The 107,290-nt window shown below is 61.1% G+C and carries 100 protein-coding genes and 1 tRNA gene; 50 read left to right on the plus strand and 51 right to left on the minus strand.

Annotated features, from left to right (window positions below; all coding sequences use genetic code 11):
• Positions 1–549: adenylyl-sulfate kinase (cysC, locus tag TR61_RS03840; protein ID WP_082181838.1), on the plus strand; the 549-nt coding region annotated here is incomplete at its 5' end.
• A 53-nt stretch (positions 550–602) separates the two neighbouring features.
• Here the strand turns inward: cysC and TR61_RS03845 are convergent.
• The 4 genes from TR61_RS03845 to TR61_RS03860 all read right to left on the minus strand — a co-directional run bounded on the left by TR61_RS03845 (position 603) and on the right by TR61_RS03860 (position 3,082).
• Positions 603–1,463, minus strand: a complete 861-nt coding sequence (locus tag TR61_RS03845; RefSeq protein WP_050928250.1) for a glycosyltransferase family 10 domain-containing protein — start codon at positions 1,461–1,463, stop codon at positions 603–605.
• Between the two features lie 93 nt (positions 1,464–1,556).
• Positions 1,557–2,432, minus strand: a complete 876-nt coding sequence (locus TR61_RS03850; RefSeq protein WP_050928251.1) for a PhzF family phenazine biosynthesis protein — start codon at positions 2,430–2,432, stop codon at positions 1,557–1,559.
• 6 nt (positions 2,433–2,438) lie between these two features.
• The gene (locus TR61_RS03855; protein ID WP_050928252.1) at positions 2,439–2,663 is read right to left on the minus strand and encodes a DUF1150 family protein; all 225 of its coding nucleotides are present in this window, start codon (positions 2,661–2,663) and stop codon (positions 2,439–2,441) included.
• A 5-nt stretch (positions 2,664–2,668) separates the two neighbouring features.
• Positions 2,669–3,082: an Hsp20 family protein gene (locus TR61_RS03860; protein ID WP_050928253.1), complete on the minus strand. Its 414-nt coding sequence runs from the start codon at positions 3,080–3,082 to the stop codon at positions 2,669–2,671.
• 167 nt (positions 3,083–3,249) lie between these two features.
• Between TR61_RS03860 and TR61_RS03865 the strand changes: the two genes are divergently transcribed.
• Genes TR61_RS03865 through TR61_RS03875 form a run of 3 tightly spaced genes read left to right on the plus strand, consistent with a single transcriptional unit; the run spans position 3,250 to position 5,084 of the window.
• Entirely contained in the window at positions 3,250–3,474 is a 225-nt protein-coding gene (locus TR61_RS03865; RefSeq protein WP_050928341.1) for a YdcH family protein, read from the plus strand.
• A gap of 55 nt (positions 3,475–3,529) precedes the next feature.
• Entirely contained in the window at positions 3,530–4,018 is a 489-nt protein-coding gene (gene purE, locus TR61_RS03870) for a 5-(carboxyamino)imidazole ribonucleotide mutase (RefSeq protein WP_050928254.1), read from the plus strand.
• Complete coding sequence (locus TR61_RS03875; protein ID WP_050928255.1) at positions 4,011–5,084, plus strand: 5-(carboxyamino)imidazole ribonucleotide synthase; 1,074 nt, start codon at positions 4,011–4,013, stop codon at positions 5,082–5,084. The genes purE and TR61_RS03875 overlap by 8 nt, the downstream gene beginning before the upstream one ends.
• A gap of 54 nt (positions 5,085–5,138) precedes the next feature.
• Here TR61_RS03875 and TR61_RS03880 read toward each other — a convergent pair whose 3' ends face one another.
• Both TR61_RS03880 and TR61_RS03885 read right to left on the minus strand, forming a co-directional pair.
• On the minus strand, positions 5,139–6,287 hold the full coding sequence (locus TR61_RS03880) for an alpha-D-ribose 1-methylphosphonate 5-triphosphate diphosphatase (protein WP_050928256.1): 1,149 nt from the start codon (positions 6,285–6,287) through the stop codon (positions 5,139–5,141).
• A complete protein-coding gene (locus TR61_RS03885; protein WP_050928257.1) occupies positions 6,284–7,051 on the minus strand; it encodes an esterase/lipase family protein in 768 nt (255 codons plus the stop codon). Before TR61_RS03885 ends, TR61_RS03880 begins: the two co-directional genes overlap by 4 nt.
• A 62-nt stretch (positions 7,052–7,113) precedes the next feature.
• Between TR61_RS03885 and TR61_RS03890 the strand changes: the two genes are divergently transcribed.
• Complete coding sequence (locus tag TR61_RS03890; RefSeq protein WP_157440816.1) at positions 7,114–7,551, plus strand: NUDIX domain-containing protein; 438 nt, start codon at positions 7,114–7,116, stop codon at positions 7,549–7,551.
• Here the strand turns inward: TR61_RS03890 and TR61_RS03895 are convergent.
• From TR61_RS03895 to TR61_RS03910, 4 genes are all read right to left on the minus strand, one after another.
• Positions 7,521–8,381 carry a DMT family transporter gene (locus TR61_RS03895; RefSeq protein ID WP_050928259.1) on the minus strand — a complete coding sequence of 287 codons (861 nt, stop codon included), beginning with the start codon at positions 8,379–8,381 and terminating at the stop codon, positions 7,521–7,523. The genes TR61_RS03890 and TR61_RS03895 overlap by 31 nt on opposite strands.
• Positions 8,382–8,675: 294 nt before the next feature.
• The gene (gene groL / locus TR61_RS03900) at positions 8,676–10,316 is read right to left on the minus strand and encodes a chaperonin GroEL (protein ID WP_050928260.1); all 1,641 of its coding nucleotides are present in this window, start codon (positions 10,314–10,316) and stop codon (positions 8,676–8,678) included.
• A 52-nt stretch (positions 10,317–10,368) separates the two neighbouring features.
• Complete coding sequence (locus tag TR61_RS03905) at positions 10,369–10,680, minus strand: co-chaperone GroES (protein WP_050928261.1); 312 nt, start codon at positions 10,678–10,680, stop codon at positions 10,369–10,371.
• 234 nt (positions 10,681–10,914) lie between these two features.
• Positions 10,915–11,583, minus strand: a complete 669-nt coding sequence (locus tag TR61_RS03910) for a DUF2161 domain-containing phosphodiesterase (RefSeq protein ID WP_050928262.1) — start codon at positions 11,581–11,583, stop codon at positions 10,915–10,917.
• A gap of 102 nt (positions 11,584–11,685) precedes the next feature.
• Between TR61_RS03910 and TR61_RS03915 the strand changes: the two genes are divergently transcribed.
• The 4 genes from TR61_RS03915 (at position 11,686) to TR61_RS03930 (ending at position 15,238) form a co-directional block, all read left to right on the plus strand.
• Complete coding sequence (locus TR61_RS03915; protein WP_050928263.1) at positions 11,686–12,687, plus strand: TraB/GumN family protein; 1,002 nt, start codon at positions 11,686–11,688, stop codon at positions 12,685–12,687.
• A 93-nt stretch (positions 12,688–12,780) separates the two neighbouring features.
• The gene (locus tag TR61_RS03920) at positions 12,781–13,701 is read left to right on the plus strand and encodes a manganese-dependent inorganic pyrophosphatase (RefSeq protein ID WP_050928264.1); all 921 of its coding nucleotides are present in this window, start codon (positions 12,781–12,783) and stop codon (positions 13,699–13,701) included.
• Between the two features lie 117 nt (positions 13,702–13,818).
• Complete coding sequence (locus TR61_RS03925) at positions 13,819–14,691, plus strand: TIGR01459 family HAD-type hydrolase (protein ID WP_050928265.1); 873 nt, start codon at positions 13,819–13,821, stop codon at positions 14,689–14,691.
• 103 nt (positions 14,692–14,794) lie between these two features.
• Positions 14,795–15,238, plus strand: coding sequence for a MaoC family dehydratase (locus TR61_RS03930; RefSeq protein ID WP_050928266.1), 444 nt, complete (start codon positions 14,795–14,797; stop codon positions 15,236–15,238).
• Between the two features lie 7 nt (positions 15,239–15,245).
• Here TR61_RS03930 and TR61_RS03935 read toward each other — a convergent pair whose 3' ends face one another.
• Positions 15,246–15,446: a hypothetical protein gene (locus TR61_RS03935; protein ID WP_050928267.1), complete on the minus strand. Its 201-nt coding sequence runs from the start codon at positions 15,444–15,446 to the stop codon at positions 15,246–15,248.
• Between the two features lie 145 nt (positions 15,447–15,591).
• On the opposite strand from TR61_RS03935, the gene TR61_RS03940 reads away from it, so the two are divergent.
• Genes TR61_RS03940 through TR61_RS03950 form a run of 3 tightly spaced genes read left to right on the plus strand, consistent with a single transcriptional unit; the run spans position 15,592 to position 18,026 of the window.
• Complete coding sequence (locus TR61_RS03940) at positions 15,592–16,524, plus strand: bifunctional riboflavin kinase/FAD synthetase (protein ID WP_050928268.1); 933 nt, start codon at positions 15,592–15,594, stop codon at positions 16,522–16,524.
• Entirely contained in the window at positions 16,521–16,991 is a 471-nt protein-coding gene (locus TR61_RS03945) for a YcgN family cysteine cluster protein (protein WP_050928269.1), read from the plus strand. The genes TR61_RS03940 and TR61_RS03945 overlap by 4 nt, the downstream gene beginning before the upstream one ends.
• Positions 16,992–18,026, plus strand: a complete 1,035-nt coding sequence (locus TR61_RS03950) for a threonine aldolase family protein (protein WP_050928270.1) — start codon at positions 16,992–16,994, stop codon at positions 18,024–18,026.
• 39 nt (positions 18,027–18,065) lie between these two features.
• On the opposite strand, the gene TR61_RS03955 is transcribed toward TR61_RS03950, so the two are convergent.
• Positions 18,066–18,884 carry an alpha/beta fold hydrolase gene (locus TR61_RS03955; RefSeq protein WP_050928271.1) on the minus strand — a complete coding sequence of 273 codons (819 nt, stop codon included), beginning with the start codon at positions 18,882–18,884 and terminating at the stop codon, positions 18,066–18,068.
• Between the two features lie 18 nt (positions 18,885–18,902).
• A complete protein-coding gene (locus tag TR61_RS03960; RefSeq protein WP_050928272.1) occupies positions 18,903–19,505 on the minus strand; it encodes a 2-hydroxychromene-2-carboxylate isomerase in 603 nt (200 codons plus the stop codon).
• Positions 19,506–19,615: 110 nt separating this feature from the next.
• Here TR61_RS03960 and TR61_RS03965 point away from each other — a divergent pair, with 110 nt between their 5' ends.
• Positions 19,616–20,635, plus strand: coding sequence for a ribose-phosphate pyrophosphokinase (locus tag TR61_RS03965; protein ID WP_050928342.1), 1,020 nt, complete (start codon positions 19,616–19,618; stop codon positions 20,633–20,635).
• Positions 20,636–20,661: 26 nt separating this feature from the next.
• Here the strand turns inward: TR61_RS03965 and TR61_RS03970 are convergent, their stop codons facing one another.
• Together TR61_RS03970 and TR61_RS03975 are read right to left on the minus strand one after the other, a co-directional pair.
• On the minus strand, positions 20,662–21,429 hold the full coding sequence (locus TR61_RS03970; RefSeq protein ID WP_050928273.1) for a glycosyltransferase family 25 protein: 768 nt from the start codon (positions 21,427–21,429) through the stop codon (positions 20,662–20,664).
• Positions 21,430–21,555: 126 nt separating this feature from the next.
• Positions 21,556–21,906: an H-type lectin domain-containing protein gene (locus TR61_RS03975; protein WP_050928274.1), complete on the minus strand. Its 351-nt coding sequence runs from the start codon at positions 21,904–21,906 to the stop codon at positions 21,556–21,558.
• Between the two features lie 191 nt (positions 21,907–22,097).
• On the opposite strand from TR61_RS03975, the gene TR61_RS03980 reads away from it, so the two are divergent.
• A complete protein-coding gene (locus TR61_RS03980) occupies positions 22,098–22,505 on the plus strand; it encodes a hypothetical protein (RefSeq protein ID WP_050928275.1) in 408 nt (135 codons plus the stop codon).
• 25 nt (positions 22,506–22,530) lie between these two features.
• On the plus strand, positions 22,531–22,962 hold the full coding sequence (locus tag TR61_RS03985; RefSeq protein ID WP_050928276.1) for an SMI1/KNR4 family protein: 432 nt from the start codon (positions 22,531–22,533) through the stop codon (positions 22,960–22,962).
• 57 nt (positions 22,963–23,019) lie between these two features.
• Here the strand turns inward: TR61_RS03985 and TR61_RS03990 are convergent, their stop codons facing one another.
• The 6 genes from TR61_RS03990 to TR61_RS04015 form a co-directional block, all read right to left on the minus strand.
• A complete protein-coding gene (locus TR61_RS03990) occupies positions 23,020–23,427 on the minus strand; it encodes a F0F1 ATP synthase subunit epsilon (RefSeq protein WP_050928277.1) in 408 nt (135 codons plus the stop codon).
• Between the two features lie 52 nt (positions 23,428–23,479).
• Positions 23,480–24,904 carry a F0F1 ATP synthase subunit beta gene (atpD, locus tag TR61_RS03995; RefSeq protein WP_050928278.1) on the minus strand — a complete coding sequence of 475 codons (1,425 nt, stop codon included), beginning with the start codon at positions 24,902–24,904 and terminating at the stop codon, positions 23,480–23,482.
• Positions 24,905–24,924: 20 nt separating this feature from the next.
• Positions 24,925–25,803 (minus strand): F0F1 ATP synthase subunit gamma, encoded by an 879-nt coding sequence (locus TR61_RS04000; RefSeq protein ID WP_050928279.1) that lies wholly within the window; start codon positions 25,801–25,803, stop codon positions 24,925–24,927.
• A gap of 12 nt (positions 25,804–25,815) precedes the next feature.
• On the minus strand, positions 25,816–27,357 hold the full coding sequence (gene atpA, locus TR61_RS04005; RefSeq protein ID WP_050928280.1) for a F0F1 ATP synthase subunit alpha: 1,542 nt from the start codon (positions 27,355–27,357) through the stop codon (positions 25,816–25,818).
• Positions 27,358–27,918, minus strand: a complete 561-nt coding sequence (locus TR61_RS04010) for a F0F1 ATP synthase subunit delta (protein WP_050928344.1) — start codon at positions 27,916–27,918, stop codon at positions 27,358–27,360.
• A gap of 272 nt (positions 27,919–28,190) precedes the next feature.
• Entirely contained in the window at positions 28,191–28,937 is a 747-nt protein-coding gene (locus TR61_RS04015; RefSeq protein ID WP_050928281.1) for a class I SAM-dependent methyltransferase, read from the minus strand.
• Positions 28,938–29,011: 74 nt separating this feature from the next.
• On the opposite strand from TR61_RS04015, the gene gloB reads away from it, so the two are divergent.
• The 3 genes from gloB (at position 29,012) to TR61_RS04030 (ending at position 33,240) form a co-directional block, all read left to right on the plus strand.
• The gene (gloB, locus tag TR61_RS04020) at positions 29,012–29,773 is read left to right on the plus strand and encodes a hydroxyacylglutathione hydrolase (RefSeq protein ID WP_050928282.1); all 762 of its coding nucleotides are present in this window, start codon (positions 29,012–29,014) and stop codon (positions 29,771–29,773) included.
• Between the two features lie 174 nt (positions 29,774–29,947).
• A complete protein-coding gene (gene clpA, locus TR61_RS04025; protein ID WP_050928283.1) occupies positions 29,948–32,275 on the plus strand; it encodes an ATP-dependent Clp protease ATP-binding subunit ClpA in 2,328 nt (775 codons plus the stop codon).
• Positions 32,275–33,240, plus strand: a complete 966-nt coding sequence (locus tag TR61_RS04030) for a M23 family metallopeptidase (RefSeq protein ID WP_050928284.1) — start codon at positions 32,275–32,277, stop codon at positions 33,238–33,240. The genes clpA and TR61_RS04030 overlap by 1 nt, the downstream gene beginning before the upstream one ends.
• A gap of 6 nt (positions 33,241–33,246) precedes the next feature.
• Here TR61_RS04030 and TR61_RS04035 read toward each other — a convergent pair whose 3' ends face one another.
• The 3 genes from TR61_RS04035 to TR61_RS04045 all read right to left on the minus strand — a co-directional run bounded on the left by TR61_RS04035 (position 33,247) and on the right by TR61_RS04045 (position 36,809).
• Complete coding sequence (locus TR61_RS04035) at positions 33,247–35,016, minus strand: peptidoglycan -binding protein (protein ID WP_050928285.1); 1,770 nt, start codon at positions 35,014–35,016, stop codon at positions 33,247–33,249.
• 3 nt (positions 35,017–35,019) lie between these two features.
• Positions 35,020–36,210: a biopolymer transporter ExbB gene (locus TR61_RS04040; protein ID WP_050928286.1), complete on the minus strand. Its 1,191-nt coding sequence runs from the start codon at positions 36,208–36,210 to the stop codon at positions 35,020–35,022.
• Between the two features lie 68 nt (positions 36,211–36,278).
• Entirely contained in the window at positions 36,279–36,809 is a 531-nt protein-coding gene (locus tag TR61_RS04045) for a gamma-glutamylcyclotransferase (protein WP_050928287.1), read from the minus strand.
• A gap of 65 nt (positions 36,810–36,874) precedes the next feature.
• Here TR61_RS04045 and TR61_RS04050 point away from each other — a divergent pair, with 65 nt between their 5' ends.
• Positions 36,875–37,876 (plus strand): DUF2125 domain-containing protein, encoded by a 1,002-nt coding sequence (locus tag TR61_RS04050; protein ID WP_050928288.1) that lies wholly within the window; start codon positions 36,875–36,877, stop codon positions 37,874–37,876.
• Here the strand turns inward: TR61_RS04050 and TR61_RS04055 are convergent.
• From TR61_RS04055 to hisC, 3 genes are read right to left on the minus strand one after another with little or no spacing between them, the layout of a single operon-like run.
• Positions 37,873–38,685: an extensin-like domain-containing protein gene (locus TR61_RS04055; RefSeq protein ID WP_050928289.1), complete on the minus strand. Its 813-nt coding sequence runs from the start codon at positions 38,683–38,685 to the stop codon at positions 37,873–37,875. The two genes, TR61_RS04050 and TR61_RS04055, sit on opposite strands and share 4 nt — an antisense overlap.
• On the minus strand, positions 38,685–39,602 hold the full coding sequence (locus tag TR61_RS04060; protein ID WP_050928290.1) for a prephenate/arogenate dehydrogenase family protein: 918 nt from the start codon (positions 39,600–39,602) through the stop codon (positions 38,685–38,687). The genes TR61_RS04055 and TR61_RS04060 overlap by 1 nt, the downstream gene beginning before the upstream one ends.
• Positions 39,599–40,675 (minus strand): histidinol-phosphate transaminase, encoded by a 1,077-nt coding sequence (hisC, locus tag TR61_RS04065; protein ID WP_050928291.1) that lies wholly within the window; start codon positions 40,673–40,675, stop codon positions 39,599–39,601. The genes TR61_RS04060 and hisC overlap by 4 nt, the downstream gene beginning before the upstream one ends.
• 213 nt (positions 40,676–40,888) lie before the next feature.
• Between hisC and TR61_RS04070 the strand changes: the two genes are divergently transcribed.
• The 4 genes from TR61_RS04070 (at position 40,889) to TR61_RS04085 (ending at position 44,456) form a co-directional block, all read left to right on the plus strand.
• A complete protein-coding gene (locus TR61_RS04070; RefSeq protein WP_050928346.1) occupies positions 40,889–41,866 on the plus strand; it encodes a lipid A-modifier LpxR family protein in 978 nt (325 codons plus the stop codon).
• Positions 41,867–41,965: 99 nt separating this feature from the next.
• Positions 41,966–43,030: a Hint domain-containing protein gene (locus tag TR61_RS04075; protein WP_050928292.1), complete on the plus strand. Its 1,065-nt coding sequence runs from the start codon at positions 41,966–41,968 to the stop codon at positions 43,028–43,030.
• A 197-nt stretch (positions 43,031–43,227) separates the two neighbouring features.
• Positions 43,228–43,848 (plus strand): 30S ribosomal protein S4, encoded by a 621-nt coding sequence (gene rpsD / locus TR61_RS04080; protein WP_050928293.1) that lies wholly within the window; start codon positions 43,228–43,230, stop codon positions 43,846–43,848.
• 104 nt (positions 43,849–43,952) lie between these two features.
• Positions 43,953–44,456: a serine O-acetyltransferase gene (locus TR61_RS04085; RefSeq protein WP_050928294.1), complete on the plus strand. Its 504-nt coding sequence runs from the start codon at positions 43,953–43,955 to the stop codon at positions 44,454–44,456.
• A 10-nt stretch (positions 44,457–44,466) separates the two neighbouring features.
• Here TR61_RS04085 and TR61_RS04090 read toward each other — a convergent pair whose 3' ends face one another.
• Positions 44,467–46,494: a molybdopterin-containing oxidoreductase family protein gene (locus TR61_RS04090; protein WP_050928295.1), complete on the minus strand. Its 2,028-nt coding sequence runs from the start codon at positions 46,492–46,494 to the stop codon at positions 44,467–44,469.
• 48 nt (positions 46,495–46,542) lie between these two features.
• Positions 46,543–48,120, minus strand: a complete 1,578-nt coding sequence (locus TR61_RS04095; protein WP_050928296.1) for a DUF5928 domain-containing protein — start codon at positions 48,118–48,120, stop codon at positions 46,543–46,545.
• Between the two features lie 147 nt (positions 48,121–48,267).
• Between TR61_RS04095 and TR61_RS04100 the strand changes: the two genes are divergently transcribed.
• The gene (locus tag TR61_RS04100) at positions 48,268–49,086 is read left to right on the plus strand and encodes a sulfotransferase family protein (protein WP_050928297.1); all 819 of its coding nucleotides are present in this window, start codon (positions 48,268–48,270) and stop codon (positions 49,084–49,086) included.
• A 68-nt stretch (positions 49,087–49,154) separates the two neighbouring features.
• Here TR61_RS04100 and TR61_RS04105 read toward each other — a convergent pair whose 3' ends face one another.
• Positions 49,155–51,443, minus strand: a complete 2,289-nt coding sequence (locus tag TR61_RS04105; RefSeq protein ID WP_050928298.1) for an adenosylcobalamin-dependent ribonucleoside-diphosphate reductase — start codon at positions 51,441–51,443, stop codon at positions 49,155–49,157.
• A gap of 110 nt (positions 51,444–51,553) precedes the next feature.
• Between TR61_RS04105 and TR61_RS04110 the strand changes: the two genes are divergently transcribed.
• Positions 51,554–51,976, plus strand: a complete 423-nt coding sequence (locus TR61_RS04110) for a DUF1489 family protein (protein WP_245626816.1) — start codon at positions 51,554–51,556, stop codon at positions 51,974–51,976.
• Positions 51,977–52,043: 67 nt separating this feature from the next.
• Here the strand turns inward: TR61_RS04110 and TR61_RS04115 are convergent, their stop codons facing one another.
• The 3 genes from TR61_RS04115 to dctP form a co-directional block, all read right to left on the minus strand.
• On the minus strand, positions 52,044–53,384 hold the full coding sequence (locus TR61_RS04115) for a TRAP transporter large permease (protein WP_050928300.1): 1,341 nt from the start codon (positions 53,382–53,384) through the stop codon (positions 52,044–52,046).
• Between the two features lie 4 nt (positions 53,385–53,388).
• Positions 53,389–53,883 (minus strand): TRAP transporter small permease, encoded by a 495-nt coding sequence (locus tag TR61_RS04120; RefSeq protein WP_050928301.1) that lies wholly within the window; start codon positions 53,881–53,883, stop codon positions 53,389–53,391.
• 74 nt (positions 53,884–53,957) lie between these two features.
• On the minus strand, positions 53,958–55,046 hold the full coding sequence (dctP, locus tag TR61_RS04125; RefSeq protein ID WP_050928302.1) for a TRAP transporter substrate-binding protein DctP: 1,089 nt from the start codon (positions 55,044–55,046) through the stop codon (positions 53,958–53,960).
• Between the two features lie 121 nt (positions 55,047–55,167).
• On the opposite strand from dctP, the gene TR61_RS04130 reads away from it, so the two are divergent.
• The 5 genes from TR61_RS04130 to TR61_RS04150 all read left to right on the plus strand — a co-directional run bounded on the left by TR61_RS04130 (position 55,168) and on the right by TR61_RS04150 (position 60,348).
• Positions 55,168–55,947: an IclR family transcriptional regulator gene (locus TR61_RS04130; RefSeq protein WP_050928303.1), complete on the plus strand. Its 780-nt coding sequence runs from the start codon at positions 55,168–55,170 to the stop codon at positions 55,945–55,947.
• Positions 55,948–56,038: 91 nt separating this feature from the next.
• Positions 56,039–57,304: a 3-isopropylmalate dehydratase large subunit gene (locus tag TR61_RS04135; protein WP_050928304.1), complete on the plus strand. Its 1,266-nt coding sequence runs from the start codon at positions 56,039–56,041 to the stop codon at positions 57,302–57,304.
• A 1-nt stretch (position 57,305) separates the two neighbouring features.
• Positions 57,306–57,827 (plus strand): LeuD/DmdB family oxidoreductase small subunit, encoded by a 522-nt coding sequence (locus tag TR61_RS04140; RefSeq protein WP_050928305.1) that lies wholly within the window; start codon positions 57,306–57,308, stop codon positions 57,825–57,827.
• Entirely contained in the window at positions 57,824–58,717 is an 894-nt protein-coding gene (locus tag TR61_RS04145; protein WP_050928306.1) for an isocitrate lyase/PEP mutase family protein, read from the plus strand. Before TR61_RS04140 ends, TR61_RS04145 begins: the two co-directional genes overlap by 4 nt.
• 11 nt (positions 58,718–58,728) lie before the next feature.
• Positions 58,729–60,348, plus strand: coding sequence for a hypothetical protein (locus TR61_RS04150; protein ID WP_216595359.1), 1,620 nt, complete (start codon positions 58,729–58,731; stop codon positions 60,346–60,348).
• Positions 60,349–60,427: 79 nt separating this feature from the next.
• Here the strand turns inward: TR61_RS04150 and TR61_RS04155 are convergent, their stop codons facing one another.
• The 11 genes from TR61_RS04155 to TR61_RS04205 all read right to left on the minus strand — a co-directional run bounded on the left by TR61_RS04155 (position 60,428) and on the right by TR61_RS04205 (position 73,017).
• Entirely contained in the window at positions 60,428–62,254 is a 1,827-nt protein-coding gene (locus TR61_RS04155; RefSeq protein ID WP_050928307.1) for an AMP-dependent synthetase/ligase, read from the minus strand.
• Positions 62,255–62,270: 16 nt separating this feature from the next.
• Positions 62,271–63,068 (minus strand): ABC transporter ATP-binding protein, encoded by a 798-nt coding sequence (locus TR61_RS04160; RefSeq protein ID WP_050928308.1) that lies wholly within the window; start codon positions 63,066–63,068, stop codon positions 62,271–62,273.
• Between the two features lie 105 nt (positions 63,069–63,173).
• Positions 63,174–64,382, minus strand: coding sequence for an ABC transporter substrate-binding protein (locus TR61_RS04165; protein WP_050928309.1), 1,209 nt, complete (start codon positions 64,380–64,382; stop codon positions 63,174–63,176).
• Between the two features lie 41 nt (positions 64,383–64,423).
• On the minus strand, positions 64,424–65,494 hold the full coding sequence (locus TR61_RS04170) for a branched-chain amino acid ABC transporter permease (RefSeq protein WP_050928310.1): 1,071 nt from the start codon (positions 65,492–65,494) through the stop codon (positions 64,424–64,426).
• Positions 65,491–66,495 (minus strand): branched-chain amino acid ABC transporter permease, encoded by a 1,005-nt coding sequence (locus tag TR61_RS04175; protein ID WP_050928311.1) that lies wholly within the window; start codon positions 66,493–66,495, stop codon positions 65,491–65,493. Before TR61_RS04175 ends, TR61_RS04170 begins: the two co-directional genes overlap by 4 nt.
• Positions 66,495–67,256: an ABC transporter ATP-binding protein gene (locus TR61_RS04180; protein ID WP_245626817.1), complete on the minus strand. Its 762-nt coding sequence runs from the start codon at positions 67,254–67,256 to the stop codon at positions 66,495–66,497. Before TR61_RS04180 ends, TR61_RS04175 begins: the two co-directional genes overlap by 1 nt.
• Positions 67,257–67,695: 439 nt before the next feature.
• The gene (locus tag TR61_RS04185) at positions 67,696–68,685 is read right to left on the minus strand and encodes a porin (protein ID WP_157440817.1); all 990 of its coding nucleotides are present in this window, start codon (positions 68,683–68,685) and stop codon (positions 67,696–67,698) included.
• A gap of 209 nt (positions 68,686–68,894) precedes the next feature.
• Entirely contained in the window at positions 68,895–69,590 is a 696-nt protein-coding gene (hisG, locus tag TR61_RS04190) for an ATP phosphoribosyltransferase (protein ID WP_050928314.1), read from the minus strand.
• Entirely contained in the window at positions 69,587–70,672 is a 1,086-nt protein-coding gene (locus tag TR61_RS04195; RefSeq protein ID WP_050928315.1) for an ATP phosphoribosyltransferase regulatory subunit, read from the minus strand. Before TR61_RS04195 ends, hisG begins: the two co-directional genes overlap by 4 nt.
• The gene (gene hisS, locus TR61_RS04200) at positions 70,672–72,144 is read right to left on the minus strand and encodes a histidine--tRNA ligase (RefSeq protein WP_050928316.1); all 1,473 of its coding nucleotides are present in this window, start codon (positions 72,142–72,144) and stop codon (positions 70,672–70,674) included. Before hisS ends, TR61_RS04195 begins: the two co-directional genes overlap by 1 nt.
• 69 nt (positions 72,145–72,213) lie before the next feature.
• The gene (locus tag TR61_RS04205; protein ID WP_050928317.1) at positions 72,214–73,017 is read right to left on the minus strand and encodes a crotonase/enoyl-CoA hydratase family protein; all 804 of its coding nucleotides are present in this window, start codon (positions 73,015–73,017) and stop codon (positions 72,214–72,216) included.
• A 51-nt stretch (positions 73,018–73,068) separates the two neighbouring features.
• Here TR61_RS04205 and TR61_RS04210 point away from each other — a divergent pair, with 51 nt between their 5' ends.
• Entirely contained in the window at positions 73,069–73,263 is a 195-nt protein-coding gene (locus TR61_RS04210; RefSeq protein WP_050928318.1) for a SlyX family protein, read from the plus strand.
• A 127-nt stretch (positions 73,264–73,390) separates the two neighbouring features.
• Here TR61_RS04210 and dnaE read toward each other — a convergent pair whose 3' ends face one another.
• Complete coding sequence (dnaE, locus tag TR61_RS04215) at positions 73,391–76,891, minus strand: DNA polymerase III subunit alpha (RefSeq protein WP_050928349.1); 3,501 nt, start codon at positions 76,889–76,891, stop codon at positions 73,391–73,393.
• A 369-nt stretch (positions 76,892–77,260) separates the two neighbouring features.
• Here dnaE and xdhA point away from each other — a divergent pair, with 369 nt between their 5' ends.
• The 8 genes from xdhA (at position 77,261) to TR61_RS04255 (ending at position 86,967) form a co-directional block, all read left to right on the plus strand.
• Entirely contained in the window at positions 77,261–78,622 is a 1,362-nt protein-coding gene (gene xdhA, locus TR61_RS04220; protein WP_050928319.1) for a xanthine dehydrogenase small subunit, read from the plus strand.
• Positions 78,619–80,922 (plus strand): xanthine dehydrogenase molybdopterin binding subunit, encoded by a 2,304-nt coding sequence (gene xdhB, locus TR61_RS04225; RefSeq protein WP_050928320.1) that lies wholly within the window; start codon positions 78,619–78,621, stop codon positions 80,920–80,922. Before xdhA ends, xdhB begins: the two co-directional genes overlap by 4 nt.
• Positions 80,915–81,889: a xanthine dehydrogenase accessory protein XdhC gene (gene xdhC, locus TR61_RS04230; RefSeq protein WP_050928321.1), complete on the plus strand. Its 975-nt coding sequence runs from the start codon at positions 80,915–80,917 to the stop codon at positions 81,887–81,889. The genes xdhB and xdhC overlap by 8 nt, the downstream gene beginning before the upstream one ends.
• On the plus strand, positions 81,886–83,403 hold the full coding sequence (locus TR61_RS04235) for an ABC transporter ATP-binding protein (RefSeq protein WP_050928322.1): 1,518 nt from the start codon (positions 81,886–81,888) through the stop codon (positions 83,401–83,403). The genes xdhC and TR61_RS04235 overlap by 4 nt, the downstream gene beginning before the upstream one ends.
• A gap of 87 nt (positions 83,404–83,490) precedes the next feature.
• Complete coding sequence (locus TR61_RS04240) at positions 83,491–84,573, plus strand: ABC transporter permease (protein WP_050928323.1); 1,083 nt, start codon at positions 83,491–83,493, stop codon at positions 84,571–84,573.
• On the plus strand, positions 84,570–84,938 hold the full coding sequence (locus TR61_RS04245; protein WP_050928324.1) for a hypothetical protein: 369 nt from the start codon (positions 84,570–84,572) through the stop codon (positions 84,936–84,938). The genes TR61_RS04240 and TR61_RS04245 overlap by 4 nt, the downstream gene beginning before the upstream one ends.
• Before the next feature lie 4 nt (positions 84,939–84,942).
• Positions 84,943–85,863, plus strand: a complete 921-nt coding sequence (locus tag TR61_RS04250) for an ABC transporter permease (protein WP_050928325.1) — start codon at positions 84,943–84,945, stop codon at positions 85,861–85,863.
• Between the two features lie 30 nt (positions 85,864–85,893).
• Positions 85,894–86,967 carry a BMP family ABC transporter substrate-binding protein gene (locus TR61_RS04255; protein WP_050928326.1) on the plus strand — a complete coding sequence of 358 codons (1,074 nt, stop codon included), beginning with the start codon at positions 85,894–85,896 and terminating at the stop codon, positions 86,965–86,967.
• 83 nt (positions 86,968–87,050) lie between these two features.
• On the opposite strand, the gene TR61_RS04260 is transcribed toward TR61_RS04255, so the two are convergent.
• Positions 87,051–88,604 carry a phytoene desaturase family protein gene (locus TR61_RS04260; RefSeq protein WP_050928327.1) on the minus strand — a complete coding sequence of 518 codons (1,554 nt, stop codon included), beginning with the start codon at positions 88,602–88,604 and terminating at the stop codon, positions 87,051–87,053.
• A gap of 363 nt (positions 88,605–88,967) precedes the next feature.
• Here TR61_RS04260 and TR61_RS04265 point away from each other — a divergent pair, with 363 nt between their 5' ends.
• The 3 genes from TR61_RS04265 to TR61_RS04275 are packed head-to-tail and all read left to right on the plus strand — an operon-like array spanning position 88,968 to position 91,626.
• Positions 88,968–89,903: an aldo/keto reductase gene (locus tag TR61_RS04265; protein WP_050928351.1), complete on the plus strand. Its 936-nt coding sequence runs from the start codon at positions 88,968–88,970 to the stop codon at positions 89,901–89,903.
• The gene (locus tag TR61_RS04270) at positions 89,900–90,979 is read left to right on the plus strand and encodes an NAD(P)/FAD-dependent oxidoreductase (RefSeq protein ID WP_050928328.1); all 1,080 of its coding nucleotides are present in this window, start codon (positions 89,900–89,902) and stop codon (positions 90,977–90,979) included. The genes TR61_RS04265 and TR61_RS04270 overlap by 4 nt, the downstream gene beginning before the upstream one ends.
• Positions 90,976–91,626: a DUF938 domain-containing protein gene (locus TR61_RS04275; RefSeq protein WP_050928329.1), complete on the plus strand. Its 651-nt coding sequence runs from the start codon at positions 90,976–90,978 to the stop codon at positions 91,624–91,626. The genes TR61_RS04270 and TR61_RS04275 overlap by 4 nt, the downstream gene beginning before the upstream one ends.
• 230 nt (positions 91,627–91,856) lie before the next feature.
• Here TR61_RS04275 and TR61_RS04280 read toward each other — a convergent pair whose 3' ends face one another.
• From TR61_RS04280 to TR61_RS04295, 4 genes are all read right to left on the minus strand, one after another.
• On the minus strand, positions 91,857–94,355 hold the full coding sequence (locus TR61_RS04280; protein WP_050928330.1) for a GcvT family protein: 2,499 nt from the start codon (positions 94,353–94,355) through the stop codon (positions 91,857–91,859).
• 238 nt (positions 94,356–94,593) lie between these two features.
• Positions 94,594–95,997 carry an FAD-binding oxidoreductase gene (locus TR61_RS04285; RefSeq protein ID WP_050928331.1) on the minus strand — a complete coding sequence of 468 codons (1,404 nt, stop codon included), beginning with the start codon at positions 95,995–95,997 and terminating at the stop codon, positions 94,594–94,596.
• 78 nt (positions 95,998–96,075) lie between these two features.
• The gene (gene ggt / locus TR61_RS04290; protein ID WP_050928332.1) at positions 96,076–97,860 is read right to left on the minus strand and encodes a gamma-glutamyltransferase; all 1,785 of its coding nucleotides are present in this window, start codon (positions 97,858–97,860) and stop codon (positions 96,076–96,078) included.
• Positions 97,861–97,968: 108 nt separating this feature from the next.
• Positions 97,969–98,955: a 2-hydroxyacid dehydrogenase gene (locus tag TR61_RS04295; protein ID WP_050928333.1), complete on the minus strand. Its 987-nt coding sequence runs from the start codon at positions 98,953–98,955 to the stop codon at positions 97,969–97,971.
• 42 nt (positions 98,956–98,997) lie between these two features.
• On the opposite strand from TR61_RS04295, the gene TR61_RS04300 reads away from it, so the two are divergent.
• On the plus strand, positions 98,998–99,588 hold the full coding sequence (locus TR61_RS04300) for an SH3 domain-containing protein (protein ID WP_082181841.1): 591 nt from the start codon (positions 98,998–99,000) through the stop codon (positions 99,586–99,588).
• On the opposite strand, the gene TR61_RS04305 is transcribed toward TR61_RS04300, so the two are convergent.
• Positions 99,585–100,493: a haloalkane dehalogenase gene (locus TR61_RS04305; protein WP_050928334.1), complete on the minus strand. Its 909-nt coding sequence runs from the start codon at positions 100,491–100,493 to the stop codon at positions 99,585–99,587. The two genes, TR61_RS04300 and TR61_RS04305, sit on opposite strands and share 4 nt — an antisense overlap.
• Positions 100,494–100,585: 92 nt before the next feature.
• On the opposite strand from TR61_RS04305, the gene TR61_RS04310 reads away from it, so the two are divergent.
• From TR61_RS04310 to TR61_RS04340, 7 genes are all read left to right on the plus strand, one after another.
• Entirely contained in the window at positions 100,586–101,581 is a 996-nt protein-coding gene (locus tag TR61_RS04310) for an NADPH:quinone reductase (protein WP_050928335.1), read from the plus strand.
• Positions 101,582–101,717: 136 nt separating this feature from the next.
• Positions 101,718–101,792, plus strand: a tRNA-Gln gene (locus tag TR61_RS04315).
• Positions 101,793–102,280: 488 nt separating this feature from the next.
• Positions 102,281–103,522: an adenylate/guanylate cyclase domain-containing protein gene (locus TR61_RS04320; protein ID WP_082181842.1), complete on the plus strand. Its 1,242-nt coding sequence runs from the start codon at positions 102,281–102,283 to the stop codon at positions 103,520–103,522.
• 233 nt (positions 103,523–103,755) lie between these two features.
• Positions 103,756–104,412: a PI-PLC domain-containing protein gene (locus tag TR61_RS04325; RefSeq protein WP_050928337.1), complete on the plus strand. Its 657-nt coding sequence runs from the start codon at positions 103,756–103,758 to the stop codon at positions 104,410–104,412.
• Positions 104,409–105,032 (plus strand): HAD family hydrolase, encoded by a 624-nt coding sequence (locus TR61_RS04330; RefSeq protein ID WP_050928338.1) that lies wholly within the window; start codon positions 104,409–104,411, stop codon positions 105,030–105,032. The genes TR61_RS04325 and TR61_RS04330 overlap by 4 nt, the downstream gene beginning before the upstream one ends.
• Positions 105,033–105,047: 15 nt before the next feature.
• Positions 105,048–106,562: a glycosyltransferase family 2 protein gene (locus tag TR61_RS04335; RefSeq protein WP_050928339.1), complete on the plus strand. Its 1,515-nt coding sequence runs from the start codon at positions 105,048–105,050 to the stop codon at positions 106,560–106,562.
• Positions 106,562–107,254 carry a glycosyltransferase family protein gene (locus TR61_RS04340; protein WP_050928340.1) on the plus strand — a complete coding sequence of 231 codons (693 nt, stop codon included), beginning with the start codon at positions 106,562–106,564 and terminating at the stop codon, positions 107,252–107,254. Before TR61_RS04335 ends, TR61_RS04340 begins: the two co-directional genes overlap by 1 nt.
• The last annotated feature ends 36 nt before the right edge of the window (positions 107,255–107,290 follow it).

The following is a 107,290-nucleotide window of genomic DNA, read 5'->3' on the forward strand; positions in this document are numbered from 1 at the left end:
CCGCGTTCGGCGCAAGGCTTTACCGTGTTCTTCACGGGCTTTTCCGGCTCGGGCAAATCCACCATCGCCAACGCGCTTATGGTCAAGCTGATGGAAATGGGCGACCGGCCCGTGACTCTTCTGGACGGCGATATCGTGCGGAAGAACCTCAGTTCGGAACTGGGTTTCTCGAAAGAGCACCGCGACCTGAACATCCGGCGCATTGGCTATGTCGCGTCAGAGATCACTAAGAATGGCGGCATCGCCATCTGCGCGCCGATCGCGCCCTATGCCACCACCCGCCGCGCGGTGCGTGAAGAGATCGAGCAATACGGCGCCTTCGTCGAAATCCACGTCGCCACCTCTCTCGAGGAATGCGAACGCCGGGACCGCAAGGGGCTGTATAAGCTGGCGCGCGAAGGCAAGATCAAGGAATTCACCGGGATTTCAGACCCTTATGACGTACCGGACAACCCTGAACTGCGGGTGGAAACGGAAAATGTCGAGGTCGACAACTGCGCCCATCAGGTGCTTCTGAAACTGGAAAGCATGGGTCTGATCGCCGGATAAGCCGGAATGTGACACACATTCCGGCCGGAAACTGACGCAGTTTCCGGCGCTGCCTACAATTCGTCCAGAATGGCCTGCGCTGCGCGCTTTTCCAGATCGCCCAGCGCATCCATGGCCGGTTTGATGGCCTGAAGATGGGGCAGACGCTCCTGATAGATCGCGTCGGACGCAGTCTCAATCGCTGCCCAAAGTTCCGCTTCTGTGTTGCAGCGAATGATACCGCTTGTATCGCAAAACTCTTCAAGGTTCGGACAGCCCCAGTAAATGGGGACCGTGTCACACAAAACAGCATCCAGAAGCTTCTCGGTGAAGTAGTTCTTCTGTTGCACGTTCTCGATCACCACTGAGAATTTATAGGGCGCCAACCCGTCTGATTTCTTCTCAAACGGTGCGTATCCGTGGCCCATCACGTCCACGTCAAGGCCTGCGGCACGGGAGCGCGTGACCATCTCGTGACGAAGCGTGTGGCCCGGCGCATGGTTCTTGCCGGACGCGATCAATGACATGTGGCGCGTCTTTGTGAAGTCCAGATCACGCCAGTTCGGAACCCAGGTTGTGGCATAAGGCATCAGCCTTGCGTTGGGCAGGCGGTCCAGAAGTTCCTGATGAAAGGTGAAGATGCGGTGAAACCTCCGCCAGGTGTATTTCAGCAGGCGGATATGTTTCGCATGCCAGATCGCCGGTTCTCCCATGACCCAGGAAATGCGGGCGCGCGTGCCGAAAGATGGCAGGTAATGCAGCTTGGTCTTGGGATAGACGATCAGGTGGTCACTGCGCGTCAAATCTCCAAGCACACCGCCTTTCAGACGCTCGGGCTGGCCCAATGGCCAGTTCAGAGCGTTCAAGGGCAACTTCGCCTGTTTCGGCCCCAAGAATGTCCCGTAAGGCACAACGGCAATTGCAGGATCTGACATAGCTTTGTCCGCATCAAATGGCTTGGTGCCGCACATAACCATTCACCAGGGCCTGGCACCAGCAGAAAGCCCAACATGAAAGGCATCGATACCCTACAGATGCAGATCCCCTGACATCAGCCTCCAGGCCTGCCCCGCAACGCGAATGCCGTCCATCGCGTCAGCAGGCCCCACACGCGTCACCCGCGCCTGGCCGGGCCGGCCCATCCAATGGCCCTGTTCCGCCAGGAAGCTGTCCTTTCTCATCAGCCCATACCGCCACAGATAGGCCGCCATTGCCCCGGTCGCCGATCCGGTAAAGGGATCTTCCGGCGGGCTGGGCGGGGCCAAAAGCAGGCGTGAGAACGTATCGCCCTGCCCCGTCGCGCCTGAAAGCGTGACCAGAAACGGCTCCATCAGATCGGTGCCGTCATGGCCCAGGCTTTGTGCCAATCGCCTCAACGCTTCGGGGTTCAGCCGCGCGCGACGCAGCGCTTCGTGATCCTTCAGGACGGTGATGACAAATGGCAATCCTGTCGACACAAGCTGCGGCGGCGCGATGATGTCGCCTGCATCCAGCCCCGCCACATCAGCCACCAGCGCCACATCCGGTTGCGGCCCGAACTGCGGCGCAACCTGCGTCATCTCGATCCAGCGATCGCGCAGGACCACCGGCACCAGACCCGCGCCCGTCTCAAGCGTGACGCGGTCGCCCGCCATCAGCCCGCGCGCCTTCAGCGCGGCGACGGTGGCCACTGTGGGATGTCCGGCAAAGGGAATTTCGCGGCTGGCCAGAAAATACCGCACCTTCACATCCGCCACATCGGATGGCCCCGTGAAGGTACATTCCACCAGCGAGGTTTCGCGTACGAACCGCATCGCGGTCTCGTCGTCCAACTCGGCCCCGCCATGGACAACAGCGCAGCCATTCCCGCCGAAGGGCGCATCCGTAAAGGCGTCGACCCAATCGACGGGAAAAGTTCGTGTCATCGGGATTTAGTGCACCGTCATCGGCGTCATGTCATGCTGGCGCGCCAGCACGAAGGCCAGCTTGCGGTCAGCCACCAGCGCCAGTTGCTGGCCATCGGAATCATGCACCGCATAAAGCTGCTCAAGCCCATCGGCCGAGGCCTGAACCTCATCGGGCAGATCGGCCACCTGAACCGCCTTCACATAGACGACCCGGCCACCCAAGGCTTTGAAATCATATGGCGTATTCATAGCTCTCACCCCTTCTTGATGTTGATCGTTTGCACAATTGTCTCGGGCACGGATCGGGTCAGGTCCACATGCAGCAGACCGTTTTCCATGATCGCTTCGCCCACCTCAACGCCATCGGCCAGCACAAAGGTCCGCTGGAACTGGCGCGCCGCAATACCGCGATGCAGGAAGATGCGCCCATCGCTGTCATCCTTCTGGCGGCCGCGGATCACCAATTGGCGGTCCTCCACGGTGATGGCCAGATCATCCTCGCCAAACCCGGCCACGGCGAGGGTGATGCGATAGGAATGATCGGATGTCTGTTCAATGTTGAAAGGGGGATAGCCCTCGTTGCCCGACTTGGCGGTGCGTTCCAGAAGGCGTTCCAATTGCTCAAACCCCAACAGGTGCGGGTACGAGCCCAAGGTCAATTTCGACATATCCTCGTCCTTCAAAGGCACAAGCGATGATCTGCGCGGCCCCGTTATGGCAACCGCATCTGCATCAGAATATGGGAAGAAAACCCATGGATAACAAGGGGTAGGCGTAACGCTCTTTAAAGCTTATTCTACGACTCTGCCACGAATTGACCGAATCGAGCCTGCATATGAACGCGCCCTATGATTTCGCCATGAAGACAGAAGAGGTGCTGCGCGTGGAACTCGAAGTGTTCAAACGCGAACACCGCGACCTGGATGAGGCGATCACCGCCCTGCAAGACCGCGGCACCGCCGATCAGCTGACGATCAAGCGTCTGAAAAAGCAGAAACTTCGGCTAAAAGACAAGATCGCCATCATCGAGGATATGCTGACACCGGACATCATTGCCTGAGCGGGCGATTTGGCTATAGTGCGCGCTCTTTCGACGGGATAGGGGCGCGGCAGGCATGTCCGACATATCGGTAGGGATCATCATGGGAAGCCAGTCAGACTGGCCCACGATGAAGGAAGCGGCGCTCATCCTTGATGAGCTGGGCGTGGCCTATGAAACGCGCATCGTCTCGGCCCATCGCACACCGGACCGGCTGTGGGACTATGGCAAGACCGCCGCCGAACGCGGGTTGAAGGTGATCATCGCCGGTGCCGGCGGGGCCGCGCATCTGCCGGGCATGATGGCTTCGAAAACGCGGGTGCCGGTTGTGGGCGTTCCGGTGCAGACCAAGGCGCTTTCGGGTGTCGACAGCCTCTATTCCATCGTCCAGATGCCCAAGGGATACCCCGTGGCCACCATGGCCATCGGCGCGGCGGGTGCCGCCAATGCCGGCCTGATGGCGGCAGGCATCCTCGCCACCTCCGATCCGGCGCTGGCCGAACGGCTGGATGCCTGGCGTGCCGCGCTGTCCGCCTCCATCCCCGAGGCGCCCAGCGATGACTGACGCCCTCGCCCCCGGTGCCGTGATCGGAATCCTTGGCGGTGGCCAGTTGGGCCGCATGCTATCGGTGGCCGCCAGCCGTCTTGGCCTGAAAACCCATATCTATGAACCCGGTGCCAATCCGCCCGCCGGCCAGGTGGCCGATCAGGTGACCACCGCCGCCTATGACGATCACGCCGCCCTGATCGCCTTTGCCCAATCGGTCGATGTCATTACCTATGAGTTTGAAAACATCCCCACCGACGCGCTGGACGTGCTTGAGACGCACCGCCCCATCCGCCCCGGTCGCGAGGCCCTGCGCGTCAGCCAGGACCGGCTGGTCGAAAAGGACTTCCTGCAGGGGCTTGGCCTGAAAACCGCGCCATTCGCCGATATCACCGATCTGGCCAGCCTTCAGACCGCGCTGGCCGACATGGGCACCCCCGCCATCCTGAAAACGCGCCGCTTCGGCTATGACGGCAAGGGTCAGGTGCGCATCAACGACGCGTCTGACGCGGAACAGGCGCTGGCGGAAATGGCCGGCGCGCCCGCGATCCTCGAAGGTTTCGTGAATTTCACACATGAGGTCTCTGTCATCGCCGCGCGCGGCCTCGATGGATCGGTGGCCAGTTTCGATCCCGGCGAAAACGTCCATCGCGAGGGCATCCTGCGCACCACCACAGTGCCTGCGCGGCTGTCAGCCTCGCAACGCACTGATGCGGTGCTTCTGGCCGCCAACATCCTGAACGCGCTCGATTATGTGGGCGTGATGGGGGTTGAGCTGTTCGTCACGGCCGAAGGTCTGATCGTGAACGAAATCGCTCCGCGTGTGCACAATTCCGGCCACTGGACGCAGAATGGCTGCACCGTCGATCAGTTTGAACAGCATATCCGCGCGGTCGCGGGCTGGCCGCTGGGCGACGGGCAGCGCTATGCCGATGTGGTGATGGAAAACCTGATCGGCGATGACATGGACCGCGTCCCCGGACTCACGCGTAACGCCAACACCGCGATCCACCTTTACGGCAAGGCCGAGGTCAAGCCAGGCCGCAAGATGGGCCATGTGAACCGGATCGTCTCCACAGGCTAAAACTCTGTAAAATTTGAGCGATTGTTTCGCGCGCGAAACATTTTCGTCCGGGCGCTAACGCACGAAGCGCGCCGCGATATCGCCATTGATAAAGCTGAATCGCCCGCCCGCCATGGTGGCGGCCACCCGCCGCGTCTGCGCATCCAGGATCACCAGATCCGCCCGCAAACCCGGCTCAAGCCGCCCGCGATCGTCCAGCCCCATCAGCCGCGCAGGACCGGAGGAAACCAGCGCCCAGGCCTCGGCCAAAGACAACAGCCCGCCATCCGCCAACAGTAGCGCCGCCCGGCGCAGGCTGGGATAATGGTAATCCGAGGCCAGCGCATCACACAGCCCCAGCGCCACCAGTTCCATCGCGCTGGCATTGCCCTTGTGCGATCCGCCCCGCACCACGTTGGGCGCGCCCAGGATGATCCCGTCGCCCCCTTGCCGTGCGGCCTCTGCCGCGTCCTGCGTTTCGGGAAATTCGGATATCCGCGCCCCGCGCGCGGCCCATTCCGCACGATGGCGGGCGGTGTTTTCATCATGGCTGCCGATCCGCACGCCCTGCGCCTGCAAGCGCGCGGCCAGCGCGTCCAGCGCGGCGGGAACTTCGGAGGATCGTCCGTGCATCTCAAGCATCATCTCGAAATGGCGGTCCGGATTGCGCGCCGCCTTCAGCGCCTGCGCCACCAGCCGGGGCGGGCGCTTGCCTTCGGCCAGTTTCGCATGGGGCAGATGATCGTTGAAAACGATGTAATCCACACCCCAACCCGCCATCAGATCTGGCAGGCGGTCGAAATCGTCCAGCATATGCGTCTCGAACCGCAACTGGCCGCGCAGATCGGTGACCAGACTGCCCCGCGTCTGCGCTAGCGCGGTAAAGACGCTGTCGGCAAAATCCGGGCCGCGCAGCCCGCCCTCCCAGCTGTAGAACTGCGCCAGATACGCGGTGGTGATCCCGTTGGCCGCCAACTCAGCCTCGGTGGCGACAAGCCCCTCGGACCGCTCCTTCATCGCGCCCCGTCGCGGGGCCAGGTGACGCTCGAACGCATCGCCATGCACATCCACAATGCCGGGCAGGATCATGTACCCGCTCAGGTCCACGGGCTTCCCACAAGGCGTATCTGCAATCACTCCGCCAGCAATCGCCAGATCGCCCGCGCCCAGCGCCTCTGGCCACAGGATCTGCGCGCCCGTCAGGGTCAAGTCCAACGCGCTCATTCCTGACCCTCTTCCCGGCAGGCAACTTCATCGCAATCGCCCGGCAGGATCGTCCCGAACACCGCCTCCATCCAGGTGATGTCCGGATCGAAGCGCCCGGTTTCCAGGAAATAGACCGTCTCGGCGATGACACGGGGGCTGTTCATCATGAAGGTATGGGTCACAGGCAGTACCATGTGGCCCGCCATGCCATCCACCCGCGTCTCGGACACCGCGACCTTGCCGTCGTCGGGCCCTTCGATCATGCCGGAAAAGATAGGGTTCAAAGACTGGCTGCCTGCAATCACGCCCACCGGGTAATCCACCGGCGGCAGGCGGCGCGGCAGGCTTGTGGGGCCAGTGCCCAGCTGCTGACCCGCAGGACCGTTCAGCCAGCCGAACACCTCCAGATCGTCCAGCTGATCCACAAGCTGGCTCCCCTGATTGGGCGTGCCCAGCATCACCACGCGGCCCAGATCAATCGGCCGGTCGCGCAACAGCCAGTACCGCACCAGAATGCCGCCCATGGAATGGGTCACGAAATGCACCCGTACGTCACCGCATTGGGCCACGGCGGCGGGCAGTGTCTGATCGACCAATTGCTGGATCGGCGCTGTGGTCGACGGATATCCGGGCCGCACAACCTTGTACCCGCGCTGTTCCAACACCTCTTCCATGATGGCAAAGGACGCCTCGGTCCGCGCCAGCCCATGCAGCAGCACCACGCATTCCGCCCGCAGGGGCGACGCGATCAGGGCAAGGAAAAGGGCGAATATCAGGCGCATGGCGTTGAAATAAGCGCCGCGCGCGGATTACTAAAGAGGACTTTGCAAAGAGGTGCCAAAAAGTGAAACCCCGCCTCGCGGTACGCGCAGTTTTGCTGCATGAAGACCGGCTCTTGCTGGTCAATGCCTGGGCCGATCCCAAAAGCCAGCTGTGGTGCGCGCCCGGCGGTGGGGTTGAACTGGGCCAATCCCTGCCCGACAACCTGGCCCGCGAGGTGATGGAGGAAACGGGCCTGACCATTTCCGTGGGCCCGCCCTGCCTGGTGAATGAATTTCACGACCCCGAGCGCGATTTTCATCAGGTCGAGCTGTTCTTCCGCTGCAAACTGATCGCCGGAGAGTTGCGCGACGATTGGCAGGACCCCGAACAGATCGTCAGACGCCGCGCCTGGTTCACGCAGGACGAGGTGGAGGAGCTGTACCTGAAACCCTCAAGCCTGCCGCAGGTCGCCTGGAACCGGGGATTTGGCTATGACCCGCTGGAACGGATTGTCTTCTGACGCGGAATGACCGACGCGGCGACGCCGCCCAAGACAACCAAGGCCGGCAGCACGACGTCCCAGGTGATGGGTTCGGCCAGAAAGATCAGCCCACCGGTCATGGCGATCACCGGCACGGTCAGTTGTGCGACTGCGGCAACCGATGGCGCCAGCTGCGGCAGCACGCGGTACCAAAGCGCATAGCCCAGCCCGGATGTGACCGCCCCCGACAGGATGGCCAGCAGGATGCCCCATGTTGACAACGCCCCTGCCCCGGCAAAGAGGATCAGCGCAAGCGCGATACCGAAGGGCGCTGCAAACAGGAAATTCGCCGCCGTCGCCCGCAGCGGGTCCGTTGCGCCGCGCCCGATCAGGGAATAGATCCCCCAGCCGATCCCTGCCGCCACCATGAACGCGCCGTGCAAGATGCTCACCGCGATGCCCGCACCGGGCCACAGAAGCCACGCCAACCCACCAAAGGCCAGCACCGCCCCGACCCAACGCTGCACAGGCGGACGCTCCCCGCCCCACAAGGCACCTGCGAACATGGTGATCTGCACCATCCCGAACAGGATCAGCGCACCCAGCCCGGCATCCAGCGCGATATAGGCAAAGGAAAACCCGAAGATGTAAACAAAAAGCGCCGCCGCCGCGCGCCAATCCCCGCTGCGCTCGATCCGCCCGTTGCCGCCCGCCATGGCCAGGATCCAAAGCATGGCGACACCCGCTGCCAGCCGCACCGCGCCGAAAGACGCAGGATCAATGCTGCCATCCACCAGCGCCAGACGGTTCAGGACGGAATTGGCGGCAAAGGCCACCATGGTCAGCGCGGTCAGAAGAAACAGGCTCATGCCACAGGCCTATCGGTCCGCGCGGCGGCCTGCCAGACAAAACCGCGCTCCTGCTTCTTTCTGGCTGGAAATACCCAAAACCATCGGCAACAAAAAGCACAGCGCAAAAAGAAAAGAGGGCCGCGCGTGGCGACCCCCTCTCATCTTTTTTGCGGTGTGGGCTCTCATTGCTTTTCGTTGAAAAGCAACCGCCGCTTACCAGCACCAAGGATGGCGTAGCTGTGGCTCTCGGCGTTTGGCCCGTGGGCCAAACACCTGTCGCCACCAGATCAAATTCGCGATGCGAATTTGATCTTACATCATGCCGCCCATGCCGCCCATGTCGGGCATGCCGCCGGCGGGTGCGCCTTCTTTCGCAGGCTTGTCCGCCACCATCGCTTCGGTGGTGATCAACAGGCCAGCGACCGAAGCTGCGTCTTGCAGTGCGGTGCGCACAACTTTCGCAGGGTCGATCACGCCGAACTTGAACATGTCGCCATATTCTTCGGTCTGCGCGTTGAAGCCGAAGGATGCGTCGTTCGACTCGCGGATCTTGCCGGCCACAACCGACCCGTCCACGCCCGAGTTCTCGGCGATCTGGCGCAGAGGCGCTTCGATCGCTTTGCGCACGATGTTGATGCCGACGTTCTGGTCGTTGTTGGCGCCTTCCAGGCCTTCCAGCACTTTGGCTGCCTGAACCAGAGCAACACCACCACCCACAACGATACCTTCCTGCACGGCAGCGCGGGTCGCGTTCAGAGCATCGTCCACACGGTCCTTACGCTCTTTCACTTCCACTTCGGTCATGCCGCCGACGCGGATCACGGCAACACCGCCTGCCAGTTTGGCAACGCGCTCTTGCAGCTTTTCACGGTCGTAGTCGGAGGTTGTTTCTTCGATCTGGCCACGGATCTGGGCAACACGTGCTTCGATCTCGGCCTTCTCGCCTGCGCCATCGATGATGGTGGTCTCGTCCTTGGTGATCTGAACGCGCTTGGCGGTGCCCAGCATGTCCACAGTCACGTTTTCCAGCTTCATGCCCAGATCTTCGGAGATGACCTGGCCGCCGGTCAGGATCGCGATGTCCTGCAGCATGGCTTTACGACGATCGCCGAAGCCCGGTGCTTTGACAGCTGCGATTTTCAGGCCGCCGCGCAGTTTGTTCACAACCAGAGTTGCCAGCGCTTCGCCTTCGACATCTTCTGCAATGATCAGCAGGGGTTTTTGCGACTGGATCACCGATTCCAGCAGCGGAACCATCGGCTGCAGCGACGAGAGTTTCTTCTCGTGCAGCAGGATCATGCAGTCTTCCAGCTCGGCCGTCATCTTGTCGGCGTTGGTCACGAAGTAAGGCGACAGGTAGCCGCGATCGAACTGCATGCCTTCGACAACATCGGTCTCTGTTTCCAGACCTTTGTTTTCTTCGACGGTGATGACGCCTTCGTTGCCAACTTTTTGCATCGCGTCGGCGATCTGACGACCGATTTCCGCTTCGCCGTTGGCCGAGATGGTGCCGACTTGAGCAACTTCGTCGCTGTCGGTCACGTCGCGGGCGGCGGCTTTGATCGCTTCAACGACTTTGGCGGTTGCCATGTCGATGCCGCGCTTCAGGTCCATCGGGTTCATGCCAGCGGCAACCGATTTCATGCCTTCTTTGACGATGGCTTGCGCCAGAACGGTTGCGGTGGTGGTGCCGTCACCGGCTTCGTCATTGGTGCGGCTGGCGACTTCTTTCACCATTTGCGCGCCCATGTTTTCGAACTTGTCTTCCAGTTCGATTTCCTTGGCAACCGACACACCGTCCTTGGTGATGCGCGGTGCGCCGAAGGATTTGTCCAGAACCACGTTACGGCCTTTGGGGCCCAGGGTTACTTTGACGGCGTCGGCCAGGATGTTCACACCCTTTAGCATCCGGTTGCGCGCGTCGGTATCGAATTTGACGTCTTTTGCAGCCATTTTCGTATTCTCCGTTCAGATTGTTGCGTTTTTCTCAGACGATCCGGGGCGTTCAGGCCGCTTTGGCCGCCGCACCTGCTTCGATGATGCCGAGAATGTCGCTTTCTTTCATGATCAGCAGCTCTTCGCCGTCGATGGTGACCTCGGTGCCCGACCATTTGCCGAACAGGATCTTGTCGCCTTCTGCGACAGCCATTGCGATCAGCTCGCCGCTGTCCTTGCGGGCGCCTTCGCCACAGGCAACGACAATACCCTGGGCAGGCTTTTCTTTTGCGCTGTCGGGGATGATCAGACCGCCAGCGGTTTTTTCGTCGCTTTCCACACGGCGCACCAGCACCCGGTCATGAAGTGGTTTGAATGCCATCTTTGCAGCTCCTTAAGGCTCAAAGTTTTCTCCCTAAAGGGCTGGAGTGTTGCCAGCCCTTATTAGCACTCACTCGCTTCGAGTGCTAACGGCGTGGAGATAATGAGGGTGCGTCAGGCTGTCAACACGGCTCCGTGAAGATTTTTCGCGAAAAATCTTCCGCGCGCTGGGGGGCGCTGCCCCCGTCCCTTCGGGACTCCCCCGCCGTATTTGACGCAAGAAGAAATGCGGGGATCAGGCTTCCCAGCTATAGGCCCAGTGTTTCAGACCTTCAGCGCCTTTTGGTGTCAGACCATAGACGCCGGTGGTCACACGTTCGAACCAGCCATAGTGGTTGTCCGCCATCACGCGCGTGGCCTTGGCCACGCCGGTTTCGCGCGCCACAACGGCGCCTTTTGCAGGGCCGTGCTCGGCCAGATACGCGGCACAGCGCAGTGCATCCTGACGATAGGCGGTGACGATACCATAGCGCGTGGCGCCGCCATCGTTGGGATCGCCCTGCAGCCGGTCGAATTCCCGAAGCAGCCGCGCCTGCTTCTTGTGCGACTTGCGCGGCGCGTAAGGCCCCGGGTCGCATTGCACATCCGCGCGGCCTTTTGCATCAACCAGGATCAGCCCCAGCCCAAGCCTGCGGCACAGCGCGGTGTTGTCCCGGATCGCGCGGCGCGCCGTCTTTCCCGTGGGGCGCGGCACGGCGATGTAGACGTGATCGGTGATGCTGAGCCGCGCGACGGCCTGATGGAACAGCGACAATGAGAAGCGCAGTTTCAGCTCGACCAGCACGGGAGGGTCGTCGCCGCGCAGGGCCATGACATCGGCGGCGCCGACCTCTCCTTTCACGGTATAGCCCTGACGCGTCAGTAGCGCCTTGATCGGGGGGTAGAGGTCACGTTCACGCTCCATACCGCACCCTAGAAAGCGCGGGCCACCGCTTCAAGCGGGGTGGTTGTGCATGGGGCGTGGCAGACATAGCTTGGCGTCAGGTCACGATGGCACGAGGTTGCGATGATACGTTGGATTTTGTCCCTTTCCCTTCTTCTGGCAGGCAGCGCCGCGCAGGCGGCCTATTGCACGGGTGCGGATCTGCGCGAGACGCTCAGCGCCGGGGAACAGGCGCAGATCGCCCAGGCGATGGGGGAGACGCCCTATGCCGCGGGCAATCACTGGATTGCGCGGAAGGGCGATCAGACGATCCATGTGATGGGCACGATGCACCTGGACGATCCGCGCTGGGACAGCGTTCTGCCCGCGCTTTTGCCGGTTGTGCAGGCCGCCGATCTGCTGTTTGTCGAGATGACGGACGAGGAACAGATGGCCATGCAGGCCGCCCTGGCTGAACAGCCCGAAAAGGTGTTCATCACCGAAGGCCCCACCCTGCCCGAACTGCTGTCGGAAGAGGATTGGGAGCGCCTGGCCTCTGCCATGCGCGAGCGCGGGTTGCCCGGTTTCATGGCGGCCAAGATGCAGCCCTGGATGCAGACACTGATGCTGGGCATGCCCGGTTGCGCCATCGCGAACCCCGAACTGGCCAAGGGCGGGCTGGACATGCGCCTGATGGAGGCGGCGCGGGATGCAGATGTGCCGGTGCGGTCGCTGGAAGGGTTCGAGGAGCTTTACGCCCTGATCGCCGATGGCACTGTGGAGGAACAGCTGCAGATGCTGATGGCGACGCTGCCTTTTGCCCATGACAGCGAAGATCAGTTCATGACCACCTCGTATTTCTATTTCGATGAACAGACCGCCGCCGCCTGGGAATTCGCCCGCGTGATGTCCCATCGCCGGTCAGAGCTGCCGCCCGAGCAGGTTGAAGCGCTGCTGGAGGAGTTCAAGACGAAGCTTCTGGACACGCGCAACCATGCCTGGATGGACCCGATTCTGAGTGCGCGGGAAAGCACCATCGTCGTGGCCGTGGGCGCGCTGCATCTGATGGGGGAAGACGGTGTGCTGAACCTGCTGGATCAGGCGGGATACCGGCTGGATCGGGCGGCGTTCACGGGTCAGCCCTGACCTGTCGCCGCAGGCGGTAATTGGGCGGGTGACAAGACCCGTGCGCGGCCATATAAGGCGCGCGACCCGATTTTACCCAAGGATACACGGAACATGAGCACTCTGGTTTTTGGCCATAAATCCCCTGATACCGACTCGACCGGCTCGCCCATCATCTGGGCGTGGTATCTGAACCAGATCAAAGGCGAACAAGCCGAAGCGGTGCTGCTGGGCGAGCCCAACACCGAAGCGGCCTTCATGCTGGAGAAATGGGGGCTGGAGAAGCCGCGCATCATCGACGGTGTGGCCGAGGATCAGCCGGTGGTGATCGTGGACACCAACAACCCGGCCGAACTGCCCGACGGGATCAACAGCGCCGATATCCGCGCGATCATCGACCACCACAAGCTGGTGGGCGGGCTGGAGACCAAAGGCCCGATCGACATTCGCATCGAACCCTTGGCCTGCACCGCCACGATCATGTGGAAGATGATCGGCAAGGATATGGCGCAGGCGCCGACGGAAGTGAAAGGCGCGATGCTGTCCTGCATCCTGAGTGACACGCTGGAATTCCGGTCACCTACCACGACGCAGGAAGACAAGGCGATTGCCCACGATCTGGCGAAGGATCTGGGTGTGGATATTCCGGCCTATGCGGCCGAAATGTTCGCTGCGAAATCCGACGTGTCGTCCTTTTCGGATGCGGAGCTTCTTCGGATGGATTCCAAGGAATATGAGGTGGGCGGCAAACAGTTCCGCGTTTCCGTGCTTGAGACGACCTCGCCCAAGACGGTGCTGGACCGCAAGGACAGCCTGATGGCGTCGATGGTGGGCGTGGCCCAGGAAGACGGTGCGGATCAGGTGCTGCTGTTCGTGGTGGATATCCTGAACGAGGAAGCCACGCTTCTGGTGCCCAATGATCTGGTGAAAACCGTGGCGGAAAAGAGCTTTGGCGCGACAGTGAGTGGCGACACAGTGGTTCTGCCGGGTGTGGTCAGCCGCAAAAAGCAGATCATCCCGAACCTCAAAGTCTGATTCATCGGGTTTTCATCCGGGCCCAAGATTTTTCGAAAAATCTTGGGCGCGCTTGATGGAGGCCCATGCAGCAGTTAGGGGTGCGGCAACGCTTGTTTCTTCTGTCGGAGCCGCCCCATGACCGAAATCATCTCATCCCTCGCTGACATCTCGGACCGGTACGAGGCGCTTTTCGTCGATCTGTGGGGCTGCGTGCATGACGGGGTAAGCGCCCTGCCCGACGCCGTGGCTGCATTGCAGGCCTATCGCCAGAAGGGCGGGATTGTCGTTCTGGTCACCAACTCCCCCCGCGCGCGGGTGGGCGTGGAAAAACAGCTGATCTCGTTCGGGGTGCCGGAGGAGTCCTGGGACAGCATCGCCACCAGCGGTGACAGCGCCCGCGCGGCGATGTTCCGCGGCGTCGTGGGGCAGAAGGTCTGGTTTATCGGGGAATCCCGCGACACCCGGTTCTTCGATCCGATCCACATAATTGAAGACCCGGTTGAGATCGAACAGGTTGATCTGGACCAGGCCGAGGGCATCGTCTGCACCGGCCCCTTCGACCCGTTGGCCGACCCGGCCGAGATGCGCCCGCAGTTTCTTTACGCCAAGCAGAAGGGCATGAAACTGCTGTGTGCCAATCCCGATATCGTCGTGGATCGCGGCGAAAGCCGGGAATATTGCGCGGGTGCTTTGGCGCGGCTTTACACCGAAATGGGGGGCGAGAGCCTTTATTTCGGCAAACCCCATCCGCCGATCTATGATCTGGCCCGCCGCAGGCTGGCCGCCGTCAAACCCGGCATCCCCGATCAGGCCATTCTGGCTATTGGTGACGGCATCCATACCGACATTCAGGGCGCCATGGGGGAGGATATCGATTCCCTCTTTATCTCGGGCGGATTGGCGGCGGCGGAAACGAAAACGTCGCACCAACCGGACCCCGATGCGCTAAGCGCCTATATTCAAAAGGAAATGTCCAATCCGACCTTCACCATAGGGAAGTTGCGTTAAGCATTTTCCCCTTGCTTTTCTGCGTTTGCAAAGTAATAAACTTGCCGAAATAGCCGGTCAGGCTAACTAAATATTACCTTGCCATCCCGGATCGGAGGGAAACATGTTGGACAATCTGCCCCGCGGCACGATCTGTATCGAAGACATCGAGATGGGGATGACCCGCCACCTGCGCAAAGTGGTCACCGATCAGGATATCGAGATGTTCGCCGAGGTGTCGACCGACCGCAACCCGGTGCATCTGGATGACGATTACGCCCGCGACACGATCTTTGAGGGCCGGATTGCCCATGGGATGCTGACGGCTGGCCTGATCTCGGCCGTGATCGGGGAACAGCTTCCGGGCCACGGCACGGTCTATATGGGCCAATCGCTGAAGTTTCTTGCCCCAGTGCGCCCCGGCGACATGGTCTATGCCGAGGTGAAGGTGATCGACATCGACTTTTCCAAGCGCCGCGTGAAGCTGGATTGCCATTGTTCGGTCGATGGCAAGAAGGTTCTGGTGGGCGAAGCGACCGTGCTGGCCCCCAGCCGGAAGTTCGACTGATCCGCGATCAATAGAACCGGCGCTGCAGGCAGTCGCGCAGGAATTCCTTGTCGTATCGGCGTCGCGTCGCTTGTCGTGACACCGTAGATCCCGGCATGTTTTCTGGCCCCAGATCGCGTGCATCCTGGATTTCGATATGCGGATTCGTTGGCCGTCGGATCAATGTGACCTGTGCGACGGTGACAAGTCTTCGGATGATGATGGTCATGCGCTCCCCCCGTAGATGCGCCACCCTTCCCTTGCGTCACCTTACCAGAACCAGCCGGATCGGTGCAGTCGGGAATTCCTGACCCGCGCCGCGCGGCGGTTGTCCCTCTTGCAGAGGGGCGCGCGGGCGGATACCCCTGCGACCCATGCGGATCATCCGAGATTACACCTACACTACCCCTGACGACCGCGGCGCAAGCGCGGCCATCGGCAATTTCGACGGCGTGCATCTGGGTCATCAGTCGGTCATCGATCTGGCTCGCAAAGCGATACCGGACGCGCCGCTGGGCATCCTGACGTTCGAGCCGCATCCGCGCGAGTATTTCGCGCCCGAGGCCCCACCCTTCCGTCTGATGAGCCGGGAGGCGCGCGCGTCGCGTCTGGCGAAACTGGGGGTGGAGCGGCTCTATGAGTTGAACTTCAACGCGGCTTTGGCGTCACTGACCCCGGAGGAATTTGCCCGCAAGGTCATCTGCGACGGCCTGGGTCTGCGCCATGTGGTGGTGGGGGCTGATTTCTGTTTTGGCAAGGCGCGCGCGGGCACGGCAGAGGATCTGCAGCGTTTTGGCGCGGACATGGGATTTGGTGTGACAATCGCCCAACTGCTGGAGAATGGCGACGCCACCGTGTCTTCGACAGCGATCCGCACCGCGCTCAGCGAAGGACGCACGCGCGATGCGGCGGCGATGCTGGGGCATTGGCATCGGATCGAAGGCCCGGTGATCGGAGGCGAACAGAGGGGCCGCCAGCTGGGTTACCCGACCGCGAATATGTCGATTGACGGTCTGCATCCTCCGGCTTTTGGTGTCTATGCGGTTCTGGTGGATGTGCTCGATGGCCCGCACAAGGGCAAATACCACGGGGCCGCGTCCATGGGCGTGCGCCCGATGTTCGGGGTGAACAGGCCCAATCTGGAAACCTTCCTGTTCGATTTCTCGGGCGATCTTTACGGCGCGACCCTGTCGGTCGGGCTGGTGGAATTTTTGCGCCCCGAAGAAAAATTCGACAGTCTTGATGGGCTGATCGCGCAAATGGATGCCGATTGCCAGCGCGCGCGTGGGATCCTGAGCGCGCTATGAGTGATCCGATAGATCGCAGCGGATTGGCCAAACGCTTCTGGGAGAAGAAACGCTTTGACCAACTCTCCCCCCGCGAATGGGAAGCGCTGTGCGATGGCTGCGGCAAATGCTGCATGAACAAGCTGGAAGACGAGGATACCGGCGAAGTGGCGCTGACCAATGTGGCCTGCCGGCTTTTCGACGACAGCAGCTGCCGTTGCGCACAATATGACATCCGCCATCAGTTCGTGCCCGATTGTATCGTTCTGAAACCGGGCAATATCGAAAAGAACCTCTATTGGATGCCAGAAACCTGCGCCTATCGCCTGGTCTATGAGGGCAAGCCGCTGTTCGATTGGCATCCGCTGATCTCGGGAACGGCCGAGACAGTGCATCGCGCAGGTGTGTCCATGCAAAACGCCACCGTCCCCGAATTCGAAATCCCCGAAGACGATTGGGAAGATTATATCATCGAGGAGCCCGTTTAGATGTTTTTCGCCTCTGACAATTCCGGTCCCGTTCACCCCGAAGTGCTGGCCACCCTGGCCGAGGCGAATGACGGCTATGCCATGGCCTATGGCGCGGATGCGCTGATGGATGAGGTGCGCGAGAAAATCCGGGAGATTTTCGAGGCGCCCGAGGCGGCAGTTTATCTCGTGGCCACCGGCACGGCGGCAAATTCGCTGGCCCTGGCCACGCTGTGCCAGCCGTATCAGACGGTCTTTTGTTCACCGGTCGCCCATATCCACGAGGATGAGTGCAACGCACCGGAATTCTTCACCTCGGGCGCGAAGCTGACCCTTGTGCCCGGCGGCGACAAGATGACGGCTGAGGCCCTGCGCACGACCATCGCGGCGGAAGAAACACGTGGCGTGCATGGTCCCCAACGCGGTCCGGTGTCGATCACTCAGGTCACCGAACGGGGATCGGTCTATACGCTGGAAGAGCTTGAGGCGCTTTGCGGCGTGGCAAAAGAGTATGGCTTGCCGGTGCATCTGGATGGCGCGCGCTTTGCCAATGCGCTGGTGGCGCTGAACTGTTCGGCGGCCGAGATGACGTGGAAAGCCGGTGTGGATGCGGTCAGCTTCGGCGGCACCAAGAACGGGCTTATGGGGGTTGAAGCGGTTGTCTTTTTCGACCCGTCAAAGGCCCGGGAGTTCGAGCTGCGCCGCAAACGGGGTGCGCATCTCTTTTCCAAGCACCGGTATCTGTCGGCGCAAATGGCAGCCTATCTGCGTGACGATCTGTGGCTGCGCTCGGCGCGGATGGCGAATGACAATGCCAAACACCTGATCGACGGGCTGCGCGCCAAAGGGGCGGAGTTCCTGCACGAACCGCATGCCAATATGGTCTTTGCCGCTTTCCCGCGCGCCAAACATCAGGATCTGTTCGACAAGGGCGCGATGTATCACCTGTGGGGCGGCACGCTGGAGGGCGACCCGGACGAGATGCTGGCCTGCCGTCTGGTGTGCGACTGGTCCATCGGCCACGATCAGATCGACGCGTTTCTGGCCCTGCTCTGACAGGTCCTTCTTCTTGCTGAAAATACGGTGTCCCGACGATCACGCCGGGAGCGGCGCCTGAGCGAAAAGCGCGCGCAGATGGGCCGCCGTTTCTGCCGGGTGCGTGATGGGCAGCATATGCCCTGCGCCCTCGACCACATGGCTTTCCGCATTAGGCATACGGCGCGCGAGGCCGTCATTGATCACGCCGATCACCTCATGGGTATTGCTGCCCCGCATGAGCCGTGTGGGTGCTGTCAGTTGGGACATGCCACCCGGCTTCAGCAGCCCCATCCGGTCGTGGAAGATCGCGGCATCGCTGGCCACCACCACATGGATCGCGCGCACCATCGCGGCGCGGGTGGCTTCGGGCAGGTCTGGCCAGCGCGGGCTGGTGGGATCGGCCCACATCCGGTTGAAGAGCCGGGCCGCCTGAGTGATATCGCCTGCTGCGTAAAGATCGAAAAAGGGTTGCGCGTCGGCATTGTGCTTTTCAAGAGCCTCTGGTGCGTCAAGCGCTGCGACAGCGAAAAAGACCGGTTCGATCAGCGTGAGGGAGCGGACCAGATCGGGACGTTCCGCCGCCAGGCGCAGGGCAATGGTCGCGCCAAAGGAATGGCCCAGCAGATCCATCGGCCGATCAAAAAGCGCTCGTGCGCCCGCAGCCGAGACATCCTGGAAATCCCCGTCTGACGCTTTCCAATCCGCGCTGCGCCCGTGGCTGGGCAGGTCGATCGCGTGGATTGTAATGTCGTCGGGCATTTCACGCAGAAGACCGCGCCAGACACCGGAATGCGCCAGCGTGCAGTGAATTGCCAGCACATCGCGCGGGCCATCGCCCATGGTTGTTTGATAGACGGGCGGGCGTGCGTCGGTCATTGCATCTTTCACTGCGGATCAGCCTTTCATTTCGATCAGATGCGCCTCCAGATCCTCAAGCCTGTCCTGACCCCAGAAGCGCTGGTCGTCTTCGGTGATATAGAACGGCGCGCCAAAGACACCATGTTCCGCTGCGTCCTCAAGGTTGCGGGCATAGGTTTCGGCCCCTTGCAACAGCCCGCTATCGGCCAGCGACGGGTCAAACCCTGCCGAAGACAGGCAGTCGCGGATCACGTCATCCTGTGCGATGTCCTTTTCCTCGGCCCAGCAGGCGCGCGTAAAGCCATGCGCCAGTGCGCCCAGATCGCCACCGCCCGCGTTCTGCGCGGCGATGAAGGCGTAGGATGACGGCGCCGGGTTGGTGGGCCAATGGGCCGGATGCAGGTTGAAGGGCATACCCAGTTTCTTTGCCTGCCGCAGCAATTCCTGAGCACGGTATTCCTGCCGCGACGGGTGGCGATCTTTTGGCACCGTGCCCCCCGTGCGGGCAAAAAGCGCCACAAGATCGACCGGCTTATAGTGGATCGTGGCGCCAAGGCGGGCCGCAATCTCCTCCAGCCGCGTTCCGGCGAGATAGGTATAGGGTGAAATTGTCGCAAAATAGTAATCGATCTGAGCCATATCTTCGCCTTCCCCGGAGTGGAACTTTCCGGCACGGTAGTCACGTGCTAAGCGGTGTCAACGTCACGATTCTGTCATATGTCTGCGCTGCCACCCGGGGATTTCTGAATATGCCGCAAATGAACGAACCCAAGCTGATCGCTGGGAATGCCAACCGTCCGCTCGCTCAGGCCATTGCCCGCCGCATGTCGATGCACCGGGGTGTGAATGTGGGACTGGTCGATGCGCGGGTCGAGCGGTTCAATGATGGCGAGATCTTCGTCGAGGTGTTCGAAAACGTGCGCGGGGAGGATATGTTCATCATCCAGCCCACGTCGAACCCGGCCAATGACAACCTGATGGAGCTGTTGATCATGTGCGACGGGTTGCGCCGGTCTTCGGCCAGCCGGATCACCGCCGTGATCCCCTATTTCGGATATGCCCGCCAGGATCGCCGCACCAAGGCCCGTACGCCGATTTCGGCCAAGCTGGTGGCCAACATGATGGTCAGCGCCGGGGTAGAGCGAGTGCTGACGATGGATCTGCACGCAGCCCAGATCCAAGGATTTTTCGATATTCCGGTGGACAACCTTTACGCCTCCCCGATCTTTGCACTGGATATCCAGGCGACCTTCAAGGACCGGATGGCCGATCTGATGGTGGTGTCCCCCGACGTGGGCGGCGTGGCGCGCGCGCGCGAGCTGGCCAAACGGATCAATGCGCCGCTGTCGATCGTCGACAAGCGTCGGGAAAAGCCCGGTGAAGTGGCAGAGATGACCGTGATCGGTGACGTGAAAGACAAGATCTGTCTGATCGTGGATGACATGTGTGACACGGCCGGCACCCTGTGCAAAGCGGCGGAGGTGCTGTTGGAAAACGGCGCCAAGGAAGTGCATTCCTATATCAGCCACGGCGTGATGAGCGGCCCTGCGGTGGAGCGGGTTACCAATTCCGTCATGAAGTCGCTGGTGATCACGGACACGATCCAACCCACGGAAGCCGTCAAGGCTGCGCCGAATATCCGGGTGCTGCCGACGGCGCCGATCTTTGCCCAAGCGATCCTGAACATCTGGCACGGCACGTCCGTGTCGTCGCTGTTCGAAGCGGAAACGCTGACACCGGTTTACGAGAACCTCTTCGCGACGGCCTGATATCAGGCCATCCCGCTGTCCGGCCTTCAGGCTTTCAACAGGCGTTTCAGGCGGAACATTACCATATTCAGATAGACCGCCGGTTTTTCGACAAGGCGACGTTTGATCTGCGCCCAGCGTGACTGGTGATAGGAACGGTTTGTCACCGCCTCTATGTCGCTATCGAGACCGCTGACGCCGAATGGCGGCTCGAGAAGGGCATAGCCGATATCCTTTCGCGCATTCCACGCCCGCAGGAAAATGTCGTAAGGCGCGTTCATTGGAAATCCGTCTTTCAGCGCCATCTGGGCCCCCTGCCGCGACCACAAGATCGCATGGGCCCCGAATGAAAAGTAGTGCGACCGGCAAAGCTGGTTTCCATGTCCTCCAGCGACAGGGAACACAGCGGTATAAAGCTTGTGCGGGGGCGCACCCACGTCGATAAATCCCCAGCCACTAATTGCTGCATCGTCCAGCCGTGTCACAAGATCGGCCCAGATCGCTTCACCGCCCGGGCGGATCACAATATCGTCCTCAAGGATCAGCGCGTATCGCGCCTCTGTCTCCAGAAACCTCCGCAAAGCTTTGAAATGGCTGAGAAAGCAGCCGACTTCCCCGGCGGACAACTCGCGTCCGAAATAGGATTGCGTCTGCGCCTTGGAATAGTCGGGTTGAGCATCCAGATCCAGCAGGCGGCCGTTCACAGCCGGGATCCGCTCAAAAGTCAGGTCGATCTTTGACAGCTCTGCCCCAGCCAGTGCGATTCTGTCGGTTGAACCATCAAGGTTGATCAAAAAGCATTTAAGGTCTGACATGGAATGGCGTCTTGAACTGGGAATTTTGTCCTTGGCAGTACAGTACCCCAAAGCCATGAGAAAGCGAATAGAGGGGCCGAAGGCGACCTGGCGCAGACCCTTCTGCTCGACCGGTGCTGCAAACCGTCAGTACAGTTCCCATTCCTCGTCATCGGGCAATTCGCCGATGGCCATCCAGGCCACGCGAATACGCGCGACACGGCTGTCTTCCCAGGTGCGGAAAACGATCTTGAAGCCATTCTCGGTGATATCGCGCGCAGCCACATCGGTGCGGATCGAAGGCCCCGTCGCCAGATCCAGCAGAGACATCGCGCAGTGCACCACCGGCGGCTTGCGGTATTTCTGCGAAAACGCGACCGAGACCACGCGTTCGCGTTCGCCGGAGCCTGTCCACATCTCTCCGTCATTCTCGTAATCCGAGAACAGAACCAGGTCACCCTGGTCCACGCCGATCAGGTGGCTTGCTATGCGTTTCATCTTGTCTGCTCGGGTTTCTGTTTTCTGAGACAGTCGACGATAACTTGGGCAAAAATCAGGACAGAGGAAAGGGTTTTGCGCGCAATGAGGTGCCTGTTGGCATGTTTTGCCGCTTTTGCATGTTTTGACCAGTCTTTGACCAAAGGCCTGAATTCTGCTGCAATGGACCCCTCAAAATGAGGAGAGCGCCGATGCGACGTCTGGCTTTGATCCTGGTCTTTTTACCCAACATGCTTTTGGCGGACATGTTTATCTTCGGCGTGATCCATCGCCTTCCCGCGGTGCAGATTGACGCGACCCGGTTCGAGGTCATCGCGCGCGGCGGGCGCGTCGGCGCGCAGGATTACTGGTGCGCGGCTGGGCTTTTCGGGCTGTCACAAGGGCTGCGATCCAATACACGCGTGTATCTGGTTGCCCCCGTGGGCCCCAGCGTCATGCAACCCGGGCGCAAGGCGGTCCAGTTCACCTTCGATCCGCAAGCGGCCGGAGTGACGCCAATTGCGCCGCAGCTGACACTGTCGGTCAAGGCCGTGGGCGACAATATGAGCCTTGCTCTCGCCCGGCAATTCTGCGGGGACATGGAGGTTTTCGGGTTTTGAGAACGCCTCATCCGGGTTCCCCCACATGACCTGGGGTTTTTTGGACACGCGCGCTGGCGTCACAGCCGCCGAACTTGCAGCGTTCGAAGCCGGTGCCGGGATACGGTTTCCACCGCAATACCGGGCATTTCTAATGCGGCAGAATGGCGGCGGCCCGGATCGGATGATTGCCCCGGATCCGGGTGTTGGGCGGGATGTGTCTTGCTTTTTCCAGCTGTATCGTAGGGATCGGAGCGACCCTTTACCGGATCTGAACGGTAAAATCGGGCAGGAATTGCTGTGGATCGCCAATGACAGCGGCGGGGGCGTGTATGGCATTATCCATCAGGGCCAACGCTTTGGGCAGATTGTCTGGTTTGACCTGCCCCATTCCGAAGTCGATTGGCCCAAGGCTGAGGCATGCCTGGCTGTCAGTGACGGTTTCGACATGTTTTTCGCGTCGCTTCGGCCCATCTGAACAGAAAAAGCCCCGCCGACGGGGCAGGGCTTTTCCGATGAATGCGAGCGGTCGCGCTTAGAGCGACATATGGGTGCCCAGGGCTTCCATATCGGCCAGCAGTTTGACCGCATCGTCGACCAGGTTATCATCCGACGCTTTGGCGGTTTCGACGGCCGCGCGGGCCTCTTCCACCATGGCGTCCAGATCGGCGCGGGTCATTTCGCCTTTCGGCACGGCCTTTTCCGCCAGGACCGAGATACCGGACGCGCCGATTTCAGCGAAGCCGCCGAAGACGACATATTCCGATGTCTCACCGGGTGCTTCCACGGTCAGGATGCCGGGGCGCAGCGTGGTGATCAGCGGAGCGTGATCCGGCATCGCCGTCAGGTCACCGTCGGCACCGGGGATCTGGACCGCCTTGACCTCGAGCGAGGCGAGGCTGCGCTCGGGGCTGACGAGATCGAACTGGATAGTGTCTGCCATATTGGCCTCCGGTTCGGGAGAGGTGGGACAAGTCCCACCCTACCCTGTCTGATTAGGCTGCGTCGGCGGCCATTTTCTCGGCTTTGGCGATCACTTCGTCGATGCCGCCCACCATGTAGAAGGCGCCTTCGGGCAGGTGATCGTATTCGCCGGCCACAACCGCTTTGAACGACTTGATCGTATCTTCGAGCGGAACCTGAACACCGTCAGAGCCGGTGAACACTTTCGCCACGTCGAAGGGCTGCGACAGGAAGCGTTGGATCTTCCGGGCGCGGGCAACGGTCAGTTTGTCTTCTTCGCTCAGTTCGTCCATGCCGAGGATGGCAATGATGTCCTGCAGCGACTTGTAGCGCTGGAGGATACCCTGAACGTCACGGGCCACCTGGTAGTGCTCTTCACCCACGATCTGCGGATCGAGGATCCGGCTCGAAGAGTCGAGCGGGTCGACCGCCGGGTAGATGCCCAGCTCGGAGATCGCACGCGACAGAACGGTCGTGGCGTCGAGGTGGGCAAAGGTGGTGGCAGGCGCAGGGTCGGTCAGGTCGTCCGCAGGCACGTACACGGCCTGGATCGAGGTGATCGAACCTTTCTTGGTCGAGGTGATGCGTTCCTGCATCGCGCCCATGTCGGTGGCCAGCGTCGGCTGATAACCCACCGCCGAAGGAATACGGCCCAGAAGCGCCGACACCTCGGAACCCGCCTGGGTGAAGCGGAAGATGTTGTCCACGAAGAACAGAACGTCAGTACCCGACTGGTCGCGGAACTGTTCGGCCAGCGTCAGGCCGGTCAGCGCCACACGGGCACGCGCCCCCGGAGGCTCGTTCATCTGGCCATAAACCAGGGCCACTTGGCTTTCGGGCAGATTGTCGGGCTTGATCACGTTCGATTCAATCATCTCGTGATAGAGGTCGTTGCCCTCACGGGTCCGTTCACCCACACCCGCGAACACAGAATAGCCCGAGTGCACTTTGGCGATGTTGTTGATCAGTTCCATGATGAGAACGGTCTTGCCCACGCCGGCACCGCCGAAGAGGCCGATTTTACCGCCCTTCGAGTAAGGCGCCAGCAGGTCCACAACCTTGATGCCTGTCACCAGGATCTCGGATTCGGTCGACTGCTCTTCAAACTCGGGCGCGTCGGCGTGGATCGGACGCTTTTCGTCCGCCTCGACCGGGCCGCCTTCGTCCACGGGCTCGCCCACAACGTTCAGGATGCGGCCCAGGGTTGCGTTGCCCACGGGCACCATGATCGGACCGCCGGTGTCGGATACTTCCTGACCGCGGACCAAACCTTCGGTCGCGTCCATCGCGATGGTGCGCACGGTGCTTTCGCCCAGGTGCTGAGCAACCTCGAGAACCAGCTTCTTGCCGTTGTTGTCGGTTTCCAGCGCGTTCAGAATTTCAGGCAGGTGGTCATCGAACTGCACGTCGACGACGGCCCCGATGATCTGTGTGACTTTGCCTTTTGCGTTCGCCATGTTTCGTCTCCGGTTCTCTCTTACAGCGCTTCCGCGCCGGAAATGATTTCAATCAGCTCGTTGGTGATCACAGCCTGACGCGAGCGGTTGTATTGGATGGTCAGCTTGTCGATCATCTCGCCTGCGTTGCGGGTCGCGTTGTCCATCGCGGACATCCGCGCGCCCTGCTCGGATGCGCCGTTTTCCAGCAGACCAGCAAAAATCTGCGTGGCCACACCGCGCGGCAGCAGGTCGGCGAGGATCGCTTCCTCGTCAGGTTCGTAATCGTAAAGCGTGGATGCGCCTTCGTCCTCGCCAGTGTCTTCGAATTTGGCGGGGATGATTTGCAGGGCTTGCGGGTCCTGGCTCACCACGTTGACGAATTTCGAATAGAACAGTGTCGCCACATCGAAATCGCCCGCGTCAAAGCGTGCCAGCACATCCTTGGCGATGTTCTGCGCATCGGCATAGCCGACTTTCTTGACTTCGCTCAGGTCCACATGGCCCACGAAAGCATCGGCATAGTCACGCTTCAGCTGGTCGCGGCCTTTTTTGCCAACGGTCAGGATCTTAACCGTCTTGCCTTTGGCGCGCAGATCTTCCGCGTGGGTCTTGGCCTTTTTGACGATGTTGGTGTTGAAGCCCCCGCAGAGGCCCCGTTCCGACGTCATCACAACCAGCAGATGCACCTGGTCACTGCCGGTTCCGGACAGCAGCTTGGGCGCACTGTCGGAACCACCAACCGAGGCGGCCAGCCCTGCCATCACCGCGTTGAAGCGTTCGGCATAGGGGCGCGCCATCTCGGCAGCATCTTGTGCCCGCCGCAGTTTTGCGGCGGCCACCATCTGCATGGCCTTGGTGATCTTGCGGGTCGATTTGACTGACTCGATCCTGTTTTTCAGGTCCTTAAGACTGGGCATTGCCTCGTCTCCTTACGCGAAGGTCGATGCGAACTCGTCGAGGACGGCCTTCATCTTGTCCACGTTTTCACCCGATTTGAACTTGGGATCCTCGTCCGCGATCCATTTCAGGAAATCGGCTTTCTGATTGCGCAGGAAGGCCAGCAGACCTGCCTCGAACTTGCCGACTTCGCTGACGGGCAGCTTGTCGAGATAGCCGTTGGTGCCGGCGAAGATGACGCAGACGATTTCCGCGTTGGTCAGCGGCGAGTACTGAGGCTGTTTCATCAGCTCGGTCAGGCGCGCGCCGCGGTTCAGCAGCTGCTGGGTTGCCGCATCCAGGTCGGAGCCGAACTGCGCAAAGGCCGCCATTTCGCGATACTGAGCCAGCGACAGTTTCACCGGACCGGCGACCGAGGACATTGCGTCGGTTTGTGCCGACGAGCCCACGCGCGAAACCGACAGACCGGTGTTCACGGCAGGACGGATGCCCTGGTAGAACAGTTCGGTTTCCAGGAAGATCTGGCCGTCGGTGATCGAGATCACGTTGGTTGGAATAAAGGCCGACACGTCACCACCTTGGGTTTCAATGATCGGCAGCGCCGTCAGCGAACCCGCGCCATTGTCTTCGTTCAGCTTGGCAGACCGCTCCAGCAGGCGGGAGTGAAGATAGAACACGTCACCGGGATAGGCTTCACGGCCGGGCGGACGACGCAGCAGCAGCGACATCTGGCGATAGGCCACGGCTTGCTTGGAGAGGTCATCATAGATGATCAGCGCGTGACGGCCGTTGTCGCGGAAGTATTCGGCCATCGCAGTCGCGGCATAGGGTGCCAGGAACTGCATCGGCGCGGGGTCGGATGCGGTTGCAGCCACGACGATCGAATATTCAATCGCGCCGCTTTCTTCCAGTTTCTTCACCAGCTGCGCCACGGTCGAGCGCTTTTGGCCAACAGCCACATAGATACAGTAGAGCTTCTTGCTCTCATCATCGCCAGCGGCTTCGTTGTAGGACTTCTGGTTCAGCATGGCGTCCAGCGCCACGGCGGTTTTACCGGTCTGGCGGTCGCCGATGATCAGCTCGCGCTGGCCACGGCCGATCGGGATCATCGCGTCGACCGATTTCAGGCCGGTCGCCATCGGTTCGTGCACCGATTTACGCGGGATGATGCCGGGGGCCTTCACGTCGGCCACGCGACGCTCGGATGCGTCGATCGGGCCTTTGCCGTCCAGCGGGTTGCCCAGGCCGTCAACAACGCGGCCCAGCAGGCCGTCACCGGCAGGCACGTCCACGATGGAGTTGGTGCGCTTGACGGTGTCGCCTTCTTTAATGTCACGGTCGGAACCGAAGATCACGACACCCACGTTGTCGCTTTCCAGGTTCAGGGCCATGCCCTGAATGCCGCCGGGGAATTCAACCATTTCACCGGCCTGCACATTGTCGAGGCCATACACACGTGCGATCCCGTCGCCGACGCTGAGCACGCGGCCCACTTCGGCCACTTCGGCGTCTTGACCGAAGTTCTTGATCTGGTCCTTCAGGATCGCAGAAATCTCTGCTGCTTGGATACCCATTTATCCGACCTCTTTCATTGCATTCTGGAGGGAGTTGAGCTTGGCCTTGATCGAGGTGTCGATCATCTTCGAGCCCACTTTGACGATAAGGCCGCCAATGATACTTTCATCGACGGACGCTTGGATGGTGATGTTCTTGCCAAACTTCTCGGCCAGGGTCTTGGCCAGTTTGTCATTCTGAGCCTTGGTCAGGGCCTTCGCGCTGGTGACCTCGGCAGTAACCTCACCGCGGTGATCGGCGATCTTGGCGCGCAGGGCCTTGATCATCTGCGGCAGGACGAACAGGCGGCGCTTTTCAGCCATAAGGCCCAGCACGTTCTGCATCACCTGCACCAGACCCATTTTCTGGGCCAGCGCGGTCATTGCGGCTTTTTGTTCGGAACGCGCCAGGATGGGTGACGAAATCACCTCGCGCAGCTCGGGGCTGGCATCCAACGCGGCGCTGAGATCAGCAAGGCTTGCTTCAAGACCATCAAGGTCCTTGTTCTCTTGTGCGATTTCGAAAATCGCAGTGGCATAGCGATCGGCTATCCCCTCGGAAATCGAAGCTGGTTCGGACACGTCCACCCTTTCGATTGACTGGCCCCAACAGCAGCGTCGGGGGCGTGTGAAACAGCCCGGGCGTTTACCCGGGCGTCAAAATCAGGGAGCATGTAGCAGAGGGTTTCCAGCCTCGCAACATGGTATAGCGATAACGGTTTTTCGGACAAATCCTGTTGTTTCAGTCACTTAGCCAGAGTGCGACCGTTTGCGCGCCCAAAACCCGCGAAATTGGTTCACTTTTTTCGTCGGATTTTCGATTCCTTGCCCACCAGATGGGCGATTTCAGCGCCCTAAACCGGTTTCGCGACAGGCTTGGTCAATCCTTCCAGCACGCCAAGGGGTTTGGCAGCCTCTTTGCGTACGCGGGTGCCGCGCCGGTTATGGACGTGTTTGCTGACTTCGATGATGAAAACCCCACCCGCCATCACCGCGGGCATGCGCTGACCCATCTTCTCCATCAACGGTCCGGCTTTCAGCCAGAATTTCCGCCGCGAAGGCATTTGATACAAGACCGACATATGCCGTTCGACCGCGAAGTGATGTTTGCGCAGCTGGCTTTCCACCTGCCCCAGCGTATAGGGCCTGCCAAAACCAAAGGGCGTGCGGTCGCTCCGCGACCACAAACCGGCACGGTTGGGCACGATAAAGACCGCCCTTCCACCCGGCCCCAGGACGCGCCACGCTTCGTCCAACACGGCGGTGGGCTGTTCAGAGGTTTCCAGCCCGTGCATGACCACCAGCTTGTCGATATGGCCGGTTTCAATCGGCCAGGCGGTTTCCTCCATCAGGACCGACACATTGGGCATGTTCGCGGGCCAGGCCATCACCCCCTGCGGCCCCGGCATCAGCGCGATGACCCGCCGCGCATCAGGCAGGAACGGGCGCAACAGCGGCAAGGTAAAGCCAAAGCCCGCCACAGTCTGACCTTTGACATCGGGCCAAAGCTCGACCAGCCGACCCTGAAGGATCGTCTGCGCCGCACGGCCCAGCGTGCTGCGATAATAGAAGTTCCTGAGGTCCTGCACATCGAGATGCATTGCGACCGTCCTGCCTTTCCGCCAAGCTGGCGTTCCAAATCGCGCTCACCTTAGCAACGTAAAGGCGAAAATCCATGCCCCTTGAGATTGTGACCATCCCCTGCCTGTCGGACAATTATGCCTATCTGGTCAACGGGCCGGACGGGGTCGCGATTATCGATGCTCCGGAAGCCGCGCCGATTATTGCCGCGCTGGATGAACGAGGCTGGACGCCCGGGGTGATCATGCTGACCCATCACCATGCCGATCACACACAGGCGGTCGCCGAGTTAAGAGATAAATACGGCTGCATGGTGATGGGGCCAGAGGCGGAAAAGGACAAGCTTCCCCCGCTGGATATGGCTATGCCGGACGGCATGACAGGCGGCACCGGAGATGGGGAAATGCTGGTCATCGCCGTGCCCGGCCACACCCTGGGTCACGTGGCCTTCTATTATCCCAAGGGAAACGCGGTCTTCACCGCAGACAGCCTGATGGCGCTGGGATGCGGGCGCGTGTTCGAAGGCACGTATGATATGATGTATGACAGCCTGTCGAAACTGGCGGCCCTCCCGCCCGAGACGGTGGTCTATTCCGGTCATGAATACACCCAGGCCAATGGCCGCTTTGCGATCACCATTGAACCGGACAACGCGGCCCTTATATCTCGTATCAAGGACATCGATGCGGCGCGGTCCCGAAACCAACCGACCGTTCCGTCGCTTTTATCGCTTGAGCTGGAAACAAACCCCTTTCTGCGCGCAGGCGAGCCGTCCGTCAGCCGACATCTTCAGATGGAAGGTGCCGACCCTGCAGAGGTTTTCGCGGAAATCCGCACCCGCAAGGACAATTTCTGATGCCTAGCTCACGCGCAGTGTCACAACAGTAACAGGAAATGTGACCGGTATTTGTCAGAAAAGACTTGAAGCGGCCCGACGATAAACCAAACTCTAACCTATGAGGACAAAGATGGTCCCGGGCTGCGGCCCACAAGCCCACACTCCGGGGCCCAGACAGAAGGAGCACTGATCGTGCCTTCATTCTCGAGTACACTTGAGCAGGCAATCCACGCGGCATTGGCACTGGCCAATGAGCGCAGGCATGAATTCGCAACGCTGGAGCATCTGCTGCTGGCGCTGCTGGATGAACCGGATGCGACACGGGTGATGAAAGCCTGCAATGTCGACACCGACGAACTGCGCGCCACGCTGGTTGAATTTGTGGACGAGGATCTTTCGAACCTTGTCACCGACATTGATGGATCCGAAGCGGTGCCCACGGCCGCCTTCCAGCGCGTGATCCAGCGCGCGGCAATTCATGTGCAATCCTCCGGCCGGACAGAGGTGACAGGCGCCAACGTCCTGGTTGCGATTTTTGCCGAACGTGAATCGAACGCGGCCTATTTCCTGCAGGAACAGGACATGACCCGCTATGACGCGGTGAATTTCATCGCCCATGGCGTGGCCAAGAACCCGGCCTATGGGGAAAGCCGCCCCGTCTCTGGCGCTCAGGACAGCGAAGAAGATGCAGGCAGCCCGCAGGCGGACGCCGCAGAACAGAAAGAAAGCGCCCTTGGCAAATATTGCGTCGATCTGAACAAGAAATCGCGCGAAGGGGATGTGGACCCGCTGATCGGCCGCGCGGCCGAGGTGGAGCGCTGCATTCAGGTGCTGTGCCGCCGTCGCAAGAACAACCCGCTTCTGGTGGGTGATCCCGGCGTGGGAAAGACCGCGATTGCTGAAGGCCTGGCGCGCAAGATCGTGGCCGGTGAAACGCCCGAAGTTCTGGCCAACACCACGATCTACAGCCTGGATATGGGCGCGCTTCTGGCAGGCACCCGGTATCGCGGCGATTTCGAGGAACGGCTGAAAGCTGTCGTGACCGAGTTGGAAGAACACCCCGACGCGGTCCTGTTCATCGACGAAATCCACACCGTGATCGGTGCGGGTGCCACATCAGGTGGTGCGATGGATGCGTCGAACCTGCTGAAACCTGCCCTACAGGGCGGCAAGCTGCGCACCATGGGTTCGACCACCTACAAGGAATTTCGTCAGCATTTCGAAAAGGACCGCGCGCTGAGCCGCCGGTTCCAGAAAATCGACGTGACCGAACCGTCGGTGGATGACAGCATCAAGATCCTGAAAGGTCTGAAGCCCTATTTCGAGGATCATCACCGGGTGAAATACACCGCCGACGCGATCAAGACGGCGGTGGAGCTGTCCGCGCGCTATATCAATGACCGCAAATTGCCCGACAAGGCGATTGACGTGATTGATGAAGCTGGCGCCGCGCAGCATCTGGTTGCCGAAAGCAAACGCCGCAAGACAATCGGCACGAAAGAAATCGAAGCCGTCGTGGCCAAGATCGCGCGCATCCCGCCGAAAAACGTCTCCAAAGACGATGCAGAGGTTCTGAAAGATCTGGAAGGCAGCCTGAAACGGGTGGTCTTCGGTCAGGACAAGGCGATCGAGGCGCTGTCCTCGGCCATCAAACTGGCACGCGCCGGTCTGCGGGAACCCGAAAAACCCATCGGCAACTACCTGTTCGCAGGGCCAACCGGTGTGGGGAAAACCGAAGTGGCGCGCCAACTGGCGGACACTTTGGGCGTTGAACTGCTGCGCTTCGACATGTCGGAATACATGGAGAAACACGCCGTTTCGCGCCTGATCGGTGCCCCTCCGGGCTATGTCGGGTTTGACCAGGGCGGCATGCTGACCGATGGCGTCGACCAGCACCCGCATTGTGTGCTGCTGCTTGACGAGATCGAGAAGGCGCACCCGGATGTCTATAACATCCTGCTGCAGGTGATGGATCACGGCAAACTGACCGACCATAACGGCCGGACGGTGGATTTCCGAAACGTGGTGCTGATCATGACGTCGAACGCCGGCGCGGCGGAGCAGGCGAAAGAAGCCATCGGCTTTGGCCGCGACCGCCGCGAGGGCGAGGACACAGCCGCCATCGAACGCCAGTTCACGCCGGAATTCCGCAACCGTCTGGATGCGGTGATTTCCTTCGGCGCGCTGCCGAAAGAGGTGATCCTGCAGGTGGTGGAGAAATTCGTGATGCAGCTGGAAGCACAGCTGATGGATCGCGGTGTGACCATCGAACTGACCAAGCCCGCCGCCGAATGGCTGGCCGACAAGGGTTACGACGACAAGATGGGCGCGCGTCCGCTGGGCCGCGTCATTCAGGAGCACATCAAGAAGCCGCTGGCGGAAGAACTGCTCTTTGGCAAGCTGGCCAAGGGCGGTGTTGTCCGGGTCGGCGTCAAGAAGGGCGAGCTGGATCTGACGGTCGAAGGGCCGGGGAACCCGCGAATCTCGGGCGACAAGCCGCCGCTTCTGACCGCCGATTGATGCGCGCGGCGCTTGCCGCAACGTTTCTGTCGCTCGCCGGGCCTGCCCTGGCGAGCGATTTTTCTTTGGCCTTGCCGGTGGACTGCACGCTGGGTGAGACCTGTTACATCCAGCAATACATGGACCGCGACCCAGGCCCCGGCGCGCAGGATTTCACCTGTGGGACGCTGAGCTATGACGGCCATCGCGGAACGGATTTTGCCCTGCCAACGCGCGCGGATATGGAGGCGGGCGTGGATGTTCTGGCCGCAGCCTCGGGCACGGTTCTGGGCCGGCGCGACGGGGTGGAGGATGCGCCCTTTACCCCCGACCGGGCCGAAGAGATCGCAGGCCGGGAATGCGGCAATGGCGTTGTGCTGGATCATGGCGGTGGCTGGGTCACGCAATATTGTCACCTGCGCCGTGGCAGCGTCACGGTCGCACCGGGCCAGCGGGTCGAGGTCGGCCACAGGCTGGGCCAGATCGGAATGAGCGGCAAGACGGAGTTCCCGCATCTGCATCTGAGCCTGCGCAAGGATGGCGCGGATGTGGATCCGTTCGGACAAGCCCCCGAAGACCACTGCGACCTGTCCCCCACGGGCGATACCATGCTTTGGGCCCCGCCCCTGCCTTACGCGGCCGGCGGCATCCTCGATATCGGCTTTGCCGATGCCATCCCACGTTTTGACGACATCCAGGCGGGCAACGCGGATCGCGCGATCACGCCAAGCTCGCCCGCCTTCGTGATTTTTGCCTTTGCCTTTGGCAGCCGCGCGGGCGACCGGATGATCCTGACCGTGACCGGCCCGAAAGGCGAGCTGATCCGGCATGAGGTCACGCTTGAGCGCACGCAGGCGCAACTGTTCCGCGCAGCGGGGCGTCAGATGCGCAGCCCCTGGCCTGCCGGCACCTATGAAGGCATCGCCACGATGCTGCGCGGGGACACGGTGATCGACCAGGCGCGTGCGGTCATTCAGGTGGAGTAAGCGGGCTCAGCGTTCGGTCAGTTTCAACTCGATCCGCCGGTTCTGCGCACGCGCCTCCGCGGTATCGGCAGGGTTCAGCGGCTGAAATTCCCCAAATCCGTTCGCCGCAAGACGGTTAGGCGGAATGCCCAGATCGCTGACCATGTAACGCACGACCGACAGGGCACGGGCCTGGCTGAGCTCCCAGTTGTCGGCGAACTGGCCGAACCCGGACAAGGGTGTGTTATCGGTATGGCCGTCGACACGGATCAGCCAGTCGATATCTTCAGGGATGTCATCGGCGATGTCGCGCAGGATGCCCGCGATGCTTTCAATCTCGGCCCGGCCTGCGGCTGACAGATCGGCGCTGGCCGGGTCAAACAGCACCTCGGACGAGAACACGAAGCGGTCGCCCACGATGCGAACACGGTCCTGTCCGCTGAGAACCTCGCGCAGGCGGCCAAAGAATTCCGACCGGTACTGCTCAAGATCCTGGGCCTGGGCGGCCAGTTCGGCGGCCTCTTTCTCAAGCCGGATGCGTTCGGCCTCTTCCAGCTGGCGGCGGCGGCGTTCTTCTGCGGCCGCACGGGCCAAAGCCGCGTTCAGGTCAGAACCCAGACTTTCCAACTGGATCTGCGCGGCGGCATCGCGCGCTTCGGCATCATCCAACAATGCCTGGAGAGATCCCAGCTGCGTGCGCAGTGCCGCGACCTGCTGGTTCAGAAGCGCCATCTCGCGCTGCGCCTCGGCTGATGTGGCCTCCTCCTCCGACAGGGCGGCATTGGCGGCGGCCAGAAGCGCGGCGCGTTCTTCGGCGCGGGTCATCTGGCGCTCGGCCTCGGCCTGGGCCGCTTCCTGCGCGGCGAGGGCCGAGATCAGACGTTGACGCAAGGCGTCCTGATCGGACAGGGCCGTCTGCAGCTCTTCCGAGGTTGCTTCGGCCTGGGTCAGCGCCGCCAGAAGGCGCGCGTCCAGATCGTCACGCGCGGCCTCTGCCGCGGCCAGAAGGGTCAGCGTATCTTCCGCGCGCTGGCGCTGTTCTTCCAGCGCCAGGGTCATGGCTGTCAGTTCCGCGTCGGCGTTCTGCAGCCGCGCGCGCAGGGCTTCGGCGGCGGCGGCTTCGGCCAGGCGGGCGGCTTCCTCATCGCTTAGCTGGGTTTCCAGATCGCTGATACGGCTTTGCGCATCGGCCTTATCGGCCTGCAGATCTGCAACCAGCGCTTCCAGTGCCTCGCGCCGGGCGGCGGCAAGACGCGCGGCCTCGGCCTGCGCGTCGATTTCGGAGCGGGTCTGCGCAAGGGCCAGGTTCAGCGCCTCCTGTTCGCTGATCAGGCTGTCACGCTCGGCCTCTAGATCGGCAATTGTACCCAGCGCGCGGTCCTGATCGGCCAGAAGGGCCGCGACCTGCGCTTCGAAACTGGTGATGCGCGTCTGTGCGTCGGCCAGCGCGGCATCCTGTTCGGCGCGTTGGGCCTGAAGCGACGCGATCAGCGAGGATTGCTGTGCCAGTTCCGACTGCGCATCGCTGAGCGTGGCCGACAACGCGCCCACCCGGTCTTCCAACTGTTCGGCCCGGCGTTCTTCCAACCCCAAAGCGCGGGCCAATGCGGAGACTTCGGCGCTGAGCGCGTTCAATTCGTTTTCCTGCCCCGAGATCGTTTCGCGCAGCACGAATTGCACAATCATGAAGATCGTCAGCACGAACATCAAAACCAGCAGAAGGCCCGTCATGGCATCGACGAACCCGGGCCAGATCGACGCCTGAAAGCGCTGTCCTGTGCGCCGGGAAAGCGCCATGGCTTACCCCTCCTCGTTCGGGCGCAGGGGGCGCACGCGTCGCGGCTCGGATTTCGTATTGGCGAACATCTGCACCGCGCTTTCGATTTCCTTGTGCAGCACCGCCAGTGTTTCCTGACGACCTGCCGAGATCTCTTCCAGAATGCGCAGCATCTGCACGTCGATCGACCGCAGGCGCATGCGGCTTTCCGCGTCGATCCCGTCGCCGCCGGTATTTTCCAGCGCTTCGATCAGGCGTTCCTGACCGTCGACCATCCGGTTCAGCGCCTGGGCGGTATCCGCATCGCCCTCCATTTTCGCAACCAGCCCATTCATCGCGTCGGTCAGCTGACCCAAGCGGGTCTCCAGCATGCCCAGATTGACGTCCGATTGCGTGAACATCTGGGTCAGCGTGTCCATCTGCACGCTCATCTGATCCAGCACGGCGGCGACGGCGCTGGTGTCCTGCGTGCCCTCCTCGCCCGAGGCGAAGCCCACCCGCGTGATGGAGGACAGCCATTCCTCAAGCTCGCGATAAAAGCGGTTCTGGCCGTGGCTTGCAAAAAGTTCCAGCAGGCCGACGATCAGCGATCCGGCCAGACCCAGAAGCGAAGACGCGAAGGCAACGCCCATTCCACCCAGCTGGGATTCCAGTCCGGTCATCAGGCGGTTGAAGACCTCGACACCCTCTTCCCCCTCTTGCGGGGCCAGGCTGCGGATGGTGTCGACAACGGCCGGAACAGTGGTGGCAAGGCCATAGAACGTGCCCAGAAGGCCAAGGAAAATCAAAAGGTTGACGATATAGCGCGTGATTTCCCGCGCCTCGTCGATGCGCTGTGCGACGGAATCGAGGATCGACCTTGAAGAGGTCGCATTGATCTGCATCCGCGCGCCACGGGACCGCAGAAGACTGGCTAGCGGGGCCAGCAAGCGCGGCGCCTTCCCGTCAGGCGCGGTTTCGGTCGCGGCAAAGCTTTCGATCCAGCGTACCGACCCGATCAATGTGATCACCTGCCAGAAACAGGCCAAGACACCGATGATGAATACAAAAAAGATGAAGGAATTCAGGTATGGGTTCGCCTCGAACACCGGCAGCACGCGGGGCAAGGCCAGAAAGGCCCCGGCCCCGGACAGGCCCAGCACCAGCAGCATGGTCACGATCTGCCGGATCGGTTGTGAAAACTGAGGCCGCGCCTCACGGGTTGGGTTCACCATTGGCCCCTGCCTGAACCTCGTCTGCTCTGGGCGTCACAGTATCGTCAAAGCCCAGCGCCGCCAAGGTATTATGCCGTAATCTCCCGCACGCGGGCCGCCAGCCAGTCCAGATCCGGATCATGCAGCCCGATCTCGTGCAGATGAGAGGCTGTGTTGTACAGATATTCGGTGTTGGGACCCCTGCCCCCTACTGCATGGGCGATGATGTGGGCCTGGTCTTCCAACGGAAGGCCGCCGCAATATTGCACGTGGTCGGTATCGACCACATAGGTCACGGCGGTCACGGTGCGCCCATCTTCGAAATGAATTTCAAGATCGCGTTCGATATAGGCCGACGAGATCAGCTCGCGCTCGCGCAGATAGTCCAGCGTCTGGGCCTCGACCCCGGGCGCCACCCGCATGGCCATACCCCGGCAGCTGGCCCCGTCAACGGGATCAAGCGCAAGGACAAGGCCCGGTTTTTCTTCGGTGCCGCGATGATGGATCGAGGACATGCAGAAGGACCGCGCGTAGCCCGGCAGCGTGGCCACGCGCATCTCGGCCACGTCGAAACCGGGGTTCCACAGCAGCGATCCGTATCCGAATACCCACATGGTCATGGCGACTGGTCCTTCATTCCGTGGGCCTGTAAACACCAAACGCAAAGCTTGCGAAAGGGCATGCGGTGATTGGTCTTGTCAAATGGGTGCTTGGGGCTGTTCTGGCATGGTCGCTCTATTGGGCCGGGGCCGGATGGTGGATGCAATCGAACATCGCCAACTGGTTTGCGCTGCAAGAGGCGCGCGGATGGCAGGCCGATTACGCCGATCTGGGTCTGGGCGGCTTTCCCGCGCGCCATGTGACGACAATTGACGCGCCCGCGCTGGCCGATCCCGCGACGGGTACCGCCTGGCAGGCGCAACGGCTTGAGATCGACAGCCGCGCGATCTGGCCCGGCCACGTGACGCTGCGCTTTGCCGATGCGCCACAGCGTCTGTCCTATTTCGACCAGACGCTCATGCTGATGACCCAAGATATGGCTGCCGATCTGCGCCTGCATCCCGGTCTGGCGCTTGAGCTGGAGCATCTGTCGCTGACCTCGGGCCCCTGGTCGATGGAGGAAGAGGGCGAGCCGCTGGCGCGGGCGGACACGCTGGTACTGTCCAAAGCGCAGCAGCAAACGCCCGAGGTCTATGACATCACCCTGCGCGCCCAAGCCTTCGCCCCCGGCGAACGCCTGCGTCGCGTGGCCGAGATGACGCAGACATTGCCCGAAACCTTCGACACGCTTGAACTGGAAGCGACAATCACCTGGGACAAGCCCTGGGACCGTGGCGCGATTGAGACCGCGCGGCCCCAGCCCCGCCATGTGAAGCTGCGGCTCGCTGACGCGAAATGGGGTGCGCTGCGCCTGCTTGCGGCGGGGGAGTTTACCGTCGATCAGGCGGGCATTCCCGATGGCACGATTACGATCAAGGCCGAGAACTGGCGCGAGATGCTGGCGATTGCGCGCGAGGCCGGCGTGCTGCCCGAACAGGCTTACGGCCCGGCAGAGCGGACGCTGCGCATGCTGGAAGGGTTGGGCGGCAATCCCAATGCGCTGGATTTGCGGCTGAACCTGCGAGGCGGCGCGGTGGCGCTGGGGCCGATCCCGCTGGGCCCTGCCCCGCGTCTGGTCCTGCGCTAACGGCAGAACGGCCCGGACCGGTATTTTGCCGTGTCGAAATGGAAGTGATCGCGGTGGAAACGGTCGCTATCGGGGCCCAGAACAGTGCCGAAAGGCCCGCAGGCGGTGCGGTGCATCTTGCGCATCGCGGTGCGGAACCCGCGTGCGTCCCAATGGTTCAAGACGGTGATGACCTGCCCGTCATCCATCCGAAACCCGGAAATATCAATCGCGCGCCCCTTGCCATGTTCCGAAATGCGCGCGCCAGGCTGGTTGTTCCGCGTCCGGCAGGCGTAATGCGCCGCGACGCGCAATTCGACCAGCCGCCCCTTTGACCGCAAGGCGGGCTTGGCGCCGTTATTGACCCAGCGGTTCAGCGCCTTTGCGGTGTTGCAATCCATCAGGGCCTGTTGGCTCAGCGCCACGCCCGAGACGGATTTGACCCGCACCGCATCCTCGATCCCGCAACCGGGAATGCGACCGGGGACGAAACCGACGACCTCGCCCTGAATGTCGGTGCTTTCACACACCATGCCGCGCCGCGCCTGGCGTTTGCGCGACATGGCTTCGCGGATCACCGACGGGGGCCGAAGATTGGGGCGGAAGGACTGCACCGGAGCCAGCAGCGCAAGCGTGCCGCGGCTTGAAGCGGACGCGATCTGTTCTGAAACGGGCCGCGCCCTGGGCCGGACCAAGGGCTCAGTCGGCAGCAATACGATGCCTGGGTGGTTGAGGACGCGCGGTTGTGGGCGCAGCGATGTGTCCGGGGCCTTGGCCAGAACCGGGCTGACCAACAATACGGTCAGCAGGCCCAGCCAAGCCCGGCGCATCACTTGCGCGCCCCGCTGCGGCCGAAATCCGGTGCGTCGGTGTCCTGCCCGGCTTCCACGATGCCGCGGCGAATGGCGCGGGTGCGGGTGAAATAGGCATGCAGGTGATCACCATCGCCGGTGCGGATGGCGCGTTGCAGGGCAAAAAGCTCTTCGGTGAAGCGGCCCAGCACTTCCAAAGTCGCCTCTTTGTTGGTCATGAACACATCGCGCCACATCGTGGGATCACTGGCCGCGATCCGAGTGAAATCGCGAAACCCCCCGGCCGAGAATTTGACCACTTCCTTATCCGACACCCGCCGAAAATCATCGGCCACACCAACCATCGTGTAAGCGATCAGGTGCGGAATATGGCTGACCACGGCGCAAAGAAGATCGTGATGGCTGACCTCCATCCGTTCGGTGTTCGAGCCCAACCCGTGCCAGAATTCCTCAAGCCGGGCGGTCGCGGCTTCATCGGCTCCGTGGGGCACAATCAGGCACCAGCGGTTGTCGAACAATTCGGCAAAGCCCGATCGGGGGCCGGATTGTTCGGTACCGGCCATCGGGTGGGTGGGTACGAAATGCACACCGTCAGGAATATGCGGGCCGACCGCGTCGATCACGGACTGTTTAACCGATCCAACGTCGCTGACGGTCGCCCCGGGCTTCAGGTGCGGTGCGATGTCTTTTGCGACGGCCCCCATGGCACCAATGGGCACGCAAAGAACAACAAGATCAGCGCCTTGCACCGCCTCAGCCGCGCTGTCCACCACGCGGTCGCACAGCCCGATCTCGCGCGCGGTCGCGCGGGTTTCTTCGGACCGGGCAAACCCCACGACTTCATTGGCAAGCCCGGCGCGCTTGATCGCCCAATACATGGACGAGGCAACCAGCCCCAGACCGATCAGCGCGACGCGGTCATAGATCACACTCATGCCGCCCCCTTGAAGCTGCGCAGCGCATCCAGAACGCGCGTGTTGTCTTCGGGGCGGCCCACGGTGATGCGCAGCGCCTCGGGAAAGCCATAGCCTTTGACGATGCGCACAAGGATCCCTTGCGATTTCAGATAGGCATCGGCGGCCAGCGCCTCGGCCTCGTCGGCGAAGCGGGCCAGGACGAAATTGGCAAAGCTTTCGTCGCAGGCGATGCCCAACTGATGCAATCCGCCGGTCAGGCGCGCGCGCTCATCCGCATTCACCTCGCGGCACCGATCGACAAAGGCCTGATCGCGCACTGCGGCCTCGGCCCCGGCCAGCGCGACGCCCGACATATTGAACGGCCCGCGAATACGGTTGAGCACGTCGATGATCGCTTGCGGCGCATATCCCCAGCCCACGCGCAGACCGCCCAGGCCATAGATCTTCGAGAAGGTCCGCGTCATCACCACATTGTCGCGTTCCGCAACCATCGTCGCGCCGCCGTCATAGCCGTCGACAAATTCCGCATAGGCCCCGTCCAGCACCAGAAGGCACTGATCCGGCAGACCATTGGTAAGCCGTTCGACGTCCGACTGCGGGATCATCGTGCCGGAGGGGTTGGCGGGATTGGCAAAATAAACCAACCGCGTGGCCGGCGTGACGGCATCCAGCAGCGCATCGACATCGACGGTGCGACCATCTTCCGCCGCGACAACCGGGGTCGCCCCAGCCGCCAAAGCGATAATGCGATAGAGCGAGAAGCCGTGTTCGGGATACAGCACCTCATCCCCCGGCCCGGCATAGGCCATGGCCAGCAGCGTCAGGATTTCGTCCGAGCCGACGCCGATGATGATCTTCTCAGGATCCAGCCCATAGGTCTCGCCAATGGCTGCACGCAACGCGGCATGGTCGGTCGACGGATAGCGATGCGCCTTCTGCGCGGCCTTCGCAATGGCCTCCACTGCCTTGTCGCTTGGGCCGAACGGATTTTCGTTCGACGACAGCTTCAGCGGATCGTCGATCCCGTCGATATGCGATGCGCCCCCCTGATAGAGCGCGATATCCATGATCCCTGGTTGTGGCGTGATCATCTGTCTGGCTTTCCCTTGTTGCAGCCGGGTTTACCCTTGCCTTGCGGTGGTGACCAGCCTCAAGCACAGGCATTTGGGCCGGAGCATGTCAAAAAGATGGTCACGCCCATTTCAACTAAAGCCGTCTGTTGCATGTCAGCACTAGCCGCCCGGTTGTCTTTGGGGTTAGAAGCAAAGTGCCCGGGGGGGCACCAAGACGGGATGGCACAAAAGATGCTTCGTTTGATCGCGCTGGCGCTGTTCGCCGCGTTCGTGAGTTTTGCCCCTGCTGAGGCGACTGCCCAGACAGATCCGCGGTTCGAGTCGGTGCAAAAACGCAGCGGGCCTTTCGGCCTGATGGGCGGGCGGGAGCGTCTGGGTTATGGCCGTCTGACCACCAACGACATGTTCGGCGATGGCAAGGACCGCTGGCGCACCGGGTCGCTGACCACTTCGCGCGTCTGGGGCTATGGTTGGGATGGACGGGCCCCAAGCCGCTTTGGCGATCTGATCGAGCTGCGCCTGCAGGGGCAGATCATCGCGCCTGTCGATCTGGTGAACGTGAATCTGGCCGATCGCCCCTGGGCGGGGGCGCTTCAGGCGGGTCTGCATACGCATTTCATGATGGGTGAAGCGGATGTGTCGGTGGGCGGCGATCTGGTCGTTATCGGTCCGCAGACAAATCTGGACGATTTCCAGGACGCGCTGCACCAGTTGGTCAATGTCCGCTCCCCCAGCGATAACGTGCTGAACAACCAGATCGGCAATCGCATCCGCCCCACCCTGGTTGTGGAAGCAGGCCGCAGCTATGCCTGGTCAGACCGGTTCCGGTTCCGCCCCTTTGCCGAAGGGCGCGCGGGCGATGAAACACTGGTCCGCGTGGGCGCCGATCTGACCTTTGGCGTGATGGGCCTGGGCGAGCTTATGGTGCGCGAAAGCATCACGGGCCACCGCTACCGCGCAGTGAAGGGCGAAAACGAAGGCCTGTCCTTTGTGCTTGGCGCTGATATCGCCCATGTATTCGACAGCGTCTATCTCCCCGAGAACCGGGGATACCAGCTGGTTGAAACCCGCGAGCGGGTCAGGCTGGGCGTGCAGTACCAGAACCAGGGCACGGGCCTGTTTTATGGTCTGACCTGGCTGGGCGAGGAATTCGTGGGCCAGACCGACGATCAGCTGGTCGGCTCACTGAAGCTGGATATCCGCTGGTAGGAAAAAATTTCGGCTGATTCGCAGGAAATGCTTTGCAGCGCGAATCACCTTTGTTAACCATTGGGTTACAAAAAGAATAAATAGGCAGGCATACAGGCAATGAGAACGGGCTTTACCGGCACGTTCGTCATCTCCTGGTCGCAAACGGAAGTAGACGGTCTTGAGGCCGCGTCAATGAACGCGTTGACCGTTGGATCAGCTTGGTCGTGGAGCGGAGAGGCTTTGCGCGTGGATGGTCCGTCAGACGTATTGCGGCTTGAACGAACAGATGGCGATGCCAATCTGCGCAAACGCGCAACCCATATGGTGCGCCGATTGGTCGGCGCGGCCATGACGCATCAGACTGACCTCGACAGTGTCGACATCGACGATCCGCTGATGGACAGCCATTTCGTCGTCACCGACGGGCGCGACAGCTTCACCATCACCGTGATCGAAACGGGTCGCAACTCACAGCCCCTGCTGATGTTTCTAAACAAGATCCCGCCACGCGACACCGGCTTGTGGATCGTGCATCAATCCATCACCGGCCGTGCCGCGCGCCCGGCTGACGCCGATGAAGGTGGCGTGATCTGTTTCACGCCCGGAACGCGCATCTCGACACCCGATGGGCCGCGCCTGATTGAAGAGTTGCGCGAGGGCGACAAGATCATGACCCGCGACAGCGGCCCGCAAGAGGTGATGTGGATCGGCCGCCGCCGCATGACCGGCGCACGGATGTTCGTCATGCCCGAATTGCGCCCGATCCGGTTCCGCCCAGGCGCTTTGGGCATCGACCGCCCCGATCAGGAGCTGCTGGTGTCGCCGGAACATCGCATGCTGATCCGCGGCGCGGTGGCGCGCGCTTTGTTCAATACGCCCGAGGTTCTGGTGCCAGCCCGCGATCTGGTCAACGGATCGACCATTTTCGTGGATCTGAAAGTGCGCGAGGTGGAGTATATCCACCTGCTTTTGCCGCATCACCAGGTGATCTGGGCCAACGGTGTCGAGGCTGAAAGCTTCCACCCCGCAAGCGCCTCCTTGTCGGCGCTGTCCGACGGGGATCGGACCCGGCTGTTGCAGCAGTTCCCCGGCATGGATTTCAATCCGCATATCTATGGCGATTATGCACGGCGCAATCTCAGCCGGTCGGAAGCCGCTGTCCTGATGCACGACGCGGCCTAAGCGCCGGTTTCTTGGAAAGAAACCGGTCCGGAAACTTTCAAAGTTTCCGGCACCCGCCACTATTGACAGCCTGCGCACAGACTATATAAGCCGCGCTTCATTGGTGTTGGTGGCCCTCGCAAGAGGATCCCTGTCACCCCGGCCAAATCCGGGGAGAGGACAACGCCCTTCGAAAACCTGAACGAAGGAGATCAGCCGTGACAAAACGCACGTCTGCCAAGTACAAAATCGATCGCCGCATGGGCGAAAACATTTGGGGCCGCCCTAAATCCCCCGTCAACCGTCGTGAATATGGCCCCGGCCAGCACGGTCAGCGCCGCAAGGGCAAGCTGTCCGACTTCGGCATCCAGCTGCGCGCCAAGCAGAAGCTGAAAGGCTATTATGGCGACCTGACCGAAAAGCAGTTCCGCCGCATCTACGCAGAAGCCGAGCGCGTGAAGGGCGACACCGGTGAAAACCTGATCGGTCTGCTGGAGCGCCGTCTGGACGCGGTTGTGTACCGCGCGAAATTCGTGCCGACCGTCTTCGCCGCCCGTCAATTCGTGAACCACGGCCATGTCCGTGTGAACGGCAAGAAGGTCAACATCCCCTCCTACCGTGTGAAGGAGGGCGACGTGATCGAGGTGCGTGACCGCTCCAAACAGATGGCAGCAATCCTGGAAGCGATCCAGTTGCCCGAGCGCGACGTGCCGGATTACCTGGACGTGGATCACTCGAAAATGACCGCCACTTTCGTGCGCACCCCCGGTTTGGGCGATGTGCCCTATCCGGTAATGATGGAGCCGAACCTGGTCGTCGAATTCTACGCGAAGAACTGATCCGTCAGCCTTCGCCGAAACACCAAAGCCCCGCAGCATCTGCGGGGCTTTTTTCTTGACCTGTCGCTTGACGGGCGAAGACGCCTGAAAAAGAGTGGCCCGGCATGACACCTGATGCTTTTGCCCAGGCCGCTTCGGCCACCACCCCGGATTGGAGCCGGGAGACAATCCGCGGGTTCTGGGACCCGGGGCGCAAGCTGTTGCGTGCCCTGCGCAGGTATCAGGCGGCACGGGAAGGTTCATCCTTGGGCGCAAAACTGCGGGCGCGGTATTGGTCAAAGGTGCATCTGTTCTGGTCGGTCGTCACGCAATGCGACATTCCCCTGAATTGCCAGATTGGCGGCGGTCTGCTTCTGCCCCACCCCACTGGCATCGTCATCCATCCCGACTGCCATATCGGCCCCAACTGCCTGATCTTCCATCAAGTCACGCTGGCCGGCTCCGTCACGCTGGGCGGGCATTGCGACATCGGTGCCGGCGCAAAGATTCTGGGCCCGCTGACCATCGGCGATCATGTGCAAGTGGGCGCGAATGCCGTGGTTACCAACGATCTGCCTGACGGGGTGGTGGCCACGGGCATCCCGGCGCGCATCACGGCAGAGCCATAGGCGTCAGAGTTCAGGCTTTCACCAGCTCGACCCTTGCGCCAAAGCCGGACTGCCCCACCGAAAAGGGAAAGCCGTGAAGCGCCGTATCCGGCAATACGGCCGATCCATCCGTCAGCGCATTGAAACCGGGCCAGCCATCGCGGGCCCAGACGGCACCGGCGGGCATGCGCGGCGTGACTTTCGCACGGGCCTGAAACGCGGCCTGTCCGCGCCGCAGCTCGATCCGGTCGCCATCGACGATGTCGCGCGCAGCGGCGTCATCCGGGGCAATCCAGATCTGCGGCTCTTCTTCCCGCGCGGCAAGGCTGGGCAGCGCGCGGGCGTGGTCATAAAAGGAATGGAAGTGTGCAAAGGTGCGGCCCTGGGCCAGAACAAGGCCAGCGTCCGTATCCGGTTCCGCTGCCTCAGGCAAAGGCGGCACCCCCAGTTTGATCGCCTTGTCTGATAAGAACTCCAACTTGCCCGAGGGCGTGTCGAACTCCAGCGTGGGATAGGCCACATGGCTGATCCGCAGCGCCGCACGACCGCCATTGGCGCGCAACTTGTCAACGGTGACGTGGCCCGTTGCCGGATGATCCAGCACGGCGTTCATCGCCTCCACCTGATCGGCCCAGGGGTAGACATCAGCCACCCCAAGCCGGTCCGCGAGGCCCTTGTAAAGCTCATAAAGCGGTCTGGTCTGATCCCGCGGGGTCAAAGCCTGATCGGACAGATAGACATGCGTGTTGGTGGCTTTTGCCCCGATCTCCTCCAGCCAGATGGTGCCGGGCAGGACGATATCGGCCACCTCGCGGATGGTCTGATTGGAGAAGATGTCATAGGCCACGATCAGATCGACCTTGCCCAGCGCGGCCCTGACCCGGTCAGTGTCGGGAAACGATGACAGGAAGTTCGATCCAAGCACCAACAGCACCTTGATGCACCCTTGTTCCATCGCGTCGATGATCGCTTCCATCTGGTTTGGCACATAATCGCCCGGCAACCGGCGGTCCGACGCGGTGATGTCCGCAAACCCCGCGCCATGGCTGCGCGCCCCGTGGCGCGGACCGATCCCCGCACCGGGCTTGCCGAAATTGCCTGTCAGCCCGGGCAGGCACGAGATCGCCCGCGCGGCCATCCAGGTGTTATCGCCTTTGTGCAGGGATGACCCGCCAATCACGATCATCGCAGGCGCTGTCGTTGCATAGCGGCGCGCCAGATCGGCGATGCGCTCAGCGGCGACACCGGTTCGCACGGCGGCCCAGTCCGGGGTTTTATCCTGAAGATGGGAGCGCAGCGCATCGAATCCCACGGTATAGGCCGCGATGAATGCGTCATCCTGCAGCCCCTCGGTCACGATCACTTGCATCATCGCAAGCGCCAGCGCGGTATCGCTGCCGGGGCGCAGCAGGATCACCTCATGCGCAAGGGCGCTGAGTTCGGTCCGGCGCACGTCGATCACCACGATATGCGCGCCACGCCGCTTGGCCGCTTCGACATGCTTGATCGTATTTGCCTGGCTGACCGTATTGGCCCCCCACAGGATGATCAGTTCGGAATGCGCGCCCATATCCTCTTTGGTCGAGGTCTCAATCGCCCCCGTCAGGCCCAGGCCGAACCCGCCCAATCCCCAGCAGATCATCGCCGGGTTCCAGTACTGGCAGCCGTAAAGATTGGCGAACCGCTCCAGCTGGCCGCGCTTCAGGCCAAAGCCGTAATCATTGACCGCATTGCCATGACCGGGCCAGATCGCAACGGCCTCACGCCCGGCCGTGGTCATTTCTTGGGCGATCCGGTCAAGTGCGGCGTCCCATGTGGTGTCTTCCCACGCCGCCGTTCCGCGCCGTGCGCGCGTCTGCGCCGACAGCAACCTGCGCGGGTTTCCCACGATCTCATGCGCTGCATTGCCACGCATGCACAAAAAGCCCCGGCTGTCGGGGTTCTCGGGATCGCCCTTGATCTGAACGCTTTGATCTGCAGAGACGGTCACCGTCATCCCGCACAGCGTCGGGTGACAGTTCATCGGGCACATGGTCTGGACGATACGGTCGGCAGGCATTCGCAATTCCCCTTGCATCACCCCACTCTATGCCATGCGGGCGTGGCATCAATCGGCGAAAAGATGGTCCGATCCTGCGATCTCCAACGCGCGATCTTTCGGGATATCCAGAAACTCCGCCAGCTTTTCGGCGTTTTCATGGGCGTCCGAACTTTCACGCAAGCGGTAATGCATGGGGAAATTCGCATCCCGCATCTGATCGCTTTCATAGGTCATGTCGTTGCGGATGGTCGGCAGAAGCCGCTGTAGCGTGGCCTGGCTGGTCTGTTCGCCCGCCAGCCCCACCCGCATTGCATGGCCGATCAGATAGTCATCCGTAAAGTCGCACACGATTTCCAGCATCTTGGTACGCGAGCGGTCGGAATAGAAATCCTGCATCAGATCCAGGTTCGACGGGTCCATGCAGACGATCAGCCGGTCGGTTTCATAGTAATCGAACAGCATCCGCACAAGCGCCCGCCTGTGCCGCGTGCGCTTCCACAAAGAGCTTTCGATGCCCCCAAGATCGGGAATGGGCGTGTCTTCTTCGTTGAAGATATATTCGATCGCGGGCACGTTGGTCAGCTGCCGGATCCGGTCCAGCAGGCGTTTGGCGACATGCCATTTCTTGCAGACAACGATCATCAATTCCCGTTCACGGCCCAGCGTGCTTTCGGTTTCCCAGAACCGCATGGCGAAACGCCGCCCGATCCGGCCGCGTCCTGTCAGGAATTTGTAAAGGCTCCGCCCTTCGTTCGAGATCTGGAATTTGAGGCCGGTCGCGGCATAAAGCTGGCCCAGGCGGCGCTTCAGCTCCTTCGCTTCGGGGCTAATCTTGCGGGCAAACAGGAAATCCTGGCTGAGCAGCAAGTCATAGTGATCGTTATAGAACGTCACCGGCATGCCGTAATCCGAGAACATCAGGAAGGTCAGCGTGCGCGAGTCGATTTCATCGGCCGGGATAAGATGCCGGACCAGCGTCTGCAGGAAGGTTTCATCGGGGATCCAGGTGGTTTTGAAGAACCGCACCACATCGGGCCGTTTCTTGATAAAGGCCAAAATCGCCTCGATCGTGCGGCGGCGCAGGCAGAACCACTGGCTGCCGATCATGACCTGAATGTCCGAGGGCACCTCACGTTTCAGACCAAGGCGCTTTTGCACCTCGAACAGGCCATAGAACAGGCGCTTGTATTTCCGTTCGTTCACGAAATGCCGGTAGATCAGGCGTTCTTCCTTCCAGCCGGTCTTGATCCAGTCGCTTTCGAAGAAATCAAAGCTTTCGATGTAATCCACATCGCGCGCATCCAGGAAGTCATGGGCGTATTCGGCTGTCTTGATCGCCATGCAATCGCCCGACAGCATGTAGAAATGCGTGGCCCTCGGGAACGCCTCCACCGCGCTTTCGATCGCGTAAAGCGAGGCTTCGACCAGCGACCACTCCCCCCAGCCGCATTTGATGCGTTTATGGGCGAAGGTGACATAGGGATTGTCGTCCAGCGCATCGCGGATTTTGTTGTAATCCTCGGCCTTGGCGCGTGCGTCGAAATGGATCGACATATAGTCCCCCACAGCCGTCAGACGGCGCGCCTGCTGAATGATCGCCTCAGGATCCTTATGGCAGAGCAATATGTAGGCAATTTTTGCCATATGGGAAACGAACCGCCTTGTGCCTCGGGTATTGTTTATTCCTTGATAATGCTGAAGACAGATTGAATAAACACGCGTTTTTTGCTTTTTTATGGTCAAAGTAAGCCGGGCGCTTCCAACAGCGACCCAAGGCAGGAGGCAGAGCAGATGGGGTTTCCAGGGACCTGGATGACCGAAAGCGAAAGCGTGGTGTATCGGGTTGTGCCGAAATGCGCCTGTTCGACCATCGGTCAGATCATGTATTATTCCGACCATGGCGAATTCTTCGATGGTGACATCCATGACGCCACCACGGGCCTTCACAAATGGGCGATAGACGCCAGTCAGGAGCCGATCACGCGCAATGTGCAAAACCACGACAGCTTTGCATTTACCTGCGTGCGCAACCCCTATACCCGGATCCTGAGTTCGTTTTTCGACAAGATCTGCGGGATTCAGCGCAACGGGAAACGGTATCGCGGGAACCTGGTGCCGTTGCTTGTGCAGAAATACGGCATCGAAGTGGGTGGCGAAGACGGCAAGGAAGAGTTCGACCAGATCAAAAGCTTCCGCCGCTTTCTGCTGTTTGCCCGCGACACCATCCGCTGGCGCCGCCCCATGGACCCCGACATTCACTGGTCGGCCATGTCAGGCCATATCTCGACCTTCATCGTGAACGGCGGGCGCTATGACAAGATCTTCTGGACCGAACATTTCAATGACGGCATGGGCGAGGTTCTGAAATCCATCAAGACGCCCAAGAAGGTGAACCTGAAAAAGATCCCGCGGTTTAACGAAAGCGAAGGGCACGGGCCCAAGCGGGCGCATCCGGTCGAGGATTACTTTGACGATCTGTCGATGCATCTGGTGTACGAGATGTATCACCGGGATTTCGACCTGTTCAAATACGATTTCGACGATCCGTCAAACAAGATGCCCACGGGTGAAATCGACCTGGACGAGGTGCACGCCAAGCTGGGCGACTGAGCAGAACACGAAAAACCCTGCGAATTTTGTTATCCGAAAATTCGCAGAGTTTCTTTTTCAACAGCGCCTTACCCGCATTTCGAATGACCGCAGCTGGCGCAGGTCATGCAGCCTTCCACCATCCGCATGTCATACTGACCGCAGCTGGGGCACGCTTTGCCGCGCGGGCCGTTCAGGTTGACCACCGCCGCCTGTGGATCTGATTTCAGGCCCATCCCCTCCCCTTCCAGGAAGCCGGTGGCGATCATGTGCTGTTCGATCACCCCGCCAATGGCCGCCAGGATCGAAGGGATGTATTTCCCCTGAACCCAGGCCCCGCCGCGCGGGTCGAAGACGGCTTTCAGTTCTTCCACGACGAAGGACACATCACCCCCGCGCCGGAACACGGCCGAGATCATCCGGGTCAGGGCAACCGTCCAGGCGAAATGCTCCATGTTCTTCGAATTGATGAACACCTCGAACGGGCGGCGGTGGCCGTTCACGACGATGTCGTTGATCGTCAGGTAAATAGCATGTTCGCTATCGGGCCATTTCAGCTTGTAGGTATTGCCCTCCAGCGCCTTGGGCCGGTCCAATGGTTCGGACATATAGATCACATCGCCATGGGGCTGCATCGGCTCGCCATCGTCGGCGGAGAGCACTTCGGGCGCGGCGGATTTCTCCTCGCTCACGCTCAGAACCGACCCGGTCACGTCATTGGGGCGATAGGTCGTGCAGCCTTTGCAGCCGGTATCCCAGGCCTGCATATAGACATCCTTGAACGCGTCGAAACTGATGTCTTCCGGGCAGTTGATCGTCTTCGAGATCGAACTGTCGATCCATTTCTGCGCTGCCGCCTGCATCTTGACGTGATCGGCGGGCGCCAGTGTCTGGGCATTGACGAAATAGTCGGGCAATTCGCGGTCGCCGAACTTGTCGCGCCACAATTTCACAGCGTAATCAATGACTTCCTCTTCCGTGCGCGAGCCGTCTTTCTGCAACACCTTGCGCGTATAGGCATAGGCAAAGACCGGTTCGATCCCCGACGACACATTACCTGCATAAAGCGAGATCGTGCCCGTGGGCGCGATGGAGGTCAGAAGCGCGTTGCGGATGCCGTGCTCGCGGATCGCGTCGCGCACATCCTCGTCCATGTTCATCATGTTGCCGGATGCCAGGTATTTTTCGGCATCGAACAGGGGGAACGGCCCCTTTTCCTTGGCCAGCTCGACCGAGGCCAGATAGGACGCCCGCGCGATGGATTTCAGCCAAGCTTCGGTCTGCGCCGCCGCCTCGTCCGAGCCATAGCGCAGCCCCAGCATCAACAGCGCATCGGCCAGCCCCGTGACCCCCAGCCCGATCCGGCGTTTGGCCTGCGCCTCGGCCTGCTGTTCGGGCAGCGGGAATTTGGAGGCATCGACCACATTGTCCATCATCCGCACGGCGGTGGCGACCAGATCGCTCAGGCGTTCTTCATTCAGCTCGGCCGCGTCTTCGAACGGGTTTTCAACCAGCCGCGCCAGGTTGATCGACCCCAGCAGGCAGGCCCCGTAAGGCGGCAGGGGCTGTTCGCCGCAAGGGTTGGTTGCGGCAATTTTTTCCACGTAATTCAGATTGTTAGCCGCGTTGATCCGGTCGATGAAGATCACGCCCGGCTCGGCATAATCATAGGTCGCGCGCATGATCTTGTTCCACAGATCGCGCGCTTGAACCGTGCGATACACCTTGCCATCAAACACCAGATCCCAGGAGGTGTCGGCCTTCACCGCCTCCATGAACGGGTCGGTGACCAGGACCGAGACATTGAACATCCGCAACCGCGCGGCGTCGGATTTGGCGGTGATGAAATCCTCGATATCCGGATGATCGCAGCGCATCGTGGCCATCATCGCGCCCCGGCGCGAGCCTGCGGACATGATCGTGCGGCACATCGCATCCCAGACATCCATGAAGGACAAGGGGCCCGACGCGTCGGCGGCCACGCCTTTCACATCGGCGCCTTTGGGCCGTATCGTGCTGAAATCATAGCCAATTCCGCCGCCCTGCTGCATCGTCAGCGCGGCCTCTTTCAGCCCTTCGAAGATGCCCGACATGCTGTCGGGGATGGTGCCCATCACGAAGCAGTTAAACAGCGTCACCTGCCGTGCGGTGCCCGCACCTGCCGTGATGCGGCCGGCGGGCAGGTATTTGAACCCTTCCAAGGCCGAATAAAACCTGTCTTCCCAATGCTTTGGGTCTTTCTCAACCTTTGCCAGATCACGCGCGATGCGCCGCCATGTGTCTTCGACGGTCACGTCAATCGGTGTGCCATCCGCCTTTTTGAAGCGGTATTTCATGTCCCAGATTTGCTCGGCAATAGGGGCGCTGAAAGCTGTCACGGGTGCGGTCTCCGGCTTGAGTTATCCACAATATGTTGTGGAGAAAAATACCAATGGTTGATGCTGCGGGGCGAGGTTCTACAATATACGGCATGGGTGGGCAGAATCAAATGATAAACCTCGTAAAACTCTGCGTTGGTGCAGAGGCTGTTGAAGACCTGATCGACTGGCAGAAAAACCCGCGGGCCAAGGGGCCGGACGGGTTGCCTCGCCATGTCACGCGGATGTGGCCGAAACAGGCGGACAAGCTTCTGGATGGCGGGTCTTTATACTGGGTTTTCAAGGGCTTGGTCCTGTGCCGCCAGCGTATTCTGCGGCTGGATGAAGTCACCGGGCAAGACGGGATCACCCGGTGTGGCATCGTTCTGGACCCCGAGATCATACGCACCACCTCGGCCCCGAAACGGCCCTTTCAGGGGTGGCGCTATCTCAAGCCCGAAGACGCGCCGCCCGATCTGCGCAAGGGTCGGGAACAGGAGCCGACGCTGCCGGCCGAACTGAACCGCGCCCTAGCCGAAATCGGGGTTCTTTGACCGCGCACCCGGCCAAATTGTGCGTTTTGTACAAGGCCGACGCGGGGCGTTATGCGTTTTGCACCCCCTAAAGGAAGGTCGTGAGGTAAAGCGACAGCGCCGGGATGAAGAGGATCGCGGCCAGCACGAAAACCTCGACCAGCAGGAACCAGGCGACGCCACCGAAGATCGACTCGAGGGGGATTTTGTCCCCGACGATGGATTTGATCACGAAGACATTCAGCCCGATGGGGGGCGTGACCAATCCGATCTCAAGCAGTTTGATCACCACCACGCCGAACCAGATCAGCGAGAAGCCGAAGGTTTCGACGATCGGAATAGTCAGCGGCAGGGTCAGCAGGATGATCCCGATGGGATCGAGGAACATGCCAAGGAAGATATACATCAGCACGATCAGCCCCATCACCATGAAGACCGACACGCCAGAGGTTTCGATCCACATGGTGATTTCGCTGGCGAGCCCGGTCAGTGCGATGAAGTTGACGAACAACTTGCCGCCGATGGCGATGACGAAGACCATGGAAGACTGGAACACGCTTTCCTTCAGCGCGGCATAGATCTTGGAAAGATTCAGACGCCCCAGGATAAGCCCAAGCGCCAGCGTGGTGGCCGCGCCTATGCCGGCCGCTTCGGTCGGGGTGAAGATCCCGATATAGATGCCGCCCACCACGGCCACGAAGAGCACGATAATGGCCCAGCAGTCGCGCAGCGCGCGCATCTTGTCGGCGCGCGAGATCTCTTCATCCGGGACAGGCGCGTCCTGCGGGCGGCGCGAGACCCAGATATAGATCACCAGCACATACGCGGCGAGCGACAAGAGGCCGGGGATCACCGCGGCGATGAACAGCTTGGCGATGCTTTGTTCGGCGAAGATGCCGTAAAGGATGAACAGAACGCTGGGCGGGATGAGAGAGCCCAGCGTGCCGCCAATGGCGACAGACCCTGAAGCCAGCGATTTCGAATAGCCAAAGCGCAGCATTTCTGGGATGGCGATGCGCCCCATCGCGGCGGCACAGGCCACGGAGGATCCGGTGATCGCCGAAAACCCGCCACAGCCCACGACCGAGGCAATGGCGACCCCACCCTTCAGCCGCGCCAGCCACAGCCGCGCGGCGCGATAGATATCGGTGGTAAAGCCTGCCTCATAGGCAAGGTGGCCCATGAAGATGAACAGCGGGATCGTTGACAGCGTATAGGTGGTGATGAAGGCGTAAGGATTGTTCGCGATCAGTGAAAACGTGGGCTGCCAGGCCCATTCGGGCTGAAACTCGGCGCCCGGACGCCAGGCGAAGATGATGAAAATGCCCACGGACGCGACAGACCCGAGGGCGGCGGCAATGGGCACGCGCAGGGCCAGAAGGACCAGAGTGGCGATCAGCCCGTAAATTCCAACGGTTAAGGGATCCATTCTGTCAGGTCACCGCGTCGTCGTCGGACCCGCGCAGGTCCTGAATGATATTGGTGACAATGCGCAGCAGAAATACGGCCACGCCAAAGGCGAAGACCACTTTCATCGGCCATGTGGGCACTTCCAGCCGCCCGTCATAGTAAAGCCCCTGTTCGAATTCCTTGGGCACCTTGCGGGCGATCACCACGCCCATCGTGCCGATGAAGGCGGCAAAGATCAGACGGCCCAGAATGGTCAGCGCGGTTTGCACAGGCTTTGGCAGGCGGTCGGCGATCACGGTGACGGCGATATGGCCGTTGCTGCGTTCCACGTAAGCCAGCGGCAGGATGATCACGCAGACCATCAGAAGGCCGATCATCAGCAGATCATCCGGGATCGGTTTGTTGAACAAACCGCGCCCCAGCACCGAACCGGTGACCAGCGCGCCCATGATCAGCAGCGCCGCACAGCCCACCCAGAGCGCAATATTTTCAATGAGATCGAGAAGGCGAAGCAGCATGGTGTGACCGCTTTCAGTGTTCAAAGTCAGACCGGCCCGCGCATGTGGCGGCGAGCCGGTCCGGTTCGCGTCAATCAGTTACTTTCGGCTTCCCAAGGGTACCCGTTGGCATCACGTTCGGCGGTGTATTTGTCCACCAGCGCTGCGAAGGCCCCGTAGACCGCATCGGCATCCATGCCTTTTTCTGCGGCTTTTTCCTTCCAGCGCGCCACGTCGGCATTCGCGATCTCGACCAGAGAGGCGCGGAATTCGTCCGTGGGCTGAACGATCTCGATCTTGTGGCCGTCGATGCCTTCCTGCAGTTCGGCTTTCACGTCAGTGCGGGAGTTGTACATCTTTTCAGCCACATAAGCGGTGAACTCGCGGCCCAGCTCGTCCACCAGCGCCTGCTGGTCGGGGGTCAGGCTCATGTAGGTGTTCATGTTCATCCCGATGCCAAAGGCCAGAACCTGACCCATGTTCAGTTCGGTGATGTAATTGGCCACCTCGTAATGCTTGTAGGCCTTGACCACATAGTAATAGGTGGTCGACCCGTCCGCCGAGCCGTTCGAAATCGCCTCGTAAACCTTGGGCTGCGACATCGACACGGTGGAGGCGCCCTTGGCCTCAAGCGCGGGGACGAAGGCACCCGTGGCGCGGATCGTCAGGCCATCAAGATCGGCGGCCGTGGTTACCGGGGCCTCGCGCGTCAGAAGCTGCGTCGGACCGGTGGTGTAATTGCCGAAATACTTGATATTGGCCTTTTTCTGTTCTTCCAGCGCGGCCTCGTTGGTGGTCATGAATTCATAGGTGGCCATCATGCCGACCCATTCATCGCCGAACTGGATGGTGTCTGTCACCTCGTAAGCGACCAGTTGGCCCGGTGCGTAAACCGGCACGATGGAGGCCATGTCAGCCACGCCATCGCTGAGGCCCTGCGCGGCGGTCTTGGCGCCCAGAAGCGCGCCGCCCCAGGTGATATCAAGGCCAAGCGTGCCGCCGGAACGGTCGCGCATTTCCTGATCCAGCCATTCCAAGGCGGCGGCCCGTGTGCCCCGGTTGGGTCCGAATTCAGCAAAGCGCAACTCGCGCATTTGCGCTTCGGCTGATGTCGGCAGCGTTGCGGTCAGAAAGCCCGCCGCCACAAGCGCGGGCATCAACACCCCGCTGAGCAGTCGTTTCATTGATCATCCTCCCTTTGCTGATCTTCTGCGATCAGTCGCGGTTACTATCACATAAGGGGGTTGCAGTGTGTCAACACATAAATTAATTTTCATTTAGTGAAATAATCGGATCAGGCATGGTATGAATAAGCAAATCAAACCCCGGGGCCAGCAAGGGGCCACCTTGCCTCGGGTGCGGGCGATCTCGCGGGCGGTGTCGATCCTGCGCGCTTTCTCCGAGGCGCAACCCCATCTGGCACTGAATGAAATCGTCCGCGCCACGGGACTGGATGCGGGCACGACCCGGCGCATTCTGGTGACATTGCGGGATGAGGGTCTGATCCGGCAGGATCCGGCGACAGGCCGCTACAGCACCTCGTCGGGGCTGCTGGATCTGGCGCGCTCGGTGCCGGACAGCCTGACGGTGACCAGCCTGGTGGAAGACCGGCTGATTCAACTGGCGGAAGATACACAGACCACCGTGTACCTGTCTATTGTGCAGGAGGATGAGGCGCTTTGTACCGCAAGGCATAATGGCGGATTGGCGATTGAAGTGCGGTGGTGGGCCGTGGGTGAAACACGGCCCTTCCATCGGGGCACGGGGCCACGGGTTCTTTTGGCACATCTGGAAGATGAGAAACGCGCGCGGCTGCTGGAGAAGCTGGATGACAGCAACGGCACCCTGGCGGCAGAGGTCGAGAGCATCCGCAAGAACGGCTTCATCGTAAAGCATGACGAGATCGCGATTGGCTTATCGGCAATGGCGGTCCCGCTGCTGGATGAGAACGGACGCGTTCTGGCCGGGATCTCAACCGGTGGGCTGACGCCCCGCTATGTCGGTGCAGCCCAGGCCGAGATGCTGCAGCATATGCTGTCTGCGGTGCAAGAGATGCAGCAGCGTGTGCGCGGCTATCGGCTTTAGCATTTCAACCACTGAAATTACCGTTGTGTGTTGACATTTCTTCCGACCCGCGCCCAGAATTGCTCGACCAGGTCCGAAGGGAGGTCGGCGCATGGGCTTTACGATTGCGGAGAAAATTCTGGCGCGCGCATCCGGAAAGGGCGCGGTGCGGGCCGGCGATGAGGTGCTGGCCAAGCCGGATTTCGTGATTGCTTATGATTTTCCGGGCTACACGGATGTGATCTTCCGCCAGATGGAGGAGGAGTTCGGCATCGACAAAGTGGCCGAGCCGGAGCGGTTTGCCCTTTTCATCGACCACATGGTGCCCGCTGCCACCACGGCCGAGGAAGAACTGCACGAGATCACGCGGAGCTGGGGCAAGAAGAACAATGTGCCGGTTTATGAGCGCAAGGGCATCGGCCATCAGGTCGCGGCCGAGCTGGGCTATGCCACGCCCGGTGCGTTCGTGGTGCATTTCGACGGACATATCTCGCAGCTGGGCACCTTCGGCACGCTGGCCATCGGCGTGCGGCGGCATCTGCTGGAGGCGTTTGTGAAAGAACGCATCAAGTTCAAGGTGCCCGAAACAGTGCGGATCGATATCACCGGCGATCTGCAACCGGGCGTGACGGCGCGGGATGTGTTTCACCACATCGTGCGGGTTCTGGGCCCCCGGTCATGCCGGGGCATGGTGATGGAGCTAGGCGGGCCCGGGATTGCGTCGATTTCGCTGTCGGGGCGGCAGACGATCAATTCGCTGGCGATGTTCACCGGGGCGATCACGGCGATCATGAATCCGGATGAAGCCGCGTTGGCCTATATCCGGGAGCGTCAGCGGCTCGATATCGATCCGCTGTTTTCGGATGACGACGCCACCTATCACGCGCGCCACACGATCGACGTGACCGATCTGGAACCCATCGCCGTCATTCCGCCCAGCCCTGCCAACACCCGTGATCTGAGCGAGGTGGTGGGGACCGAGGTGCAGGTAGGTTACCTCGGCTCCTGCGCCTCGGGCCGGGTGGAGGATCTGGCGCTGGCCGCCGATGTGCTGGAAGGCCACCGGGTGAAGGACGGTTTTCAGCTGAATGTCATTCCCACCTCGAACGAGATCATGGAGGAAGCGGCGGCCAAGGGCATCCTCACCCGCCTGATCGCGGCGGGGGCGTTCATTTCGTCATCCTCCTGCGATTATTGTTTTGGCCGCATGGGCGTGATGCGCGACGGGCAACGGGCGGTCTCGACCGGCACGCTGAATGTGCGGGGGCGGATGGGGTCGCCCGACAGCGAGATTTATATCGTGAATGCCGCCGCCGTTGCCGCTTCGGCCATCGAAGGGCGCATTGCCGATCCCCGCCCCTATCTGAAAGGGGTGTGAGATGGCTTTGGCGAACCTGAAAGGCCGGGTGGCGTGGATCTTCGAGGATGAGGATTTCGACGTTGATCAGATCGTCGGCGTGAAGAACATCAAGATCAAGGACCCCAAGGAATTGGCGCGGCTCTGCATGGCTGCGGAGGAGCCGGATTTCGCCCAGAAGGTACGCCCCGGTGATCTTTTGGTGGGCAATCACAATTTCGGCTACGGCCATCCCCATTACCCCCCGATGATCGGCATGCGGCAGTTGGGGATCGCCGGGGTGATCGCGGAAAGCTTTTCGCCCGGATATTGGCGGGGCGAGATTGCGATGGGGTTTCCGCAAGTGGCCTGCCCCGGCATCATGGGAGCCGTGAACCGCTGGGACGAGATCGAGGTTGATTGGGACAGCGCCACCCTGCGCAACCTGACCCAAGGCACCGAGTTGCCGTTTGAGCCGCTCAGCGACGGCGATCAGCAAATGCTCGAGGCGGGCGGCATCGTCGGATACCTGCACGCCCGCGACAAAGAGGAGGCGGCGACATGATCGACGCGCAGACCAAAAGTGATTTCGCCGCCAAGGTGCGCGCGGGACAGACGCAAATCCTGCCCGGCGCGTTTGATGCCATGTCGGCGCTGATGGCGCAGAAAGCCGGGGCAGAGGCGGTCTTTACCACCGGTTTTGGCGTCTCGGCCTCTCACCTCGGCGCCCCGGATGTCGAGCTTTATACGATGACGGAAAACCTGACTGTCGTGCGCAACATCGCGAATGCGGTCAGCGTGCCGGTCGTGGCCGACACGGACACCGGATATGGCAATGCGATCAACGTGATGCGCACCGTGCGGGAATTCGAGCAGGCGGGCGTCTGCGGCATGGTGTTCGAAGATCAGACTGCGCCCAAACGCTGTGCCGCAGCAGCCAACCAGGTGGAGATTATCCCCGCCTATGAACAGGCGGCGAAGATCCGCGCCGCTGTTCAGGCCCGCCGCGACCCCGACACGCTGATCATCGCGCGCACCGATGCGATGACCGAGGACGAAAGCATCGAACGGGCCAGGATGTATGTGGATGCGGGCGCCGATCTGATCCAGCCGATCAGCAGAACGTTTACAGATTTCGCGGGGCTGAAACGGCTGCGTGAAGCTGCGGGCGTGCCCTTGTCGCTGCAAATCCTTGGCTGGCTCGAGAAGGATTTGACGCAAGAGCAGCTGTCAGAAGTTGCAGGTCTGGCCTGTTATCCGCTGGTTGGCCTGATGACCGTGGCGCAGGCGATGCAGGACAATTTCGCGCGTCTGATGGCGGACAAACACACCCATGACCTGCCGCACAAGCAGATGAGCATGGCGGATTTCAAAAAATTCATCGGCTTTGAAGAGATCGAGGATCAGCAGGCGCAATTCCTGCTGATGGACCTGAAAGCCGCCAAAGCCTCGTAAAGGAGAGCCCCATGCCCGAGGACTTCACCCGCATCGCCGCCGAACGCGCCCCGCATGAGTTGAGCGCCACACCGGGCCGCGACCGCGTCGCCGCCCGCCCGAAAGGCGCGCCCACATTCCAGAGCCCGCCGCTGCAGGCCACACGCCCGCCGCGTTGCCCGCCTTTCGTGGAGGTGACGCATCCCGACCAGCTTTTGCCCTATCTCGAACACGTCGCACAGCGGCCCTATAACCACGGGCTGAACGCCTGCTGGGGTCTGAAGCCGGGCGAACGGGTGCTTCTGCGCGTCGACAACTGGCATTCGGATCTGGTGATCCATGCCTGTCAGAAGATCCTGGAAAAATACGGGGTCAAATACGAAATCAAGAAGATCGACCGCGGCCCCGTCCCGCAATGGATCGGGTCGGATGAGGTGGATTATTATCTGTTCCGGACCAAGGAACTGGCCGAATGGATGGACTGGTGGGAAGAGGAAGAGAAAAAACAGCAATACGACAAGATCCTGATGGGCTATGGCGGGCCGGTGCTGGCCGAACGCTTCATCAAGATCCAGCGGATGCCGTTTATCACGCCGGAGATTCTGGCCTCCCCGGCCCATGCAATGCCGATCGAGGTCCTGAACGCCATCGACAAATGGACATGGGACCGGGTGCGCACCTGCAAACGCGCGCGCATAGTGGACCCGGAAGGCACCGATATCGAATTCACGAACCACGCCGGGTATTGGGATTCAAAGCGGGAATTCTATGACCCTGATCTGACGTCGCGCACCTGGACCACGAATGAACATTTCGGCAAGACCTATTTGCCGGGCCATGTGACGGGGCGGCCCTGGATGTTCCTGCCCGGCAAGGAAGACGGCAACGGCGTGATCGCAGGCACAACGAACCACATCGCGCCCTGCGACTGGACGCAGCTGATCGTGGAAAACTCCAAGATCACGCAGATCAACGAAGGCGGGGAGTTCGGGGATCGTCTGCGCAAGCTACAGGCGGAAACCGACCATATCCAATATCCGGAGTTTCCCGGTAAGGGCCTTTTGTATTGGTGGGAGGCGTCGATTGGCACCAACCCCCACGTGCATCGCCCGCGCAAGGATTTCCCGTCAGGCTTCGTGAATTGCCTCTATGAACGCGTGCGCTCGGGCGTGATCCATATGGGCTTCGGCACCATCATCTCGTCCATGGCCGAACGCCGCGCGGCGCGGGCCGGGAACCTCGTGGGTCACTGGCATCTCCATCTCTACTTCCCGACCTACACGATGGAACGGGAAGGCGATAACGAAACGCTGATCGAAAACGGCCGCCTTGGCGCGCTGGACGATCCGGACATCCGCAAGCTTTGTGCCAAATATGGCGATGTGGATCTGTGGCTGGATGAAAGCTGGAACCCTGCCGTGCCGGGGCTGAACATGGAAGGCGATTACTGGGACCACTACGGCCGCGACCCGCTGCATTGGGTGAAGACCGAGCTTGAGGTCTGCCGCAACTACCACCCGCTGTTCATGAAGATGACCGGTGCGGATGACAAATACTGCCATGGGCCCGGGGCCGATTGGTGGAAAGGCGGCTGCTGCAACCATTCCGGCGTGCAGGGGCATGTGCTGGGCGGGAATTGCTGCGGCCATTGATGCGAAAAGGCGGCCCCGTGTCTGAACGGGGCCGCCTTCCAACCATCCTTGCCGATCGGGGAAATCCCCGGTTCGACCATCACTCCGCGTAAAGCCCTTCGATCTGTTCTGCATAGAACTCATAGATCTTGGCGCGGCGCACTTTCATCGTCGCGGTAACCTCGCCATCGTCGTGATCCAGTTCCTTGGGCAGCAGATAGGATTTCTTGATTTGCTCCACCCGCGCGAGGTCCTGGTTGCCTTTGCCCACTTCGGCATCGATCAGCGCCTGAACCTTCGGGTTTTTCGCCAGTGACCGGAAGGTGGTATAGGCAATCCCCTGCCCTTCTGCCCACAGCCGCACAGTGTCCATGTCGATCTGTACCAGAGCGGTCACATAGGGCCGCTTATCGGCGATCACGATCACTTCCTTGATATAGGGCGAGGATTTGATCACATTCTCGATCAGCGAGGGCGACAGGTTCTTGCCTGCCGCGTTGATCATGATGTCTTTCTTCCGGTCAATCAGTGTCAGGGAGCCATCGGCCTCAAGCTGCCCCACATCGCCCGTATGCAGCCAGCCATCGACGATGGTTTCGGCTGTGGCCTCGGGGTTCTTGTAATAGGATTTGAAGATCGTATCGCCCTTGAAAAGGACCTCTCCATCATCGGCGATCTTGCATTCCACACCGGGTACGGGAAAGCCCACGCGCCCGTCGCAATTGCCCCATTCGCTCTGGATCGTCCCCACGCCCGAGGTTTCCGACATCCCCCAAGCCTCGCGGATATTCACGCCGATCCCGCGCATGAAGGCCAGTAGGTCAGGCGCAATCGGCGCCGCGGCCGAGATCGCGAAGCTGACCTTGCCCAGGCCCAGATATGACCGGATGTGGCGGTAAACCAGCGCATCCCAGAACGCATGGGCCAGCTTGTCGCCTGCCGTCCACTGATCCCGGCGTTTCGCGCCGCGCGTCATCGCGCCTTTCAGCGCCAAAAGCGTCATGGGTTTGCGGATGGCCCCCGCGGTTTGCGCCTGCACGATCACACCGGCCTGCATCTTTTCCCAGATCCGCGGCACGCCGAAGAAAACCTCGGGCGCGACTTCGCGCAGGTCCAAAGTGATGGTGCGCAGGCTTTCGCCAAAGTTCATCACGAATTGCTTGGACAGCCCGTTCATCACCGTGACCGCCTGTTCGGCGATGTGACACAGCGGCAGATAGCTCAGCACATTGGTGCCGGGGCCATAGCCCTTGAAGATATGCTCGGCCACTTGCGCGCCCGCATTGAGGTTCGCAAACGAGATTTCGGCCGCCTTGGGCAACCCGGTGGAGCCTGACGTGAACACCATCATCGCCGTGTCTTCCGGCTTAATCCCAGCGATACGGCCCATCACCTCATCGCCCGCCTGGCCGTTCACCATGGCGCGGCCCTTGGTCAGCAGATCGTCCCAGGTCTTCAGGTTCAGATAATCCTCGCCCTGCGTGCCCTTGGGGTTGAATACGATCAACTGGCGCAGCTTGGGCAGTTTGCCCTGCAAGTCCTTGATCTTGTCCAGCTGCTCCTGATCCTCGATGAACAGCACCGTGGTGTCCGAGGCATTCACAAGGTGGTCGATCTCGGCAGCGGGCGATGTCGGGTACATCCCCACAACCGTGCAGCCCGCTGCATTGATGGCGAATTGCGCCAGCACCCATTCGCTGCGGTTTTCCGACAGGATGCCCACATGATCGCCCGCCTCGACCCCCAGACCGATCAGGCCCGCGGCCCCGGCCTGCATGATCTCCTGCACATCGGTCCAGGTCAGCTCGTTCCAGATGCCGTATTCCTTCTGGCGCATGGCCACCGCATCGGGCCGCGCGGCGGCATGTTCGGACACCATTTGCGGGACCGACCGGAACCCGCTTTCGCTGCGAATATCGAATGCCATATCTTTCAGAGCCTCCTCAGCTCAGCCAACGCTTGCGGCGCTTGTAATGCTTCACGTCCCGGAAGGACTGGCGCGCACCGCCCTCGCCATCAGACACACCCAGATAGAACGACTGAATGTCCTTGTCGTTTTTCAGTTTCGAGACCTCGCCCTCCATCACGATCTGCCCGCTTTCCATGATGTACCCGTAATCGGCCACGGAAAAGGCCACGCCTGCGTTCTGCTCCACCAGCAGGATCGACACGCCATCTTCTTCGTTCAGCCGTTTGATCGTGCCAAAGATCTCCTCCACCACCTTGGGCGCGAGGCCCAATGACGGCTCATCCATCAGGATCAGCTCGGGCTGGGCGATCATGGCGCGGCCAAAGGCCAGCATCTGCTGCTCACCGCCCGACAAATACCCCGCAACCTGTTTGCGCCGTTCCTTCAGGCGGGGGAAGAATTCATACACCTTGTCGTAATCGGCCTTCACATTGCGCCGGTCCAGCGCATAGGAGGCGGCGATCAAATTGTCCTCCACCGACATCTCGGTGAAGATCCGGCGGCCTTCGCGGACATGAAACAGACCCATCTGCACCAGCCGGTCGGGCTGGATCGACAGAATGGACTGGCCCTTGAAACTGATCCGGCCCTCCCCGATCTCCCCGTTCTCCAGCGCCAACAGGTTCGAGGCGGCTTTCAAGGTCGTGGTCTTGCCCGCGCCATTCGTGCCCAAAAGCGTCACGATCTTGCCGTCCGGCACCTCCAGCGACAGACCGCGCAGGGCCTGAACCGTGTGGTAATAGGTCACTTCGATATTCTCGATCGTCAGCATTGCGCGCGTCCTGCTTCTTTCTGGCTCTAAATACCCTCGGGGGGTCTGGGGGGCAGCGCCCCCCAGCCGGTCGGTCCCGGGCCTGACCCGGGACCGAACCCACTTTTAAACCGTCAGCCAGTCCGACTTCGGATTGAACAGGCCGCTTTCAGTGTCATACTCATAGACCCGACCGGTCCGGATGGAGTTGCTTTCCATCGTCACCGGACCACCGAAGAAGCCACCGGTATCCCAGTCGCTGATATTGGTCAGCTTCTCGGCGATATTGTCGGCGGTCAGCTCCAGACCGGCCTCAGCCGTGTCACGGAAGGCCTTCATCGCAATCTCGAGGCCGCACATCGTCTGGATCGCCCAGGTCGACATGTAGTTTTCCAGCGGCGTGCCTGCGAACATCTCTTTCGAGAGCGCTGCATATTGCTGATAGCGCGGCGCATCTTCCCGATCCCAGAAATAGCGGTAAGGCATCACGCCTTCATAGCCCGCCAGGAAGGGACCCGCTTCCTTGGTTATCCGGTCGGCGATGATCTTCTCCATGCCCCAGAAGGTGCCCTTGAACTTGGTGGGCAGGCCGAACTGGCGCGCGCCGCCGATCAGCTGCGGCCACACACCGGTCACATAGCCTTGCAGGATGCAGTATTCCGCGCCCGATTGCGCCAGTTTGGTCACGTGGGTCGGGATGTCGGCGCCTTGCGGCTTGGTCGCCTCTTCCAGCACAACCTCGATGCCCAAACGCTCAGCTGTGGCTTTGCCATGCTCGATCGGGTCGCGGCCGAACTCGGTGTTGGAATAGATGAACGCCACCGACTTGCCGCCTTCGGCTGCGATGTTTTCTAGCAGGATGTCGAACTGGCTCTGGTACGAGGGGCCAGACATATACTGATAGGGGTGGGTTTCGGGATTCGCCAGTTCCGACGCGAAGGAGGTGGAGCCCATGATCCGCGCGTTCTCGCCCTTCAGCTCGGGTGCGATCAGCTTCATGGCGCCGGTCGAATCGGCGAAATAGCCAATCATCGCATTGCCTTCGGTGGCCAGCGCACGCTGATAGTTGGCCAGCGCGTTCTGCGGGACATAGCCCGAATCCTCGGTGACAAAGCGGATCGGCGTGCCCGCGATGCCGCCTTCGTCATTGAACAGTTTTGCTGCCAGTTGGAAGGCAGGCGCCACCAGTTGACCGGCGGTGGCGAAGGGGCCGGTCAGCGGCAGGGATGCGCCCAGCACATATTCCGACGGCTGCGCCTTCAGGATCATCGGCGTGCCCACCACTGCGGTGGTCGCAGCAGTGGTCGCGAGGAATGAACGACGGTTCAGTTTCATTAGATACTTCTCCCTAAAGATTTGGCCTTATTGAGGTCTGGTTATCCGCGTGCAAACGGCCAACGGTTTGCGGCACGCAGTATTCTGTCAGTGATATGGTTGATGCCCAGCGGCTCCTTCAGAAGGAAGAAGACCAGCAGAAGGCCAAAGGCGATCTCCTGCAGGGGCGAGATATAGCGGGCCGAGGCCGCGTCGCCGCCGGTGAAATAGGCGGCAAAGACCTTGATCACCTCGGGCATCATGACGATGACCATGACGCCGAAAACCGGGCCCATGGTGCGACCCATGCCACCCACGATCAGGGCTGCCACCAGTTCCAGCGACAAATCCAGCTCGAACTGTTCGGGCAGGATGCGACTGTAGAAGAACGCGAACATCGCGCCCGCCAGCCCGCAATAGGCCGCCGACAGCGCAAATGAGGTCAGCTTGTAGCGCAGAAGCGAGATGCCCAGGATCTCGGCCGAATAATCGCGGTCGCGAATGGCGATAAAGGCGCGGCCCACCCGCGTGCGGATCAGATTCTGCGCCGCCAGAAGCGAGGTGAACGCCACGACCGAAATCAGGATGAACATCTCGCGATTGGTATCCAGCACCCAGCCCAGCAGGTTCGCATCGGGCGTGTCGATGCCCACAACGCCGCCGGTCCAGGGGGCGAAGGCATCCTGTTCGATCAGGAAGATCACGATGAAGTTCGCAGCCAGGGTGGCCACGGCCAGGTAAAGCCCCTTCACCCGAAGCGAGGGCAGACCGACCAGCACACCAATCAGCGCCGTGACCGCAATGGCGATGGGCACGACGACGAAGAACATGAACTGGTTGGGAATGATTCCCGTCAAACCATTGTCCAGCATCGTCACCGTATAGGCCCCCAGCGCCACGAACGCGCCATGGCCCAGCGACACCAGCCCGGTATAACCGGTCAGGATATTCACCCCCACAACCGCGATCAGCAGAATGCCCATCTTGCAGGCAATAAGGATCATGTATTCGTTGGCAAAGGCCGCGAAGAACGCCAGCGCCAGCATGGTCCCGTAAACAAACGCCTGCTTGTAGCTGTTGTTCAGAACCCGCTCGTCCGCCGCATAGGTCGCTTTGAGGTTACCGTTAATCATATCCGTTCAACCTCCTTCGAGCCGAAGAGACCATGCGGCCGGATCAGCAGCACCGCCAGAACGGCCACGTAAGGCACGATCTCGGCCCAGTCGCCGCCCAGTTGCCATTGGGTCATGGCCTCCATGACGCCAACGGCCATGGCGGCGAGGAAGACGCCGATATAGCTGTCCAGACCGCCCATCAGAACGATGGCCAAAACGCTGAAGCCAAACAAGCCCAGCGACGGCGAAATCCCGTTCCGGGTGGCCAGGATCGCCCCGGCAATCGCGCCCGTGGTCGAGGCCAGCACCCAAGCGCGGCTGAACACCTTGGGCACCGAAATACCCATGGAATAGGCGGTCGACTGATCCTCGGCCGTGGCGCGGATGGCCACACCGGATTTGGTGTAACGCACCATCAAAACGATGCCGCCAAAGATGATCAAAGCGATCAGCATGTTCACCAGATCCGCGCCAAACAGGAAGATGGTCGATCCAAAGAGCTCGAACCGCACAGGCGCGTTCGGCGCGATATGCGGCACGAAATCCGCATCCGCCGTCCAGATGATGGAGGCCGCGCCCGACATGATCGAAATCAGGCCGACCGTCACCATGATCATCGCGAAGATCGACTGCCCCATCAGCGGCCGCATCAGCGTGCGTTCGATGATCCGGCCCACAATCGCATTGGCGATCAGCGCGCCGATGATGCCGAAGATGATCCGCGGCACGTTCTGCACCCAGTCCAGCACCGCCCCCATGGGCGAGAACATGGGCAGGCCCTCTTTCATCTCGACCAGCCACACAGGCTCCCACGAGGCCAACCAGCTTGGCGCCCATTCCTGACCGGGAATGATCACCGCAAAGGTGTAATAGAAATAGGCCCCGAACATGATCAGGTAGCCATGGGCGAAGTTGACCACCTTGGTGGCCTTGTAAACCGAAACGATGCCCACGGCGATCAACGCATAGATCGCCCCTGACATAAGTCCGTTGATTGCGAACTGCGTAAGCTGTCCCATTAAGCCGCTGCTCCCAGATAGGCTTCAATGACGTCTTCGTTGCCCGACACTTCGGCCGGTGTACCGCTGGCGATCTGCTGGCCGAAATTCAGCACAACGATGTGGCTGCAGATATCCATGACCATGTGCATGTCATGTTCCACCAGCAGGATCGTGGTGCCGAACTGCTCCTGCACATCAAGAATGAACCGCGCCATATCGGCGGTTTCTTCCCGGTTCATGCCCGCCACGGGTTCGTCCAGCATCAGCACCTTGGGCTGCATCGCCAAAGCGCGGCCCAGCTCCACCCGCTTTTGCAGGCCGTATGGCAGCATGGTGATGGGGTATTTGCGGATGTGGTCGATTTCCAGAAAATCAATCACGCGCTCTTCGATATCGCGGCGCAGCTCAAGCTCTTCTTTCTGGGCCTTCCCGAAATAGCGCAGCGCCTGCCAGACATTCGTCTTCAGCCGCGTGTGACCGCCCAGCTTGATGTTGTCCAGAACGGTCATGCCGCGGAACAAGGCGATGTTCTGGAACGTGCGCGCCAGACCAAGCTCGGCCCGTTTGTCAGGGCTCAGGTCGGTGATATCGCGCCCTTCGAAGTACACCTTGCCCCTGTCGGGCTTGTAAAATCCCGAAATCGCATTGAAGAGCGAGGTCTTGCCCGCGCCATTGGGGCCGATCACACCGGTAATCTCACCGGGTTTTGCCTCGAAACTGATGCCCTGAAGGGCTTTGATCCCGCCAAAAGACAGGTGCAGGTCTTCGATCTTGAGCATGTCGGCTCCGACCATTTTTCCGCTGCGGTGTGTCGGAACAGCCTACCCGGCGCGTTCCCTGCGCCAGTGCCATTCAGCGACCGTTCCCAACGGACCTCCCATTTTCGCCCGGATGTGGCGCGGCCTTATTGGATTGGCTGCGTCCATGCGCCCGGGCGGCTCACGCAGGTTAAATTACACTGGTCTGAAAGGGCTGCAAGAAAATGCGTGCGTTTCGCCTGCCGTCAGGCAAGGGATTTCACCGGCGCTTTCCAGCTGAAATCGGCTTAGCTTATTGTAATTGCTTTATATTTTTACCTGGCGCGCAAAGGGAGCCCGGCCTGCTGATAACGCAACGTCATATGATGAACAAACCGCGGGCGGATCGACCCCTGCCCGGAAACGGAAAAGGCCGCGCAATTGCGCGGCCAATTCAATGTCTTTTCGGTTGCCCGAAGGCTTAGAACAGGCCGGTCAGGCTGCTGATCAGAGCCGAGCGGATGTCGCCTTTGGCGATACGTGCACCACTGTCAAGCGGAACGTCGACAGCACCGCCACCCAGGGCAAAGTTGATGCCGAAGCTGACCTTGGTTACGTCGTCGTCAATCCCGGGGGGCAGAGCCAGCGGCAGGTCCAGGCTGGTGTGCGCCACTTCCAGGTGCGCCACCGCGGGAATGCCGCTGCCCAGGTTCGCCAGATCATAGGCAACGCCCAGCGAAACCTGCGTCGGATCGAAATCCGCACCAGGGATCGGGATATCGATGCCCAGACGTGCAATGCTGCCGTAGATCATCAGACCGTTGGCATAGGTGTAGTTTGCACCAACCGCCAGCAGATCCGCGTCCACATCACCGGGCGCACCCGTGATCGACACGCTGGTGCGCGCGAACTGGCCGTAAATGTCCAGCCCGTTTGCCATCTCGATACCTGCATTCAGGCCAAAGTCATCGATGTCGATGCCAAGAACGCCGAGGCCCGGGTCAGTGTCGGACTGGCCGAAATAGGCGCCAACATACCAGTTATCCTGTGCGTATTGACCCGCGATACCGACGGATTCGATATCGGTGCCGATGTTGATCGCCGGGATCAGAGCAGCACTCAGATCAACCTCGAAGGATTGATAGTATACGCTGGCCGAGAACCCGTTGCCGAAGTTGTAGGTGGGCTCAAGTGCGAAACGCGACCAGTCCAGATCGACGTCGCTGCCAACCAGCGCCGCGGTGTCGAGGCTGAGCATTGCAGCGTCCAGATCAAAGCCGACATGGAAGTTCGGCGAAAAGACCACATCGCTGCTCAGGCCCAGATTGATCGAGTCGTAATCGGCCAGATCATTGTTGTTCATGCTGTAGCTCAGCGTCACGGTTCCGTTAAAACCCAGCCCTGCGTCTTGCGCCATGGCTGCGGCCGGAACCAGCAGAACTGCTACTGTTGAAAAAAGATATTTACGCATATCGGATGTCCCCGTTTTCATGCTGCGTGTTAACAATGCTTAACAATTTCTTAACACCACCGGATTGGCAAGATTTCGCCAATCAGAAGGGTCGCAATTGTCCGGATTGTGCCATATGTGCACCGCATTTTACCCATCCCGATATCGGGCTTGGGCCGGGGCGGCACGCAACGCATTAAAAACTATGATTTTTCGGGGCTGAAGCCCAATCAAACCAAGTCAAGCCGTTTCAAGAGCTGTTTCAACGTATGATTGTCGGCGCCGCTCTTCTCTGCAACCCGGCTTTGCCAAAGCGTGGCCTGGCTGCGCAGGATCAACCCGTCGCTCAGCAGCTTGAGGTGATTTGCGCGCAACGTCTCTCCGGTAGAGGTGATGTCGGCCACGGCCTCGGCGGTTTCATTCTTTACCGAGCCCTCGGTCGCGCCCTGGCTGTCGACCAGTGCATAATCGGCCACGCCAGCATCGCGCAGGAATTCACGCACCAGGCGGTGATATTTCGTGGCGATCCGCAGACGGAAACCGTGACGCGCGCGGAAGGCCGATGCGGCGGCGTCCAGATCGTCGAGCGTGTCCACATCGGCCCAGAATTTTGGAACCGCCAGGATCAGGTCTGCCTGTCCAAAGCCAAGGGGCGCAAGCTGCTGCACCTGCTGTTCCCAACGCGGCAGCTTTTCCTGAACCAGATCTGTGCCGGTCACCCCAAGATGCAGACGTCCCGCCGCCAGGTCGCGCGGGATTTCACCGGCTGACAGCAGCACAAGCGTCAGATCGTCTATGCCTTCGACTTCGGCCGCATATTCCCGTTCGGACCCGGTGCGTGTCAGCGTGATCCCCCGTGCGGCAAACCAGGCAAAGGTCTTCTCCATCAAGCGACCTTTGGAGGGCACTCCCAGCTTTATTGTCATGCCGTCCCCTCCTGCAGCTCAAGCATCAGACCGGGCCGCATCACGCCGCCCACAGCGGGAATGCGCGCGCCCTGCCCCAGCCGCTGGGTCAGCGCATCATATCGCCCACCCGACGCAATCGGGGGCAGATCGGGACGGCCCTCGGCGTAAAAACCGAAGACGAAGCCATCGTAATACTCCATCTGAGTGCGCCCATAGGAGGCTTCGAAGTCCAGGTTTTCCACATCCACGCCGCGCGCATCCAGTGCCTCGACACGGGCTTCCAGGCGCTCCACCGCTGTGCGGATTGCGGGCAGATCGACGGCAATATCCGACAGCTGCTGAATGGCAAAAGGCGCGGTTTCGCGCACCTCAAGCAGCGCATCCAGCGCCGTCATCTCGGTATTCGAGATCGGAGCCGCCGCCGCATCTTCGCGCAGGACTTCGATCCGTTCGGCCACTTCGGCCCGGCTGCGCAAACCGATTTCCGGCGCATCCAGATCCGGGCTGTCACCATTCAGCAGAGCTGTGCGTGTCGCAGGCGGCGGGGTGCGCCCCGAAAACCGGTCCAGCAGCGCGCGGAACCGGCGGGGCCGCCAGATATGGCGCATCAGGGCGGTCTTGCGGCGATCCGTAGTGTTGAGCCCGGCAACCGCTGCCATCAGAAGACCGATATCACCGGTGGCCGCGCGCAGACCCAAAGGGGATAGCAGGCCGGAAAACAGCGCGAAAACCTCGGCGTCCGACGCCGCCGGATCGGCGCGGTCGAACACCTCATATCCCACCTGAACATATTCATTGGCGCGGTCTTCATCATGCTCCTGCCGCCGGAAGACCTCCCCGGAATAGGTGTATCGCGCAGGCTCGGCGCCCTCGGCCATATGCATCTGTACGACCGGAACGGTGAAATCCGGGCGCAGCATCTGTTCCCCGCGCAAAGCGTCAGAGGTCACATAGGCGCGCGCGCGGATATCTTCGCCATAGAGATCCAACAGCAGGTCGGCCGGCTGCAGCACCGGCGTTTCCACAGGCACCGCGCCCGCCGCCTCGAACGCGGCGCGCAAACGCGCGGCCTCGGCCAATGTCTGGGCGCGGCTGGGCATCAGTCCTGGCCCGCCAGGATCTCTTTGACGCGCGCAACCATCTGATCCCGCGGCACCTCGAATTGGGAGGGGCGTTCCTTCCATTCCTCAAGCGTCGCGTTTTCAGCAATCTTCGCGCCCAGGATCAGGTCCTTGATCTGGACGATGCCTTGGGCCTTCTCATCCCCGCCTTCAATGATGGCGATGGGCGAATTGCGCTTGTCGGCATATTTGAGCTGGTTGCCGAAGTTCTTAGGATTACCCAGATAGACCTCTGCCCGGATGCCAGCCTGACGAAGCTCTGCCACCATGGCCTGATAATCCGCCATCCGGTCGCGATCCATCACGGTGACCACAACAGGGCCTTCGGTTTCCGCGCTCAACCGCCCCTTGGCATGAAGCGCCGCCAACAACCGATCCACCCCGATGGAGACACCTGTTGCGGGCACTTCCTGCCCGGTAAACCGTTTGACCAGATCGTCATAGCGCCCACCGCCGGCGACCGAGCCGAACTGGCGCTTGCGGCCCTTGTCGTCGAGAATGTCAAAGGTCAGCTCGGCCTCGTAGACGGGGCCGGTGTAGTAGCCGAGGCCTCGGACAACCGAGGGGTCGATGACGATGCGGTCGGGGCCATAGCCTTGGGCGGCGAGGAGGTCGGCGATTTGTTCAAGCTCGGCGATGCCCTGTGCTCCGATCTCGGATGTGCCAACGGCGGCGCGCAAGTTGGTGAGCGTGCCATCGGCGCTATCCGCTTTCGAAGTCAGGAACGTAATGACAGGCTCGGACTGTTCCGGCGACAATCCTACACCGTCGATATAAGCGCCCGACGCGTCCAGCCGCCCTTTGCCCAAAAGCTCCCGCACGCCGTCCGCTCCGACCTTGTCGAACTTGTCGATGGTCCGCAGAACGGCAGCGCGCTGCTCTTCATCCGACAGGCCCATTGTCTCAAGCACGCCATTCAAAACCTTCCGGTTATTCACCCGAATGATGTAATCGCCGCGCGGGATCCCAACCTCTTCCAGCGTGTCAGCCAGCATCGCGCAGATCTCGGAATCCGCGGCCATCGAGGCCGATCCAACCGTATCCGCATCGCATTGATAAAACTGCCGAAACCGCCCCGGCCCGGGCTTTTCGTTCCGCCACACAGGCCCCATCGCAAAGCGCCGGTAGGGCGTGGGCAGGTCGTTGCGGTGCTGGGCATAAACCCGGGCCAGAGGGGCCGTCAGGTCATACCGCAGCGCCAGCCAGTCGCCTTCATCCTCCTGCCAGGCGAACACGCCTTCATTCGGCCGGTCGACGTCCGGAAGGAATTTGCCCAGCGCCTCCACCGTCTCCACGGCCGAGCTTTCCAGCGCCTCGAACCCGTAACGATGATAGACCCCGGCAATCTTGCGCAGCATATCGGTGCGCTGGGAAACCTCGGCGCCGAAGTAATCGCGGAACCCTTTGGGCGTTTCCGCCTTGGGTCTGGGCTGTTTTTTCTGCTTGGCCATGGGGTGTCATTCCTTGGGCGATGCCATTGGCGCGGGGGATAGCCGAAGGGAGGGTGCGGGGCAAGCCGGTCAGATATCACCGAAATCCCCGCCGCGCCCTTTGCCTGCGGAAAACCGCGCCGCGCCGGCCTGCCCTTCCGCGAAAAAGAGCCGGGCCGAAGCCCATTCCCGCCGCAGCGCCGCCGCCAGATCGGCAGGCGCCATCCGGGCCGACAGGTGATCGGCCCGCATGCAGCCCTGCGGATACCGGGTGAGCGTGCGGGCCAGGTCGAGCGCCGCGGCAAGCGCCTGCCCGTCGTCAGTCAGCCGGTCGGCGAGCCCCATTGACAACGCCTCTTCTGCCTGTACCTCGCGGCCGGTCAGGATCAGGTCATTCGCCCGTCCCTGCCCCACGATGTGCGGCAGGCGCACCGTGCCGCCATCAATCAGCGGCACGCCCCAGCGGCGGCAAAAGACACCCATGTAGGCGCTTTGCGCCATCACGCGCATGTCGCACCAGAGCGCCAGTTCCATCCCACCGGCCACCGCAGGCCCTTCGATAGCAGCAATGACCGGTTTCGCCAGCATCAGCCGCGAGGGTCCCATGGGCCCCGGCAGCGGCTGAGCCACGGGGTCCGTCCAATCCGCCGGAATGTCCACCGCCGACATCCAGTCGGTCGCACTGCCAACGGCGGCTGTTTTCAGGTCGAACCCCGCGCAGAACGCCCCTTCTGTACTGGCAAAGACGGCGACCTGCGCATCCGCGTCCGCGTCAAAGTCAAGAAAAGCATCGTATAGCGCCTGTGCTGTGGCGGGGTCGACCGCGTTGCGGGCCCGCGGGCGGTCGATGGCGATGATGCGAACGGGGCCGTCGTCGGCGATGCGAATAGACATGAGCGCAGTCTGCCCCTTGCTTTGGGCGCGCGCAATTGCTCTATCAGACCCATGCAAGAGATCGAAGAAAAGCTCGCCCATCTGATCCGCACGGTCGACGATCTGAGCGACGTGGTCGCCCGGCAAGAACGCGAGATTGAACGCCTGACCAGGCGCGTTGAGTTACTGGTGGCGCGCGAGGCCGAACGGGAGGCGGAAGCCACCGGCGGTATCGTCCTGGGCGACGAACGCCCGCCGCACTATTGACCGGCCATTTTCCGACCCGGAAAATGGCTGAGAAACTGACGCAGTTTCTTACGCCCTGGCGCCCACCCCGCAGCCCTTGTTTTCTGCGTCAGAAAACAGCCGGAAACTGCGTCAGTTTCCGGCCCGCTCAGATCTCTTCCACATCCATGATGCCGGGCAGGCTTTTCAACGCACCTTTGATCTGCGGGTTGACGGGAAATTCGCCGCCCAGATCCAGCTCCACCTCTCCCGGCAGGCCCGGATCCATCAGGCACATCTGCACGGGTCCCCGCGCCGTGCGTTCGGCAGCCTTGCGCGCATCCTCAAGAATGCTGGCAACAGAAGGCACAGCCTGCACATCTTCCACCCAGATCTTCAGACCCGTCGCCCCCGCATCGGCCACAGCCACATCGACAGGCGCCACAGACCGGCCCAGCAGTTTCAGCTGATCTGCTTCCATCGTTGCCTCGACGGTAACAACAACCTTCGCGCCGGTCTCAAGATGGTCGCGGGATTTCTCAAGCGTTTCGGAGAACAGCGTCACTTCAAACGCCCCGGTGGGATCGGACATCTGGCAAAAGGCAAAGCGGTTGCCGCGCGCCGATTTGCGCTCCTGCCGGCCCGCCACGACGCCTGCCAGTTTTGCCACCAGCGGCCCGCCTTCGGCCTTGGCCGTGACCTCGTCCAGTGTCAGGACGCCCTTGCGTTTCAGCGGGGCCATATAGTCATCCAGCGGGTGCCCCGACAGGTAAAAGCCGATCGCCTTGAACTCCTCGTTCAGCCGTTCGGCGGGCAGCCAATCTGGCACGGGGCTCAGGCGCGGTTCGGGCAGATCGTCCCCCGCCTCGCCGAACAGTGACACCTGGTTGGAGGCCTTCTGTTCGAAAATCGCCGCCGAATAACCCACCAGCGCATCCAGGCTGTCGAACACCCGGCGACGGTTCGGGTCCAGTTCGTCAAATGCGCCCGAGCGGGCCAGCATCTCCAAAGGCCGCTTGCCCACCCGTTTCAGATCCACCCGCCGGGCAAAGTCGAAAAGGTTCACGAAAGGCCGGTCGCCGCGCGCCTCGACCACCATGCGCATGGCCTCAAGGCCTACGTTCTTCAGCCCACCAAGGCCATAGATCAGTTTGCCTTCCGACACATCGAACGTGGCGCTCGACCGGTTCACGCAAGGCGGAACCCAGGGCAGGTCGAGGCCCTTTTTGACCTCTTCAAAATAGATCGCCAGCTTGTCTGTGAGATGGATATCGCAGTTCATCACACCGGCCATGAATTCCACCGGGTGGTTCGCCTTCAACCAGGCCGTCTGATAGCTGACCACCGCATAGGCGGCGGCGTGAGATTTGTTGAAGCCGTAATTGGCGAACTTGTCCAGAAGGTTCCAGACCTCCAGTGCCTTGTCCTTGTCGACGCCGTTTTTCGCCGCGCCTTCAAGGAATTTCGGACGTTCGGCGTCCATCGCCTCCTGGATCTTCTTGCCCATGGCCCGGCGCAGCAGGTCGGCGCCGCCCAGGCTGTATCCGGCCATCTCCTGCGCGATCTGCATCACCTGTTCCTGATAGACGATGATGCCCTGCGTTTCGTCCAGGATATGGTCGATGGTCGGATGCAGGTTTTCGCGCTCCTTCAGCCCGTTCTTGACCTCGCAATAGGTGGGGATGTTCTCCATCGGACCGGGGCGATAAAGTGCCACAAGGGCCACGATATCCTCGATACAAGTGGGCTTCATGCGCTTGAGCGCATCCATCATGCCCGAGCTTTCCACCTGGAACACCGCAACCGTCTTGGCCGCCGAATAAAGCTTGTAGGACGCCTCGTCATCCAGCGGGATGGCGTTGATATCATCCTCTGTCCCCGGTGCAGGGTCGTACAGTTCGGTTCCATCTGCCGCGATATGTAAATGACGGCCCGATTTCAGGATCAGATCGACGGCGTTCTGGATCACCGTCAGTGTCTTCAGGCCCAGAAAGTCGAACTTCACAAGCCCCGCCTGTTCAACCCACTTCATGTTGAACTGGGTGGCCGGCATGTCTGAACGCGGGTCCTGATACAAAGGCACAAGTGCATCTAGGGGCCTGTCGCCGATCACGACCCCGGCCGCGTGGGTTGAGGCATTGCGCAAAAGCCCCTCCACCTGCTTGCCATAGGTCAGAAGGCGGTCCACCACCTCTTCCTCCCGCGCGGCGTCGCGCAGGCGCGGCTCATCGGCCAGCGCCTTTTCGATCGAGACAGGCTTGACCCCTTCGACCGGGATCATCTTCGACAGGCGGTCGACCTGTCCGTAAGGCATCTGCAGCACCCGGCCCACATCCCGCACCGCCGCTTTCGACAACAGCGCGCCGAAGGTGATGATCTGGCCCACCTTGTCCTTGCCGTATTTGTCCTGCACGTACCGGATCACCTCTTCCCGGCGATCCATGCAGAAGTCGATATCAAAGTCGGGCATCGACACCCGTTCGGGGTTCAGGAACCTTTCAAACAGCAGGCTATAGCGCAGCGGATCCAGATCGGTGATCGTCAAAGCATAAGCCACCAAAGACCCCGCACCCGACCCCCGTCCCGGCCCCACCGGAATATCGTGATCCTTGGCCCATTTGATGAAATCGGCCACGATCAGGAAATAGCCGGGGAAACCCATCCCCTCGATGATCTCCAGCTCGAAATCCAGCCGTTTCTGATACTCCTCAACCGAGGCCGCGTGGGGGATGACCCGCAGTCGTTCCTGCAGCCCCTCATTGGCCTGACGGCGCAGCTCTTCGACCTCGTCATCGGCGAATTTCGGCAGGATCGGATCGCGCCTGTAGGCCATGAAGGCGCAGCGCCGGGCGATTTCGACCGTGTTTTCCAAGGCCTCCGGCAGATCGGCGAAAAGAACGCTCATCTCCTCAGCCGATTTGAAATAATGCTGCGGCGTCAGTTTCCGGCGCGGGTCCTGCTGATCCACATAAGCCCCTTCGGAAATGCAGATCAGCGCGTCATGGGCCTCGTACATGTCGGATTTCGGGAAGTAGACATCGTTGGTGGCAACCAGCGGCAGATCCTTGGCATAGGCCATCTCGATCAACCCGCGTTCAGTCAGACGTTCCGCCTCGGGCTGGCTGCCATCCTCGCCCGGATGGCGCTGCAACTCGACATAAAGCCGGGTAGGGAAGGCCGCGGCCAAACGTTCCATCAACGCCTCTGCCGCCGGGCGCTGGCTGGTCTGCAAGAGCATACCCACAGGCCCGCCGGGGCCACCGGTCAGGCAGATCAGACCGTCGCTATGGGCCTCCAACTCTTCCAGGCTCACCTGCGGCAGCTGCCCGGCCTTGTCGATATACAGGCAGGAGTTCAGCTTCATCAGGTTTTCATACCCCGCCTCGCTCTGCGCCAGCAGAACCACAGGCGCGGGCAGGCGTGGCTTGCCGCCAGGATCGGCAGGCAGGTAGGTGACATCGACCTGACAGCCCAGGATCGGCTGGATCCCCGCGCCTGACAACGACACGGAAAACTCCAAAGCCGCGAACATGTTGTTCGTATCGGTCAGCGCCACGGCCGGCATATCGGCCGCCTTGCAGAGATCGGGCAGCTTTTTCAGCCGCACCGCCCCTTCCAGAAGCGAGTATTCGGAGTGGACGCGAAGATGAATGAATCGGGGACTGCTCATACCCCCGACGTTATGCATATGGCAGCCGGGGGCAAGCGCCTTCGAAGGCGCTTGGCCAAGGGGGTTCGAACCCCCTTGGTCCACCGAATGATCCGCGCGCATTGTTCGCAAAAATTTGAAACTGCTTTCAGCGCACCCCACCACCCCAACCGGGCAACCCCACGAATTCATTGCCTTTCACGAAAAGCTACGCTGATCGAAAATCAGGCAGTTCCGTCCGGACAATGCACCCGCAGCATTTCTTTTTCTTGCAAGATCAGGCGGATGCTTTCTAACCTGCCCGGGCTGGAACGCGCCAGTGCCGTCCCTACGTCGCATCGGGACGCACATCTCAGGCCAAACTTCGTACCGCGACGGGTCTACACACCGATGGACATCACGTTTCTTCTGAACGGAGAGACTGCCCATATCACCGGCGCATCCCCCACCACCACCTTGCTTGACTGGCTGCGCGACAGCCGTGGCCTCACCGGCACCAAGGAAGGCTGCAACGAGGGCGATTGCGGGGCCTGCACAGTGATCGTCACCGACCGCCAGGGCGCGCGCACGCTCAATGCCTGCATCCTGTTCCTGCCGCAGCTTCACGGCAAGGCGGTGCGCACGGTTGAAGGGGTCAGCGGACCGGATGGTCAGATGCACCCGGTGCAACAGGCGATGGTGGATCACCACGGCTCACAATGCGGCTTTTGCACACCGGGCTTCATCGCGTCCATGGCCTGCGCGCATCTGAACGGTGAGACTGGCTTTGACGACGCGCTGGCGGGTAATCTCTGCCGCTGCACCGGATATGCCCCGATCATCCGCGCGGCCGAAGCGGCGTCAAAAGACCCGGTGCCCGACTGGATGCATGACCAAGCGCCAGAGGTCACCGCCACCGATCCCGCCCTGCCCCGAAACGCCGATGAACTGGCCCAATGGTATCTCGCCCATCCCGAAGGCGTGCTGGTGGGCGGGGCCACCGATGTTGGGCTGTGGGTCAACAAGGCCCTGCGCGACCTGCCGCATGTGGCCTTCCTTGCAGGCTGCACAGACCTGCAACAGATCGACGAAACCGACACCCATCTGCGCATCGGGGCTGCCGTCACGATGGATCGCGTGCATGAGGTCACGGCCTCCCGCCACCCCTCCTATGCCGAGATGATCCGCCGCTATGGCTCGCTTCAGGTCCGCAATGCGGCCACCATCGGGGGCAACATCGCCAACGGCTCCCCCATCGGGGACAACCCGCCCGCGCTGATCGCTCTGGGGGCAACGCTTCATCTGCGCAAAGGCGATGCGCGGCGCGAGATGGCGCTGGAGGAGTTCTTCATCGACTACGGCAAACAGGACCGCGCGCCGGGGGAATTTGTCGAAGCCATAAGCATCCCGAAACAGCCCGACCGTCTGCGCGTTTACAAACTGTCGAAGCGCTTCGATCAGGACATCTCTGCCGTTTGTGGCGCGTTCAACATCACCGTGGAAGATGGCACAGTCACCCAAGCCCGGATCGCCTTCGGTGGTATGGCGGGCATCCCAAAACGCGCGACCCACGTGGAACAGGCCCTGATCGGCCAGCCCTGGGCCAAAGCCACGATCCAAAGCGCCCAAATCGCGTTCGAACGCGATTTCACGCCCCTGTCCGACATGCGCGCCTCCGCCGAATACCGTCTGGAAACAGCCAAAAACATGCTGATGCGCGCCTGGCTTGAGGATCAGGGCACCCACACCTCCGTGCTGGAGGTCACGCCATGAGCGTCGCCAAACCCCTCCCCCATGACGCCGCCGCGCTCCATGTCACTGGTGCCGCGCGTTACGTAGATGATGTGCCATGCCCCACTGGCACGCTGCACCTTGCCTTCGGGCTGTCAGATACCGCCCGCGGCACGATCACCAAAATGGATCTGCACGCGGTCCGCACGGCCCCGGATGTCGTCGCGGTCCTCACCGCCGATGATCTTGAATTCGACGCCGACACCTCGCCGTCGAACCGCGACGAACCGCTCCTCTCCACAGGCGAGGTGCATTTCGCAGGCCAACCCCTCTTCCTCGTGATCGCCAAAAGCCACCTCGCCGCCCGCAAGGCCGCAACCAAGGCCAAAGTCACAATCGACGCGCAAACGCCCATCCTCACCATTGACGAGGCCCTCGCCGAAAACAGCCGGTTCGAAGACGGCCCACGGATCTATGAAAAAGGTAACGCCGAAGACGCACTGACCCAAGCCCCCAACCGCCTGCAAGGCCAGCTGACCCTCGGCGGGCAAGAGCATTTCTATCTCGAAGGCCAAGCCGCCATGGCATGGCCGCAGGAAAGCGGCGATATGCACGTCTTCTCCTCCACCCAGCACCCGACGGAAATCCAGCACAAGGTCGCCCACGCCATCGGCAAACCGATGCACGCCGTGCGCGTCGAAACCCGGCGCATGGGCGGAGGGTTCGGCGGCAAGGAAAGCCAAGGCAACGCACTGGCCATCGCCTGCGCGGTCGCGGCGCGGGCAACCGGCAAGCCCTGCAAGATGCTGTACGACCGCGATGATGACATGGTCATCACCGGCAAACGCCACGATTTCCGCATTGATTACGACGTGGGCTTCGACGACCAAGGCCGCATCCACGCGGTGTCCTTCAAACAATACACCCGCTGCGGCTGGTCGATGGACCTCTCGCTCCCCGTCGCGGACCGCGCGATGCTGCATGCCGACAATGCCTATGACATCGGCCATATGCGCATCGAAAGCCACCGGCTCAAAACCAACATATGCTCCGCCACAGCCTTCCGGGGCTTTGGCGGGCCGCAAGGCATGGTGGGCATTGAACGGGTGATGGATCACGTCGCCCACGCTTTGGGCAAAGACCCGGCGGAGGTGCGGCAGACAAACTACTACCCCTCCGCCAAGTCCGTCGCCGCAGGAAAAATCCCCGGCACCACGCCATATGGCATGGAGGTCACCGATTTCGAACTGCACGAAATGACGGACGCCCTGCTGGCCAAGGCCAACTACGCCCAGCGCCGCGCCGCCATCGCGGACTGGAACGCCCAAAACCCCGTCTTGAAAAAAGGCATCGCCTTCAGCCCGGTGAAATTCGGCATCTCTTTCACGCTCACCCATCTCAACCAGGCCGGAGCGCTTGTGCATGTCTACCAGGACGGCTCCGTCCACCTGAACCACGGCGGCACGGAAATGGGCCAGGGCCTCTTCCAAAAGGTCGCCCAAGTCGCCGCCAGCCGCTTTGGCATCCCCCTCGACATGGTGAAAATCACCGCCACCGACACGGGCAAAGTGCCCAATACCTCCGCGACGGCGGCCTCCTCCGGCTCGGACCTGAACGGCATGGCGGTCAAAGCCGCTTGCGACACGATCCGCGACCGCATGGCCGATCATCTGGCCATGCAGCACCAGACCACGCCCGACAAGGTGATCTTCAAGGACGGTCAGGTGCAGATCGGAGACCACGTGATCAGCTTCGCCGACGCCGCCCAATCCGCCTGGATGGCGCGCGTGTCGCTCTCCGCCACAGGATTCTACAAGACCCCGAAACTCAAATGGGACCGCATCCGCGGCACGGGCCGCCCGTTTTTCTATTTCGCCTATGGCGCCGCGATCACCGAGGTGGTCATCGACACGCTCACCGGCGAAAACCGCATCCTGCGCACCGATATCATCCATGACGCAGGCGCGTCGCTGAACCCCGCCATCGACATCGGCCAGGTCGAAGGGGCTTACGTTCAAGGCGCAGGCTGGCTGACCACAGAAGAACTGGTCTGGGACGACGCAGGCCGCCTGCGCACACATGCGCCGTCGACCTACAAGATCCCCGCCTGTTCCGACCGGCCCGATATCTTCAATGTCGAGCTTTGGGACATCGAGAACCGCGAAGACACGATCTACCGCTCCAAAGCCGTGGGCGAGCCGCCCTTCATGCTGGGCATCTCCGCCTGGCTGGCGCTCAGCGACGCTGTGTCCTCCTGCGGCCCCGCCTATCCCGCGCTGAACGCCCCCGCCACTGCCGAAGAGATCTGGCGCGCGGCCCGCAAGGTGACGCAGGATGTTTGACCGCGCCGCCCTCTCCGACGCCCTTGAACGCCACGGCCGTGTGGTGCGCGCGGTCATCGCCGCGCACAAGGGCTCCACCCCGCGCGAAACCGGGGCCGCGATGCTGGTGCACAGCGACGGCATCATTGGCACCATCGGCGGCGGGCGTCTGGAATATGAAGTCATGGACCGCGCCGCGCGGCTTCTGGCCGATCCGCAGATCACCGGCGGGTATCGGGACGTGCTGCGCCAACCTCTCGGCCCCTCGTTGGGTCAGTGCTGCGGCGGCGCCGTCACCGTCGTGATCGAGATGTGGGACACCGCCCGCTACCGCGAAGTGTTCGACCACACCGACTTTCCCTATGCAGGGATCTATCTGCGTCAGGTCGATGGCGACAGCCCCCTGCCCGACCGTGTGCACCGCCGCCTGAAAACTGCGTCCGAGGCATCACAACCCATTGAAACTAAATTGGAAAATGGCTGGCTGATCGAACAACTCTGGCGTGACAAGCGCGCGGTCTACATCTATGGCGCGGGCCATGTGGGCCACGCCCTGGCGCTGACGCTTGCCAACCTGCCGCGCCTGCAGGTCGCCCTCGTTGACGTGCGCAAAGACCTGTTTGAAGGACTACCCGATCAAATCTGGCAATTCGACGATCAACCCCCGCATGACGTGATGGCCAAAGCCCCCGCCGATGCGTTCCACTACATCATGACACCCGATCACGACTATGATTTGGAGCTTTGTCACCGCGTGCTGCAACAGCCCTTTGCCTATGCGGGCCTCATCGGTTCCGCCACCAAATGGGCGCGCTTCCGAAAACGTCTGGCCGCTTTGGGCCACGCGCCCGACCAGATCAACCGCATCACCTGCCCCATCGGCGATCCGTCCTTGGGAAAACACCCCCATGAGATCGCAATTGGGGTGGCGCGCGCGCTGATTCTGCACGATCAAACCGCCGCGCTTTCACTGGAGAAACAGGCATGACCCAGACCCTTCTGTCGATCAACGGGCTGACCAAGGCCTATCCCGGCGTGGTGGCCAATGACGATGTCTCCTTCGATATCGGCGTGGGCGAGGTGCATGCGCTTCTGGGCGAAAACGGCGCGGGCAAATCCACGCTGGTCAAGATGATCTACGGTCTGGTCAAGCCAGACGCAGGGACAATGACCCTGCGCAGCCAACCCTTCGCGCCGCCCGAGCCGCGCTCCGCCCGCGCCGACGGCATCGCGATGGTCTTCCAGCATTTCTCCCTGTTCGAGGCGCTGAATGTCGCTGAAAACGTGGCCCTCGGCATGGAAAACCCGCCCCCCATGCGCGATCTGGCCCGCCGCATCCGCGAGGTGTCGGAAACCTATGGCCTGCCTCTGGACCCTTATCGCGTGGTCGGCGATCTCTCGGCTGGCGAACGCCAACGCGTCGAAATCATCCGCTGCCTGCTGCAGGACCCCAAACTCCTGATCATGGACGAACCCACCTCGGTCCTGACACCGCAAGAAGTTGAGATCCTCTTTGAGACCTTGCGCAAGCTGTCGGCCGAAGGCACCGCGATCCTCTATATCTCCCATAAGCTCGAAGAGATCCGCGCGCTGTGCGATGCCGCAACGATCCTGCGTCTGGGCAAGGTCGTGGGCAGTTGCATCCCCCGCGACACCACCGCCCGCGATATGGCCGAGATGATGGTGGGCAGCTCCCTCAAAACCCCTGAACCTAGCAACCGCACACTGGGCGATGTGGCTTTGGACATCACGGGGCTGTCGGTCGCCTCCCCTTCGGAATTCGGCACATCTCTCAAAAACATCCACCTGACCCTGCAACAGGGCGAAGTTCTGGGCATCGGCGGTGTCGCTGGCAACGGTCAGGACGAGCTGTTGGCGGCCCTCTCGGGCGAGATCCGCAGCGCACCCGACGCGATCAAGCTGAACGGCGCACCCATTGGCCATCTGGGCCCCAACCCGCGCCGCGCTTTGGGCCTGCTGGCCGCCCCCGAAGAACGCCTGGGCCACGCCGCCGCCCCGGATATGAGCCTGACGGAAAATGCCCTGCTGACCGGATCAGTGCGCAAGGGTCTGGCCTCAAACGGATTTCTGAAATGGGGTGCCACGCAGGAGTTTGCCGAGGCCATCATCAAGGCCTTTGATGTCCGCACACCCGGCCCGGCCAATGCCGCGCGCTCGCTGTCAGGCGGGAACCTGCAGAAATTCGTGATCGGGCGGGAGGTGCTGCAAGATCCCAAGGTGCTGGTCGTGAACCAACCCACCTGGGGCGTGGATGCCGCTGCCGCCGCCGCGATCCGGCAGGCCATTCTGGATCTGGCGGGGGGCGGTGCAGCCGTGCTTGTGATCAGCCAGGATCTCGATGAGTTGATGGAAATCTCGGGCCGGTTCGCCGCGCTGAACGAGGGGCGGCTTTCTGACATCCGGCCCACCGACACCCTGACCGTGGAAGAGATTGGCCTGATGATGGGCGGCGCCCACGGGATGGAGGTGGCTCATGTATAAGTCAGCACTCGTATTTGCGCCGATCCGCATCGGGTTTGGCCGGGCACTAGGGTATTTCTGGCCAGAAAGAAGCAGGAGGATCGCCCCATGATCCGTGTCGAGAAACGGCCCCAGCCTTCGCAATTCTGGTCTGCGGCAACGCCTGTGGTGGCGGTTCTGGCCACGATGGTGGCGGGCGGGCTCTTGTTTGCCGTTCTGGGCAAGGACCCGCTTCTGGCGATCAAGACGATCTTCTGGGATCCGCTGTTCGGGGAGTTTTCCTTCTACTATCGCCCGCAGCTTCTGATCAAAGGCGCGCCGCTGATCCTGATCGCGATCGGGCTGTCATTGGGATTTCGCGCAGGTATCTGGAATATCGGGGCCGAAGGGCAATACATCATCGGCGCGCTGGTGGGTGCGGGCATTGGGCTGGCGTTCTATCCGCTTGAGGCCTGGTACATCTTCCCCCTGATGGTGCTGGGCGGGGCCTTCGGCGGCTGGGCCTGGGGCATGATCCCGGCTGTGCTGAAGGTGCGGTTCGGGACCAACGAGATTCTTGTGTCCTTGATGCTGGTCTACGTGGCCGAGCAATTCCTCGCTTCCATGGCGCTGGGGCTGATGCGCAACCCCGATGGCATGGGCTTTCCCGGTTCGCGCAACCTGCAGCAATATGGAAGCGCCTATAACGCCGAACTGATCGCAGGATCGGGCATGCATTGGGGCGTGCTGAGCGCCTTCCTTGCCGTGATCTTTGCTTACATCCTGCTCAACCGGCACATGCTGGGCTATCACATCCGCCTGACGGGTGAGGCGCCGCGCGCCGCGCGCTTCGCCGGTGTGAACCCCGCACGCCTGATCCTCTTTTGTCTGGGCACCTCTGGCGCGCTGGCCGGTCTCGCGGGTCTGTTCGAAGTCGCAGGCCCCGCGGGGCAAGTCACCATTGATTTCAACGTCGGTTACGGCTTCACCGCGATCATCGTGGCCTTTCTGGGCCGCTTGCATCCCATCGGCATCCTGCTCGCAGGCTTCCTCATGGCGCTGACCTATATCGGCGGCGAGATCGCCCAAAGCCAACTGGGCCTGCCCGCCGCCGCGATCCAGGTGTTCCAGGGCATGCTTCTGTTCTTCCTGCTGGCCTTCGATCTGCTGACAAACTTCCGCATTCGGCTGGCACGGGGGGAGGTCGCATGAGGCTCCTCGCCCTCCTCACCGCCCTGAGCCTCGCAGCCCCCGCGCAGGCGACGCAGTGGTTTTGCCAATCGGGGCTGGAGCCTGCGCCGACCCCGCAATCGGCGCTCGCCTTTCGCCTTATGTTGAACGATACAGGCACCTTCCAGGCCGAGGGCCAACGCGCCGGGCGCGGATTTGGCTGGGACGGGCAATACACCGTCTTTGACAATCGCATCGCGCTGATCGGCGATCTTGAAGCGCAAGGCACCGCGTTCGAGGCGCGCGCCTTGTCCGAACACATGCAGGAGGATGTCCTGATCCTCTCCCTGCAAGAACACGCAGAGGCACCTCGCATGTTGCGCTGCCTGCGCCATGATCTGAGGTGACCCCATGGACCTGTCCTCCATCAACCCCGTCCTGCTGGTGGCCTCCCTCATGGTGGCAGCCACCCCGATCCTTCTGGCCGCGATCGGAGAGCTGGTTGTCGAAAAAGCCGGTGTCCTGAACCTGGGCGTCGAAGGTATGATGATCACCGGCGCCATCTGCGGCTTTGCCCTGGCGGTGGAGACCGGATCGCCCCTGGTGGGCTTTGTCAGCGCCGCTATCGGAGGCGCGCTCCTATCGCTTCTCTTTGTGATCCTCACCCAATATGCGCTGGCCAATCAGGTGGCCTCGGGCCTGGCGCTCACCCTCTTTGGGCTGGGGTTCAGTGCGCTACTGGGCCAGGATTATGTGGGCCTCAAACCACCCGCCACACCGCGCCTGGACATCCCGGTGCTGAGCGATCTGCCGGTCGTCGGCCCGATCCTCTTTTCCCACGACCCGGTGCTGTATCTGGGCATCGCGCTCACCGCCGCTGTCTGGGCGGTTCTGAAATTCACCCGTGTGGGCCTGGTCCTGCGCGCCGTCGGTGAAAACCACGATGCGGCACATGCGCTGGGCTACAAGGTCGTGCGCATCCGCGTACTGGCCATCATGTTCGGCGGCGCCTGCGCGGGGCTGGGCGGGGCCTATATCAGCCTCATCCGCGTGCCCCAATGGACCGAAGGCATGACCGCCGGTGTGGGTTGGATCGCCCTGGCGCTGGTCGTCTTTGCCAGCTGGAAGCCGTGGCGCGCCCTGCTGGGTGCCTATTTGTTCGGCGGCGTCACCGTCATGCAGCTGAATTTGCAGGCAGCAGGCGTTGCTATTCCGGTCGAGTATCTGGCAATGTCGCCCTATCTCATCACAATCGTGGTGCTTGTTATTCTTTCGGCTGATAAAAGCAGCGCGCCTGCCTCTCTTGGCCGAATTTTCCACGCCTCAAACTAGGGGCCAAAAAGCAACTTGGGGGAAACCTGAATGAAACTGAAAACTCTCCTGACCGGTGCCGCCCTGGCACTGGGTCTGGCCACAGCCGGTTTTGCGGAAGACAAAACCAAAGTGGGCTTTGTCTATGTCGGTCCCGTCGGTGACGGTGGTTGGACATTCACACATGACCAGGGCCGCAAGGCGGTCGAGGCCGAATTCGGCGACAAGGTCGAAACCGTCTTTGTCGAAAACGTCGCGGAAGGCCCCGATGCCGAACGCGTCCTGACCCAGATGGCGCTGGATGGGGCCGATCTGATCTTCACCACCTCGTTCGGATTTGGCGAAGCAACGATCAACGTGGCCAAGAAATTCCCGAATGTGAAATTCGAACATGCCACCGGTTACCAGCGTGCCGACAACGTTTCGACCTATTCGGCGCGTTTCTATGAAGGCCGCGCGGTTCAGGGCCATATCGCCGGTTCGATGACGGAATCGAACATCATCGGCTACATCGCCTCCTACCCGATCCCCGAAGTGATCCGGGGCATCAACTCGGCCTATATCCACGCCAAGAAAGCCAACCCCGATGTCGAGTTTCGCATCGTCTGGGTCTACACCTGGTTTGACCCGGCCAAGGAAGCGGATGCCGCCAAAGCCCTGATCGAACAAGGCGCGGATGTGATCCTGCAACACACCGACTCCACCGCACCCCACGCAGCGGCTCAGGAAGCAGGCGGTGTCGTGACCTTTGGTCAGGCCTCCGACATGTCGCAATACGCCCCCTTCCCGCGCGTCTCGGCCCTGCTGGACGTCTGGGCCCCCTATTACATCGAGCGCACCCGCGCCGTGATGGAGGGTACATGGGAAAGCGTCGACACATGGAACGGCATTGCCGAAGGCATGGTCGGCATCGGTGAGATCACCGACGCGGTTCCCGCCGAAGTCAAAGCCGAAGCGCTCGCCCTGAAAGAAGCGCTGCGCACCGGCGAATACCACGCCTTCACCGGCCCGATTAACAAGCAGGACGGCTCTGTCTGGCTGGCCGAAGGTGAGACCGCCAATGACGGCGATCTGGCCGGCATGCAGTTCTATGTCGAAGGCATTGTGGGCGATATCCCCAACTGATCTTTGATCAGGACTGACCTCGGAAAGGCCCCGCCCGGCGCGGGGCCTTTTTCATCATGCGCCTGCCCGGGACCGCACAAGCCCTAACCACGGAACTGTTTCAGCACGCGCGGATCAATACTGGACGCTGCAAGCATGCCGCTCCAAAGCGCGCCCTGAATGCCAGGGCTGACAATGTCCTGCCCGCTCAGATGCAACCCTTTCACGGGCGTTTTGGGCTGTAATGCCGTGCAGAACACGCGCTGAGGCGTCACGTCCAGCCCATAGAACCGGCCTTCGTGATGGCCCGTGATCGCCGCTGTCGCCAAGGGCGTCGACAATTCGCGCAGAACCACAAGATCGGCCAGATCGGGGAAGTTCTTGCGAAACAAAGCAAACATTCTCGCCTCGACCTCGGCCTTGAAGGCTGCATAGTCCGGCCCCCGCTGGCCCGAGGGCAGATCCGCCCATTTCGCAACTGTCGACCAGTCGGTCCAAACGACCATTTCTCCTGAATACTTCTTCTTCGGCCCGGGATCATGGCTGGGATCTTTCAGCGACGCGAAGGAGACAAAGAAGCCCGCCGGATCGCCCTTGGGCGCCGTGTCCCAAACCACATCCGTTTCCACGGTTGAATAAAACCAATGGTTGCTGCGCGTTGCACCGGCCTGCTTTATGTCGCCTTCAAAGCCCATGAACAGGCTGAAATGGGCAATCGAAGAGGGAAGCGCGCGGATCTCGTCTTTCCAGTCCTCGGGGCCAATCCCGTAAGGCAGCAATCTGTCCACGGTCTCTCGCGCACCTATGTTCGAGATGACAGCCGATGCGAAAATATCCTCGCCCTCGGATGTGTGCACGCCGACGACGGCATCATCCTTGATCAGCAGCCTCTCGACCTTGACGCCGGATCGCGCGGCTCCCCCGGCTTTGGTAATCGTGGGGATCAGGTGATCGGCAAAGGACTTGCCGCCGCCAACCGGATACCAGGCCCCGCTTGTCAGGTAAGATCCGCAGATCAGCGCATGCATCGCGAAACTTGCCTTATGCGGGCGGCCTCCGTGGTCGCCCCATTGCGCGGTCAAAGCGGCCGCAAGCTCGGGGTTTTGCGTGATGCTGTCGACCACCTCTTTCGTGGTGCGCGCGCAATATGCGTCAATCTCGCGGCTGTGCCACCACCGCAGAACCTGACCGGCCATTTCCGGCATCACCCGAGTTGGGGTCAGTTTGTACATGGTCTCGCGCCCTTCCCTAAGCGCGGTCATCCAGGCCTCGATCGCTTCGGCTTCATCTGGAAACCGGTCCTTCAGATCCCGTTCCTGCGCTGCAAAAGGGCGCGACAAGGCCAGCGGCGGGGCATCGCCCACATGCAGGTTGTCATACACCGACCCCATGGACGCGAATTCCATCGGCGTGTCAGTCAGCCAGTCGATCAGACCGCGCTCCCGGTCGCCGGGGGCGACACAGCCCAGATAATGGATGCCGACGTCCCACGAGAATCCATCACGCGAAAAGCTGTGCGTCAGTCCGCCAAGCGTGTCGTATTGCTCAAGCAAAAGAACCCGGTGGCCCGTTTTGGACAGTGCCGCAGCGGCCGTCATCCCGCCCATGCCAGAGCCCACTATGATGGCGTCCCAGGGACGTGCGTCTGTATCTGTCATTACCGTGCTCCTTGGTTACCGGCGCAGTCTTTGCGCAAAACTCCGATCGGGCCGCCCGTATCAAAGCCGCAGGCACGCGCCCGGTGTGGTACTGCGACGCGCTCAGCGGCGGCTATGGTGCCGACGAAAAGCGCAAGAGCCGGCAGCGTCCCCGGTCGGGTTAGGGCTGCATGTTCCTTGGCTCGCCGTTCCGTTGGTCCGACGCGGGCATGTCGGGTGCCAGACTTACCGAAAACGCCGGCACGCCTCTTTGACACGGATCAACGAACCGCCGGGCACCCCATGCACCTTTGGGCAAGGATCACGCCCTCCAGCGCATCAAAAGCCATTGCAGACGCCCCGTCACCATGGCACCCCTTGGCCATGACGCAAATGACCACAGTGAACGGAACCGCCATGGGCCCCATGGTCTTTGGCACGATGCAATTCGGCGGGCGTGCGGATGAAGCGGCCTCGCGCGCCATGTTTGACGCGGCCCGCGCTGCGGGGCTGATCCATTTCGATACCGCCCATATCTACACCGATGGCGCGTCGGAAACGCTTCTGGGCCAGTTCGCGGCGCCCGAGCGGGACGATCTCCTGATCGCCTCCAAGGTTGGCTACAAGGGCGGCGCCGGGGCGGCCAATATGCGCAGCCAGTTCGACATCTCGCGCCAAAGGCTGGGGATGGACATGATCGACCTGCTGTATCTCCACCGCTTCGATCCAGAGACCGACCTGCGCGAAACGATCGAATGTTTCGCTCAGATGAAAGAGGCCGGTCAGATCCGCTATGTCGGCCTGTCGAACTTCGCCGCGTGGCAGGTGATGAAAGCGCAGTGGATCGCCGCCGAATTCGGGCTGGTCATCGACGTGCTGCAACCGATGTACAACCTTGTCAAACGCCAGGCCGAGGTCGAAATCCTGCCGATGTGCACCGACCAGAATATCGCCATCTGCCCCTATTCGCCCCTGGGCGGCGGGCTTCTGACCGGCAAATATGCGCAAGGCGGCGTAGGACGGCTCAGCGAAGACGACAACTATGCCGCGCGCTATGGGCGGGACTGGATGCATCAGACCGCAAGCGATCTGGCCGCGCTGGCCCGGGACATGGGCACTGATCCCGCGACTCTCGCCGTGGCCTGGGTGGCCCGGCACCCCGCACGCCCGATGCCCATTATCTCGGCGCGTGATGCGGACCAACTTGCCCCGTCGCTTGCCGCGCTGGACTTCCCCATGGGCGACGCGCTTTACGACCGGATCACCGCGCTCAGCCAGACCCCGCCGCCTGCCACCGACCGGATCGAGGAACAGCAATGACCGATTTCATCGTCATCGGCGGCGGGATTGCCGGTGTCTCTGCCGGCGCGCGTCTGACGGAACTGGGCACGGTCACGCTGCTGGAAAGCGAACCGGCGCTGGGATATCACGCCTCGGGCCGCTCTGCCGCGCTTTACGAGGCCAGCTACGGTCTGCCCACAACGGTCGCGCTGAACATCGCGTCGGGCGATTATCACCGCGAGGCGAACGGAGGCTACCTGTCGCCCCGCGGCCTGATGGTGCTGGGCCGCAAGGATCAGGCCGACAGTTTCGCCCATGACCTCAAGGATCTGGGCCTTGATGCGCTCAGCTTAGACGAGGCGCGCGCGATGGTTCCCATCCTCAACCCCGACACGGTGGGGTTCGCGGGCTATCACGAGGCCGCCTGGGATCTGGATACCGACCGCATGATCCAGGATTTCGCCAAAACGATCCGCGCCCGTGGCGGCCAGGTGCTGACCGCGCACCCGGTCACCGCCATTTCCCGGAGCAATGCGGGCTGGACCGTCACCGCAGGCGGCACGGATTTCAGCGGCTCGGTGCTGGTGAATGCCGCTGGCGCCTGGGCCGACCCCGTCGCCGAACTCGCGGGCATCGCCCCCATCGGGATTACGCCCCATCGCCGGTCCATGGCCCGGCTGCCCGCACCGGGCGGGCATGACGTGTCGACATGGCCCATGCTGCTGGGTTCGGGCGAGACATGGTATGCCAAGCCCGATGCGGGCAAATGGCTGGTCTCTCCGGCGGAAGAAGACCCCACGCATGCCCATGACGCCTGGGCCGATGACATGGTCCTGGCCGAGGGCCTCGCCCGATACGAGGAAATGGTGACAGAGCCTGTCACAAGACTGGAGACCAGCTGGGCCGGCCTGCGCAGCTTCTCTCCCGACCGCGCGCTGGTTCTGGGCCCCGACCCCGACACGCCCAGCTTCATCTGGGTGGCCGGGCAAGGCGGCTACGGGTTCCAGACGGCCCCGGCGGCTTCACAACTGGTGGCGGATCTGGTGGCCGGGCGCACGCCCGTCCTTGACCCCGACACCATCGCTGCGCTCAGCCCCGACCGGCTGCGCAGATGACAGGCCGGTCGCTCCCGCCCACGGCGTCTGTCGCCCATGCGCAGGCGGGCGACAAGCTTCGTGCGCCCGCCGCCGAACGCAACGCCACGGCCATCGCCACGCTGATCGCCCGCATTGCCCCGGCTGAGGGCCTTGCGCTGGAACTGGCCAGCGGCACGGGCCAGCATGTGGTGGCCTTCGCCCAAGCGGCGCCGCAACTGACCTGGCAACCGACCGAGCTGGCCCCCGACCGCCTGAAAAGCATCGCGGCCCATATGGCAGAGGCCTCCTGCGACAACATCCTGCCCCCGCTGCGCCTGCACGCGACCCAGTCCGGCTGGGCCGCAGATCACCGTGCCGATCTGATCGTCCTGATCAACCTCACTCACCTGATCAGCGATGCCGAAACCCGCAGCCTTTTTGCAGAGGTCGCTCAAGCTCTGCGCCCCGGCGGGCAATTCCTGCTGTACGGCCCCTTCATGCGCGACGGCCAGCTGATTTCGAACGGCGACAGGACGTTCCACAACAGCCTGATCTCAAGCGATCCGATGATCGGCTACAAGAACGACGCCGATATCCGCACCTGGATGGAGGATGCCGGGCTCAGGAACGCCGAACCCGTCGAGATGCCCGCCAACAACCTCGCCATGATCGCGCGCGCAGGCTAGCTTTTGCCCGGGCGTAGCGCAGCCGGAGTTTTGGAAAACTCCGGCCCGGTTTCTTTCAAGAAACCGGGCGCGCAATCACTTTTTGCGTCATAAACCCTGTTTAAACCGCGGCGGGCGCACGCTGCGTTGACCACCATTCCGGTCACACAGGCCGTGCACGGGATGTGAACGCAAATCACACCGATTCGATTAGCGAAATAAGGCCGTTAACCCTTTTTGCCACACGGCGCTCAGCAGTCCTTGCGGATGACCTCGTTTTTCGGGTCATATGGGCTGTCTTCCACCACTTCCGCATCCCACAGCTGATCCAGCATCTTCACTTTCAGCTTTGTGCCCGGCACCGCCAGATCGGGGCTGACATAGCCCATCCCGATCGACTTCCCGAAGGCCACGGAATACCCGCCCGAGGTCAGTCGCCCCACCCGGATATCGCCATTATACAAAGCCTCGCGCCCCCAGGGATCGGCATCCTCCGGCCCGTCGATCAGCAGCGTGCAGCATTTGACCCGGACGCCCAGCTTCTCCATCGCCGCCTTCCCATGGAAGTCCTTGGACAGGTCCACAAAGCGCGGCAGATCGGCCTCGAGCGGCGTTGCATCACGGCCCAGCTCGGTGCCAAACGCGCGATAGGATTTCTCCTGCCGCAGCCAGTTCTGCGCCCGTGCACCCACCAGCTTCATGCCATGCTTCTCACCGGCGGCAAGAAATTGATCCCAAAGGTAATTCTGCATCTCAATGGGGTGGTGCAGCTCCCATCCCAGCTCCCCGGTATAGGCCACACGGATCGCCCGCACCGGGCACATGCCCAGCTCGATGTTGCGCATGGACAGCCACGGGAAGCGCTTGTTCGACAGAACCGTCGCAGGATCGGCATCCTTGACGATCTCGTTCAGCACATCGCGGGATTTCGGCCCCGCGATGGCGAAAACACCCCATTGCGTGGTCACATCCTGGATCTCGATATAGCCGAACTCGCCCGCCTTATCCTCGGCCGCCTTGCGCAGGTAATCCGCATCATAGGCCGTCCAAGCGCCTGCAGAAACAAGATAATATTCGTCCTGCCCCAACCGCATGATGGTGTATTCTGTCCGCGTAGTGCCATGGCTGGTCAGCGCATAGGTCAGGTTGATCCTCCCCACGCTGGGTAGCTTGTTGCAGGTAAACCAGTCGAGGAATTCCGTCGCACCGGGCCCCTTCACAACATGCTTGGTAAAGGCCGTCGCATCGATCAGACCAACGCCATTCCGGACCGCCTCGGCTTCCGCCTTGGCATACTGCCACCAGCCCCCGCGCCGGAAGCTGCGCGCATCGTGGTCAAAGCTGTCAGCCGCGTCTAAAGGCCCGTAGTAATTGGGTCTTTCCCATCCGTTGACCGCCCCGAACTGCGCGCCCAGCGCCTTCTGCCGATCATAAGCGGGTGCCGTCCGCAAAGGCCGGCAGGCAGGCCGTTCTTCATCCGGATGGTGAAGGATATAGACATGCTCATACGCCTCCTCATTCTTCCGCGCGGCATATTCCGTCGTCATCCACGAGCCGTACCGCTTGGGATCGAGCGAGGCCATGTCGATCTCCGCCTCACCGTCCACCATCAGCTGCGCCAGGTAATGCCCTGTACCGCCGGCCGCAGTGATCCCGAAGGAGAAGCCTTCGGCCAGCCACATGTTCCGCAACCCGGGCGCAGGCCCCAACAGAGGGTTCCCGTCCGGCGTATAACAAATCGGCCCGTTATAGTCGTCCTTCAGCCCCACCTCTTCCGAGGACGGAATCCGGTGGATCATCGACATGTATTCTTCCTCGATCCGCTCCAGATCCAGCTGGAACAGATCGGCCCGGAAAGACTCCGGCACGTCATACTCAAACCGCGCAGGCGCATTGCGCTCATAAGGCCCCAAAATCCAACCGCCGCGTTCTTCCCGCACATACCATTTGGCATCCGCATCGCGCAGCACAGGGTGTTCCCCATTGGTCTTCCGCCATTCCACCAGCGCCGGGTCCGGTTCGGTGACAATGTATTGATGTTCCACAGGAATTGCCGGGATCTTGATCCCCAACAGCCGCGCCGTGCGCTGTGCGTGATTGCCCGTCGCGGTCACCACATGTTCGGCATGCACCACCACCTGCTCGTCAGATGGCACAAGGTTCCCGCCCTTCTCCACCATCTTCGTGCAGGTCACATCCCAATGGTCGCCGGTCCACTGGTACCCATCCACCTGCCACTTCCGTTCGATCGTCACGCCACGCTGCCGCGCGCCCTTGGCCATCGCCATAGTAACGTCTGCGGGGTTAATATAGCCATCCGTCGGGTGATAGATCGCGCCGACCAGATCCTCGGTCCGCACCAGCGGATACCGCTCCTTGATCTGCGCCGGGCTCAGCCACTCATAGGGAACACCGCACGTCTCGGCGGTGGAGGCATAAAGCATATACTCATCCATCCGCTCTTGGCTCTGCGCCATGCGCAGGTTGCCCACAACCGAAAAGCCCGCGTTCAGACCGGTCTCTTCTTCCAGCGTTTTGTAGAACTTGATGGAATAGTCATGAATATGCGTCGTCGCATAAGACATGTTGAAATACGGCAGCAGCCCCGCCGCATGCCAGGTCGAGCCCGAGGTCAGCTCATCCCGCTCCAGCAGCATTACGTCGTCCCAACCCGCACGGGCCAGATGATACGCGATCGAGGTGCCAACGGCGCCACCGCCGACCACCAAAGCTTTGACATGGGTTTTCATGGATTCGACTCCCTCGAACGGCTGAATTTCGCTCTCGTTTTAGGACGAAACCGCGACCAGCGCAGAAGCAAGCCGACCTGCCATGGATCAAATGCGACGCGGCCAGACGGCAAAGGTGCAGCCGGTCCCTTCTTCTTGCTGAAAATACGGAACCCGATCGCGCCCGCACCGCGCAACCTGCGCAGGTAAAAGCGCCAAATCAAAAGAAAACTGTCACGCCGCAGGCGTGTCCTTTGGATCAAAGCGCGACAATCTTTCCGGGGTTCATGATGTTGTCGGGATCCATCGCCCGCTTGATCGCGGCCATATAGGTCGTGGCAGGCCCCAGCTCACGCTTCAGATAGGGCATCTTTCCCTGCCCAATCCCGTGCTCGCCCGTGCAGGTACCGTCCATCGACACAGCCAATTCGGCCAGCCAGCCGGTGAACTCATCGGCCTTGGCGCGTTCCTCGGGGTCATTCATGTCAACCAGAAGCGCATTGTGGAAATTTCCGTCGCCCACATGGCCCGCGATGGGGCCCAGCAGGCCCAGCTCCGCAAGCCGCGCCTGCGCCGCCGTCACGCATTCCGCCAGCCGCGAGATCGGCACGCAGACATCGGTGGCAAGGGCCTGTGTGCCGGGCCGCAGGGTCTGGATCGCCCAATAGGCATCATGGCGCGCTTTCCACAGCCGGTTGCGATCTTCAGTCGAGGCCGCCGCCTCATAGCCTTTGCCGCCCACCTCTTCGGCGATGGCCTGAAACATCTCGGTCTGTTCGGCAACGCCCGCTTCCGAGCCGTGAAATTCCAGCAGCAGAAGCGGCTCCTCCGGCAGGCCGAGTTTCGAATAATTGTTGATCGCGCGTACGCTGTCGGCATCCAGAAGTTCCATCCGAGCCACCGGCAGCCCGTATTGAATGGCCATCATCGCCGCGCGGCAGGCCGCATCCACCGACGGGAAGGAACAGCGCGCGGCCGAGATCGCCTCAGGGATGCCCTGAAGCCGCAGCGTGATTTCCGTGATCAGTCCCAAAGTGCCCTCTGAGCCCACCAGAAGCCGCGTCAGGTCATAGCCCGCTGACGATTTCTTGGCCCGGTGTGCCGTGCGGATAACAGTGCCATCGGCCATAACCACCTCAAGCCCGATGACATTGTCCTTCATCGTGCCATATCGCACCGCATTGGTGCCGGATGCCCGCGTGGCGGTCATCCCGCCAAGCGAGGCATTGGCACCCGGATCAATCGGGAAAAACAGCCCCTTGTCGCGCAGATGGGTGTTCAGATCCTCGCGCGTGACGCCGGGCTGCACCACGGCCTGCAGATCCTCGGCATGGACAGCCAGAACCTTGTTCATTTCCGAAAGATCAACCGACACGCCCCCCGCGGGCGCATTGATATGGCCCTCCAGCGAGGTGCCGGTGCCAAAGGGGATCACGGGCACCTTGTGTTCGGCACAGATCTTGACGATCTCGGCCACCTCTTGGGTCGAGTGCGGAAAAACCACCGCATCGGGCATCTGGTTTTCGATCCAGGTGGTCGTGTGGCCATGCTGTTCACGAATGGCTTGGCCCGTCTGAAACTTCTCGCCAAAGCGCTGCTTCAGAATGCCCAGCGCGGTTTCGATCCCGGTTTCATTGCGCGGCAAAGTGGTGATGGCGACCATGGCGAATTCCTCCCAAACCTCTGGGTAGGGACGCTGCCGAAATTCAGCGCGCAGGGCAAGGGCACAAACGGCGCTCTGTCACTCTCCCAGCGCGATGCCTTCCCGCCGCGGATCCGCCGCGCCGCGCAGGACCTGGCCAATCTCGATCGCATGCAGGCCCGAGGTCAGCGGGCGCAAGCTCACCTCATATCCCAGCGCCTCCAGCCCAGATTGCAGCGCTGCGGCCCCGGTCCCCTCTTCCAGATCATAGGTGCCGAACCGGTTCACCGCATGGGGAAGCGAAACAGCCTCCTGCATGTTCAGGCCCCAATCGGCCCAGGCGATGATCGTTTTGGCAACAAATCCGATGATCCGGCTGCCCCCGGGCGATCCGATGGCCAGGATCGGCGCGCCATCCTTCATCACGATCGTCGGCGACATGGAGGAGCGCGGGCGTTTGCCCGGCTCCAGCCGGTTGGCGATGGGCAGGCCGTTGATGTGGGTGCGGAAGGAGAAGTCCGTGAGCTCGTTATTCAGAAGAAACCCCCGGACCATCAGGCGAGAGCCGAACGCGTTTTCGATCGTTGTCGTCATCGAAAGAACGTTGCCATAGCTGTCAACGATGGAAATATGCGAGGTCGACGGCAGTTCGATCGACACATCATCGGCCCAAAGCTGCGCGTGATCCCAGGGCGGCTCCCCCGGCGTGGCCTCGGGTAGCGCGTCTGCGCGCTCCAGCATCATGCTGCGCTCGTCCAGATAGGCGGGTTCAATCAGCCCCTCTGTCGGTATGGGCACAAAATCACTGTCGGCCATGTAGCGCCCCCTATCCGCGAAAGCCAGGCGGGAGGCATCGCCGATCAGCCGCCAAGCTTCCGGGCTGTCGGGACCCAGCGCAGCCAGATCGAAGCTGTTCAGAATGCCCAGGATCTGCCCCACCGTCAGCGCGCCCGAAGACGGCGGCCCCATCCCGCAGACCTGCATCGCCCGAAACGGCGCGCAGATCGCTTCGCGCTCCTTCACCTGATAAAGGGCCAGATCAACGGCGGACAGAAGGCCGGGATTGCCTTCGGCGCCCTGTACGGTTCGGACGATGTCAGCGGCGATTGGGCCGGTATAGAAGGCTTGCGCGCCCTGCTCTGCCATGTGGCGCAAGGTTGCGGCATATTCCGGATTGCGCAGGATCGCACCCTCTTCCAGAGGCGCGCCACCGGGCAGGAAATAGGCCGCCGTGCTCTCCCACCGCCCCAGCCTTTCGGCATCGCGCGCGACAAGCGCCGCAAGGCGGGGGGAGACGGCAAAGCCATCCTCGGCCAGGGCGATGCCTGCCTCGAACAGATCCGGCCAAGGGGTACGACCCCAGCGGCGATGCGCCGCCTCCAGAAGTGCGGGCGTGCCGGGAGTACCGACCGACCGGCCCCCGACAACCGCATCGAAGAAGCCCAGCGGTTCCCCTGTGTCATCCTGAAAGAGCGTCGGCGTGGCGGCCAGAGGCGCGGTTTCGCGTCCGTCGAGCGTGGTCAGTTCACCGCTCTGCGCATCGTACCAGACAAGAAAAGCCCCTCCGCCCAAACCGGAGGATTGCGGCTCCACCAGCCCCAGCACCAGTTGCGCCGCGACCATGGCATCGGCGGCAGAGCCACCTTCGCGCAAGATTTTTGCACCAGCCGAGACCGCCAGCGGGTTCGCGGCCGAGATCATCCAGGATTGCGCTGTGACAGGCTGACCTGCATTGCGCGCCGCGTAGGCGGCTTCGACCTCTTCGCTGATGCGCAGAAGGCCGCTGATCGTGGCGGCTTCGGGGGCCACGCTGTCGGTGACCTGCTGCGCCAGCGACGCGGTCGCCAGAAAGAGGCTTGCTAGGAAAAGGGGGATCGGTCGCATGGGCTGGCTCCTATCGGTATGACGCCGGAGCTTAGACCCGGATCCGAGCGCTGGAAAGGCGCTTGCAAGCGCCTTGATCAAGCCCGTTCGAACGGGCTTGATCCGCGCTTACAGCATTGACGGGACGACCTGATCGGGCGGGCGGTGGCTATCTTCGAAGGTCTTGATGTTGATGATCACCTTCTCGCCCATCTCGATCCGCCCTTCGATCGTGGCCGATCCCATATGCGGCAAGAGCACCACATTGGGCAACTCGCGCAGGCGCGGGTTGATGTCTGTGCCGTGCTCATACACGTCAAGACCCGCGCCAGCGATCTCGCCCGCGCGCAGCATCCGTGTCAGCGCGTTTTCGTCAATCACCTCTCCGCGCGAGGTGTTCACGATCACCGCTTCGGGCTTCAGCAGCTTCAGCCGCCGCGCGTTCATCAGATGGAAGGTCGACGGCGTCGAGGGACAATTCACGCTGATCACATCCATCCGCGCCACCATCTGGTCCAGACTGTCCCAATATGTGGCGTGCAGATCTTCCTCGATCTCCGGGCGCAGGCGGCGGCGGTTGTGATAGTGGATCTGCATGCCGAACGCCGCCGCGCGGCGCGCCACCGCCTGACCGATCCGACCCATGCCCAGAATTCCCAGGCGCCGCCCCGCGATCCGCCCACCCAGAAGCGCAGTGGGTGCCCAGCCCTGCCAATCGCCTTTTTGCATGACTGCAAGCCCCTCGGGCATCCGGCGGGTCACAGCGAGGATCAGACCCATGGTCATATCCGCCGTGTCATCGGTCAGCACGCCTGGCGTGTTCGACACCAGAATGCCGCGCTGGCGGGCGGTGGCCACGTCGATGTGATCCACTCCGGCCCCGTAATTGGCAATCAGCTTCAGCTTTTCACTGGCCCGCCCGATCAGCCCCGCGTCGATCGTGTCGGTCACCGTGGGCACCAGCACATCCGCCGTCTGCACCGCGGCGATCAGCTCTTCTCGGGTCATGGGTGTGTCGTCGTCGCGCAAGGTGACGTCGAACAGCTCCTTCAGTCGGGCTTCCACCGCGTCTGGCAACCGTCGCGTTACAACAACACTCAGCCGTTCTCTGGGCACTTTGCTCCCCCTCGTGCTTTCCAAAATGTATCCTTGCATGGCATGGTGACGCAGACCGTGACGGGGCACAAGAACCCCGCAGGTAAAAAGAGCAGTTCAGACGAACCGAGGCAGATCGTGGCAAGGCGCAACACTGGTATTTGGCGGATTGCTGGCGCGGTCATCGCGCTTTTCTTTGCAGGACAAACTTTGGCCGAAGAGGTGACGCGCGGCCCGGTCACAAACCTGCCTATTCCGCGGTATGTGTCGATGAAGGCGGCCGAGGGCAATGTGCGGCGCGGACCGTCGCTCAGCCACCGGATCGACTGGGTCTTTACCCGGCGCGACATGCCCCTGCGCGTGACGGCGGAACATGGTCATTGGCGGCGCGTGCAGGATCGCGACGGGCAAGGCGGATGGGTGCATTACGCCCTGCTGTCGGGCGCGCGTACGGTTCTGGTGGAACGCGATATGCTGACGCTGCATGCGCGGCCTGACAATGCATCTCCCGTTGTGGCCGCATTGGAGGCCGGGGTGATCGCGCGGCTGGGACAGTGCGAACCGGGCTGGTGCCGCCTGACGGCGGGCGGTTTTCGTGGCTGGGCAGAAACCGACGCGCTGTGGGGCGTGATACCCGGCGAAATCCGCGACTAGGCTGCTTTTCGCGTCGCTTCGATGAATTGGTTGACCAATGCGGCCAGTTCGGGGCCGACATCTTCCTGCAGGAAATGCCCCGCATCGGGCAGGATCGTATGCGGCTGACCTGCAGCACCCGGGATGAGCTTCTGAAACACCTTGTCCACACCCGCCATGACCTTGTCATCGGCACCAAACGCCGTGAGCCAGGGTTTGTCGAATGTCCGCAGCACCTCCCACGCCTCCCGATTGGGTTGGGAGGCCGGATCGTCAGGCCGCGACGGCACCAAGGTTGGAAACTGCCGCGCCCCCGCCTTGTAACTTTCGTCAGGAAACGGCGCGTCGTAAGCGGCGATCTCCGCCTCATCGATCTTCTTTGTGGTGCCGCCATAGACGATCTTGCCCGCAGGAAAGACCGGCACCTCCTGCGAAAAGGCGCGCCAGCTTTCGAACGCCTCGCCCATCGGCTGATCGCCCGTAGGCAGCGCCGTGTTGGCCGTGACCACGCGGTCAAAGCGCTCGGGCATGGCCGCCACCAGCCGCAACCCGATCAGCCCGCCCCAGTCCTGACAGACCAGTGTGATGTGGCGCAGGTCCAGTGCCGTCAGCCAATCTGTCATCCAGTCGACATGGCGCTGATAGGTGTAATCCGACCGCTGCGCAGGCTTGTCCGATTTGCCAAACCCGATCAGATCAGGCGCAATCACCCGATGCCCGGCCTGGGCAAAAATCGGGATCATGTGCCGGTATAGGTAGGACCAACTTGGCTCCCCATGCATGCACAAGACAGGGTTCGCGTCCTTCGGCCCTTCATCCAGGTAATGCAGCCGCAGCGTGCCGTCCGCGATCTGGAGGTAATTCGGTTCAAACGGATAGTCTTTGAGCCCGTCAAACGCGGCCTCCGGCGTTCTGAGGATGTCCATGTCACTTCCTTTCCCGTCTGCGAACATGCTACGCGGAAACCGGTCACGGGAAAGCAGGAACGTGACGGCACGAACACGCAAGGGATCTGACAATGAAAGCCATAACCTACGATAGTTTCGGCGCAGCTACAGATGTGCTGACGCTGGCCGATATCGAAAGCCCCGATCCCGGCCCCGGAGAGGTGCGCGTGGCGCTGGCCTTTTCCGGCGTGAACCCTTCGGACGTGAAAGCCCGTGCAGGCGCGCGCCCCGGCGTGACCAAACCGCCCTTCCCGGTGATCATTCCGCATTCCGACGGCTCGGGCGTGATCGATGCCGTTGGCGACGGCGTGTCAAAAGACCGGATCGGCGAAAGGGTCTGGATCTGGAACGGGCAGTGGCAACGCGCCTTCGGCACCTGTGCGGAAGAGATCACCCTGCCCTCGGACCAGGCGGTAAAGCTGCCCGATGGCGCCGATCTGAAAACCGGCGCGGTGCTGGGCATTCCCGGTCTGACCGCCTGCTATACGATTTTCAATGGGGCGCCGATCAGCGGCAAAACCGTTTTGTTTCAAGGCGCGGCGGGAACGGTTGGTTTCCTCGCGGTGCAACTAGCGCTTTGGGGTGGTGCAAAGGTAATCGCCACAGCGCGCGGAGAGGGGGCCCGGCGTGTCAGGGATCTGGGCGTGGAACATGTATTCGATTTCACCAGCCCCGATCTGGTGGCGGAGGTTCTGGACGCAAATGGCGGGCATATGGTTGACCGGATCATCGAACCGGAATTCGGACTGAACATCGCAGTGAACACCGAGATGATTGCACCGAACGGAACGATATGCGCCTATGGCTCGGCCCTTGAACCGGCGCCGGTGATGCCGTTCATGCCGCTGATGTTCAAAGCGGTCACACTGGATCTGGCGTTGGTCTATATCCTGACCACAGAGCAGCGCGCGAACATGGTTCGGACGCTGAATGAGGCCGTGCAAACTGGTGCCCTGCACTGCCCCATAGAAGCGGTGTTTTCGTTGGAGCAGACAGCCCAGGCGCATCAGGCCGTCGAGGCGGGTAAACGTGCGGGCGCGGTTCTGGTTGAAACCGGGACGTTTTGAACGTGAACCCGTCTTGGCGAGGGGCCTTTCCCGCCTCTCTTGGGGTCATTCCGAAGGTCCAGATTGCTTTGCGCAATTTTTCCGAAGAATCGGGCTTGAACAGCTGGACCGGGCGGCGTAATTAGCCGCTCACCGTTGGGGTGTAGCCAAGTGGTAAGGCAGCGGTTTTTGGTACCGTGTATCGTAGGTTCGAATCCTACCACCCCAGCCACAAAATCAGATTAAAACATTGATTTGATTGTGAAAACCTGCGTGTATTGCAGGTTGTCCCCACCATTTTTCCCACCAATAGCCAAAAAACACTGTCCATCCAAAACTGACTGATTGGGTCGTCTAGCATCCGCCTAGTTGGGCCTATCGGCTCAAACGCAATTTCACGCTAGTCCAATGCCGGCCTTACGTCCTGCCAAAAACCACGTCTCTACCTCGCCCAACCCCTTCACCTCGACGGTCCCGCGAGGCTCGAACTCGCAATCACCGACAAGTCCTTCCTTGGCCGCCGTGGTGACACCTGAAAACAGTGCAGAAATTGCCAACGACCGCTTTTGGCGCGACCAGACGTTCGTTGAAATTGGCGATACGTCCGATTTGCGGACTTCGCTGCCATAGGAACTGCTCTACGATCAGAATTGGCAGTGATCTACATTTCACTTTAGAAGTAATAGCTAACGCAGCGTTGTGGGTTTGAGGAAGCGGTACTTGACCGTTCTTAATGCGATACGTGATGGCTTTACCGGCTATATGGAGATTGGCCGCGATGGTTCATCGTCGCGACGTGATCGGGCGCGCTATGTTCGTAACATCTTTTCCCTGACAGCAGGATTGCTTCCAATCATCTACGCTCTTGGATTTGTCATTTATGACTTTCAAGGTTTGTGGCCCGCCAGCTTGGCGATGCTGCTGCTCTGCTATCAGCTCGCTAATCCGTATGTTGTCCAAAGAAGCTTTACATTGGGCAACCTCTTGGGTCCTGCGAATGCCTGCGCTGCATTCTTGCTTCTAACGTGGTTACTTGGTCGTGACTCGGGACTCTATGTGGTCATCGTGATAGCACCGCTGATCGTTCTTCTAGTGGCGGGAAGTGAGCATAAACCACTGATTATAGGCGTTTTTGCCATGTCTTCCGCTTCGCTTGTGATCGGGGTGAACGCATTTGAGGAACCAGCAAAGTTCATAAAGATTGACAATGCTCTTCTCGCGTTGCTGCGGACCTCGATGATCCTAGTTTCGATGGCATTCATAACTGGAACAGGGTTTGTGCTTTTGAGAAAAGCAGATACAGCCGAGGACGCCTTGGAAGTAGAGCACGCTCGGTCGGAGGCTCTCCTATATAACCTCCTCCCCGAAGACATCGCGGCACGACTGAAGGTAGAACCCGATCAAACCATCGCTGACAGCCTTCCTCAGGTGGCGATCCTCTTCGCGGACATCGTGGATTTCACTCCCCGTGCCGCAACGTTACCTCCAGAAGAGGTGGTGGGGTTCCTTAACAAAATCTTCCGTGCCTTCGATGAACTGGCCGAAAAGCATGGATTGGAAAAGATCAAGACCATTGGAGACGCCTACATGGTGGCGGCAGGAATGCCGAACCCTTGCGGCGACCCAGTCCACCGGGTGGCTAAGATGGCTTTGGACATGCAACGTACTGTGGAAGCCATGGCCCCTGAGTTCCCCGAGGGGCTCCAGGTGCGCATTGGCCTACACGCGGGGCCAGCGGTGGCGGGTGTCATAGGGAACCGCAAGCTGTTCTATGACGTCTGGGGTGAGACAGTGAATACCGCGAGCAGGATGGAGAGCCACGGGGAGCCGGGACGCATTCAGGTGACGACAGCTGCCAAGGAGGAGCTGGACGCGGATTACGAGTTTGAGCCAAGAGGCACGGTCGAGGTCAAGGGGATTGGGGCCGTGGAGACTTGGTGGCTGGCCGGTGCAAAGGTTTAAATCACACCAGTACTTTATGCCCGCATTGGGCTCGAAGCCGTCATTCGCTGCCTTGCAGCGGCATGAGGCGGCCTGAACGTCTGCTTCGCGGACAACACTGACAGCACGCGAGTTGTGTCTGACTCAGCTAGCAGTTCAAGCCAGTGACGAAATCGCTTGCAGACATGCTTTCTGCTTCACAATGCTGCGTTCGCAAGTTAGGGAACAGCAAAGTTTAGCAAAGCAGCAGGCAATTGGATCGCAACAACATACTCGCCCATCGTGGGCTCTGGACAGATACCGCTGAGCGCAACGGTCGTGCTGCCCTACGCGCGGCGCTGAACCAAGGCTTTGGTATCGAGACGGATTGTCGTGACTCCGCCGGAAAACTCTATGTGTCTCATGATCCGGTGGATGTGTCCGCGCAGCCTTTATTGGCCAGCGAATTCTTGTCGCACTACAAGGAGCTCGGATCAGACGGTCGGATCGCCCTAAACATCAAAGCAGATGGACTGCAAAAAGATTTGGAAACCTTGCTGGACGGTACCGGAGTGCCTGTAGAAAACGTATACGCGTTCGACATGTCGGTGCCAGATACGCTGGGCTATCTGCGGCACAAGCTACCCTTTTACACCCGCATGAGCGAATATGAGCCGCTGCCTGCATTTCTTGATAGCGCCCAGGGGATATGGATTGATGATTTTACCGGGGAATTTCCTCAGGTGGCTAAAGCTGTCGAATACCTCGCTTTAGGGTATCGCGTTGCGATCGTATCTTCCGAATTGCATGGGCGCTCGCCAGACGGGCTATGGAAGAATATCAAAACGACTGGTATCAATCAGAACCCCAAACTGGAGTTGTGCACCGACCATCCGCTGCAAGCCTTCGAATTCTTAGGAACGGATAAATGATTAAGGCAATTCTATTTGATATGGACGGTGTGCTGATCGATGCAAAAGACTGGCACTACGACGCGCTGAATCGCGCACTAGGCCACTTTGGGTATACTATTAGCCGCGAAAGCCATCTTTCGACCTTTGACGGGTTGCCGACGCGGCAAAAACTGAAAATGCTTACAAAGTCACGCGGATTACCGGAAGGGCTTCACGAATTTCTAAATTCGCTGAAGCAGTCCTATACTATGGAGTTGAGCCACCAGCGCTGTAAGCCTGTGTTTCATCACCAATTTGCACTATCCCGCTTAAAGAACGACAATTACCTTACAGCCGTGTGTTCAAACTCTGTACGTCAATCGGTGGAGGCCATGTTGCAGCTCTCTGGATTGTCGTCGTTCATCGATACAATGCTGTCTAACGAGGACGTGTCCAAAGGCAAACCTGATCCGGAAATGTATACCAAAGCTATGGAAATCCTTGGGGTTTCACCGAAGGAATGCCTGATCCTCGAAGACAATGATCACGGGATCGAGGCCGCTTTGGCAAGCGGTGGACACCTTATGCAAATCGGGGTTCCAGCGGATGTAACCTATCAGGCGATTAGGGCACGCATAGCCGAGATCGAGCAGCACTGAGGCAAGGTGGTAGCAATGCAGATACTTGTTCCGATTTCTTCTCGCTCATCTTTTTTCCCGGTCGAAGAGTATTTCTTTCCCAAGCCTTTGATAGAAGTTGCGGGCCAACCTATGATCACTTTGGTGGTTAGTGCGCTAAAATCAGCCTTCGGCGGATCCGATTTTGTCTTCGTGGTTGAACGAGAAGAAGCGCGAGCCTTTTCGCTTTCGCAGATCCTGCAACTGGCAGCAGGTCAAGATGCGGCGATCGTTGAGCGCACTGGAAACACATCGGGTGCACTGTGTTCGTGCCTTTTGGCTATCGACAAGCTGGACAAGGCCGAGGAATTGCTGATTGTAAACAGCGATCAGATCATCACCGCTAACTTGGCCGCGCATATCGACCGTTTCCGCCAATTGGAGGCGGACGCAGGAGTCGTCACCTTCGATGCAGTGCACCCGCGATGGTCCTACATCGTGGATGATGGCGGCTATCAGGTACAGCAAGCCTTTGAAAAAAGGGTAATGTCACGCAATGCAATCGCGGGTGTCTATTATTTCAAAGAGGCCGAAACTTTCTTAGAGGCGGCAAAACGTGCGATCCTTAACGCGGCCAGTGAAGAGGGCATCTACTTCATAAGCGCATCTCTGAACGAAACACTCCTGATGAACCGTTCTGTGGTGCATTCGCGCATAGACGCGCAGCATTATCATAGCTTCTTTTCCCCCGAGCGCATCGCCACATTCGAACGCTCGCAGGCGGCCGCAGCCCTCCGCGACGGTCAGGATATCGGATCCAAGGTTAACGTGATTATTCCTGCAGCGGGCGCGGGCTCACGATTTGCCAAACAGGGATGGAAAAAACCCAAACCTTTTATCGACGTGGCTGGCGAACCAATGTTAAAGAACGTGGTGCGCAACGTGTCACCGCTTGGTGGCAAGACATCGGTTCTGTTGCGACGAGAGCATACAAAGAGCCAACCGGGAATTGTGCAGACGTTGGAGACCGACGGGATCAAGATTGTGCCTGTAGATCGCCTCACCGAAGGTACCGCTTGCACAGTACTGCTCGCGCGTGATGTTTTCGACAACCAAAACCCTCTGATCGTTGCAAATTCTGACCAACTTGTTGACTTCGACGTGACAGATTTTGTGCGTGATTGCCTGGCCCGCGGGCTGGATGGATCGATTCTCGTGTTCCGGGATCCGGAAATGGATAAGAAATGGTCCTTTGCCAAAGTAAATGATGAAGGCCTTGTGACGGAAGTAGCCGAGAAGAAGCCGATCTCTGACCTTGCGACCGCGGGTATATACCTATTTCGGAGGGGACACGACTTTGTCGGTGCCGCGGCTGACATGATCGCCGCCAATGAGCGAGTGAATGGAGAGTTTTATACCTGCCCCATCTATAACTATATGATTTCTAGGGGTGCGCGTATCGGGGCCTATGAGGTTCCGATGACAGCAATGCATGGTCTGGGCACTCCAGATGACCTTTCCTTGTACCTGTCCCACATAGGTGCGCCTGCGTCCGCAGACAGCCCGAACTGATGCTTATCATCGTTCCATTGGCTGGGCCAGATTTCATCCTGCCCGACGGTACGGTAAAGGCAACCCAGACCTTTTGTAACGGCCACCTTTTGCACAAGATCCTAAACTCCCGGCCATGGGCCACGCGTGTGCGGTCGGAAAAGTATGTTTTTGTTTTGATTGACAGACGGGAAACAAGGTCTTTCGCCTCATCCTACCTAGAAGCGTGGTTTCCTGGCGCGAAGGTCGTGTTTCTATCAGCAATCACCCGTGGTTCGGCGGTAAGCGCTTTGGGCGGCATGACGGCTTATGCCAGCGCTGAAGAACCGGTTATCGTGGACCTCGCAGATATCCAGTACTCCAGCGATCTAGATCCAGAAGCTCTCTTTGCGCAGGAGGAGAACTGCGGTGGAGTCGCTTTGACCTTTGACAGCGCAAACCCTGTCTACAGCTACCTTCGCTGTGATGCTGACGGCACGTTCGTAGAAGCTGCAGAGAAGCGGGTTATTTCCAAGAATGCATCCGCGGGTACCTATATCTTTTCCGGCGCATCGGTTTTCCTGCGCGCGATAGCACATGCAATGGAGAACGAAGCGACGCAGACTTACAACGGGCTATTCTTTGTTTGCCCGCTGTTCAATGGTGTGCGCGCGCAGGGGAAGACTGTGTCTTTGTCCCAAGTTAGGGATGTGATTGACGTGAAAGTTACCTAAGATTTAGACATCAATGTGAGCAGCCCGATCTGATTG

Origin of the sequence: Aestuariivita boseongensis (assembly GCF_001262635.1) — a bacterium.
In the GTDB taxonomy this organism is placed as follows: Bacteria; Pseudomonadota; Alphaproteobacteria; order Rhodobacterales; family Rhodobacteraceae; genus Aestuariivita; species Aestuariivita boseongensis.

Excerpts from the sequence above, each read along its gene's own strand:
- TR61_RS03845 (WP_050928250.1), bottom strand. The coding sequence starts at position 1,463 with ATGTCAGATCCTGCAATTGCCGTTGTGCCTTACGGGACATTCTTGGGG.
- gloB (WP_050928282.1), top strand. The coding sequence starts at position 29,012 with ATGCCCCTTGAGATTGTGACCATCCCCTGCCTGTCGGACAATTATGCC.
- TR61_RS03910 (WP_050928262.1), bottom strand. The coding sequence starts at position 11,583 with ATGGAGCGTGAACGTGACCTCTACCCCCCGATCAAGGCGCTACTGACG.
- TR61_RS04335 (WP_050928339.1), top strand. The coding sequence starts at position 105,048 with ATGCAGATACTTGTTCCGATTTCTTCTCGCTCATCTTTTTTCCCGGTC.
- TR61_RS04285 (WP_050928331.1), bottom strand. The coding sequence starts at position 95,997 with ATGGTCGCCATCACCACTTTGCCGCGCAATGAAACCGGGATCGAAACC.
- TR61_RS04060 (WP_050928290.1), bottom strand. The coding sequence starts at position 39,602 with ATGAGTGTGATCTATGACCGCGTCGCGCTGATCGGTCTGGGGCTGGTT.
- TR61_RS04160 (WP_050928308.1), bottom strand. The coding sequence starts at position 63,068 with ATGCTGACGATCGAGAATATCGAAGTGACCTATTACCACACGGTTCAG.
- TR61_RS03990 (WP_050928277.1), bottom strand. The coding sequence starts at position 23,427 with ATGGCAGACACTATCCAGTTCGATCTCGTCAGCCCCGAGCGCAGCCTC.
- TR61_RS03855 (WP_050928252.1), bottom strand. The coding sequence starts at position 2,663 with ATGAATACGCCATATGATTTCAAAGCCTTGGGTGGCCGGGTCGTCTAT.
- TR61_RS04090 (WP_050928295.1), bottom strand. The coding sequence starts at position 46,494 with ATGCCTGCCGACCGTATCGTCCAGACCATGTGCCCGATGAACTGTCAC.
- atpD (WP_050928278.1), bottom strand. The coding sequence starts at position 24,904 with ATGGCGAACGCAAAAGGCAAAGTCACACAGATCATCGGGGCCGTCGTC.
- TR61_RS04000 (WP_050928279.1), bottom strand. The coding sequence starts at position 25,803 with ATGCCCAGTCTTAAGGACCTGAAAAACAGGATCGAGTCAGTCAAATCG.
- TR61_RS04170 (WP_050928310.1), bottom strand. The coding sequence starts at position 65,494 with ATGATTAACGGTAACCTCAAAGCGACCTATGCGGCGGACGAGCGGGTT.
- TR61_RS03965 (WP_050928342.1), top strand. The coding sequence starts at position 19,616 with ATGCCGCAAATGAACGAACCCAAGCTGATCGCTGGGAATGCCAACCGT.
- TR61_RS03915 (WP_050928263.1), top strand. The coding sequence starts at position 11,686 with ATGATACGTTGGATTTTGTCCCTTTCCCTTCTTCTGGCAGGCAGCGCC.
- TR61_RS04175 (WP_050928311.1), bottom strand. The coding sequence starts at position 66,495 with ATGGGACAGCTTACGCAGTTCGCAATCAACGGACTTATGTCAGGGGCG.
- TR61_RS04210 (WP_050928318.1), top strand. The coding sequence starts at position 73,069 with ATGCAAGAGATCGAAGAAAAGCTCGCCCATCTGATCCGCACGGTCGAC.
- TR61_RS03955 (WP_050928271.1), bottom strand. The coding sequence starts at position 18,884 with ATGACCGACGCACGCCCGCCCGTCTATCAAACAACCATGGGCGATGGC.
- TR61_RS04260 (WP_050928327.1), bottom strand. The coding sequence starts at position 88,604 with ATGACAGATACAGACGCACGTCCCTGGGACGCCATCATAGTGGGCTCT.
- TR61_RS04165 (WP_050928309.1), bottom strand. The coding sequence starts at position 64,382 with ATGAAACTGAACCGTCGTTCATTCCTCGCGACCACTGCTGCGACCACC.
- hisC (WP_050928291.1), bottom strand. The coding sequence starts at position 40,675 with ATGATCACGCCACAACCAGGGATCATGGATATCGCGCTCTATCAGGGG.
- TR61_RS04035 (WP_050928285.1), bottom strand. The coding sequence starts at position 35,016 with ATGGCGCTTTCCCGGCGCACAGGACAGCGCTTTCAGGCGTCGATCTGG.
- TR61_RS03875 (WP_050928255.1), top strand. The coding sequence starts at position 4,011 with ATGACTGACGCCCTCGCCCCCGGTGCCGTGATCGGAATCCTTGGCGGT.
- groL (WP_050928260.1), bottom strand. The coding sequence starts at position 10,316 with ATGGCTGCAAAAGACGTCAAATTCGATACCGACGCGCGCAACCGGATG.
- TR61_RS03885 (WP_050928257.1), bottom strand. The coding sequence starts at position 7,051 with ATGCGCCTGATATTCGCCCTTTTCCTTGCCCTGATCGCGTCGCCCCTG.
- TR61_RS03940 (WP_050928268.1), top strand. The coding sequence starts at position 15,592 with ATGCGGATCATCCGAGATTACACCTACACTACCCCTGACGACCGCGGC.
- TR61_RS03950 (WP_050928270.1), top strand. The coding sequence starts at position 16,992 with ATGTTTTTCGCCTCTGACAATTCCGGTCCCGTTCACCCCGAAGTGCTG.
- TR61_RS03945 (WP_050928269.1), top strand. The coding sequence starts at position 16,521 with ATGAGTGATCCGATAGATCGCAGCGGATTGGCCAAACGCTTCTGGGAG.
- TR61_RS04150 (WP_216595359.1), top strand. The coding sequence starts at position 58,729 with ATGCCCGAGGACTTCACCCGCATCGCCGCCGAACGCGCCCCGCATGAG.
- TR61_RS03880 (WP_050928256.1), bottom strand. The coding sequence starts at position 6,287 with ATGAGCGCGTTGGACTTGACCCTGACGGGCGCGCAGATCCTGTGGCCA.
- TR61_RS04310 (WP_050928335.1), top strand. The coding sequence starts at position 100,586 with ATGAAAGCCATAACCTACGATAGTTTCGGCGCAGCTACAGATGTGCTG.
- TR61_RS03860 (WP_050928253.1), bottom strand. The coding sequence starts at position 3,082 with ATGTCGAAATTGACCTTGGGCTCGTACCCGCACCTGTTGGGGTTTGAG.
- TR61_RS04250 (WP_050928325.1), top strand. The coding sequence starts at position 84,943 with ATGGACCTGTCCTCCATCAACCCCGTCCTGCTGGTGGCCTCCCTCATG.
- TR61_RS04015 (WP_050928281.1), bottom strand. The coding sequence starts at position 28,937 with ATGCATCTCGATGTGCAGGACCTCAGGAACTTCTATTATCGCAGCACG.
- TR61_RS04340 (WP_050928340.1), top strand. The coding sequence starts at position 106,562 with ATGCTTATCATCGTTCCATTGGCTGGGCCAGATTTCATCCTGCCCGAC.
- TR61_RS04075 (WP_050928292.1), top strand. The coding sequence starts at position 41,966 with ATGAGAACGGGCTTTACCGGCACGTTCGTCATCTCCTGGTCGCAAACG.
- TR61_RS03905 (WP_050928261.1), bottom strand. The coding sequence starts at position 10,680 with ATGGCATTCAAACCACTTCATGACCGGGTGCTGGTGCGCCGTGTGGAA.
- TR61_RS04330 (WP_050928338.1), top strand. The coding sequence starts at position 104,409 with ATGATTAAGGCAATTCTATTTGATATGGACGGTGTGCTGATCGATGCA.
- TR61_RS04245 (WP_050928324.1), top strand. The coding sequence starts at position 84,570 with ATGAGGCTCCTCGCCCTCCTCACCGCCCTGAGCCTCGCAGCCCCCGCG.
- TR61_RS03865 (WP_050928341.1), top strand. The coding sequence starts at position 3,250 with ATGAACGCGCCCTATGATTTCGCCATGAAGACAGAAGAGGTGCTGCGC.
- TR61_RS04095 (WP_050928296.1), bottom strand. The coding sequence starts at position 48,120 with ATGGCAAAAATTGCCTACATATTGCTCTGCCATAAGGATCCTGAGGCG.
- TR61_RS03850 (WP_050928251.1), bottom strand. The coding sequence starts at position 2,432 with ATGACACGAACTTTTCCCGTCGATTGGGTCGACGCCTTTACGGATGCG.
- TR61_RS04185 (WP_157440817.1), bottom strand. The coding sequence starts at position 68,685 with ATGCGTAAATATCTTTTTTCAACAGTAGCAGTTCTGCTGGTTCCGGCC.
- dctP (WP_050928302.1), bottom strand. The coding sequence starts at position 55,046 with ATGAAACGACTGCTCAGCGGGGTGTTGATGCCCGCGCTTGTGGCGGCG.
- TR61_RS04265 (WP_050928351.1), top strand. The coding sequence starts at position 88,968 with ATGACGCAAATGACCACAGTGAACGGAACCGCCATGGGCCCCATGGTC.
- TR61_RS03985 (WP_050928276.1), top strand. The coding sequence starts at position 22,531 with ATGACCTGGGGTTTTTTGGACACGCGCGCTGGCGTCACAGCCGCCGAA.
- TR61_RS04110 (WP_245626816.1), top strand. The coding sequence starts at position 51,554 with ATGATAAACCTCGTAAAACTCTGCGTTGGTGCAGAGGCTGTTGAAGAC.
- TR61_RS03925 (WP_050928265.1), top strand. The coding sequence starts at position 13,819 with ATGACCGAAATCATCTCATCCCTCGCTGACATCTCGGACCGGTACGAG.
- TR61_RS04115 (WP_050928300.1), bottom strand. The coding sequence starts at position 53,384 with ATGGATCCCTTAACCGTTGGAATTTACGGGCTGATCGCCACTCTGGTC.
- TR61_RS04145 (WP_050928306.1), top strand. The coding sequence starts at position 57,824 with ATGATCGACGCGCAGACCAAAAGTGATTTCGCCGCCAAGGTGCGCGCG.
- TR61_RS03970 (WP_050928273.1), bottom strand. The coding sequence starts at position 21,429 with ATGTCAGACCTTAAATGCTTTTTGATCAACCTTGATGGTTCAACCGAC.
- TR61_RS04045 (WP_050928287.1), bottom strand. The coding sequence starts at position 36,809 with ATGACCATGTGGGTATTCGGATACGGATCGCTGCTGTGGAACCCCGGT.
- hisG (WP_050928314.1), bottom strand. The coding sequence starts at position 69,590 with ATGACAATAAAGCTGGGAGTGCCCTCCAAAGGTCGCTTGATGGAGAAG.
- hisS (WP_050928316.1), bottom strand. The coding sequence starts at position 72,144 with ATGGCCAAGCAGAAAAAACAGCCCAGACCCAAGGCGGAAACGCCCAAA.
- TR61_RS04085 (WP_050928294.1), top strand. The coding sequence starts at position 43,953 with ATGACACCTGATGCTTTTGCCCAGGCCGCTTCGGCCACCACCCCGGAT.
- TR61_RS04040 (WP_050928286.1), bottom strand. The coding sequence starts at position 36,210 with ATGGTGAACCCAACCCGTGAGGCGCGGCCTCAGTTTTCACAACCGATC.
- TR61_RS03920 (WP_050928264.1), top strand. The coding sequence starts at position 12,781 with ATGAGCACTCTGGTTTTTGGCCATAAATCCCCTGATACCGACTCGACC.
- TR61_RS04205 (WP_050928317.1), bottom strand. The coding sequence starts at position 73,017 with ATGTCTATTCGCATCGCCGACGACGGCCCCGTTCGCATCATCGCCATC.
- TR61_RS04100 (WP_050928297.1), top strand. The coding sequence starts at position 48,268 with ATGGGGTTTCCAGGGACCTGGATGACCGAAAGCGAAAGCGTGGTGTAT.
- TR61_RS04300 (WP_082181841.1), top strand. The coding sequence starts at position 98,998 with ATGGTGACGCAGACCGTGACGGGGCACAAGAACCCCGCAGGTAAAAAG.
- xdhB (WP_050928320.1), top strand. The coding sequence starts at position 78,619 with ATGAGCGTCGCCAAACCCCTCCCCCATGACGCCGCCGCGCTCCATGTC.
- TR61_RS04030 (WP_050928284.1), top strand. The coding sequence starts at position 32,275 with ATGCGCGCGGCGCTTGCCGCAACGTTTCTGTCGCTCGCCGGGCCTGCC.
- TR61_RS04195 (WP_050928315.1), bottom strand. The coding sequence starts at position 70,672 with ATGCCCAGCCGCGCCCAGACATTGGCCGAGGCCGCGCGTTTGCGCGCC.
- TR61_RS03895 (WP_050928259.1), bottom strand. The coding sequence starts at position 8,381 with ATGAGCCTGTTTCTTCTGACCGCGCTGACCATGGTGGCCTTTGCCGCC.
- TR61_RS04270 (WP_050928328.1), top strand. The coding sequence starts at position 89,900 with ATGACCGATTTCATCGTCATCGGCGGCGGGATTGCCGGTGTCTCTGCC.
- xdhA (WP_050928319.1), top strand. The coding sequence starts at position 77,261 with ATGGACATCACGTTTCTTCTGAACGGAGAGACTGCCCATATCACCGGC.
- TR61_RS03975 (WP_050928274.1), bottom strand. The coding sequence starts at position 21,906 with ATGAAACGCATAGCAAGCCACCTGATCGGCGTGGACCAGGGTGACCTG.
- TR61_RS03930 (WP_050928266.1), top strand. The coding sequence starts at position 14,795 with ATGTTGGACAATCTGCCCCGCGGCACGATCTGTATCGAAGACATCGAG.
- xdhC (WP_050928321.1), top strand. The coding sequence starts at position 80,915 with ATGTTTGACCGCGCCGCCCTCTCCGACGCCCTTGAACGCCACGGCCGT.
- TR61_RS04135 (WP_050928304.1), top strand. The coding sequence starts at position 56,039 with ATGGGCTTTACGATTGCGGAGAAAATTCTGGCGCGCGCATCCGGAAAG.
- TR61_RS04240 (WP_050928323.1), top strand. The coding sequence starts at position 83,491 with ATGATCCGTGTCGAGAAACGGCCCCAGCCTTCGCAATTCTGGTCTGCG.
- atpA (WP_050928280.1), bottom strand. The coding sequence starts at position 27,357 with ATGGGTATCCAAGCAGCAGAGATTTCTGCGATCCTGAAGGACCAGATC.
- TR61_RS03935 (WP_050928267.1), bottom strand. The coding sequence starts at position 15,446 with ATGACCATCATCATCCGAAGACTTGTCACCGTCGCACAGGTCACATTG.
- purE (WP_050928254.1), top strand. The coding sequence starts at position 3,530 with ATGTCCGACATATCGGTAGGGATCATCATGGGAAGCCAGTCAGACTGG.
- TR61_RS04180 (WP_245626817.1), bottom strand. The coding sequence starts at position 67,256 with ATGCTCAAGATCGAAGACCTGCACCTGTCTTTTGGCGGGATCAAAGCC.
- TR61_RS04070 (WP_050928346.1), top strand. The coding sequence starts at position 40,889 with ATGCTTCGTTTGATCGCGCTGGCGCTGTTCGCCGCGTTCGTGAGTTTT.
- TR61_RS04055 (WP_050928289.1), bottom strand. The coding sequence starts at position 38,685 with ATGCGCCGGGCTTGGCTGGGCCTGCTGACCGTATTGTTGGTCAGCCCG.
- dnaE (WP_050928349.1), bottom strand. The coding sequence starts at position 76,891 with ATGAGCAGTCCCCGATTCATTCATCTTCGCGTCCACTCCGAATACTCG.
- TR61_RS03980 (WP_050928275.1), top strand. The coding sequence starts at position 22,098 with ATGCGACGTCTGGCTTTGATCCTGGTCTTTTTACCCAACATGCTTTTG.
- TR61_RS04140 (WP_050928305.1), top strand. The coding sequence starts at position 57,306 with ATGGCTTTGGCGAACCTGAAAGGCCGGGTGGCGTGGATCTTCGAGGAT.
- TR61_RS04120 (WP_050928301.1), bottom strand. The coding sequence starts at position 53,883 with ATGCTGCTTCGCCTTCTCGATCTCATTGAAAATATTGCGCTCTGGGTG.
- TR61_RS03960 (WP_050928272.1), bottom strand. The coding sequence starts at position 19,505 with ATGGCTCAGATCGATTACTATTTTGCGACAATTTCACCCTATACCTAT.
- TR61_RS04155 (WP_050928307.1), bottom strand. The coding sequence starts at position 62,254 with ATGGCATTCGATATTCGCAGCGAAAGCGGGTTCCGGTCGGTCCCGCAA.
- ggt (WP_050928332.1), bottom strand. The coding sequence starts at position 97,860 with ATGCGACCGATCCCCCTTTTCCTAGCAAGCCTCTTTCTGGCGACCGCG.
- TR61_RS04275 (WP_050928329.1), top strand. The coding sequence starts at position 90,976 with ATGACAGGCCGGTCGCTCCCGCCCACGGCGTCTGTCGCCCATGCGCAG.
- TR61_RS04255 (WP_050928326.1), top strand. The coding sequence starts at position 85,894 with ATGAAACTGAAAACTCTCCTGACCGGTGCCGCCCTGGCACTGGGTCTG.
- TR61_RS04280 (WP_050928330.1), bottom strand. The coding sequence starts at position 94,355 with ATGAAAACCCATGTCAAAGCTTTGGTGGTCGGCGGTGGCGCCGTTGGC.
- TR61_RS04235 (WP_050928322.1), top strand. The coding sequence starts at position 81,886 with ATGACCCAGACCCTTCTGTCGATCAACGGGCTGACCAAGGCCTATCCC.
- TR61_RS04130 (WP_050928303.1), top strand. The coding sequence starts at position 55,168 with ATGAATAAGCAAATCAAACCCCGGGGCCAGCAAGGGGCCACCTTGCCT.
- TR61_RS04305 (WP_050928334.1), bottom strand. The coding sequence starts at position 100,493 with ATGGACATCCTCAGAACGCCGGAGGCCGCGTTTGACGGGCTCAAAGAC.